General features: G+C 56.6%; 93 protein-coding genes, 2 tRNA genes and 1 other RNA gene (2 of these 96 running past the window's edge). 36 read left to right on the top strand and 60 right to left on the bottom strand.

Annotated features, from left to right (window positions below):
- From JMF94_RS11075 to JMF94_RS11065, 3 genes are all read right to left on the bottom strand, one after another.
- Window positions 1–237 carry the 5' end (the start) of a methyl-accepting chemotaxis protein gene (locus tag JMF94_RS11075; protein ID WP_240825146.1) on the bottom strand. 1,503 nt of this gene lie to the left of the window's left edge, so 237 of the gene's 1,740 nt are visible here — the first part of the coding sequence; it begins with the start codon at window positions 235–237; its stop codon lies beyond the left edge, outside the window.
- 1,035 nt (window positions 238–1,272) lie between these two features.
- Window positions 1,273–2,310 carry an EF-hand domain-containing protein gene (locus tag JMF94_RS11070; RefSeq protein ID WP_240825145.1) on the bottom strand — a complete coding sequence of 346 codons (1,038 nt, stop codon included), beginning with the start codon at window positions 2,308–2,310 and terminating at the stop codon, window positions 1,273–1,275.
- Between the two features lie 270 nt (window positions 2,311–2,580).
- Window positions 2,581–3,909, bottom strand: a complete 1,329-nt coding sequence (locus tag JMF94_RS11065; RefSeq protein ID WP_240825144.1) for a histidine-type phosphatase — start codon at window positions 3,907–3,909, stop codon at window positions 2,581–2,583.
- Window positions 3,910–4,274: 365 nt separating this feature from the next.
- Between JMF94_RS11065 and JMF94_RS11060 the strand changes: the two genes are divergently transcribed.
- The 8 genes from JMF94_RS11060 (at window position 4,275) to JMF94_RS11025 (ending at window position 11,755) form a co-directional block, all read left to right on the top strand.
- Window positions 4,275–4,823 (top strand): N-acetyltransferase, encoded by a 549-nt coding sequence (locus JMF94_RS11060; RefSeq protein ID WP_240825143.1) that lies wholly within the window; start codon window positions 4,275–4,277, stop codon window positions 4,821–4,823.
- A gap of 60 nt (window positions 4,824–4,883) precedes the next feature.
- Entirely contained in the window at window positions 4,884–5,906 is a 1,023-nt protein-coding gene (gene argF, locus JMF94_RS11055) for an ornithine carbamoyltransferase (protein ID WP_240825142.1), read from the top strand.
- Between the two features lie 508 nt (window positions 5,907–6,414).
- Window positions 6,415–8,370, top strand: coding sequence for an NADH-quinone oxidoreductase subunit L (locus tag JMF94_RS11050; RefSeq protein WP_240825141.1), 1,956 nt, complete (start codon window positions 6,415–6,417; stop codon window positions 8,368–8,370).
- Window positions 8,370–9,221, top strand: a complete 852-nt coding sequence (locus tag JMF94_RS11045; protein ID WP_192112842.1) for an NADH-quinone oxidoreductase subunit H — start codon at window positions 8,370–8,372, stop codon at window positions 9,219–9,221. The genes JMF94_RS11050 and JMF94_RS11045 overlap by 1 nt, the downstream gene beginning before the upstream one ends.
- A 12-nt stretch (window positions 9,222–9,233) precedes the next feature.
- A complete protein-coding gene (locus JMF94_RS11040) occupies window positions 9,234–9,794 on the top strand; it encodes an NADH-quinone oxidoreductase subunit B family protein (RefSeq protein WP_022658252.1) in 561 nt (186 codons plus the stop codon).
- Window positions 9,795–9,812: 18 nt separating this feature from the next.
- Window positions 9,813–10,289, top strand: coding sequence for an NADH-quinone oxidoreductase subunit C (locus JMF94_RS11035; RefSeq protein ID WP_022658253.1), 477 nt, complete (start codon window positions 9,813–9,815; stop codon window positions 10,287–10,289).
- Window positions 10,286–11,368, top strand: coding sequence for a nickel-dependent hydrogenase large subunit (locus JMF94_RS11030; RefSeq protein ID WP_215647835.1), 1,083 nt, complete (start codon window positions 10,286–10,288; stop codon window positions 11,366–11,368). The genes JMF94_RS11035 and JMF94_RS11030 overlap by 4 nt, the downstream gene beginning before the upstream one ends.
- A gap of 3 nt (window positions 11,369–11,371) precedes the next feature.
- Window positions 11,372–11,755, top strand: coding sequence for a 4Fe-4S binding protein (locus JMF94_RS11025; RefSeq protein WP_240825140.1), 384 nt, complete (start codon window positions 11,372–11,374; stop codon window positions 11,753–11,755).
- Between the two features lie 139 nt (window positions 11,756–11,894).
- Here the strand turns inward: JMF94_RS11025 and JMF94_RS11020 are convergent, their stop codons facing one another.
- The 8 genes from JMF94_RS11020 to JMF94_RS10985 form a co-directional block, all read right to left on the bottom strand.
- Window positions 11,895–12,401, bottom strand: coding sequence for a Fur family transcriptional regulator (locus JMF94_RS11020; RefSeq protein WP_240825139.1), 507 nt, complete (start codon window positions 12,399–12,401; stop codon window positions 11,895–11,897).
- On the bottom strand, window positions 12,379–13,017 hold the full coding sequence (locus JMF94_RS11015; RefSeq protein ID WP_240825138.1) for a DUF3299 domain-containing protein: 639 nt from the start codon (window positions 13,015–13,017) through the stop codon (window positions 12,379–12,381). The genes JMF94_RS11020 and JMF94_RS11015 overlap by 23 nt, the downstream gene beginning before the upstream one ends.
- Before the next feature lie 14 nt (window positions 13,018–13,031).
- The gene (locus JMF94_RS11010) at window positions 13,032–14,303 is read right to left on the bottom strand and encodes an FtsX-like permease family protein (RefSeq protein WP_240825137.1); all 1,272 of its coding nucleotides are present in this window, start codon (window positions 14,301–14,303) and stop codon (window positions 13,032–13,034) included.
- On the bottom strand, window positions 14,300–15,088 hold the full coding sequence (locus tag JMF94_RS11005) for an ABC transporter ATP-binding protein (protein WP_240825136.1): 789 nt from the start codon (window positions 15,086–15,088) through the stop codon (window positions 14,300–14,302). Before JMF94_RS11005 ends, JMF94_RS11010 begins: the two co-directional genes overlap by 4 nt.
- A 5-nt stretch (window positions 15,089–15,093) precedes the next feature.
- Window positions 15,094–15,723, bottom strand: coding sequence for a DUF2796 domain-containing protein (locus tag JMF94_RS11000; RefSeq protein ID WP_240825135.1), 630 nt, complete (start codon window positions 15,721–15,723; stop codon window positions 15,094–15,096).
- Between the two features lie 156 nt (window positions 15,724–15,879).
- Window positions 15,880–17,139 carry an MFS transporter gene (locus tag JMF94_RS10995; protein WP_240825134.1) on the bottom strand — a complete coding sequence of 420 codons (1,260 nt, stop codon included), beginning with the start codon at window positions 17,137–17,139 and terminating at the stop codon, window positions 15,880–15,882.
- Window positions 17,140–17,216: 77 nt separating this feature from the next.
- On the bottom strand, window positions 17,217–19,781 hold the full coding sequence (locus JMF94_RS10990; RefSeq protein ID WP_240825133.1) for a PEP/pyruvate-binding domain-containing protein: 2,565 nt from the start codon (window positions 19,779–19,781) through the stop codon (window positions 17,217–17,219).
- Between the two features lie 78 nt (window positions 19,782–19,859).
- Complete coding sequence (locus JMF94_RS10985; protein ID WP_240825131.1) at window positions 19,860–22,571, bottom strand: sigma 54-interacting transcriptional regulator; 2,712 nt, start codon at window positions 22,569–22,571, stop codon at window positions 19,860–19,862.
- Between the two features lie 252 nt (window positions 22,572–22,823).
- Between JMF94_RS10985 and JMF94_RS10980 the strand changes: the two genes are divergently transcribed.
- The 10 genes from JMF94_RS10980 (at window position 22,824) to JMF94_RS10935 (ending at window position 31,784) form a co-directional block, all read left to right on the top strand.
- The gene (locus tag JMF94_RS10980) at window positions 22,824–23,129 is read left to right on the top strand and encodes a DVU0150 family protein (RefSeq protein WP_192112853.1); all 306 of its coding nucleotides are present in this window, start codon (window positions 22,824–22,826) and stop codon (window positions 23,127–23,129) included.
- Between the two features lie 17 nt (window positions 23,130–23,146).
- Entirely contained in the window at window positions 23,147–24,211 is a 1,065-nt protein-coding gene (locus JMF94_RS10975; RefSeq protein ID WP_240825130.1) for a sulfite exporter TauE/SafE family protein, read from the top strand.
- Window positions 24,212–24,224: 13 nt separating this feature from the next.
- Window positions 24,225–24,821 carry a DUF4881 domain-containing protein gene (locus tag JMF94_RS10970; RefSeq protein ID WP_240825129.1) on the top strand — a complete coding sequence of 199 codons (597 nt, stop codon included), beginning with the start codon at window positions 24,225–24,227 and terminating at the stop codon, window positions 24,819–24,821.
- Between the two features lie 93 nt (window positions 24,822–24,914).
- A complete protein-coding gene (locus JMF94_RS10965) occupies window positions 24,915–25,226 on the top strand; it encodes a hypothetical protein (protein ID WP_192112856.1) in 312 nt (103 codons plus the stop codon).
- A gap of 60 nt (window positions 25,227–25,286) precedes the next feature.
- A complete protein-coding gene (locus JMF94_RS10960) occupies window positions 25,287–26,192 on the top strand; it encodes a hypothetical protein (RefSeq protein ID WP_240825128.1) in 906 nt (301 codons plus the stop codon).
- Between the two features lie 169 nt (window positions 26,193–26,361).
- Window positions 26,362–26,874 (top strand): YchJ family protein, encoded by a 513-nt coding sequence (locus tag JMF94_RS10955; RefSeq protein WP_240825127.1) that lies wholly within the window; start codon window positions 26,362–26,364, stop codon window positions 26,872–26,874.
- Window positions 26,874–27,260 (top strand): hypothetical protein, encoded by a 387-nt coding sequence (locus tag JMF94_RS10950; RefSeq protein WP_240825126.1) that lies wholly within the window; start codon window positions 26,874–26,876, stop codon window positions 27,258–27,260. The genes JMF94_RS10955 and JMF94_RS10950 overlap by 1 nt, the downstream gene beginning before the upstream one ends.
- Before the next feature lie 41 nt (window positions 27,261–27,301).
- Window positions 27,302–28,642 carry a glucose-6-phosphate isomerase gene (locus JMF94_RS10945; RefSeq protein ID WP_240825125.1) on the top strand — a complete coding sequence of 447 codons (1,341 nt, stop codon included), beginning with the start codon at window positions 27,302–27,304 and terminating at the stop codon, window positions 28,640–28,642.
- 263 nt (window positions 28,643–28,905) lie between these two features.
- Window positions 28,906–30,396, top strand: coding sequence for an ATP-binding protein (locus tag JMF94_RS10940; protein WP_240825124.1), 1,491 nt, complete (start codon window positions 28,906–28,908; stop codon window positions 30,394–30,396).
- Between the two features lie 8 nt (window positions 30,397–30,404).
- Window positions 30,405–31,784, top strand: coding sequence for a sigma-54 dependent transcriptional regulator (locus JMF94_RS10935; RefSeq protein ID WP_192112861.1), 1,380 nt, complete (start codon window positions 30,405–30,407; stop codon window positions 31,782–31,784).
- Between the two features lie 580 nt (window positions 31,785–32,364).
- Here JMF94_RS10935 and JMF94_RS10930 read toward each other — a convergent pair.
- Complete coding sequence (locus tag JMF94_RS10930; protein WP_346770019.1) at window positions 32,365–33,612, bottom strand: malic enzyme-like NAD(P)-binding protein; 1,248 nt, start codon at window positions 33,610–33,612, stop codon at window positions 32,365–32,367.
- 336 nt (window positions 33,613–33,948) lie between these two features.
- Here JMF94_RS10930 and JMF94_RS10925 point away from each other — a divergent pair, with 336 nt between their 5' ends.
- Window positions 33,949–34,737, top strand: coding sequence for an FCD domain-containing protein (locus JMF94_RS10925; RefSeq protein WP_240825122.1), 789 nt, complete (start codon window positions 33,949–33,951; stop codon window positions 34,735–34,737).
- Window positions 34,738–34,882: 145 nt separating this feature from the next.
- Here JMF94_RS10925 and ffs read toward each other — a convergent pair.
- From ffs to tolQ, 9 genes are all read right to left on the bottom strand, one after another.
- Window positions 34,883–34,968: signal recognition particle sRNA small type (gene ffs / locus JMF94_RS10920), an RNA gene on the bottom strand.
- Between the two features lie 32 nt (window positions 34,969–35,000).
- Window positions 35,001–35,834 (bottom strand): amidohydrolase family protein, encoded by an 834-nt coding sequence (locus tag JMF94_RS10915; protein ID WP_240825121.1) that lies wholly within the window; start codon window positions 35,832–35,834, stop codon window positions 35,001–35,003.
- 9 nt (window positions 35,835–35,843) lie between these two features.
- Window positions 35,844–36,812: a D-2-hydroxyacid dehydrogenase gene (locus JMF94_RS10910; protein WP_240825119.1), complete on the bottom strand. Its 969-nt coding sequence runs from the start codon at window positions 36,810–36,812 to the stop codon at window positions 35,844–35,846.
- A 347-nt stretch (window positions 36,813–37,159) separates the two neighbouring features.
- Entirely contained in the window at window positions 37,160–37,627 is a 468-nt protein-coding gene (pal, locus tag JMF94_RS10905; protein ID WP_192112865.1) for a peptidoglycan-associated lipoprotein Pal, read from the bottom strand.
- A 231-nt stretch (window positions 37,628–37,858) separates the two neighbouring features.
- The gene (locus tag JMF94_RS10900) at window positions 37,859–39,172 is read right to left on the bottom strand and encodes a translocation protein TolB (RefSeq protein WP_240825117.1); all 1,314 of its coding nucleotides are present in this window, start codon (window positions 39,170–39,172) and stop codon (window positions 37,859–37,861) included.
- 32 nt (window positions 39,173–39,204) lie between these two features.
- A complete protein-coding gene (locus JMF94_RS10895) occupies window positions 39,205–40,425 on the bottom strand; it encodes a TonB family protein (protein WP_240825116.1) in 1,221 nt (406 codons plus the stop codon).
- 49 nt (window positions 40,426–40,474) lie between these two features.
- Window positions 40,475–41,446, bottom strand: coding sequence for a cell envelope integrity protein TolA (tolA, locus tag JMF94_RS10890; protein ID WP_240825115.1), 972 nt, complete (start codon window positions 41,444–41,446; stop codon window positions 40,475–40,477).
- A gap of 9 nt (window positions 41,447–41,455) precedes the next feature.
- Entirely contained in the window at window positions 41,456–41,908 is a 453-nt protein-coding gene (locus tag JMF94_RS10885; RefSeq protein WP_022658281.1) for an ExbD/TolR family protein, read from the bottom strand.
- A gap of 1 nt (window position 41,909) precedes the next feature.
- Window positions 41,910–42,605 (bottom strand): protein TolQ, encoded by a 696-nt coding sequence (tolQ, locus tag JMF94_RS10880; RefSeq protein WP_192112869.1) that lies wholly within the window; start codon window positions 42,603–42,605, stop codon window positions 41,910–41,912.
- A 553-nt stretch (window positions 42,606–43,158) separates the two neighbouring features.
- Here tolQ and JMF94_RS10875 point away from each other — a divergent pair.
- Window positions 43,159–44,592 (top strand): TolC family protein, encoded by a 1,434-nt coding sequence (locus JMF94_RS10875; RefSeq protein WP_240825114.1) that lies wholly within the window; start codon window positions 43,159–43,161, stop codon window positions 44,590–44,592.
- A 43-nt stretch (window positions 44,593–44,635) separates the two neighbouring features.
- Window positions 44,636–46,294, top strand: coding sequence for a ribonuclease J (locus tag JMF94_RS10870; protein ID WP_240825113.1), 1,659 nt, complete (start codon window positions 44,636–44,638; stop codon window positions 46,292–46,294).
- Window positions 46,295–46,606: 312 nt separating this feature from the next.
- Here JMF94_RS10870 and JMF94_RS10865 read toward each other — a convergent pair whose 3' ends face one another.
- From JMF94_RS10865 to JMF94_RS10840, 6 genes are all read right to left on the bottom strand, one after another.
- Window positions 46,607–47,311 (bottom strand): ABC transporter ATP-binding protein, encoded by a 705-nt coding sequence (locus JMF94_RS10865; RefSeq protein WP_022658285.1) that lies wholly within the window; start codon window positions 47,309–47,311, stop codon window positions 46,607–46,609.
- A complete protein-coding gene (locus JMF94_RS10860) occupies window positions 47,304–48,089 on the bottom strand; it encodes an ABC transporter ATP-binding protein (protein WP_276612908.1) in 786 nt (261 codons plus the stop codon). The genes JMF94_RS10865 and JMF94_RS10860 overlap by 8 nt, the downstream gene beginning before the upstream one ends.
- A complete protein-coding gene (locus JMF94_RS10855; RefSeq protein ID WP_240825112.1) occupies window positions 48,089–49,309 on the bottom strand; it encodes a branched-chain amino acid ABC transporter permease in 1,221 nt (406 codons plus the stop codon). Before JMF94_RS10855 ends, JMF94_RS10860 begins: the two co-directional genes overlap by 1 nt.
- A 2-nt stretch (window positions 49,310–49,311) precedes the next feature.
- The gene (locus JMF94_RS10850; protein ID WP_240825111.1) at window positions 49,312–50,220 is read right to left on the bottom strand and encodes a branched-chain amino acid ABC transporter permease LivH; all 909 of its coding nucleotides are present in this window, start codon (window positions 50,218–50,220) and stop codon (window positions 49,312–49,314) included.
- Between the two features lie 120 nt (window positions 50,221–50,340).
- Window positions 50,341–51,471 carry a branched-chain amino acid ABC transporter substrate-binding protein gene (locus JMF94_RS10845; protein ID WP_240825109.1) on the bottom strand — a complete coding sequence of 377 codons (1,131 nt, stop codon included), beginning with the start codon at window positions 51,469–51,471 and terminating at the stop codon, window positions 50,341–50,343.
- A gap of 180 nt (window positions 51,472–51,651) precedes the next feature.
- Window positions 51,652–53,073, bottom strand: a complete 1,422-nt coding sequence (locus JMF94_RS10840) for a PLP-dependent aminotransferase family protein (protein ID WP_240825107.1) — start codon at window positions 53,071–53,073, stop codon at window positions 51,652–51,654.
- A 156-nt stretch (window positions 53,074–53,229) separates the two neighbouring features.
- Between JMF94_RS10840 and JMF94_RS10835 the strand changes: the two genes are divergently transcribed.
- Complete coding sequence (locus JMF94_RS10835; RefSeq protein ID WP_240825106.1) at window positions 53,230–54,249, top strand: DMT family transporter; 1,020 nt, start codon at window positions 53,230–53,232, stop codon at window positions 54,247–54,249.
- 295 nt (window positions 54,250–54,544) lie between these two features.
- Here the strand turns inward: JMF94_RS10835 and JMF94_RS10830 are convergent, their stop codons facing one another.
- From JMF94_RS10830 to JMF94_RS10820, 3 genes are all read right to left on the bottom strand, one after another.
- Window positions 54,545–56,140: a (Fe-S)-binding protein gene (locus JMF94_RS10830; RefSeq protein WP_240825105.1), complete on the bottom strand. Its 1,596-nt coding sequence runs from the start codon at window positions 56,138–56,140 to the stop codon at window positions 54,545–54,547.
- Between the two features lie 11 nt (window positions 56,141–56,151).
- Entirely contained in the window at window positions 56,152–57,090 is a 939-nt protein-coding gene (locus JMF94_RS10825) for a respiratory nitrate reductase subunit gamma (RefSeq protein ID WP_240825104.1), read from the bottom strand.
- Between the two features lie 495 nt (window positions 57,091–57,585).
- On the bottom strand, window positions 57,586–58,002 hold the full coding sequence (locus JMF94_RS10820) for an Rrf2 family transcriptional regulator (RefSeq protein ID WP_240825103.1): 417 nt from the start codon (window positions 58,000–58,002) through the stop codon (window positions 57,586–57,588).
- Between the two features lie 333 nt (window positions 58,003–58,335).
- On the opposite strand from JMF94_RS10820, the gene JMF94_RS10815 reads away from it, so the two are divergent.
- Window positions 58,336–58,884, top strand: a complete 549-nt coding sequence (locus JMF94_RS10815) for an Rrf2 family transcriptional regulator (protein ID WP_022658296.1) — start codon at window positions 58,336–58,338, stop codon at window positions 58,882–58,884.
- The gene (locus tag JMF94_RS10810) at window positions 58,808–59,161 is read left to right on the top strand and encodes a response regulator (RefSeq protein WP_240825102.1); all 354 of its coding nucleotides are present in this window, start codon (window positions 58,808–58,810) and stop codon (window positions 59,159–59,161) included. The genes JMF94_RS10815 and JMF94_RS10810 overlap by 77 nt, the downstream gene beginning before the upstream one ends.
- A gap of 186 nt (window positions 59,162–59,347) precedes the next feature.
- Here JMF94_RS10810 and hmcF read toward each other — a convergent pair whose 3' ends face one another.
- The 10 genes from hmcF to JMF94_RS10760 all read right to left on the bottom strand — a co-directional run bounded on the left by hmcF (window position 59,348) and on the right by JMF94_RS10760 (window position 77,115).
- A complete protein-coding gene (hmcF, locus tag JMF94_RS10805; RefSeq protein ID WP_240825101.1) occupies window positions 59,348–60,733 on the bottom strand; it encodes a sulfate respiration complex iron-sulfur protein HmcF in 1,386 nt (461 codons plus the stop codon).
- 42 nt (window positions 60,734–60,775) lie between these two features.
- Window positions 60,776–61,456 (bottom strand): sulfate respiration complex protein HmcE, encoded by a 681-nt coding sequence (hmcE, locus tag JMF94_RS10800; protein WP_192112878.1) that lies wholly within the window; start codon window positions 61,454–61,456, stop codon window positions 60,776–60,778.
- A gap of 47 nt (window positions 61,457–61,503) precedes the next feature.
- Entirely contained in the window at window positions 61,504–61,911 is a 408-nt protein-coding gene (locus JMF94_RS10795) for a cytochrome c family protein (protein WP_240825100.1), read from the bottom strand.
- Window positions 61,912–62,028: 117 nt separating this feature from the next.
- Window positions 62,029–62,313, bottom strand: a complete 285-nt coding sequence (locus JMF94_RS10790; RefSeq protein WP_022658301.1) for a hypothetical protein — start codon at window positions 62,311–62,313, stop codon at window positions 62,029–62,031.
- 839 nt (window positions 62,314–63,152) lie between these two features.
- Window positions 63,153–67,322: a DNA-directed RNA polymerase subunit beta' gene (rpoC, locus tag JMF94_RS10785; protein ID WP_240825099.1), complete on the bottom strand. Its 4,170-nt coding sequence runs from the start codon at window positions 67,320–67,322 to the stop codon at window positions 63,153–63,155.
- 118 nt (window positions 67,323–67,440) lie between these two features.
- On the bottom strand, window positions 67,441–71,577 hold the full coding sequence (rpoB, locus tag JMF94_RS10780; RefSeq protein ID WP_240825098.1) for a DNA-directed RNA polymerase subunit beta: 4,137 nt from the start codon (window positions 71,575–71,577) through the stop codon (window positions 67,441–67,443).
- A gap of 481 nt (window positions 71,578–72,058) precedes the next feature.
- Window positions 72,059–73,399: a hypothetical protein gene (locus tag JMF94_RS10775; protein WP_240825096.1), complete on the bottom strand. Its 1,341-nt coding sequence runs from the start codon at window positions 73,397–73,399 to the stop codon at window positions 72,059–72,061.
- Between the two features lie 112 nt (window positions 73,400–73,511).
- A complete protein-coding gene (locus JMF94_RS10770; RefSeq protein WP_240825093.1) occupies window positions 73,512–75,755 on the bottom strand; it encodes a SpoIIE family protein phosphatase in 2,244 nt (747 codons plus the stop codon).
- 77 nt (window positions 75,756–75,832) lie between these two features.
- A complete protein-coding gene (locus JMF94_RS10765) occupies window positions 75,833–76,129 on the bottom strand; it encodes an STAS domain-containing protein (RefSeq protein ID WP_240825091.1) in 297 nt (98 codons plus the stop codon).
- A gap of 170 nt (window positions 76,130–76,299) precedes the next feature.
- Complete coding sequence (locus JMF94_RS10760) at window positions 76,300–77,115, bottom strand: MerR family transcriptional regulator (protein WP_240825090.1); 816 nt, start codon at window positions 77,113–77,115, stop codon at window positions 76,300–76,302.
- 123 nt (window positions 77,116–77,238) lie between these two features.
- Here JMF94_RS10760 and JMF94_RS10755 point away from each other — a divergent pair, with 123 nt between their 5' ends.
- From JMF94_RS10755 to JMF94_RS10745, 3 genes are read left to right on the top strand one after another with little or no spacing between them, the layout of a single operon-like run.
- A complete protein-coding gene (locus tag JMF94_RS10755) occupies window positions 77,239–78,465 on the top strand; it encodes an efflux RND transporter periplasmic adaptor subunit (RefSeq protein WP_240825089.1) in 1,227 nt (408 codons plus the stop codon).
- A 3-nt stretch (window positions 78,466–78,468) separates the two neighbouring features.
- Window positions 78,469–81,609: an efflux RND transporter permease subunit gene (locus JMF94_RS10750; RefSeq protein ID WP_240825088.1), complete on the top strand. Its 3,141-nt coding sequence runs from the start codon at window positions 78,469–78,471 to the stop codon at window positions 81,607–81,609.
- Window positions 81,610–81,655: 46 nt separating this feature from the next.
- On the top strand, window positions 81,656–82,192 hold the full coding sequence (locus JMF94_RS10745) for a GNAT family protein (protein ID WP_240825087.1): 537 nt from the start codon (window positions 81,656–81,658) through the stop codon (window positions 82,190–82,192).
- A 47-nt stretch (window positions 82,193–82,239) separates the two neighbouring features.
- Here the strand turns inward: JMF94_RS10745 and dpaL are convergent, their stop codons facing one another.
- From dpaL to JMF94_RS10730, 3 genes are all read right to left on the bottom strand, one after another.
- A complete protein-coding gene (gene dpaL, locus JMF94_RS10740) occupies window positions 82,240–83,457 on the bottom strand; it encodes a diaminopropionate ammonia-lyase (protein WP_240825086.1) in 1,218 nt (405 codons plus the stop codon).
- A 270-nt stretch (window positions 83,458–83,727) separates the two neighbouring features.
- Window positions 83,728–83,804, bottom strand: a tRNA-Glu gene (locus JMF94_RS10735).
- Window positions 83,805–83,814: 10 nt separating this feature from the next.
- Window positions 83,815–83,889 (bottom strand) — tRNA-Gln (locus JMF94_RS10730).
- 434 nt (window positions 83,890–84,323) lie between these two features.
- Here JMF94_RS10730 and JMF94_RS10725 point away from each other — a divergent pair.
- From JMF94_RS10725 to JMF94_RS10710, 4 genes are all read left to right on the top strand, one after another.
- Window positions 84,324–85,763: a putative sulfate exporter family transporter gene (locus tag JMF94_RS10725; protein WP_240825085.1), complete on the top strand. Its 1,440-nt coding sequence runs from the start codon at window positions 84,324–84,326 to the stop codon at window positions 85,761–85,763.
- A gap of 20 nt (window positions 85,764–85,783) precedes the next feature.
- Complete coding sequence (locus tag JMF94_RS10720) at window positions 85,784–85,948, top strand: bacteriocin-type signal sequence (protein WP_240825084.1); 165 nt, start codon at window positions 85,784–85,786, stop codon at window positions 85,946–85,948.
- A gap of 265 nt (window positions 85,949–86,213) precedes the next feature.
- Window positions 86,214–86,444 carry a hypothetical protein gene (locus JMF94_RS10715; protein ID WP_240825083.1) on the top strand — a complete coding sequence of 77 codons (231 nt, stop codon included), beginning with the start codon at window positions 86,214–86,216 and terminating at the stop codon, window positions 86,442–86,444.
- Window positions 86,444–86,878, top strand: a complete 435-nt coding sequence (locus tag JMF94_RS10710) for a DUF523 domain-containing protein (protein ID WP_240825082.1) — start codon at window positions 86,444–86,446, stop codon at window positions 86,876–86,878. Before JMF94_RS10715 ends, JMF94_RS10710 begins: the two co-directional genes overlap by 1 nt.
- A 233-nt stretch (window positions 86,879–87,111) precedes the next feature.
- On the opposite strand, the gene JMF94_RS10705 is transcribed toward JMF94_RS10710, so the two are convergent.
- The 3 genes from JMF94_RS10705 to JMF94_RS10695 form a co-directional block, all read right to left on the bottom strand.
- Complete coding sequence (locus tag JMF94_RS10705; protein WP_240825081.1) at window positions 87,112–87,579, bottom strand: HyaD/HybD family hydrogenase maturation endopeptidase; 468 nt, start codon at window positions 87,577–87,579, stop codon at window positions 87,112–87,114.
- A gap of 254 nt (window positions 87,580–87,833) precedes the next feature.
- The gene (locus JMF94_RS10700) at window positions 87,834–89,513 is read right to left on the bottom strand and encodes a nickel-dependent hydrogenase large subunit (protein WP_240825080.1); all 1,680 of its coding nucleotides are present in this window, start codon (window positions 89,511–89,513) and stop codon (window positions 87,834–87,836) included.
- Between the two features lie 8 nt (window positions 89,514–89,521).
- On the bottom strand, window positions 89,522–90,469 hold the full coding sequence (locus JMF94_RS10695) for a hydrogenase small subunit (RefSeq protein ID WP_192112984.1): 948 nt from the start codon (window positions 90,467–90,469) through the stop codon (window positions 89,522–89,524).
- Window positions 90,470–90,907: 438 nt separating this feature from the next.
- Between JMF94_RS10695 and JMF94_RS10690 the strand changes: the two genes are divergently transcribed.
- Window positions 90,908–92,170 carry an O-acetylhomoserine aminocarboxypropyltransferase/cysteine synthase family protein gene (locus tag JMF94_RS10690; protein ID WP_240825079.1) on the top strand — a complete coding sequence of 421 codons (1,263 nt, stop codon included), beginning with the start codon at window positions 90,908–90,910 and terminating at the stop codon, window positions 92,168–92,170.
- Between the two features lie 339 nt (window positions 92,171–92,509).
- Here the strand turns inward: JMF94_RS10690 and JMF94_RS10685 are convergent, their stop codons facing one another.
- The 3 genes from JMF94_RS10685 to greA form a co-directional block, all read right to left on the bottom strand.
- Window positions 92,510–93,502, bottom strand: a complete 993-nt coding sequence (locus JMF94_RS10685; protein ID WP_240825078.1) for a D-alanyl-D-alanine carboxypeptidase family protein — start codon at window positions 93,500–93,502, stop codon at window positions 92,510–92,512.
- The gene (locus tag JMF94_RS10680; RefSeq protein ID WP_240825077.1) at window positions 93,495–94,547 is read right to left on the bottom strand and encodes an AI-2E family transporter; all 1,053 of its coding nucleotides are present in this window, start codon (window positions 94,545–94,547) and stop codon (window positions 93,495–93,497) included. Before JMF94_RS10680 ends, JMF94_RS10685 begins: the two co-directional genes overlap by 8 nt.
- A 425-nt stretch (window positions 94,548–94,972) precedes the next feature.
- The gene (gene greA, locus JMF94_RS10675; protein ID WP_022660011.1) at window positions 94,973–95,461 is read right to left on the bottom strand and encodes a transcription elongation factor GreA; all 489 of its coding nucleotides are present in this window, start codon (window positions 95,459–95,461) and stop codon (window positions 94,973–94,975) included.
- 381 nt (window positions 95,462–95,842) lie between these two features.
- On the opposite strand from greA, the gene JMF94_RS10670 reads away from it, so the two are divergent.
- Window positions 95,843–97,405 (top strand): lysylphosphatidylglycerol synthetase family protein, encoded by a 1,563-nt coding sequence (locus tag JMF94_RS10670; RefSeq protein WP_240825076.1) that lies wholly within the window; start codon window positions 95,843–95,845, stop codon window positions 97,403–97,405.
- A 702-nt stretch (window positions 97,406–98,107) separates the two neighbouring features.
- Here JMF94_RS10670 and JMF94_RS10665 read toward each other — a convergent pair.
- From JMF94_RS10665 to pyrR, 11 genes are all read right to left on the bottom strand, one after another.
- The gene (locus tag JMF94_RS10665) at window positions 98,108–98,773 is read right to left on the bottom strand and encodes a DUF1641 domain-containing protein (protein ID WP_240825075.1); all 666 of its coding nucleotides are present in this window, start codon (window positions 98,771–98,773) and stop codon (window positions 98,108–98,110) included.
- 14 nt (window positions 98,774–98,787) lie between these two features.
- On the bottom strand, window positions 98,788–100,029 hold the full coding sequence (locus JMF94_RS10660) for an FAD/NAD(P)-binding oxidoreductase (RefSeq protein ID WP_240825074.1): 1,242 nt from the start codon (window positions 100,027–100,029) through the stop codon (window positions 98,788–98,790).
- A 93-nt stretch (window positions 100,030–100,122) separates the two neighbouring features.
- Window positions 100,123–103,191, bottom strand: coding sequence for an efflux RND transporter permease subunit (locus tag JMF94_RS10655; RefSeq protein WP_240825073.1), 3,069 nt, complete (start codon window positions 103,189–103,191; stop codon window positions 100,123–100,125).
- Window positions 103,178–104,329: an efflux RND transporter periplasmic adaptor subunit gene (locus tag JMF94_RS10650; RefSeq protein ID WP_240825072.1), complete on the bottom strand. Its 1,152-nt coding sequence runs from the start codon at window positions 104,327–104,329 to the stop codon at window positions 103,178–103,180. The genes JMF94_RS10655 and JMF94_RS10650 overlap by 14 nt, the downstream gene beginning before the upstream one ends.
- Window positions 104,330–104,464: 135 nt before the next feature.
- On the bottom strand, window positions 104,465–105,154 hold the full coding sequence (locus tag JMF94_RS10645; protein WP_240825071.1) for a TetR/AcrR family transcriptional regulator: 690 nt from the start codon (window positions 105,152–105,154) through the stop codon (window positions 104,465–104,467).
- Window positions 105,155–105,181: 27 nt separating this feature from the next.
- Window positions 105,182–106,525 carry a 4Fe-4S binding protein gene (locus JMF94_RS10640; RefSeq protein WP_240825070.1) on the bottom strand — a complete coding sequence of 448 codons (1,344 nt, stop codon included), beginning with the start codon at window positions 106,523–106,525 and terminating at the stop codon, window positions 105,182–105,184.
- 941 nt (window positions 106,526–107,466) lie between these two features.
- The gene (locus JMF94_RS10635) at window positions 107,467–108,375 is read right to left on the bottom strand and encodes an NAD(P)H-hydrate dehydratase (RefSeq protein ID WP_240825069.1); all 909 of its coding nucleotides are present in this window, start codon (window positions 108,373–108,375) and stop codon (window positions 107,467–107,469) included.
- Window positions 108,363–108,899, bottom strand: coding sequence for a DUF3343 domain-containing protein (locus JMF94_RS10630; protein WP_240825202.1), 537 nt, complete (start codon window positions 108,897–108,899; stop codon window positions 108,363–108,365). The genes JMF94_RS10635 and JMF94_RS10630 overlap by 13 nt, the downstream gene beginning before the upstream one ends.
- Before the next feature lie 242 nt (window positions 108,900–109,141).
- Window positions 109,142–109,360: a sulfurtransferase TusA family protein gene (locus JMF94_RS10625; protein WP_240825068.1), complete on the bottom strand. Its 219-nt coding sequence runs from the start codon at window positions 109,358–109,360 to the stop codon at window positions 109,142–109,144.
- A complete protein-coding gene (gene yedE / locus JMF94_RS10620; RefSeq protein WP_215647806.1) occupies window positions 109,360–110,454 on the bottom strand; it encodes a YedE family putative selenium transporter in 1,095 nt (364 codons plus the stop codon). Before yedE ends, JMF94_RS10625 begins: the two co-directional genes overlap by 1 nt.
- Window positions 110,455–110,817: 363 nt before the next feature.
- The gene (gene pyrR, locus JMF94_RS10615; protein WP_240825067.1) at window positions 110,818–111,354 is read right to left on the bottom strand and encodes a bifunctional pyr operon transcriptional regulator/uracil phosphoribosyltransferase PyrR; all 537 of its coding nucleotides are present in this window, start codon (window positions 111,352–111,354) and stop codon (window positions 110,818–110,820) included.
- A 125-nt stretch (window positions 111,355–111,479) separates the two neighbouring features.
- Here pyrR and JMF94_RS10610 point away from each other — a divergent pair, with 125 nt between their 5' ends.
- The 3 genes from JMF94_RS10610 to mfd all read left to right on the top strand — a co-directional run.
- Window positions 111,480–111,806 carry an IscA/HesB family protein gene (locus tag JMF94_RS10610; protein WP_215647805.1) on the top strand — a complete coding sequence of 109 codons (327 nt, stop codon included), beginning with the start codon at window positions 111,480–111,482 and terminating at the stop codon, window positions 111,804–111,806.
- Between the two features lie 104 nt (window positions 111,807–111,910).
- On the top strand, window positions 111,911–112,228 hold the full coding sequence (locus JMF94_RS10605) for an IscA/HesB family protein (RefSeq protein WP_215647804.1): 318 nt from the start codon (window positions 111,911–111,913) through the stop codon (window positions 112,226–112,228).
- A 113-nt stretch (window positions 112,229–112,341) separates the two neighbouring features.
- Window positions 112,342–115,343: the 5' portion of a transcription-repair coupling factor gene (mfd, locus tag JMF94_RS10600; protein ID WP_240825066.1), read on the top strand. The gene runs 442 nt beyond the window's last position; the window shows 3,002 of its 3,444 coding nt (coding positions 1–3,002); the start codon lies at window positions 112,342–112,344; its stop codon lies beyond the right edge, outside the window.

The raw sequence follows: 115,343 nt of genomic DNA, 5'->3' as shown, positions 1-115,343 counted from the left end.
GATCGCAGAAGCCTTTTGCGCGTCATTTTCAATGAGGTAACGGAATTCCATTATTCTGTATTCTGCAGTGTCAGTATTGATTTCGCCAGCAAGCTCCGACACTGGCACATTGCGATGCGCCAATACAGAGGTGATGTTGTTGAGTTCCGACATTTGCCAAAGCATATATCCGGCTAATAAAGCCATCAAAACACCCAGCATCCCCATCCCGCAAGAAATTTTTGTTACAAGCTTCATTGCATTCTACTCGGCGCTAAAGTTTAAATACACACGATGGAGATCAAAAAGCGTCACGCCAACTTCGATATAGCCTATCGGCTACATCTCTGCTCGCATTATGCCCCCTTGTGATTTTTTTCAATACTTCTTAAAAAATAAAAAATAAAAATATCAGCAAGATATCTTGATACTAAAAAGTACCGCATTGGCAAATTCCAATTTGACAACTACAACCCTGTAAAATCGATTACCAATTTTAACAGCAACAGACACAACAAACACACGGATAAAAATAAATTTATCTGTTGCTATTCCAGATTAATATACCATCATATAATATATACTATTATAACATTGCGATAGCAAAGAACACGTTTATACCGCAGGCTTACATCTTGTTTAAAAATTTCCCCAAGCGTTGAGTATGCACTCAATTTTCTATTTTAATTACACACTAGTAATTAGCGTACTATTGATTGCCAGTGTACGCATTATCCATGTCGGCTAACGACAACACCACAAAGGATATTTCGCGCCCACGGCCATGATATTGCATGTGAAGGGCACAAAAAATATCCCCCGGCATATGGTCTGCACCTCAAGTAGACAGTTAATAATATCTCCGTGGCGAAGATTAAGCGGCCATTTTTCCCGGTATTCTATCGGGGAAAGCTGGTCGAGCTTTTGGGGGAGTCGTTCTGTGTTGTAAAAACGTATGTATTCTTCAATCAGAGTGCTGGTTTCCTCTTCGCTCTGAACCGTTTTTCCAAGAAAAAACTTCAGCCTTCAAATTGGAGAAGAATAGTGCAACACATGCATTATCCAAAGAGTTGGCTTTACGTGAACGTATTCCTTAGGCCATAAAAAAGCCCATCATGTTTTCAAAGTTTAAGCATGGTGGGGCTTTTTTACTTCGTCTACCTGATGGGGGGCATGTTACTATGCAAGGGGCTACATGGCATAAGCCCGGCTGTTTTGCGCAGCCGGGCTTATGGTTGTGGGCATAATGTGTGAGCGTCTTCTGCGTGGAGGAGGCTTTGTTCCTGGTGGGGATCAGGCCACTGCTTCCACACTCTGGGCAGCGGCGGTGGTTTGGCTCACGCTCTGGTAGGCGCTGTTGGCAATGGCTGACAGAAAACTGCGGGCCATGGCGGTTCGGCTTGTGCTGGTCTGGTCTGTTCCCATCGCTGCGCGTTGTTTTTCAAGTGCGGTTGCAAGCTCGTCAGCGGAAACGGAGCCATCCTGATTCGCGTCCATGGAGTCGAATACAGACTGGCTGAGGCCTGTTTCGTCAACGCTCAGGCCATCGCTGCTGTCGCTGTCCAGGCTCGAAAAAAGCTTGGAAGCCACGTGGGATGATCCTGTCTGACCAGACGAAGCAGACTGCCCCTGCGAGGGAGGCGGCGGGGGCATCTGGCCGTTCATGATGGAAGACAGCAGGGTTTTTGCGTCCATTTCGCCTGAGGAATTCTGTTCGCTGGACTGGTTTTGCGGATTCTGGGAGCCGTTGTTCATGGCTTCGCGCTGTTTTTTCAGCGCTGCCGCCAGTTCATCGGAAGAGACGGAGCCGTCCTGATCGGTGTCCATGGCGTCAAACACGGACTGGCTGAGGCCCGTTTCCTCGGCGCTCAGGCCGCCGCTGCTGTCACTGTCCAGCGAAGAAAAGAGTTTGGACGCAAGGTCGTCACCCTTGCCGCCGCGCCCTGCGCCCTGCATGCCGCCGGGAACCTGCCCGCTCATAATGGCGGAAAGCAGATCCTTGGCAGTGGGCTGAGTCGACGCCGCTGTCTGTGCTGCCTGGCTCTGCCCCATCTGCATGTTGGTGAACATGGCGTTGCGCTGGGTTTCAATGGCTTTTTGCAGTTCTGTCTGCGAAACGGCCCCATCGCCATCGGTATCAAGTTTGTTGTAGAGTTCGCTGCTTAGCCCGGTTTCATCAAGGCTTAACGCTCCGTTCCCGTCAGAATCCAGATCCCCGAAAAGCTTGCTTGCCAGATTGTCCTGCGATTGCGCCTCGCTGGAGCCTTTCATCTGCGCAAGCATCTTCTCCCAATAGGAGGAAGAGGATGATGATAACGCACTGACGCTCATACTGTCTCCCAGTCCTTGCGGACATTGTCGGCAACACCTGCAATCCACTGCGGGCGAAGCCGAATACTGTAAGCGCACCTCCCTGTGTCGCGTATCAGCCGGGGAATTTTTTTCCCAATCTGATTATGCAAAAGACATTCCGTTTTGCGTGGGGGAAATTTTTGCCGCCAGCCTTTTTTTGTCGCGCCAGAAGCCACTATGCGGTGCTGTAAAATGAAAAACCGCCGCATCACATGATGCGGCGGTGTGGAGTGCAGGGGGCCTATGGGGTCAGCGGTTTTTTACTGGTGGAGAAGCCTCAGCGGAAGTGGCTGTGGCAGGGCGGCTGTCCACATCGCTGTCCACCCGCAGGCGTAGCGGGGGAACCTCTTGTGGAACCAGGGATGCATTGCGCAGTGCTTTGTTGACCCTTTTGGAAAAACTTTCAAGGCTGAAGCGGGCCTCTCCCACAACAGGCGGCGCTGTTACCAGAGCCGCAGTTGCCTTGTGGGTTCTGGCCGGATCGGTAAACTGGGGGATGGCCAGGCCGCTCACAGGCTGCGGCGGATCAACAAAGGGTTCATGCAGGGCTTCCAGCGACTGGGCAAAAAAGCGCACGCGCACTTCTTTTTTACCGCCCATATCCCACAGCTCAAGCATAAGAGCTGATCCTGGCGGGGTGGCGTCATCGGGGTAGCCGGGCAACTGCCAGTGCACGCCCAGCAATTCGCCCACATTGGCAAGGTTGGTGTCGTGCCCCACAAAAACAACCAGGGAAGCCGCGTTGCAGCGTTGATCCCTATGAGTGCCGTCAAGGGCTGCGGCCATTTCTGAAAGCAGCGATGCCCCCTTGAAAAGAGCCACAACCGGAGAACGGTTCACTGTGTTGAACACGCTGGTGTGTACGGGCAGCACCTCACGCAGAACGTGCGCGTCCACCTGGCCCCATCCGGCAGAAATTTCAGGCCACTGCGCATATTCCAGCAAAAAAATTTCCGCCATGCTTGATGCTGTTGCCAGTGCGCCGGAAAGTCCTGCGCCCTTGCCGTCAGCATCAACGCTCACAGAATTTGGCAGGTCTGCGAGCCCGCAGGTGGGCGGCAGATTGTAGCGCGAGCACAATGTGGGGGCCACCGGGGCGCTCAGGTGCTGGATGTGGGTCAAGGCCCCTGCATTGTCCTCATGCAGTCGATCAAGATCGCCTCCGGCCGTGGTCATGATGCTGGCGGCTACCGAGGCTGGGTCAAAACGCTGAAAACCCGCCTGCACGGGATGAAAAAGCGGATCGGGCGTCTGGCTTGAAACGGCATAGGTCTGCCCGCCAGCGGGGCAGAGGCCATCAAGCAGGGCTTTGGCTGTTGCTCTTGTGCGCTGGTCCACGTCGGCGCGCACAAAGACCTTGCCGGGCGGTGGGCAGGCGCTGTCGGGCAGCAGGCCAAGATTCAGCATTTGCCCGCGCATGTCTTCCCACATGGCGGTTACCAGCCGCGCACCGCGCGGCGTGAGGAACCCCCTCGGCACAGGCCACTGGGGCCAGTTACGGGTGCTCCACTGCGAAAGCGTATCGGGAGCCTGCGTAGGCGAGCGCACCCCGTGGCGGGAAAGCGCTACAACTTTCATAAGGCGGGGTTGTTCGTCCCCCTGCTGCGCCGCAATGCCAGGTAGGGGCAAATGGCAGAGCAGTGCGCAGGCAAGGCAGACAGTGATTAAGCGTGGTGCAGTGCGCATGCGTTCTCCTTGATGGGGGGTACCATAGCCATAAAGGCCTGCGCGGGCAACGCCGATTTGCACGCGTGAGGGCTGCGGGCCTTGCGCCAGTGCAAATTTTGCCCGCCTCTCGGGCCGTAATTGCTTGCACAGTGCGGGGCTTGTTATTATGCTTATTCTTTGCGGCAGAGTTTGGCTCTGGCTGCTTTGCGCGTAACCTTTTGGGGCTTCTTTCCCTTTACAGGGGGCGGAGCGTAATCCAGATATCGAGGCGTATGATGCCCATTGCCGTTCCACGCGTTGGCGTAGAAGACAAACCCCTTGTTCAGGATATCCGCGTAGAAGATCTTTCAGCGCTGGTCATCCGTTCGGCCACGGTACGCGACGTGCACGGCATGTCTGCGCTTATCAACCACTATGCGTCCTCCAACGTCATGCTGGCGCGCGGGCCGCAGTATCTCTACCAGCATATTCAGGACTATATGGTTGCCACGGCTCCCTCGGCTGAGGACGGGCATGAGGTTGTGGTGGCCTGCGGCGCTGTGCATGTGCTGTGGGAAGACCTGGCGGAAATTCGGTCGGTGGCGGTTCACCCACTGTGTCAGGCGCAGGGCTTTGGCAAAAGGCTTGTGGCCGCACTGGTTGGTCGATGTCGTGATCTCGGCTTGCCGAGGGTTTTTGCCTTTACTCTGGCTGCGCCGTTTTTTTCCAAGTGCGGCTTCAGCGAGTTTAAACGCGATGATATGCCCGCCATTGTGTGGGTTGAATGCAGTAAATGCCCCAAGTTTTACTGCTGTGACGAAATTGGAATGATACTCGAATTATAGTTTTCAACCTGTGATATATTCGCAGGGATTCACACTGTCTGCAAAGGGTGGGAATGCGTCATGAGCAATAGGCTGTATCACCGGGATTTTCTGAAAGAAATAGACTTCACGCCGGAAGACCTCACATATCTGCTGGATCTGGCGGCCCAGCTCAAGCAGGCCAAAAAGGTTCGGCGCGAGCCAAAGTTTCTGCAAGACCGAAATATTGTCATCCTTTTTGAAAAGGATTCCACGCGTACTCGCTGTTCTTTTGAAGTTGCAGCATATGATCAGGGCGCGCGCGTGACCTATCTTGGCCCCTCCGGCTCGCAGATGGGCAAAAAGGAATCCATGGCCGATACCGCCCGCGTGCTTTCCCGTTTTTATGATGGTATTGAGTATCGCGGTTATGAGCAGGCGAGGGTAGAGGCGCTGGCAGAACACGCAGGTGTGCCGGTGTGGAACGGTCTCACCAACGAATGGCACCCCACGCAGTTTCTGGCCGACATGCTGACCATGCGCGAGTGCTGCGAAAAACCTTTGAATCAACAAACACTGGCATATCTTGGGGATGCACGTTATAATATGGGCAATTCCCTGATGGTTGGTTCGGCCCTGCTTGGGCTGGATTTCCGTTCTGTTGCTCCCAAAGCTTTGTGGACGTCGGACGAAGTTTTTGAAATGGCCGTTCACATAGCCAAGAGCACTGGCGCGCACATTACGCGCACGGAAAGCGTGGCCGAAGGCGTTAAAGACTGCGATTTCCTCTCCACTGATGTCTGGGTGTCCATGGGCGAGCCTGATTCCGTATGGAAAGAGCGCATTGATCTGTTGACGCCGTATCGCGTGGACGCGGCAGCAATGGAACTGACGGGCAATCCCCAATGCAAGTTTTTGCATTGTTTGCCGAGCTTCCATAATCGTGATACCGCAGTTGGCGAAGACATTTATCAGCGCTTTGGCATTGAATGCATGGAAGTGAGCGATGAAGTCTTTGAATCGCCCCGCAACATGGCTTTTGAAGAGGCGGAAAACCGCCTGCACACCATCAAGGCCGTCATGGTCGCCACCATGGCTGAAGGCCCGCTGGTGTTCAACCCCTGATCCCATATCTCCTCCGGCACTGCCCGGGGGAGAGTGCAGTTGTTTGAGTCAGCCCTTACGGCTGGCGGCAAGCGCCCTTGCAGCACAAGGCCATGTTTTTCGCATGGCTGCGCCGCAGGGGCGCTTGTGTTTTTTTTCTGGGGGGCGGGGCACGGCCTGTGCAACCTCTGTTGTTTCCGGCAGTTGTTCTGAAAAGCAATCTGGGGAGGTTTTGTCTGCGTTTTCTAGAAATCACCCGTGTGCGCGGAAGGACACGCCCGTTTGGCTCTTTGGCAATTGGGCCAGAAATCAGAATGTTAAAAAAAACGAGTAATCTACTATGAATTGTTCTTTGAACAATCAATGTAGGCAAATTAATCAAATATGTTGACGCAAAAATGTACATAGATTAACTCTAGTAAAAATGGTGTGATGAAAGAATGTAAGGAGGGAGTCTGTTTTTTTATGTTGTGAGGAAGTTATCAAGAGTGAAGTTTTTCACAACTCGCAATGTAGTGGGGCAAAGAAGATGAGTACACTTGTTTTTTGTTGTGTAGCACTGCCGTTTATTATGGCGCTTGTGCTGTATTTCACGCAAAGCAGCAGCGCTCGCAAGTTGATAGTGCCTGCAGCGGTCACAGTCATGGCGGTGGCAGCCGTGATCCTGGGAGCCAACGGCGCTTTTCGGCTTGAGATAGACACCATATTGGGTCTGTCTGCCGACTCTGTGTTCAGCGTGCTGGACTTGCTGTTGCTGGTTTACATTCTTGGCATAGGTTGGAAGCTGGGCAGCCGCTTGATTATGGGCATGACCCTGCTGCAACTGATTGGTCTGTTATACCTTAAATTCGTTCTTCCCGGGCATGAAGTGCCCATCACTGCCTTTGTGGCAGACGGCCTGTCGCTTATCATGGTGATCATCATCAGCGTGGTTGGCGGGCTTATTACCATTTACGGCATGGGCTACATGGATCTGCACGAAGAGCATCTCCATCTGCGTGTTTCGCGCCAGCCCAGATTTTTTGCCATTATTTTCTGCTTCCTCGGCGCCATGAACGGCCTGGTGCTCTGCAACAACCTTTCATGGATGTTCCTGTTCTGGGAAATCACAACGCTGTGTTCCTTCATGCTCATAGGGCATGACCAGACCGACGAGGCCAAGGCAAATGCCCAACGGGCATTGTGGATGAACGTTCTGGGCGGGCTGGCCTTTGTTTCGGCCATGCTGTTTATTCAGAAAAGCCTTGGAACGCTTTCGACCGAGCTCGTGCTGCAAAAGATGACCTCAATGGACGTAAAGAACACGGCCATTCTTTTGCCCTTTGCTTTCTTCTGTCTGGCGGCCTTTACAAAGTCGGCGCAGGTTCCTTTCGAGAGTTGGCTGTGCGGCGCAATGGTTGCGCCAACGCCAGTTTCGGCCCTGCTGCACTCGGCTACCATGGTCAAGGCGGGCACCTACCTGCTGTTGCGCATGGCTCCGGCCTTTGCGGGAACCACCATGTCCACCATCGTGGCCCTGTTTGGCGCATTTACCTTTGTGGCCACATGTATCCTTGCGGTCAGCCAAAGTAATGCAAAAAAGGTTCTGGCGTATTCCACAATCGCCAACCTTGGGCTTATCATCGCCTGTGTGGGCATCAATACCGCTGCATCCATGATGGCGGCAACGACCATCATCATTTACCACTCCGTATCCAAGGGCCTGTTGTTCATGTGCGTCGGCGCCATTGAACAGCGCATCGGTTCGCGCGATATCGAAGACATGCGCGGCCTCTACGGCATAATGCCCCGGACGGCCATTATCACCGTGATCGGCATCTTCACCATGATGTTGCCGCCCTTTGGCATGCTCATCGGCAAGTGGATGGCTATAGAAGCCATTGCCCGCGCCACGCAGGCAATGACGCCCATCGTTTTCTTTGTGGCGCTTGGCTCGGCCTTTACCGTGCTCTTCTGGGCGCGCTGGGCAGGTGTGCTGGTGTCGTCTTCCAAGATGCACGAGCACGCTGCTCACGGTAATCCCAAGCCCTCGGTCATGTTTGCGCTGCGTTCGCTGTGCGGGCTTGCCGTGGTGTTTTCATTCATTTCGCCCCTGGTGCTGAAGACCTTTGTGGAGCCTTCGGTTTCGGGCGTCTACGCGCGCTTCAACCTGCAGATTGAAGGTTTTATCCCCGGCGCAACCCTGACCAGCGCTGAAGGATATGTGTGGATTTACCTGTTGTTCATTCTGCTTGGTCTAGGGGTGTGGTTCGCATGGCGGGAAGCCCGCAGAACACCAGAGTCTGCCCATGCGCAGCCCTATTTTTCGGGCCTGGCGGCAGAAAAGGACGGCGTGGTCGGCTTCAAGGGCCCCATGAATGTCTTTGAACCCGTGCGCGTGGCCAACTTCTATCTTTGCCAGTATTTCGGCGAGAGCAAGATCACGCGGGCCATCGACATGATTTCCATCGCATTCCTGGTCGTTCTGGTAGGAGGTCTGCTGTAATGCTCACCATCTTCAGCGCTATCGGCGGGTTGATCCTGTCGCCCCTGGTGGGCGGCCTGCTTACCGGTCTGGATCGCCGGATCACGGCACGCCTTCAGTCGCGCCTTGGCCCTCCACTGCTCCAGCCATTTTACGACATCTTGAAACTGCTGGGCAAACAGCCCCAGGTTACCAATGCCTGGCTGGTGTTCAGCGCGTATATCACGCTGATTTCATCGGCGCTTGCCCTGCTGATTTTCTTCATGGGCGGGGATTTGCTGCTGCTGTTCTTCGTGCTCACAGTGGGCGCGGTGTTTCAGGTGGTTGGCGCGGTATGCGTGCCTTCACCTTACAGTAACGTGGGCGCGCAGCGCGAGCTGTTGCTCATGCTGGCCTATGAGCCTATTCTGATTCTGGTGTTCGTTGGCTTTGCCATGTGCACAGGTTCGTTCTCCATTGCCGCAGTATTCCAGCTCGAGCAGCCGCTGCTGCTCAAGATGCCTCTGCTGTTTCTGGCGCTGGGTTACGCCCTGACAATCAAACTGCGCAAGTCGCCCTTTGATATCGCGGCCTGCCATCACGGCCATCAGGAACTGGTGCGAGGCGTGCAGACCGAGTATTCCGGCCCGTACCTTGCGCTGATTGAAATTGCCCACTGGTTTGACCTTGTGCTTATTCTTGGGCTGTGCGCCATGTTCTGGCACACCAGCTTTGTGGGAATGGCCGTTCTTGTGGGCGCGTCGCTGTTCACGGAAATTCTTATCGACAACATCACCGCCCGTCTGACGTGGCAGTGGATGGTGCAGAAGAAGTCTCTGCTGCTCGGCATGGGCCTGGCCCTGGTTAATCTTTTATGGCTGTACGTGGCGTAAGGAGGCCGGAATATGGGTTTCGTCGACAATATGATCAAGCGGAGCCGCCTGAAGTCTCCGTGGATAGTTCATTTTGACTGCGGTTCCTGCAACGGCTGCGACATCGAGGTGCTGGCCTGTCTGACGCCCATGTATGACGTAGAACGTTTCGGGGTGGTCAACGCGGGCAACCCAAAGCATGCCGACGTGCTGCTGGTTACAGGCACGGTCAACCACCGCAACCAGCATGTGCTCAAGCAGATATACGAACAGATGCCTTCGCCCAAGGCCGTGGTTTCCATCGGAGCCTGCAACCTTTCCGGGGGCGTGTTCAAGGATACCTATAATGTGCTGAACGGAGCGTACAACATCATTCCTGTTGATGTGTTCGTGCCCGGCTGCCCGCCCAAACCCGAGGCCATCATTGACGGCGTGGTGCAGGCCCTTGGCGTGCTCAAGGCCAAGATGGGCCTTGGCCCAGAGCCTGTGCCCACCTTTATGCCGGGCGATGAGGACGGCACTCCCGACATGACGCCGCAGGCGGAGTCCGCGCCGGAAGAAGCCCCCGACAAGCCACAGCAAAACGCGGGTTAACCCGGAAAGGATAGAGCCATGTTTTTTGAAGCCAAGGAAGTGACGCCGCAAACGCTGCTTTCAGAAGTGCAGCAGCTTGCCAACGCCAAATACCGTTTTGTGACCATGTCGCAGACCGTCATGGACGAAAACACGCTGCGGCTTTTCTATCACTTTGACGTAAACCTCACCATGTCCGACCTGCGCCACAACGCCGAACTGTGCGTGTGGGAACCCACGGACGCCAAGGGCATGGTGCATCTGCGCATGGATGTGAACAAGAACGACGCCATCCCCAGCATCACGCCCGTATATTTCTGCGCCGTGCTCGTCGAGAACGAAACGCAGGATCAGTTCGGGGTGCATTTTGCTGATCTGCCTCTGGATTACCAGGGGGCCATGTATCTGGAGGGCGAAGTCACCCACGCGCCGTACTTTACCATGACCACGGTCCGGCGGCCCGCCGCCAAGGCCGAGGCCGCCAAGGATGACACGGCCAAAGGAGAGAAGGCATGAGCAACCGCACAACCGTGATTCCTTTCGGGCCGCAGCATCCCGTACTGCCCGAACCGCTGCACATCAAGTTTGTGGTGGAAGATGAAACCGTGGTCGGGGCCGTGCCCCAGCTTGGTTTTGTGCATCGCGGGCTTGAAAGCCTCGTGCGGCTCAAGGACTACAATCAGATGGTCTTTGTGGTCGAGCGCATCTGCGGCATCTGCTCGTGCATCCATGCCAACTGTTACTGCAACGCCATTGAAGACATGATGGGCATTACAGCGCCGCCGCGTGCGCAGTTTTTGCGGGTTATCTGGTCAGAACTGCACCGGATACACTCCCACATGCTGTGGCTCGGTCTGTTTGCCGACTCGTTTGGCTTTGAAAGCGTGTTCCAGCAGTTCTGGCGCATCCGCGAGCATGTCATGGACATCTGCGAAGCCACGGCGGGCAACCGCGTTATCCTTTCGGTCAACGTGGTTGGCGGTGTGCGCCGCGACCTCAGCCCCGATCAGATCCGCTGGATGCATGGCCGTCTGGATGAGCTGGAAAAGGGTATGCGCGAGCTTACCCGCACCATGCTTGACGACTACACCGTGCAGGAACGCACGCGCGGCATCGGCTACCTGAGCAAGGACGATGCCCGCCTGCTTGGCGCTGCCGGCCCCACCCTGCGCGGCAGCGGCTGGGAAATCGATGAGCGCATGCACGGCTACGCCGCTTACAAGGATCTCAACTTCATTCCCGTGGTTGAGAATGACGGCGACTGCTACGCCCGCTCCAAGGTACGCTTCTATGAAGTGCTGCACTCCATAGAGCTTATCCGCGAAGCCTTGAACCGCCTGCCCGAAAGCGAGCTGACCGTAAAAGTCACCGGCAACCCCGAGGGTGAATCGGTCTTTCGTGTGGAGCAGCCCCGTGGCGAGCTGTTCTATTACATACGGGCCAACGGCACCAAGAATCTGGAGCGTATGCGCGTGCGTACGCCCACCTTTGCCAACGTGCCGCCCCTGCTGCACATGCTGCCGGGCTGCAAACTGCCCGACGTGCCGGTTATCGTGCTGAGTATCGACCCGTGCATCTCCTGCACAGAGAGGTAGCCCATGTATATGCTCCCAAACGTGCTGCGCAATCTTTCGGGCAAGCCAGCCACGCGGCTGTATCCTCTGGAAGAGCGCGAACCCTTCCCCGCCTATCGTGGCGTGATCACCAACGAGGTTGAAAAGTGCATATTCTGTAATTCCTGCGCGAGAGTATGCCCAACCGATGCCATTACCGTGGATGCAAAAGCCGGAAAGTGGAATTATGATCCCTTCCTGTGCGTGTATTGCTCCGCGTGTGTGGAAAAGTGCCCCACAAAATGCCTGCATCAGGAACCAGTGCACCGCAAACCTTCCATCAGCAAGTTTGTCGTGCACCGCACCGGAACCCCGCGCGTCAAAAAAGCCAAGGCCGAGGCCAAGGGTGGGGAAGACACGGAAAAATAAATAAAAGCGAAGGGCCTGCAAAGGCCCTTCGCTTTATGACTCACTGGTTTCTTGTTTCCGCTCTTGTTGATTTTACCAGCACTCTCACCCCGTCTATTTGCCGGGCGGGGGCGTGTGCGGGGTGGTGCACTCCACCCCGTTACGCGCCAGCATGCGCGTCCATTTCTGCGCACTGGGGGCAGACGCCTGTCAGTTCCACGGTGTCGCCCCGAAGCTGAAAGCCCTGCTGCTGCATGGTGGAAAAGATGGTCTGATACAGCGCGGGATTGTTCACCTCGCGGCTCTTGCGGCAACCGGGGCATACCAGCATGAACACGGGCGCATGAGGCTCCTGGCAGGCTTGCGCGCAGGCCACAAAGGCATTGAGTGAGCCAACCTTGTGCACAAGGCCCTGACTGAGCAGAAATTCAAGCGTTCTGTAGACGCTTGCAGGCGTGAGGGCCTTGGAGGATTTGCCGCGCAGGGCATCAAGAATGTCATAGGCCTTGACGGGTTCCTTGGCCTGTTGCAGATAGGCAAGCACCATGCGCCGCAGGGGCGTGAGCCGCAGGTTGGACGCCGCGCAGGGGTTGTTTGTGGGGCACGATGGCGTGTCCTTCTGACAACAGGCGGGTTCAGCCTGATCAGTTGTTTTCGTCTTCCACATAGGGTTCCACCGCCTCAGCCTTGATGCGGTATCCCGCATCGCCGATGTCGCTTTCTGTTTTTTCGATTTCAAGCTTTCCATAAACCCACACGGTGTCCATCATCTGTATGCCGCGTGGTTTGTCCAGTGTGACGTAGATGATCTGGTTGGCCGGGGGCGGCGGCACGTGAATGCACGCGCCGAAATAGGGAACAAGCAAAAATTCTGCCAGTTCATCGCCGCCCAGAAAATCAAGAGGAGCCACAAATCCGGCTATGCGTACCAGCTTGCCGCCCAAGGCCTTGTTGGCGGGCGCGTTGCTCCACATGGCCTGAAATTCTTTCAGGGCCTTGTCCGCTCTGGGGTCGTCATCGCTGAACTTGTCAAAATTGAATTTGTCGAAAACTTTTGCGGGATTCCATGATGGCGGAATCAGCTTGTCCCAGGTGATTTCGGAGTATTTTCCGCTCTTTTTCGCGGCAGCGGCGGTGTCCGCATCTTCGCGTGAGGGCTGCCAGTGTTCGATTTTTTGCCGCTCGTAATCGTCAGTCAGGGCAAGGGCGGTTGCGCTGTGCCAGCCGCACAGCAAGGCTGCCAGCATACAGAGGATGCGCCCTGTGGACGAGGCTGTTTTCATGGCAGGTTCCTTTATTATGCAGAGGCGTTGAGGCCGTCAGCCAGACTCATGCGGTAGGCGCGCCATGCCGGGATAAGCCCGGCAAAGAAACCAGCAGCCACAATCCCACCGAGCAAACGCCATTCGGCGGTTGTGGGCTGCGTGAGCGTGAGATTCAGTCCATAACCCGAAGCCAGCACCGGGCCAAACACTGCAAGCAGGGCGGCCAGAGCGGCAGCACCCGCCAAGGCGCCCGTGAGGACCAGCAGCGTGCCTTCAAAAGCCAGCAGGGCCACAATATCCAGAGGGCTGGCCCCTGCCGCGCGCAGCACAGCCAGCTCGCGCCGCCGTTCACCCAGCCCTGCCAGAATGGCGGCCACGAGGCCAGCGAGGCCAGCCACCGTTACCAGCCAGGAAAGGACGCGCAAGGCATTTTCGCCAGAGCGCAGCAGGCTCCACAACTGATCCAGCGCCACCCCGGGCATAACGGCCATGAGGGCCTCCTGCTGGTCGGCGTTGATTTCCCTTTGCGCAGCAAAAACGCGGGCGCGGTTTTTCAGGCCAACCAGCACCGCTGTAATGCTCTTGGGCGTGAGGCTGAACTTGCTTACCTGATCTGGGCGTACATGAAAACCCGGCGTAGGCGCGCCGCCCTGCCAGTCGATATGGATGGCCTCCATGGCGGCAAGGCTGATGTACAAAGCCCTGTCCACAGGGGTACCTGTGGGCGCAAGAATGCCGCACACAGTAAAGGGCTTGTCCGTATGCTGGGCAAGGTGGGCGCTGCCCGAGCCGTGGCTGAGCACCAGCCTGTCGCCAAGCTTGTAGTGTTCTTTGCTGGCAACGTCTGCCCCCAGCACAACATCAAAGATGCCGTCAAAGGGTGCGCCCTGGGCAAATTGCAGATGCATGCGCCTGCTATATTGGTACTGGGTAAAAAAATCGTCCGTAGTGCCCACTACGGCAAATCCCTTGTGCGAATCGCCGAGCGAAAGGGGAATCGTCCAGGCCACGTCCTTGCGCTGGGCAACGCGCTGGGCGCTGTCCCACCCCATATTGTTGGTGGCTTTGCCCATGTGAAACACGGCATAGAGCAGCAGTTGCAACTCGCTGCCGCGTGCTCCCACCACCATATCCGTGCCGGAAACTGCCTGAATAAAATTATCGCGCACCTGAGTACGCACTCGCTCCATACCGAGCAGCAAGGTGGTGGAAAGCGCTATGGAAAACACCACAAGGCTCAGGGTTCCCCGGCGGTACCAGGCGCTCGACCAGGCAAGCCCCAACAAAAAACGCCAGCGGCTCATGCGGTTTCTCCCTGTGGAATTATCCCTTTGTCTGCCCTGCTGGCATCGGCCCGGTTAATCTCAGCCAGCCTGACACGACGTTCAAAAAATTCTGCCAGAGACAGGTCATGGCTGACAAACAGCAGGCTTGACCCGGCTTCGGCGCTTTCGCGTAGCAGCAGGCGCAGAAAATCTGCCCGCCGTTCCGCATCCAGCGCAGAGGTGGGTTCGTCAGCCATGACCAGCGGGGGCGAGCCTACAAGGGCGCGGGCAGCGGCAACCCGCTGCTGTTGCCCCACAGAAAGACGGGTTACGCTTTTGCGCCACAGTTCCTGCCCAAGGCCAAGGCGTTCAAGCAGGCGTTGCGCGGATTGCTCCGGGCTTCCATCCTTTTCCGTCGCACGTGCGGCGCGTATGGGCGAAAAGCGGCAGGGCAGCAGCACATTATCCAGCATGGAGAGATGCGGAACAAGATTAAACTGCTGAAATATCAGGCCGATGGTGCCGCCGCGAAAGGAATCTCTGGCGAATCTTGGCAAGGTGTCCACACGAATTCCGTTGACGCATACACTGCCGGAAGCTGGTTGCAGTATTCCCGAAATAAGGCTGAGCAGGGTGCTTTTGCCCCCGCCGCTGGGGCCGGAAAGAAAGACCGTCTCCCCTTTGCCCACGCGGAACAGGGGGATACGCAGGGTTTCTTCCTTTTGGCCGGGCCAGCAAAAGGTGCAGTTTTCAAGCAGAACTGCCTGCTCGCCCGCATTCATGCTGCAAGGCGCTTGCGGCGCTGTTGGCGTAACGGAATTCATGGGATTTACCACTTGAGGGTGTGGGCTTGTTCGTTCAGCTCGGCGGCGTGCTGCCCAGTGGGGCTGACTATCTGAACGCGCAGTTCATGCAGGGCTGGCCATGCGGAAAAAAGACGCACGTCCACGCCGTGCAGGACCTCGGGGTGCACGCATTCAAAGGTGAAAGACGCGTCCAGATCTGCATGAGCGCTGTGTTCATCGTGCCCGGTATCTTCGTCATGGTCTGCATGCGGCTTGGGTTCAACAGCAGGTGCGGTAGACGCGTTCTGCTGTGATGTTTGCGTTTTTTCCGGCTGCGCGGTGGTATTTGCTCCCAGCAGGGCCTCGGGCAGGGCTTCGGATTCCAGTTTTACCTTCTTGATGCGGCACTGGGCAGCGGCGGGAAAAACAAAAATATTTTCCGCCTTATGCAGGGTTGCCGCCATATTCTGTACTGCCTGACGCTGGGCTGCATCGCGTGGAGCGTGTTCAAAGGGCAGGGCGTTTGCAAGGGGACTTTCGAGGCTGATTTCTACAATATTGCCTTCCACAGCCACGTCCAGGCGGGCCGCGCCGTGTTCGTGCGGGCCATGCGCAAGCGCGGGGGCGGATGTGAGCAAGACCGAGCAGGCCGCCAATAAAATTAGTTTTTTCATCATTTCTCCCATGTTTCTGGATCAGGATGCCAGCGTTTTTTGAGTCAGAAACTGAAATGATATATTATTGCATTTTTGTCAAAGGCAACACTTTCTCTCGCCATCGCAGGGCTGCTGTTGACCGGATTCTTGCCATGCGTTTGCAGAGTCTGGAGCCTAAGCTATGTGGCGGCCCTGCCGTTGCCAATGGGCAACGCGCAGCTTGTCAGCCACCATGGAAAGGCCGCACAGGCCGATGGAAACTGCCGTGGCCACAAAAACACCCCGGTAACCGAAGCCCTCGTACATAACCAATCCTCCGATTATAGGGGCAAAAATACCACTGGAATCGAAGGTTGCCATCATTACATTGGAGTTGATGGAGCGTGTAGTGGGTGTGGAGCGGTCATAGACCATGGCCGCCAGCAGGGGATAGAGCAGCCCCAGGCCCAACCCGTACAGGAAGGTGAGGGGAATGAAAGCCCACAGCGGCCCCCAGGCCAGCCCCAGCATGCAGCAGACCAACAGAACGCTGCACAAAATGGTAATTCTGTGGCGCGGCAGCGTATCAAGCCTGTTGCTGCCCACCAGACGCACAAGAATGATAGTGAGCGTATAGGTGCTGAAAAACCACGCCGGGTGCGCGCCGGTGATGGAGCACAAACCCTTCATGAAAAAGATGGCCAGCACTGTCATGATGCTGAATGTCATGCAGGCCATATACACAAAAAACAGGCCGGAATGACTCACCGCATGCCATAATTCCCGACCAGACATACCGCCTTCTGCCTCCTGGGCCATTTCTGGCTTGCGCAGGCGTGGCGCCAGCGGCACCAGCATAAGCAGGGAGGGAATGCCCAGCAGAGCCGTGAAGGCAAAGAGGTGAGGTTCGCCCCCGAGCAGGGCAAGTATCTGTTCCCCTACTGCCGGAATGATGGAATAGGGCAGCAGCAGGGTGAGCGAAAAGATGGCAAAACCGCGCGCGCTTTGGCCCTTGGGTATGCAACTCACCAGCACGGACACCGTGCAGCAGGAGAAAAAAGCAAGGGCAATGCCCTGTACCACCCGCAACAGCAGAATCAGCTCAATAATATGGGAGCCGCCCACATAAGGGTAGGCCAGCATGACGCCGCTTGAAATGATGATGGCGGTGGCCATGGGCAGGAGTTTGCCACGGCGCAACAGAACCACGCTTGCCACCTGCCTGAAAATCAGAACCATGACAAACATGGAAGAGAGCAGCACTCCCCGCCAGTTGGGGCTGACAGAAAGGCCTTCGAGCCATTGCTCAAAGCAGTAAAAAACGGCCACAAAGCTGTTGCAGCACATGGTCATGCAGAACAGCAGAACAAAATCACGGCTTAATAACGTCTGCGGCGGATCAGGGAAGGCAGTGCCTTCCGGGGTTTGCGCAGACGATGCGGCTAGGGGCGGCATGGGGCCTCAATCGTGTTGTGCCGCGTTGGCTCAGGCCGCCGTGCGGGGCCGGGCCCACCCCCGCAAAGGGTGTGCGGCTAATGATATTCGCCATTCAGGAACTTGGTGGCGTAGGATTGCACTGCTGCATCGTCCACCATGAGCATGTCCATCTGACGGGTCATTATCAGGAGTCGTCCCAGTTGATCCAGACGCGCGCACAGCTCATGCCTGGGGTATTTCTGGTAACGTGCCCGCAGTCTATCACCCGTTATCTCGACGGTAAAGCCCAGCTCTTTGAGGATCAGGCCTATGCACTGCACGCGTCTTTCGCGCTGAGCATTGGCAGCGGCACCCCCGGCAAATTCAAAACGGATGTAGTTCTTGCTCAGGGTTTCGCCGCACCAGCAGTCAAGAATGGCGTAGTGATAGCCCACGCGGGACGAAAAATTGAGATAGCGGTCAGAAACTATGGCATAGCTGCGCTGGCCAAAGCGTGAACAGCCCTCCTCATTGCAGCCAATGGCGGTCTGCCCCATGACTGAAAGAAAACCGCGCATATTTACAGGCCGTGGGCCACGAGCCTGCACCGCCGGATTGAGCATGCCGTCAAGCACGCACTTGAAAGGCACGCTCAGCACATCATTGGGTGTTACCTGGCGAGACTCAGGATTGCGCAGCCCGCCGCCCAGATCAATCACGTGCAGATCAAGCGGCACCGTGCAGACAAGCTTGCTGGCAACGCCCGCGCAGTGATCCGTAACCCTATCGGATATCTGGAACATCTGGGAATAGCTCAATTCGTGCACATAGCGCATGATGTCGTGCAGCGATGTGCAATGACGGGGCGTGAAGGTATCCGCGCGCGGATCCACCAGATGCAGTGGCAGAATATAGGGAGAGATGCGCCGCAATAGCACCAGGGCCGGGCTGCTGGGTCTGGTCTGGGGTTTCACCAGCCGCAGGGTCAGCAGTTCCTGCACTTCTCCGTCAAAAATTCTGCCGGTGAGCGCATCAACAGTGATGACCTGCTCTTCGGCCAGGATGCTGTTGGCGCCCGGAAGGTTCATGATGGTAGGCACGCCAAATTCCCGGCAAATGGAAGCCATGTGACCGGTAAGACTGCCTGTTTCGGCAATAATGGCAGAGGCGCGGCGCATGGCCGCCATGGCGTTGGGCGAGGAGTGGGCAAGCAGCATGACCGCCCCTTCGGGGAAGTGTGTCATGTCTTCCCCTTCGCCCACATGGACAACAGGGCCGCAACCAACGCCCCGCGCGGCAATATCGCCGCCTGAAAGCAGGGGGCGCAGGTGCCGCAGGGCCGGGGCAGAATGTTCCTCGGAGGCGCTGTCCAACCCCATGGGGCGGGTTTGCAGCAAAATAATCTGGTCGTCTTCGTCCACGGCCCATTCCATATCCTGCGGATACTGGTAGTGCCTCTCCAGTTCCATGACCATTTCTGCCAGTTTGCGCACCTGATCATCGCTGAGGCAGGGAACATCGCGCAGGGGATCGGGCACGGATTCGAGCGAGCTTTCCACAAGGCCGGTCTTGGTGCGCACAAGGCGCAGCCGCACTGTTTTGTGGGCAATGGTGGCCATGGTGATCTTTTTTGTGGCGCGGGAAACAAGCCACTGGTCGGGGGTTCCCGATCCGTCCACGACCATTTCGCCCAGACCCCACAGGCCGTTGATGACAGTGGCGTTGGAGCGCAGGTCTACCGGATGGCGCGAAAAAGCCACGCCAGCGGCCTTGGCCCGCACCATTTCAACACAGCACAGCCCCATGCCCGTGGCGTCCAGATCGTAACCGTGCTCGGCGCGATAGGTCAGGGCGCGGGGCGAAAACAGGCTGGCAACCACCTTTTTGAAGGCGGACAAAAGATCCTGGCGGGTAACGCCAAGGATACTGCGGTACTGACCGGCGAAGGATTGCACGCCGTCCTCGGCAATGGCGCTTGAGCGCAGGGCCACAACCACATCTGCGTTTTTGCCGAAAGCCGCGTCCCATTCTGCAAAAAGAGCCTGCTCAACTTCTGTAGGGATGGGGGCCTCCTGCACAAGCCGCTCAATGCTCTGGGAAATTTCTGCAATCCGCGCGGGTTTTTCCGGGTCAATGGATTTCAGCAGCCGGAAGAGGTTTTTGAACAGGCCCGGCGTGCGCAGCAAAAAATAGCTGCAAGCCCGGATAGTGATGGAAAATCCGCGTGGCACTGGCATATCAAGCATGTTGCGCAGTTCGCCAAGGTTGGCGTTTTTGCCGCCGACACTGTAAGCCATGCTGGCGTCAACCTCTGAGAGGGGCAGGGTAAACTGCGGCACGTCGCCGCGCGTGTGCTGATCCAGCTCGTGTTCAATGCGTGCGGCAATGGAATGTACGGCGCTGCCCAGGGAGATGTCGCACTGGCCCGACATTTCGCTCAGGGTCGAGGCCATGCGCTCGCAGTGGAATATGGCCCGGCGGGCCTGCTTGCGCACTTCGCTGGTTTCCATGTGCTTGTCGCCGCGCAGGGTGGCGTCCAGCCCCGCCATCACCCCGGCCAGATCAGCATTGGCCTGGAGCAGCTCCTTGAATGAGGCATAGCGTTTGTTGAAGGCGTCCATGGCCGCCTCGCGGCCAACACGGGGGGCAATGCCAAACAGTTTTTTCAGCAGAGAGGCCATAAGGATATCCTTGATCGCAGATTTTCGTCATGCCCTGAAACTGACGATGCTGAATGCCTGATGCGTAAATGTCGCTTGTTAGCGTCCCTGCCCGATCACAATATACCTTTGCGCAGGGCCGCGTCCGTCCTTGCGCACAAGGCCCAGCTGCACAAGCAGTTGCAGGTCGTACTGGGCCGTGCGCATGGAAATATTTTTTCCGGCAAGGGCCTGATATTCCTGCCTGCTGATGCTGCCCGAGGCCGCGATGGTCGGCCAGACCTCCATGACGCGCCGGTTGAGCTTGTCTGCAGCGTCCTTGCCGCGCAGCAGGGTATCCAGTTGCGCAGAGGCCTCGTTTTGCGGCTGAGGGGCAAGGTCGCCCACTGCGGCCTGCACGGGAATATCTGCGGCCGCAGGGCTAACCAGCCAGCCGGGCAAACCTTCTGCCGATGCAGGATCTTCGGCAGGGGGTGTTGCGCAGAATCCCTGCTCGCAAGGATCCTCCTGCGGCTTGCGCGATTCCTGCGCCGGAGCTGTCGTAGTATCGCTCTGGCCTGCCGGAATGGCGTCGTTTTGCGGTTGGGTAGTCGCGCCAAGCTGAATATCTTCTGCAAGTAAAATGCCACCTTCGCAGAATGTCAGGGCCCGGGTGAGGGTGTTTTTCAATTCGCGCACATTGCCGGGCCAGTCGTAGTCCATCAGTTTGGCCATTGCTCCTTTGCTGACCTGCGGCATGGCAGCGGTCATGCCCGTCAGCGCGCCAGCGGGCTGCGCCCCGCCTTCTGCCTTCAGCCTGGCCTTGGCCTTGAGAGCTTCCGAGAGAAAATAGACCGCCAGCGAGGGAATGTCCGTCTTGCGCTCCCGCAGCGGCGGCGTGTTGATGGTGATGACGGCCAGCCGGTAGTACAAATCTTCGCGGAAAGAACCCTTCTGCGAATCATCTAAAAGGGAAGCATTGGTCGCGGCAATGATGCGCGTGTCAAAAGGCACGTCTTCATCGCTGCCAAGCGGCCGGATTCGCCTGGTGGAGAGCGCCCGCAGCAGGGCCTGCTGCACCTTTGGGGCCGCATTGCCCACTTCGTCCAGCATGAGGGTACCGCCCTGCGCCGTCAGAAAAGCCCCCTTGCGCGGCGCGCGTGCCTCGGTGAATGCGCCTTTCACATGCCCGAAAAGGGTATCCATGAGCAGATTTTCGTCCAGCGCGCCGCAATTGATGGTAATGAACGGCCCTGCGGCCCGAGCACTGAGCCTGTGGATGGCCTCGGAAACCAGCTCCTTGCCTGTGCCGGTTTCGCCCACAACCAGCACATCGGCCATCACCTGCGAAGCCTTGCGAACATTGTCGCACAGGGCAAGCATGGCTGGCGATGTGCCAATAAGGCTGTTGACTGGCAGGTCTTCGGGATGCGGCAGATCTTCCACTGGCTCGCGCTGCTGCTGGGCATCATCCTCAGCGGCGCGCAGGCGGCGCGCCTCGGCGGCAAAGCGCAAGCGCTCAAGCAGGGTGTTGATGCCGGCCTTCAGTTGTTCCAGTTCTCGCGGCAGTTGGGGCATATCTATATTCTTGTCGGTCCCTTCGGCGTTGCAGCGTTCAAGCTCCGCTGTTACGGCGTTGAGCGATCTGCCCGTCTGCCGCGCCAGCCACCAAAGGCTCAGACCCAAAAGCAGCATACCGCCAACAAAGGCCCCAACATAGATGCCCATGAGCTGTACGCCCGTGCGTGTGGTGGTAAAGCTGGTGTCCAGTACCGCCAAACCGCCCAATATTATTGTTTCCTGCGAAGCAGGGCTGAAGGTTACAGGGACATAACTGACCCTCTCCACCCTCATCTGGCTGCTGCTCCACAGAGAGCTGTTTTCAGAAAGGGGAAGCTGGCCTGACTTGCCCTCCTGCACATCGGATACCATGCTCCAATAATTGATGTGCTCGGGGCCAGGCCGGAATGCGGTGTTAAATCCAGGCCTGCCAAAATCACCAAGAAAGCCTGCGCGTACTGCATCTGTGCCCAGGCTGCGCTGAGCCAGACCAGCATCCGGAGCTTCGGACTGAAAGAGCATCCAGCCATCGCGGTCAAAAAAAAGTGTACGCACGCGCCCCTCATCGCCTGATGCGGCAATGGGGGCATTGGGGCCGGAGTAAGTGGACAGGATATCCCGCAGCTCCCTCAGATCCAGAGAAAGCATCAGGTAGCCGGCAAACGTGCCTTCCGCATCATGAACCGGAGTGGAAAAGCGCAGCACATACAAGGTGATATTCTGGTTGCTGCCCTTAACCGGCACCATGGAGTAGGTCACTTCAACGGGCTGGGCAACGCTGACGTGCCCGGCACGGTGTTCCGAGGCAATGGAGTGGAAGGGACCGGTGGGGCTGGCAAGTGCCTGCCGCATGGGAACATTGATGATATCCCCGCCCGTGTTGACAAGCAGATAGCGGTTGTCTGGTGCCAGACCCTCAAAAGCCAGTTCCCTGTATCGCAAGCCACCGGCCTTGGCGCGGAATTTGAGCCGGTTGGCCATGTCTTTTTGATCCATGGAACCAGCGGCGAGAATAAGAAGCTGATTGCGCGTTTCGTCCAGCGCCTGCTCCAGCGCAAGGCTCATTGCCTGTGATTGAAGCTGTGCATTGCGCGCAATTGCGCGATCAAGAATGGCCTCGATGCTGCTGCCCGTGGCAGTAAAAATAATCAGCAGCACGAGCGCCAGCAGGGGCAAACCCAGCATCAGCATACGGCTTGCAAGGCTGCGATTCATAAAGAATGCCGTGAACTCCAGTGAGCTGCCCTGGGGAAGTGTTCTGTGTAAGCGCATGGTGCTCCCCTATTTTGTGCAAAAAAGCGCAATCTTGGAGCTGAGTATAAAAAACATTCCCCCTCGTGACAAGATTTTTCGCGCAAAAATAGAAAAAAAGGCGCAATTTCAGGCAATAATTATGCAATGGCACAGCCTTTGCTAATACTTTCACATTCGAGGCAACGAGGCGGTGCCTGCCCCCGACGGGAGTCATCGCAACATGGGTAAGTGGTTGAAGTGGAGATGTCACATTTTGATGTGGAGGAAGTTATGAAAAGGATGCAGAGGCTCTGGACATGGCTTACAGGTTGCGCGCTGCTGGTTGCGGCATTGCCCGGCGCGGCCCTGGCTGCTGGCGGCGGCAAGGTTGCCAACGTTGTGGTGGTCGCCGATACGCGCAAGCTTGACGGCATACTGTACTGGTGGGCTGAAATGTACAATGAAAGCCACTTCTTTTTTGCCATTCTGACTATGGCCATTATCCCGGTTACAGGTTGCATACTGGGTTGGCTGGCGGATGTCGTCATGACGCACATCGGCATTGACCTCAAGCACCGCGAATTGTCCGAAAAGTAGTCGGAAGGAGGCAAGTTATGGAATGGTTGTATATTTTGATGCCCATTTCCGGCGTGTTCATTTTCTGGCCGGGCCTTGTCATTCTTGGTTTGGGCGTTGGCATTATCGGCGGCTTTTTCGGCATGGGCGGCGCCTGGATGGTTACCCCAGGTCTGAACATTCTTGGTTTCCCCATGGCCTTCGCCATTGGTACCGACGTGGCGCAGATGGCGGGTAAATCGCTTATCTCCACCATGCGGCACGGCAAGTTCGGCAACGTTGACTACGGCTTGGGCCTGACCATGCTGTTTGGTACCATCGTGGGCGTGGAAGTTGGCGCGCAGATGGTCATGTGGCTGGAACGCCTTGGTTCCGTCGACAAGGTTGTGCGCTGGTTGTACGTTGTCCTGCTTGTGCTGCTGGCATGGCTTGTATTTCACGATATCGCCGCTCGCCGCAGAAAGGAACGCGAAGCCAAGGCCCAGAACAAGGAACTTGATCACGCGGCAACTGGCGTTGACTGGGCCTCCCGCCTGCACGCCATCAAGATTCCGCCTGTGTTCCACTTCAAGCAGGCCAACATCACCTGCTCCGCATGGCTGCCCATCTTCGTCAGCTTCTTCACCGGCTGGCTGGCTGGTATCCTCGGCATCGGCGGCGGTCTTATCCGCATGCCCGCCCTGGTGTATCTTGTCGGCTGCCCCACCCATCTGGCGGTGGGTACGGACCTCTTTGAAGTCGCCATCTCCGGTCTCTACGGCACGGCTTCGTACGCATACAAGGGCCGCGTGGAACTGCTTGCCGCTCTCATCATGCTGTGCGGCGCGGCCATCGGCGCGCAGATCGGCGTTGTCGCCACCAAGTATGTAAAGGGTTACGGCATCCGCTTCGTGTTCGGCCTGGCCGTTATCGGCTGCCTCATCTCGGTTGTGTGCAAGCTGGTTGAAGCTGAATTCCCGGCATGGGGCTGGCTGCTTGGCCCGGCTGCTACGATCGACGTGCTCGGCTTCGTGTCGGCTATCTCCCTTTACATAACCGTCAAGATGGTACAGGGCGCCAAGGCGGAAATTGCCGCCAAGAAGAACCAGCCCGCGGCCAACTAGAAGGAGACCCGCCATGAAGATTCGTAACCTGATGCTTATGCTGGCGATGGCCTTCTCTGTTGCACTGCTCACCGGCTGCAACTTCGACGGAGGCGTGGAACAGGGACGCTGCGTGGCCTTTGATGCCACAGCCAAAACCCTCACCATTGTGGTGGACGTGACGCACGATCAGTTTAACCCGCACTACAGCGGCGGCACGCATACCTTCAAGCTGCCTGTGGAATCCAAAGACATGGGCCCGACCCCCAGCGTGGGTGGCCGCCTGATGATCGATCTGGTCAAGAACACCGTGCTTATCTATGACCAGAAGACCAACAGCGTGCGCGAACTGGCCGTGCAGTTCACCGATGTGGAAAAGAACGTCGGCTCCGACCATCCCAAGGTCAAGGGCAAGACCTTCCCCATTATCGACAAGGATCAGCAGACCGTCACCGTGTACTCTGGACGCCAGAAGTCTTTGATCACCTTCAAGATTCCTGCTGAAGCCCAGGATTACCCGGCCTATGTATGGACCGCTGGCGACGAAATGCGCATTGCCTACCGCAACGCCGACAAGGCCCAGTCCATGCGCATCATGAACGTGTCCAAGACCAACATCTTCAAGAAGTAAACCCCCAGGGTGCCTACCCCCACCCTGCGCGCCGGAGCGGTTCGCCCCGCTCCGGCGCACCTCGGGTGGACAAACACACTCAGGAGAGCATCAATGAACAGTTACCGTCAGACCCTCTATTCCAGCATAATCCGGGTTGCGGCCAACGCAGTCATGGTTGGCGCGATCTTTGTGGGCATGTATCAGTCGGCCCACAGTTCTGGGGCCTCGGAACTGGTGTTCTGCGCATGGTTTTTTGGCATCACGGTGCCTACGTGGGCAGGGGCCTTCTGGCTTACCAAAAAGGTGCGCCAGGTATATCCCGCCGAGTTTCAGAGCCTTGTGGAACTGCCGCGCCTCGGACAGCGGCTCGTAAGCTGGCACGTGGCCGAAACGTCCATGTGCCCCGTCATTGATCGCCGATAAACGGGAGCAGCAGCAATGTCGTGTGTCATGACCATACCACAGGCGGGCAGGAAGGAACCTATGGGGGAATTCATCAAAAGCCAGGGTTGGCAGAACTGCCTCCAGACCCGTGCCCGGCAGCGTTATTGGGGCGCTCTGTGCGCCCTGTTGCTGGGTTTTGCCCTGCTGGGGATACTTGACGGCCTGCAAGGCCTTGCAAGGTCTGGCGCGGATGTGATCGAATTGCTGCCCGGCGGCAGCGTGTCCATATCCGGGCCGCTGACCATCAAAAATCCCGTCAACAGCGACCTCAAGGCGCAATTTACCCCGGAAAATCCGGCCCTTTTTTATGATCTGGAAGGATTCTTTGCGGGATACTGGTTTGGCAACGGCATGTGGCGAGGCAGTGTGCGCGCCGATGCCGTGGCGGAACCCGGCAGTTACGGCCTGAAGGTTTCCTTCAGGGGGGCGGCTGCCAGCACCACGCAGCACTATACTGTTGTCGTGCATGCCGATGAAACCGCCATGCGGGCTGCGTCCACCTCGTATTTGCGCCGCATTACCGGCTATAACCCCTTTGTGCTGGCTGCGGGATGCTGCGGTCTGGCCCTGCTGGGCGGGGTTGTGGTGTTCAGGCTTGGCAGCAAGTACATACGCCAGCTGACAACCCTTGGCTGCGGAGAAATCGTGCGCGTGGAACAGAATGCTGACACTGCCGCGCAATCGCAATCCGACCACATCTGGTGCCTGCTGTACGGTCTGCGCGCGCCCGCAAAGGGAACGCCCTGCGCCGTTTATGATGCGCAAGGCATGCCCCTTGGCACCGCTCGCGCCCAAGAAGCAAAGAACGGTACGCTTGAACTGAATTTTGACTCAATCACAAGCCCGGCAACAGAAGCCGGTGCGAGCAATACCGCCGTTCGTCCTGGCTGTCTTGTCCAATTGCGGCCCCCAAGGCCGCTCTCTCCTCCGGTCACAGACAGATAAGGTCGTTCGGTCTCCTGCGGCATGCACTTGGCGCGTCACCTGTGCATGCCGCTTTTTTTTTGCCCGCCGCATTCATCCCGCCTTGCCGCTCTTGCCGCCTGCTTTGCCATAAGCTATGCTTATTGTGTTGCATATGCCCCCTGAGGGCTTAAACCAAGGCGGAATTTTCATGTCTCAACTTTGCCCCTGCGGCAGCGGCCAGTCTCTGGACCAATGCTGCGGCCCCCATATTGAAGGCGCGTCCTGGCCCCAGAACGCAGAAAGCCTCATGCGTTCGCGGTATTCGGCCTATGTGCTTGGCCGTCATCAGTGGCTTGTGGAAACCACGCATCCCGACTACCGGGAAAATGTGGACGCCGACAAACTGGCCGAGCAGACCAAGGATATCACCTGGCTGCGTCTTGATATTGCCGCGACAGAAAACGATGTTCCCGCCGGAGAACACGGCGAGCTTTTTGATGTTGTTGAATTTTATGCCTATTATGAACTGGAGGGCATCCCCCGCCAGTTGGGCGAGCGCAGCTTTTTTCAGCGCAAGGACGACAAGATTTATTATGTGGACGGCGTGGCCCTGCGGCCTGACGCTTACCGCAGGCAGGAACCCAAGGTGGGTCGTAATGATCCCTGCCCCTGCGGCAGCGGCAAAAAATACAAGAAATGCTGCGGGGCTTCCAAATCCTGATGACCACGGATGCCGAACGCGCAAAAAATTCCGGCAGGGGCAAGAATGGTTCTCTGACAGCCATCCGGCAGTTTTGTCTGGAGTGTCAGGGCGCGTCTGCCAAGGCGGTTCGCGCCTGCGCGGATGAAGAGTGCCCCCTTTGGGCCTGGCGGCTTGCCACGCTGGCGGGCGAGGAATGCCCCGCCCCGGCGGAACAAGCCGCGCGACAGGCCTTGCGGGCCATTCGCAGGCAGTGCATGGGCTGTGCTGGCGACAGGGTGGAGGTGCGCGCCTGTGCGGCTCGCGATGCCTGTGCCCTGTGGCATTGCCGGTTTGGCGTGCGTCCGCAGACATACAAGGCCGTGCGGCGGCGTTTTTTTGCTCCCAAACCCTTGCGACTTTTGTAATGCGCCACCAAGAACGCGGCGCAACACCACAGGAGGTATCCATGCCTCATTTGCTCGAATGGTCGAGAGCATATGCTCATCGCCTTGACGCTGGTTCTGCTGCGGCCCTGAAGGCGCGCGCGCCGGAAGTGGCCCAGAGGCTTCAGCGCGAGCTGGCATCCGGCGAGCTGCCCTTTATTTCCATGCCCTTCCGCGCCAAGCTGGAAGTGGAAATGGCCCCGCTGATTCCCCGCATCAAGGCCTACAAGCATATGCTGGTGCTGGGCATCGGCGGCTCTGCCCTTGGGGCGCGGGCCATGCAGCAGGCCTTTGCGCCGGGGCAGGACGGCCCCGGGCATCGCGGCCCGTGGCTCTGGATTGCGGACAATGTCTGCGCGGAGCGCTTTGAAGCCCTGCTCGGCAAGCTCAATCCCACGGAAACCGTGGTGGTGTGCATCAGTAAATCTGGCGGCACCATTGAGACTATCTCGCAGTATTTTCTTGTGCGCGATTGGCTTAAGGCCAGCGTGGGCGAGGGCTGGCAGGATCAGATGATCGTTGTCACCGACGAACGCAAGGGCTACCTGCGCGAAGAAGCAAACCGCTATGGGCTGACCGCCCTTGAAGTGCCGGATTATCTTGGCGGGCGCTATTCGGCCCTCTCTGCGGTGGGGCTTTTGCCTGCGGCCTTTTTGGGCATAGACTGGCAGGCCCTGCTGGACGGCGCAGCCGATGTTGCACGCCCCCTGCTGCAAAATCCGGAGCACGTGGCCGAGCATCCTTCGTTCGCCTTGGCCTGCTGGGCCAAGGCTCTGGAAGACAAGGGCTACAGCCAACTGATATTTTTCAGCTATATTCCGCAGTGGGCCGCCTACGGCGACTGGTTTGCCCAGCTTTGGGCCGAAAGCCTGGGCAAGGACGGGCAGGGCAGCCAGCCTGTGCCAGCGACCGGTGTGACGGATCAGCATTCCATCAACCAGATGTTTTTGAGCGGCCCGCGTAACAAGGGCTGCATTTTCCTGACCAGCTGCGACCAGGCACAGGGGCCCAATTTCGGCATGGATGTACCGGATCAGTGGGCCTGGCTGCGCGCCAAACCCTTTGGCAGCCTGCTTGAAGCCGAGGCCCTGGGAACCCGTATGGCCCTGTGCCAGAGCGGCGTACCCCTGCTGCATGTGGAAATGCACAACAAAGGCCCCCGCGCCGCTGGTTCGCTCATGCTGCTGCTTGAGGCGGCCACCCTGTTTACGGGCTGGCTCATGGGCATCAATCCGCTGGATCAACCCGCAGTGGAGCTGGGCAAATGCCTTGCCAACGCGCGGCTTGGGGCTGGCGGCTATGCGCAGGAAGAAGCAGATCTGGCGGAATACCTTGCCGTACCCAGAATGGAACAGAAGTTTTAAGCAAGTGAAGGACGCGGGACCGTTGCCAAGGGCAAAAAAACGGTATCCCGCGCTGGTTGCAACCCTTTGCCTGTGTGCCGAAATGTGCTTCAGGAATGGCGGTGGCCGTCAGGCGGCGGCTTTCGGATATGCCTGGGGTTTTTATAACCTGTCGCGTAGCGGCGGCTTTGCGGCGGGGCGTAGCGGTCGTTTTCCCTGCGCCCCGGCGGCGGTGGCAGAAGTGCCGCGCCGCCCGGAGCCGCCGCGCGCGCAAAGGCATTGTCATGTTCAGAAAAAAGCAGCGTAACGAAGCCTGCATCCGCCAGTGCGAGGATGCCTGCGCCCAGACCGTTGACGCGGATAGCGCGTTGCCAAGTTACGCCCGCACATTATCCTGGCTCTCGCTTGTGGTCATTTTGCTGACCAGCCTGGGGCTTTCTTTCTTCATTTCCAACTCTGCGCGCGAGACCCTGCTCACACGGCAGGAGAACTTTGCTCAGCAGCTTGTGGAAAATCTCAACAGCCAGATATTCCGCCGGTTCGCCTTGCCCACCTTGCTGGGCTACGGGCGTATCGCGCTGCGCCAGCCCGAACAGTATGACAGGCTGGATCAGGTGGTGAAGTCCGTCATTCACGGTTTGCCGGTCGAGCGGCTGCGTATTTATGATTTTTCGCGTCTGGTGGCATATTCCACCAAGAAGGAAGATCTGGGCCGCGCCGGGTTATCCCCGCCATATCTGGACGACATCCTGGGAGGTGGAGCGCCGAGGTCGGAAATCATCTCGACCATGCCGGGCTGGCAGGCTCCTTTCCGTGTGCCGTTGCAGGAAGGCTCGTTTGTGCTGCGCATTCTTTATCCCCTGCGCGGCGAACCCCTGCACCCAGGGGAGGAAGCGCCCATCATGGGCGCGCTGGAGCTCACGCAGGATATTACGGGCGACTATGAGCAGGTGCTGACGTTTCAGGGCATCATTGTTGTCATGTGTCTGCTTTCGTCTGTTATCATGTTTGGCCTGCTGCTCATGCTGATCCATCGGTCGGAGCGGGTGCTGGCGGCGCGCATGTATAAGAACCGGGTTCTTGAAAACCAGTTGCACAGCAATGAACGGCTGGTGAGCATGGGCAGGGTGGTGGCCAGCATCGCGCACGAAATCCGCAATCCGCTGGGTATCATCCGTTCAAGCGCCGAGCTGCTGCAACGCCGTACCGACAAGGCCGACGCCAGCACACGCCGTATTCTTGGGGCCATTTATGACGAGGCTGTTCGCCTTTCGCAGACAGTCAACGACTTTCTGGACTACGCCCGTCCCCGCCAGCCCAAGCAGGACGTTGTGGACGTGAATGTGGTGCTGGATCAGGTTCTGGCCTTTCTTGAAGGCGAGATGGGGCGCTTTGGCGTGGCGCTTGAGAGGCAGTGCGAGAGTGGGCTTTTTACACCCGGCGACAAGGATTTGCTGTACCGGGCTTTTTACAATATCCTTGTGAACGGCCAGCAGGCGATGGATGGGCCGGGCGTTGTGCGCATAAATGGGCGCATTGACGACAACGGCCACGTTTGCATTGAATTTCTTGATTCTGGCCCCGGTTTTGACCCCGCTACGCTACCTAACCTGCTGGATCCCTTTTTTACTACCAAGGATGGCGGCACAGGGCTTGGTTTGCCCATTGTGCAGTCGATCATCTCAAGCCACGGCGGTGTCATCAAGCTTGAAAACGGCCCCGAGGGCGGGGCGCTGGTGAGGGTTCTGCTGCCCAGAGCCCAAACTGGCGCATAGGATACATAATGAGTGAAAAAGCGCATCTTCTGATCATTGACGATGAAAAAAACTATCTGCTGGTTTTGCAAACCCTGCTTGAAGACGAGGGCTATGCAGTCACGGCCATCAGCGACCCTGAAACCGCATTGGCATTTCTGGACGAAAGCGAAGTGGACGTTATTGTGACCGACATGAAAATGCCCAAGGTCACAGGGCGCGAAGTGCTCGAGCGGGTTAAAAAGAACTGGCCGTACATTCCGGTGCTTATCATGACGGCCTTCGGCTCCATTGAAAGTGCCGTCGAGGTCATGCGCTACGGCGCATTTGACTACATCACCAAACCTTTTTCCAATGACGAACTGCTGCTTTCCATCCACAATGCCGTGGAGCTTTCGCGGGCGCACCGTCAGTACCGGTTGTTGCAGGAAGTCATGGAAGACCGCTACGGCGTCCACAAGATTGTGGGCCGCAGCAGGGCCATACGGGACGTTTTGCTCATGGTTGAGCGTGCTGCGCCCAGCCGCTCCACGGTGCTCATTACTGGTGAATCCGGTACGGGCAAGGAGCTGGTTGCCCGGGCCATCCACTATACCAGCCCCCGTAAGGACAAGCCCTTTGTGTCGGTGAACTGCATGGCTCTGAACCCCGGCGTGCTTGAGAGCGAGCTTTTCGGGCACGAAAAGGGGTCGTTCACGGGTGCTGTCGCCATGCGGCGCGGGCGCTTTGAGCAGGCAGACAGCGGCACCCTGTTTCTGGATGAAATTGCGGAGCTCACGCCTGACCTTCAGGTCAAGCTGCTTCGCGTCTTGCAGGAACGGCGTTTTGAACGCGTGGGCGGTGGCGAGGAAATTGAGGTGGATATTCGCGTGGTGGCGGCCACCAACAAGGATCTTGCCGCGCTGGTGGAGAAGGGGGCATTCCGCGATGACCTCTACTACCGCCTTAACGTTGTGCAGGTTCCCCTGCCGCCCCTGCGCGAGCGCAGGGAAGACATCCCCCTGCTTGTGGCGCACTTTGTAGAAAAGGTCTGCACAGACAATTCCATGCCGCCCAAGACCTTCAGCACGGAGGCGTTGAACTACCTCACGGGGTACGAGTGGCCGGGCAACATTCGCCAGCTTGAAAACGTGGTGGAAAGCTGCCTTGTGCTGGTGCCGGGCAATGTCATTGACGTGGACAATCTGCCCGCCGAGATCCGCGATGAAGAATCGCAGTTCAAAAGCGCGGTGGATCTGCTGCCTGTACAGCTTGATCTGGCTGATACGCTTGAAAAGATTGAAGCCGCGCTTATCCGCCGTGCCCTGGTGAGGGCGGAGCTTGTGCAGGTCAAGGCAGCAGAATATCTTGGAATTTCAAAAAGCCTGCTGCAATACAAGCTCAAAAAATATGGCATCACTGGTCATTAATTAGTTTTTGGGGCAGGGCAGGAGGCGAGCGTTTTTGTCTGCTTTGCTTTGGGAATTACAGCCAAAACACAGTTTTCGCAGACATGCTGTCTGTGTTTCAGCCCCTCCATCAATAGGAAAAACAGGGCGTCCTGGCTTCGGCTGAGGGCGCCTTTTTTATTTTTTTCATGCCTTGCTGAGTAGAAAAACTATTTAAATACCGCGATGGTATGTTGGGAAGAAAGGGGCGAAGATGCCAGACCTGTTGCAAATTTGCGTCAGAGGTCTTTACAGAAACGATAAATTTTTATAGGTTGAGCAACCAGTCAGTGATCTGGCGAATTATGAAATACATAGGGCCGCAGCAGGTAATTGCCCACAGGCATATTGCGTGGTATCACTTCTTAAAATGCTGTATTATCGACAGAACGAGTGATCAAACAGGGAGTTGTTTTTCCTGAATGTTTTTTCTGTCGAGGTTTAAACATGGCTCGTGCCGGATTTGCACTGCGCAGGATATTGGCCCGGAAGACAGGCAAAAAAAGGGCCGCGCTGCATGCGCGACCCCTTGAATGGTGATACCAGCCAGCGATCAGAAGTTTTACCCCCGGCGCTTGGCGAGACGCTTTCTGAGGTTTTCCGCCACATCGTCAGGATTCATGTGGACGCGGGCAATGCCGCTTTCCATGGCGGCCTTGGCTGTGGCAGCCGCCACCAGTGGAGCCACGTCCGGGTTCAGGGTCGAAGGAATGATCATGCTGGGGCTGAGCTCTTCAGGTTTGACGAGTTCGGCAAGGGCCGTGGCGGCAGCGATCTTCATGGCATCGTTGATGTCGGTGGCGCGTACGTCAATGGCGCCCCTGAAGATGCCGGGGAAGGCCAGCACGTTGTTGATCTGGTTGGGGCAGTCGGAGCGGCCCGTTGCCACCACTTTTGCGCCGCCATCAAAGGCGCGCTGCAGGGGCCAGATTTCGGGGATGGGATTTGCCTGGGCAAAAACAATGGGATCCTTGGCCATGCTGCGGATCATGTCTTCATTCAGGGAGTTGGGCGCGGAAACGCCAATAAAGACATCGGCGCCCTTGATGGCCTCGGCCAGACCGCCCTTGATCTTGTTGGGATTGGTGTGCTTGGCGATTTCATCCTTGTAGGGATTCATGCCTTCGGGGCGGCCCTGCCAGATAGCGCCTTTGGAATCGCACATGATGACGTTTTTGAGGCCCACGGCCATGAGCAGCTTGATGATGGCAATACCCGCAGCGCCAGCGCCGCTGGTGACAACGGTCACTTCATCAAGTTTTTTGCCAACAATTTTCAGAGCATTGATAAGACCGGCCAGGGTAACAACGGCGGTGCCGTGCTGGTCGTCATGGAAAATGGGGCCTTTGAAGATGCCGTTCTTTTTCAGGGTGTCTTCAATGACAAAGCATTCAGGGGCCTTGATGTCTTCAAGGTTCACGCCGCCAAAGGTCGGGGCCATGAGTTCAACCAGCTCCACGATCTTGCCGGTGTCCTTGGTGTCCACGCAGATGGGGAAGGCATCCACATCGCCAAAGGTTTTGAACAGCAGGGATTTGCCTTCCATAACGGGCATGGCAGCGGCAGCGCCGATGCTCCCAAGGCCAAGCACGGCAGTGCCGTTGGAAACGACGCAGACAAAGTTGGAGTGGTTTGTATAAACATCAAGCATTGCGGGATCTTTATGAATTTCCATGCAAGGCTCGGCAACGCCGGGCGAGTAGGCTAGGGTGAGGTCGTCGTTATCGCGCACAGGGGCTTTGACCCGAACCTCAATTTTCCCCTGATATTCCTTGTGCATGGCCAGGGCTTCTTCCCGCAGGTTCTTGATACGTGACATCACTTGCTCCTTCATCTGTTTGTCTGCCGTGACAGTGTAAAAAATGCGCCTGTGGGCGCTGGGCAGCCTCAGTTGAACATGCTCTCAAAAAAGTTTTTGGGCCAGCAACAATGTGGCATTGCGGGCAATAGCCGGAAGTAACCGGTCAGCCGCAGCATTTTGTGTCGGCCTTCTTGTATAAGTATACAGAAATTCATGGGGTAAGGAAATATCTTATGAAAATTTTGTAAAGGTTTATGGGATTACTGCTTTTTTGACTCATACAAATTCTTGTTTTTTCAAAAAGATGCGGCGTACCGCAGACCTCAAGGAGAAACGAATTTCGCCATGAATACCGAAAATTCGAAAAATATGGATGCCGATGCACAGGCCGGAAGAAAGCGCAGCATTCAGCGGCCCAGAGTGCACACTGAAGTGCTGAGTTGCCTGCTGGATGACATTCAGAGCGGCGTTTATCAGGTAGGGCAAAAGCTGCCCTCCGAGCGCGAGTTGATGGACGAGTTCGGCGTGGGCCGGCCTGCTGTGCGCGAAGCTCTTTCCGGTCTGGCGCGCATGGGCCTTATTGAGGTCTCGCCCGGCATGCGCGCCCGCGTGTGCCGCCTGACGCTCAAGCCCCTGCTGCGCGAGATGAGGGCTACACTCGAGATTTACTCCAGCTCGCCTGACGGCTGGCGTCAACTGCACGATCTGCGGCTCTTTTTTGAAACCGCCGTGGTGCGGCGCATGGCCCTTGAAATAACTGATGAGCAACTGACCCGCCTTGACGAGCAGCTGCAAAATCAGCGCAGATTGCTGGACGCATCGGAAATACGCGCTTTTGCCGAAGCGGATATTGATTTCCATCGCTATCTTGTGGAATGCATGGGCAACAACTTTCTCGGGCTTTTGGCCGAAGGCTTTGCCGGTTGGCTGATCACGCCTCTGTACGCCTCTTTGCAGGTGCGCAAGCAGAGCGAGCGTTCATACCGCGCCCACGTTGGCGTGTACGAAGCGCTCAAAAAGCGTGACCCAGACTTGGCGGAAAAGGCCATGCGCGCTCACCTGGACGAAATGCGCGGTATTTATCAGGTGGATGTGATGGTTGATGAGGACGAGCCGTCTAAGGACCAGAATTAGCAAGGCATCTGCCCGCATAACTGCAGCAGAACCGAAATTGCCGCTGTGCCCTCTGGGGGCGGCGGCAATTCCTTTTTGCAGGGTCTGTGATTGTCGCGATTTTTCAAGGACGCAAAAAACCGCAACGGGGTACCATTGCGGTTTTTTGTGGGCCGGACACCCGGCAACGTCTGTTGCCGCTGCTTCCTTTCGGACCTGACGGGGTTGGCAGTGCTGCCGCCGTCCGGCTTGGCAAGACACTTACCCGCAAAGAGGGTCGGCTGTCAATGGCTGAGCTGGCTTTTCGCCTGCGGGGCACTGTCGCACAGCAAGGACGTGGCGTTGCTCATGATGGTTTCCATCTCCGCATCCTTGAGGCTGGCAAGGCGTTGCAGGCGTTGTCGTTCTTCCACAGGGTCGTACAGCGGCCAATCTGTGCCAAAGAGAATACGTTCTCGCGGAAAAGCCCCAAGAAGTTTTTTGGCAAGCAGCGGGGTGGCAAAGGGCGTTGTACTTGAGGTGTCAAACCAAAGGTTTTCAAACCTGTTGCCAGCAAGAGCATCAAGCGCATGCGCCCACATGCGGTAGCCGCCAAAATGGGCCGCAATCACCCTCATGCGGGGGAACTGACGCAGAATAGCCGCCAGTTTGTAAGGGCAGGAGGGGTTTTGGGCTGGCGTTGTTCTGTCGCCTATGTGGATTTCAAATACAAAGTCTTTTTGCGCTGCTTCAAAAATGGGCAGAAGGCGAGGGTCGTCCAGCCAGAAGCTCTGAAAATCAGGGTGCAGCTTGATGCCACGGATGCCCGCGCCCTTGATGCGATTAAGCTCCGCCTCCCAGTTTTCATAGCCCGGGTGCACCGTACCAAAGGCGATGACCCTGTCCGCATGCTCCTTTTGCAAGGTGATGGCGTAGTTGTTTGCCGGAATAACCTGGGCCGGTGCTGTGGCTGCGCACAAAACCACGCACTTTTCCATCTCGGCCTTACGTTCGCGCTCCAGCAGGTGGGCGATGGTGCCATCGCCCGCGCAGTTGACGCTATAAAATTCATTCAGGTGATCCACTGCCTTGTGCGCTATCTTGGGATGAAAGGCATGGGTGTGTATATCGATGTACATGATTGGCGCTTATTTTACCCCATTCACCACATTGACGGGAGTTCCTGCCTGCCAGCGCCGGATGTTCTCCGCCATGAGGTCAATGATGTTTTGCCGCGCACGTGTGGTAGCCCAAGCAATGTGCGGCGTAATCAGCGTGTTGGGCGCTGAAAACAGGGGATTGTCGTCCTGCGGAGGCTCCTGTGCAAGCACGTCAGTTCCAAGACCTCGCAGATGCCCGGATTTCAGGGCTTCAGCAGCGGCGGCTTCATCCACCAGCGGCCCACGCGAGGTATTCAGCAGAATAGCCCCTTTGCGCATGGACGAAAGTGTTTTGGCATTGATGATGTTGCGTGTTTCCTTGGTCAGCGGGCAGTGCAGCGAAACCACGTCCGATGCGCAAAGCAGATGCTCAAGCGTGGCAAAGGCAAAGGGGCCGTAGGACGGCGGATCCTTGGGGGTGCGGCAGTAGGCGAGTACGCTCATGCCAAAGGCGTGGGCCAGTTCACCCATACGGCGGCCTATGGAGCCAAAACCAATGAGGCCCATGGTCAGGCCTTCCAGGCACAGAGGCGGGATCTTCCAGTAGCACCAGCTTTTGGATTTGAGCCAGTCGCCGTTTTTGACGCTTTCGGAATGCAGGCTCGTGTGGCGGCACAGTTCAAGCAAGAGCGCCATTGCATGCTGGGCCACATCGCTCACGCCGTAAGCAACAACGTTGCATACAGGAACATTGCGTGCGGCCAGCGCATCAACATCTACAATATTATAGCCGGTGGCAAGAACGCCAACCATGCGGACATTGCTGTCCAGTTGCGCAAGATTTGCGCCAGTCAACGGGGTTTTGTTGACAAGCACCACGTCTGCCCCCTGGGTGCGCTCTGCAACCGCTTCGGTGGGAGTGGTTTCATAAATGGACACATCGCCAAGGGATGTGATCGGGCCCCAATCCACATCACCGGGATTGAGCACCGCACCGTCAAGAATGGCAATTTTCATGCAGGTAACCTCTGTTGTCTGCACTGTATCCTGTGATGCCGCTGCCCGCAAGTTCCTGGCGCAAAGTCATATATCTGTAACAGTTGGGTATTTTTTTGCTCTGCTGACAGGACGTTGCGGCGGTAAATAGCACTGGGCGCGCACGATGGGGCGGCAATGCTTGCACGCAATGTTCCTACGCAGTGTGGAACAAAGGGGGCGAAGACAGCGCAGGCCGTACAACGCCAGATGCTGATGCAGATATGTGTGCAAAGGTTGTGCTGGGTAAAGCCCTTTGCAGGCCGTACGCAGGGCAAAAAAAAGAGCCGCCCCAAAGGGCGGCTCTTTCAGTACTAATCTTAAAAAGACTAGTGGGCGATCACGCGGAAGTCGTCGCGGCGGTTCTTGGACCACGAAGCTTCGTTGTTACCCTGCACGGCGGGGTTTTCCTTGCCGTAGCTGATCATTTCCAGCTGGCTGGGATTCACGCCAAGCGTAACCAGGTATTCGTAGGAAGCGCGGGCGCGGCGTTCGCCGAGGGCGAGGTTGTATTCCTGGGTGCCGCGTTCGTCGCAGTTGCCTTCGATGCGCACGCGGATAGAGGAGTACTTCTTCAGCAGATCGGCCTTGGTCTTCAGCATTTCTTTGTATTCGGGCTTGATGTCGAATTTGTCGAAAGCGAAGTAGACGCGGGCGTCAGTGATCTGCTGGATGGCCGCACGCATTTCGGGGGTCAGGCCATCGTCATAGCCGGGTTCGCTGGTGGTTTTCTTTGCGCAACCGAAGCCGGCGGCAAGGGCCATAACCAGAGCGAGAATAAGAGCATAGCGTTTCATTGTGTGTCCTCCTGAACAGCTCATTCTCCAAAAAAATTGATACCTTTCCTTTCTGCACACGCGAGGCCGTTTCGTCCTCGCATAACAGATGGTATCTGGCCCGCAATTTTTGTCAAGGCGTGGAAGGGGGTTTCGACGCACTTTCGTAAAATATTTTTTACCCATTTCGTCCCCTGAGGGCCGGAAAATCGAGTAAAAATGCGGGTAAGAGGCCTATCTGTTAATTTTTAGCTATTTTTGCTGACCGGGCATGCCCCAGCGCGGGAAGTAGACGGAACCACCACCGGTGGGTACCTGCTTCGCATCGCCGCCATGGCGGGTGGTCAGGTAGATGCCGTGACCGCTGCGCGTGGACGAGAACGCAATAAAGTAACTGTCGGCGCAGAAAGCGGGCTGTTCATCGCTGCCGGGGCCGAAAGTAACCTGACGTTCCATGCCGGTAAGCATATCTTGCACAAAAATACGGTGACCATAATCGGTCATGCGGCTGTACACCACCAGGGTTCCGTCAGGCGACAGATTGGCCTCGGTGTTGTACGTGCCGTTTTTGCTCACGCGCGTGACCGATCCGCTGCTCAGATCCTTGAGGAAAATCTGCGGGCCGCCAAGGCGTGAAGAGGTAAATGCCATCTTGGTGCCCGTGCTGTCAAATGTGGGCGAAACGTTGATGGAGTCGTTTTGCTCAAGCACGCGTTCTTTCTGGAAAACGTGGTTCAGCTGGAAGATAACAGGGTACTTGCCGTTGGAAAGCGCCACGGCCACCTTGTTGTCAGGCATAAAGGCAGGGCCGATAACCACGTTGCCGGGAAAGCGGATACGCTGCACTTTGCCGCTGGAGCGATCCCAAACGCCGAGGGCATGGGATTTTTCGTCAATGTGGGTAAAGACCACAAAGCGACCATCAGGCGACCATGCGGGCGACATGGACTCGCCGGGCATGTTGGTGATCTGCCGCAGGTCGCGCCCGGTGGGCTTGACCAGCCATACGTTGGCGCTCATCTTGCCCGTCTTTTTTACAAAGGCAAGCGTGGAGCGGAAGAAGGCGCCATTGCCCGTAAGGGCTTCAAGCAGGTCGGCGCAGAAGCGGTCGGCCACTTCGGGCAGGTCTTTGGAAGTAACCTTGGGGTACTCCTTGCCGAAAAGTCGCCCGCCAGTGTTGGTTTCAAATGCGCGGATCTGCACGGGGCGGGTGCCGCTGTCGCCCTCGGGCCAGTAAGTCGTTACCACAATGTCCGACCCGGCAAGCTGGAAGCGCTTGAAATCGAGGGACGGCGGCTCATACCCGGGCAGAACAACGCCGCCAAGCACTGCTCTGGGATCGGTAAGACGCATAAAGGGCAAAAAGCTCAGGTTTTCCTGCACGATTTTTTGCAGGTCTGTGCCCATGCTGTTCGCTTCAGCAGAGGGGCCCTTGATGGGGGCCGCCAGGGCAAGGTTAACAATGTTTTGCCCCGGACCGTAAATGTCCACGCGCATGGCGGCCTGCGCCCCGCTTCCGAGAGCCAGCCAGAACCCCAGGGTCAGGAGAAGAAGCTGTTTTTTCATGGCGTCAGTATTCCTTGTTCAAGCAGCACGCCTCAGCGGCGCACCAGTGTAAGGGTGATGTCCAGCGTTCCCCCAAGTTCGGCGGGCGGAGGGGGCAAGCTGCCTGCTCGGCGTATGCCTCGCTGCACATATTTGTCAAGAAGCTTGTCGCCCGTGGGCGATATTACCTTGAAATCTGTGATTTCTCCTTGGGGGGAAATCGTAAGCCTCAGGCGTGTCTGATATTCGCCCGGCTCTGTTTCGGCAGGGATCAGGATAGCGTCGCGAACCTGCCGGGTAGCGTCACGCCGATATTTTACACGATCAACGCCGGATGCGCCAGATGCCGTTGTGCCAGCTGCCGTTGCCCCTGGCGCAGGGGTCCCCGGCGCGGCCACCGTGGCCCGGTCAGAGGGCGTGGGGGCTGCATCGGTTTTTGCCGGGGGCTGTTCTTTTGCCTGAGTCTGAGCCGACGCTGCCGCTGATGCGGCTTCCATGTCCGGATCGCCATAGGTGGGCAGATTGTCCACCTGCCGGGCTGGCTTTTCTTTTGCCGCAGGGGCGGCCTGTTCTCCTGCGGTGGGGCTGCTCCTGCCGATAAGCTGCGTGGCTGGTGCGTTGTCAGCCTGAGCCGTGGCCGGAGCCTTTGCGCCCTTTTTCTTGCTTTCAGCATTTGCCTTGGGGGCCGATGCAGGGGCCACCGGCGCGGCCCTTACTTCCGGCGCGTCCTTGCCGTTGGCCCTGGCAATGGCTTCGGCTCTTTCTCGGGCGCGGTCTTCAGCAGCTTCGGCTCTTGTGTCGCCAAGCGCGGCTTCGGCCTTGTTTCTGGCCTTGACCTCGGCCCGCAGCGCTTCTTCCGAACTGAGGGTTTCCGCCTTGGGCTTGCCCTTGGGGGTGCCGTTCCAGAATGTCAGATGAACGTCCATGGGCGCGCCGTAAGGCGGTGTTCCAAAAGAACCAACCTGCCGCACCGCACCGCATACAGAACTGTCAAAAGCCTCCAGACCCGAGGATTTGACCGGTTTGCAGTCTTCAACCTGCCCACGCCCGTTAACCGTGACCTTGAGGCGCACCCTGAAATCGCTTTTAAGCGCCGGGGGCGGGGCCCATATCTCAATAATTTTGTCCAGCATGTTTCCGGCATAGGTGCTTTGATCCGCACTGGCGGCAGAAGCGGCAAAAGCCCCGATCGCCGTGACGTAAAAGAACGTCACGGCGATGAGGCTTGAGCATATGCAAAGACTGCTGAGGTTCGTGCGCGGTTGGGAAGGCATATATCCTCCTGAATGCGCGCGTTACCAATTGCGCGTTTAGGTGGCCGCCTTAGCGGCCCATGAGTTCGTCAAGCGTAAACACCAGATCAAGGTCACCGTAGTCCGCTGAAGGCGGAGGCGGGAACTGGCCGCTATTGGCAGTGCGCACAATGGCGCTCGCTGCGGATGCGTCAAACTGCGCGTTGCCCGAACTGTGTGTTACTACGGGATTCTGCAACAGCTTTCCCTGGGCGTCTACCTTGACGTTGATGATGCAGCGCAGGTTCAGGCGGCTGGCCGAGGTAAAGCCCCAGTTGGGCCGTACTGCCAGCATGACCTGTCCCATGTACACATCGCCAAGGCCGCCGCCGCCAGGGCCGGCGCCTTCGCCGCCACCGCCGCCCCTGTTGCCGCCTGCGCGGCGCTGGGCCTGGGCAAGAGCCTGCTCCACGGCATTGCCTCTGTCGCCGGAATCAGCCCGCGAGCTGGCTTTGCGCGCCTGTTGCAAGGCTGCTGCCACAGGGTCAACGTTGGACTTGGCGTCCTTGGATTCCTTGGCGTCCTTCTTGGCGTCCGCTTTGGGAGGCTCCGGCTTCTTCTGATCCTTGGGAGCTTCCTTCTGCGGTTCTTCCTTGGGCTTGGGCTTGTCTTCTTTTTTCTGCGCGATGGGTTTAGCTTCTTCCTTGGGTTCCGGCTTGGGCTGCGGTTTCGGCTCGGGCTTGGGCTCGGGCTTTTTTACAGCCGCTGCATCCTGCTTGGGCTGCGGCGGAACAGGTTTGGGCTCTTTGACTTCAACGCGCTCGGGCGCTGCCACTTCTGCCTTGGGAGCGGGCGGCGTAGGCGCAAGGGGGCCATCGCCGGGCTGCCCCATATGCCCGAGAATGGGCGAGGGGGTGCGGTTGCCGCCTGTGGCGCCCTCAACCAGACTGATCATGACTGGAGGCGTGTCCAGCTTGATGGGCGGGCTGCTGGGCCAGAACCATATCAGCAAAAATATGGCTGCGTGCAGGCAGAATGAAAGAACGTATGAGGCCAGGCGCATAGAGCAATCCTATTTTCGGGCGCGTGCGGGCTTGCCGCCCTTGGGCGAGGCATCATCGGGCTGTTCGGCGATCACGCCGAGCTTTTCGATGCCTACGGCCTTGATGTGACCCATGACTTCCACAACGGTGCCGTAAGGCACTGCCTTGTCGGCCTGCAGAAAGAGCGTCTTGTTCTTTTCCTTGACCAGACGCTGCAAGTACCCCTCAAGGTCTTCCATGGTGTCCACGGGGTACTCGTCAAGGTACATCTTGCCGTCATTGCGCACGGTCAACACCATGTGGTCGGCCTCGGTAGAAAGCACTTCCACCTGCTTGGTCTGCGGCAGATCCACGTCCAGCCCCTGACTCATCATGGGGGTAGCCACCATGAAGATGATCAGCAGCACCAACATGACGTCCACAAAGGGCGTGACGTTGATGTCCGAAACAAACTTGTTGCCGCCGCCAACACTAGCGCCCATGCTACATCTCCGTTGCACCCGTGCGCTGCACGGGGCGGTGGGCGTTGATTTCGCGCTGGACGCGGTTGAGGAACACGCCGGCAAAGTTCACCAGCAGCGTATCAACCTGCGAAAGCTTGCCCATGAAGATATTGAAGCCGATGGTGGCCGGAACAGCCACAGCCAGGCCGATGGCCGTGGCAACCAGAGCTTCCGAAATACCGGGGGCAACGGTGGCCAGGGAGGCCGACTTGAGCATGCCGATGGAGTGGAAGGAGCTCATGATGCCCCAGACCGTGCCAAACAGGCCGATAAAGGGGGCCGTGTTGGCGCAGGTGGCCAGAATAGACAGCGAGCTTTGCAGCCGGGCCAGTTCCGTGCCCACACCCTGACGCAGTGCGCGGCGAACGTTGTCGACCACTACTTCACTGCTGTTGCCAAGTTCTTTGGAACGGTTGAATTCAAGAACGCCCTGGTGGGCGATGTAGTACAGCGGGGAAGTTGGGTCGGAACCCAAGGACTGCACGGCTTCGCGCAGATTGGCCGCCTTCTCGAACCTTTCCGTGCCGCTGAGAGCCTTTTTGTTAGCTGCGCTCAAGCCGATGAATTTCTGGATCATCAGCCCCCAGCTCCCAATGGACATCATGACCAGAAACGCCAGCACCGCCTTGGCCACCAGGCTTGCCTGGGCGATCATCGAAAAAAAACTGAATTCCATGAGGTTCTCCATATCTGCGCAACAACTGTGGTCTGTTTCAGTGCGCCGCAAAAAATGCCAGCACGGCAGACGCAAAGATGCGCCAACCGTCACGGCGGAGCTGCGGAATCCCGCAAGGACTCTGCTGCGCAGCATGCTACGACTGAGGTAAACTTTCAAGAAATTTTTTAGAATCCCCTTGCGGCTCCTTAGGGCCAGGGAATTTTAGGTGTCACTGCAATCTTGTTTGGCGGGGTTTGAAACAGATGCGGCAATCTTATCTAAAATTCAATTTTATACGCACGTCTGTTTGTTGTTGAAATTGACCTCATTTGATGTATACTAAGGCGCGATAGTTACGCCTTATGGTTCTTTATTCTGTAAACAGTACATGTAAAAATAGTTATTATTCTGCAGGTGCTGAATAAAAATATCTTTGAAATAATGCCTGTTTTGTCGTTTTGCGTAAAATTATCTTTTTCCATGAAGTGTTGCCAATGCCGTCTTCTGCGGTGTATGTAATCCGGGTCGAAGTAATTTTTAAAGGTAACGGAACCATTCCGTCTGTAAATATATGAAACGCATTCCTGAACTGGGCCTCGTGTTTCTTGTTGTTGGTGCGCTTGCTGGGCCTGTGTGCAGCAACGCCGCGTTTGCCGATTCTTCTGTTGCAGCGCGCCCCTCGGGCAGCGCCGCCGTGCCCGTTTTTAGCGGAAGAACCTTGCCTTCGGGCAAGGACAATGCTTTGCCTTCCGGGGCAGTTTCCATGCCCGATGCTGTGGATCGCGCTTTGCGGCATAATCCGAGCCTTGGTTCGCAAGAGGCGCAGGGGCAGTCTTCTGAAGAGGCGCGCAAATCTGCGCGCGGGGCTTTTGGGCCCAAGCTTGGCACAACGTATTCCGCCTCCAAGCAGGAAAGAAAAACATCGCCCGCCTTGCCCAGCAGTAGCAGACCAGCGGAAAAAGGCACCTACACTTGGGCCGTTGAAATTTCTCAGCCCGTGTTTCAAGGGTTTCAGCTCCTGGCCAACTATCAGAAAGCGGCCCTTCAGGCTGACAGCGATAAAGCCTCTGTGCGTAATGCCGAACTGTCCATGACAGAAAACGTTCAGACCCAGTTTCTGAATTATCTGCGGTACGAAGAAAGTGTGCGCAGCCAGCGCGATGCTCTGGCCCGGTTGCAGGATCAGTTGCGCATCACCACTGCCTTTTTTGGTGTGGGGCTTCGCCCCCGGCTGGATGTGCTCCAGGCAGAGGTGGACGTGCGTCAGGCCGAGAATACCTTGATTCAGGTCGAAAACAGCCGCGACACGAGCCTTGCCAAGCTGAATACTCTGCTGGGGCTGCCCGCCACGGCCAAGATCAAGTTTACCGGCACGCTTGCCCATGTGCCCTTTACCCGTTCACTGGAGCAGTGCCTTGAAGCGGCCTACCGCCAGCGGCCCGATCTCTACATGGCGGCGCGTTCGGTAGAAATCGCGGGCAAATCGCAGCAGGCCGTGCAGAGCGCCTATTATCCGCAGGTGGAAGCCTATTACAATGTTTCGCAGAGCGGTAATTCGCTTGATCTGCAGGAAAAGGGCGACCGGGGTTCACGCAGCTCCGTCTGGGAAGTGGGCGCCCGTGCCACCTGGGACGTTTTTCAGTGGGGAACCACGTATTATGCCGACAAAGAGGCAGGCTGGCTGGTCACAAAGATGCGCTATGCCGAAGAAGACCTGAAACTCAGCGTTGGCTACGACATCAAGTCGAAACTGCTTGCCGTGCAGGAAGCCGCAAAACGGATAACCGTGGCGGAAAAGGGCGTGGAGCAGTCTACTGAGGCATACAATGTGGCATTGGCTCGTTATCAGGAGCAGGTGGGCACCAACTTTGACGTGCTGGACGCTTCGTCCAAGCTCACCACCGCTCAGGCGACGTTAACAGGAGCAAAAGCCGATTATCTGACCGCTCTGGCGCAATTATATGTGGCCATGGGCGAATTTCACCCTGATCTTATGCGGCGTTGAGCGACGGCACGACCCCAGCCGCGCCGCCCAAAAGCGATTACGAATGAATGAACCTTATTTGAACATTACCCCCCTCGGGGGGCTGGGAGAGATCGGCCTCAACTGCCAGCTGTGGGAAACCTCCGGCGGTGTGGTGATGGTTGATTGCGGCCTCATGTTTCCTGACGACGCCCACCTTGGCGTGGACGTTGTCATTCCGCACTTTGGCGCGGTCAGCGGCATCAAGGACAAGCTGCTCGGCATTGTGCTGACGCACGGGCATGAGGATCACATTGGTGCGCTGCCCTGGATTGTGCCTGAAATCAAGGGAACCCGCATCTATGGCTCACGCTTTACCCTGGCGCTTGTGGAACACAAGCTCAGGGAACGGGAAATTCTGGATTGGGTGGAGCTGTGCCCCGTTGATATCAATACCGTGCTGCCCCTGGGCGACCTGACCTTTCATTTCTTCCCCGTCTGTCACTCCATTCCCGAAGGCTTTGGCTTGGGCGTAGAAACGCCTGTGGGCCGTGTGGTGCACAGCGGCGATTTCAAGATTGACCCGCATCCCCTGGACACCACAGGCACTGACCTGAATCTTTTCCGCAACTTTGCCGGGCCGGAAGGCGCGCGGCTGCTGCTTTCGGATTCCACCAACATCGTGCGCGAGGGGCGTTCCCTCACGGAGCGCGAGGTCAAGGACTCGCTGGACAAAATATTTGCCAAGGCCGAAGGGCGCATCGTCATCACGCTGTTTTCCAGCCATATTCAGCGTATTCAGGAAGTTTTTGACCTTGCGCGCGAGCATGGGCGCACGGTGGTCATCAGCGGCAAGTCGCTGGCGAACAATATTGAAATGGCCCGGGATCTTGGCATTGCCAAGCTGCCGCCTTCGTTTTTCAACGCGCACAACGGCGTACCCGACCTGCCGGATGACCAGATTGTGCTGGTGGTGACAGGCGCGCAGGGCGAACCGCTCTCCGCCCTGTCGCGCATGGTGCTTGGCGGCCACAGACAGCTGGAGATCCGCAAGGGCGACACCGTGGTCATGAGTTCGCGCATGATCCCCGGCAATGCCAAGGCTATCTCCCGGTTGATCAACGAAATGTACCGTATCGGCGCGGAAGTGCTGTACGAAAGCGTGCACGCCATCCATGCATCGGGCCACGGCCAGCGCGAAGAACTGCGCGACATGCTTGAAGCCGTGCGGCCCACGCTGTTTGTACCTGTGCACGGTGAGTACCAGCATTTGGTCAAGCATGGCCGTCTTGCTGTTGAATGCGGCGTGGAGCAGGACAATGTCATCTTGCTGGAAGATGGCCTGCCCCTTACCCTGCTCAAAGATTCCTTCCGTCTGGAACAGCGCGTTCCTGTCGAGTGTACGCTCGTGGACGGCAAGGGCGTGGGCGATGTGGGCTATGCCGTGCTTAAGGAGCGCCGCATTCTGGGTGATGAGGGCATGGTCATTGTGGTGCTGGTGGTTGATTCAGAAACCGGCAGCATACTGCACGGTCCGGAAATGATCTCTAAAGGCTTTGTGTTCGAGCAGCACTACAGTCATTTGCTGGAAGACGCCAAGTGCCTGGTGCTGGACGAAATTGAAGCGGTCCGCCCCGGTCAGCTTGGACGCTTGCAGGAAGGCATTCGTTCTTCGCTGCGGCGCTTCTTCCGCCGTGTGCTGGAGCGTGACCCCGTGGTCGTGCCCATCATCAGCGAAGTCTAGGGCAAAACTACAGATAACTTTCAGATTATTGCGGGGTTGAGGGATAATCCTCCCCCGTGAATAGCTTCGATACTGCTCCAAAGCCGTTTCCGACTGCCAGTCGGCAACGGCTTTGCTTTTGAGGAAAAGGTAGACTGTAGGCTGTGGTGGGGCAGGACGCGTGTTCGGTACTGCGTCACGAGGATGCGCAAGGAGCATGCACGTTACAGTTTGACATTGCACATAAAAAGCGGCGCGTTTGTCAGGCAAACGCGCCGCTTTACTATCTGTCGCGGCAAGGGCACAGGTTTGTACCGCTATGGGGATTGCGGTCTACATGCCCAGATAGGCAGTGCGCACTTCTTCGCTGGTGAGCAGGTTGGCGGCTGTGTCGTGCATGACTATGCGGCCATTTTCCATAACATATCCGTGGTTGGCGATGCGCAGGGCCTGGTTGGCGTTCTGCTCCACCAGAAAGACAGTGGTGCCGTTGGAATTGACCTTCTGGATGATGGAAAAGATCTGCTGGATGATGATGGGGGCGAGGCCCAGAGAAGGCTCGTCCAGCAACAGCAGCTTGGGGCGGCCCATGAGGGCGCGGCTGATGGCAAGCATCTGCTGTTCACCGCCGGAAAGCGTCCCGCCCGCCTGCTTGCGGCGCTCGGACAAAATGGGAAAAAGGCTGAACACGTAGTCCAGATCGTCCTTTACGCCTGCCGGATCACGCCGCAAAAATGCGCCGAGGTCGAGATTTTCGCTGACGCTCAGATCAGGGAAAATCAGGCGGCCTTCCGGTACCTGGGAAATACCCAAGGTCACAATTTCGTGCGGGGGCAACTGATGAATGGGCTTGCCGTACCAGAGTATCTCGCCTTTTCTGGGGCGGTTGATGCCGCAGATGGTCATGAGCGTGGTGGACTTGCCCGCGCCGTTGGCCCCGATCAGGGTGACAATTTCGCCTTCTTCAATATTCAGCGAAATATCGCGCAGGGCCTGAATGTTGCCGTAATAGGTGTCTACGTTACGCAGCTCAAGCATCGCTTTCTCCCAGATAGGCCTTGATGACGCGGGGGTTGGTGCGGATTTCAGCGGGGGTGCCTGTGGCGATGCAGGAGCCGTATTCCATGACGTAGATGCGGTCGGAAAGCGACATGACCATGCCCATATCGTGCTCGATAAGCAGGATGGAGATCTGCTGGTTGTCGCGTATGGAGCAGACCAGCTCCTTGAGTTCGTTGGTTTCCTGGGGGTTCATGCCCGCTGCGGGTTCGTCCAGCAGCAGCATGCGCGGCTCGGTCGCCATGGCGCGGGCGATTTCAAGCCGCCTCTGCGCGCCGTAGGGCAGGTTGTTAGCCGTTTCGTTCCAGAACTCCTGAAGTTTCACCAGTTCCAGAAGTTCATAGCTGCGGTCAATGCAGTCCTGCTCTTCACGGCGGGTGCGGCCATCGCGCACGATCGCGCCAAAAATGCCCGCCTTGGTGCGGCAGTGGCGACCGATCATCACGTTTTCAAGCACGGTCATTTCGCTGAAAAGGCGAATGTTCTGGAACGTGCGGGCCATGCCCATGGCCGTGATGAGGTGGGGTTTTTTGCCGTTAAGCAGTTGCTTGTCGCCCGAGGCGTCGTGCAGAAACATCTGCCCCTCTGTGGGGGTGTAGATGCCGGTCACGCAGTTGAAAAACGTGGTCTTGCCCGCGCCATTGGGGCCGATAAGGGCAACAATCTCGCCGCTGTTCACGGTGAGCGAAAGCTCGTTAAGCGCGCGGAGTCCGCCAAAATCCTGAGAAAGATCCTTTACTTCCAGCACCGGTTTCATCAGCGGCCTCCTTCAGCACCGTGCAGGTTGCTGATGCGGTAGCGGCGTCGTTCGCCGCTGATGAGGCCCTGTGGCCGGAAGAGCATCATAATCACCATGATCGCTCCGAAAAGCAGCATGCGGTAGTCAGAGAAAGCCCGCAGATATTCCGGGGCAAGAATGAGAATCAGCGCTGCAATGACCACGCCCGCAATGGAACCCATACCGCCCAGCACCACCATGGAAAGAATCATGGCTGATTCCATGAAGGTGAAGCTGGAGGGATTGATATAGGTGGTCTTGGCGGCAAAGATTACCCCGGCAAAGCCAGCCCAGCAGGAGCCGAGCGCAAAGGCCGAAAGCTTCACCCGCGTGATGTCCACGCCCATGGCCTCGCAGGCTATTTCGTCTTCCCGCAGGGCTTGCAGGGCCAGCCCCACGCGCGAATTCTTGAGCCGGGTGATAACCACAATGGTAACCACCACTGCGGCCAGCACCAGATAGTAGATGTAGGTGGTGGACTGGGTGATGTCCATGTTCATGCCAAAAAAGGCAGGGCGGGGAATATCGCTGACGCCGCGCGGGCCGCCGGTGACGGTGTTCCAGTTTTGCAGCGTGAGGCGCACGATTTCGCCAAAACCCAGGGTCACGATGGCGAGGTAGTCGCCACGCAGCCGCAGCACGGGAAAGCCCAGACCCAGGCCGAAAAGGACTGTAAGGAAACCGCCGATGGGCAGGCAGGTCCAGAAACCCAGGCCGAAGTACTGGTGCAGCAGGCCGTACGTGTACGCGCCAATGGCGTAAAAAGCCACGTAGCCAAGCACAAGCTGGCCCGCCAGCCCCACGACGATGTTCAGGCCCAGCGCGAGCATGACATACAGCAGAGCGGAGATCATGATGTTGGTCTGATAGAAGGAACTGACCAGAGGCATGCCGATGAGCACAACGGCCAGCGCGGCAAGCCCGCCAAGGCGGAGGCCAGCGCGATTTCTGAATGCTTCGATGATTTCTGCCAGGTTGAGGCATTTGGGCAGGGTGATGATCTTCATGCCCGATGCCTTGCGGCTGAAGCACCAGTCCCAGATAAGGGCAAGTACAAATATGCCTGCGCCCAGAGCGAAGATACGGTCAAAACGCCAAACAACGGTTTTTGCCGCCACGTTCAGCTTGATGCCCAGCACCGGCAGGGTGAGGAGCATGAACCACAGGGCGGCGATGGCGGCTTTAAGTATGCGCTGCATGGCTACACCTTCTGCACTGTGGCTTTGCCCAAGATACCGTCGGGCCTGAAAATGAGAATAAGGATAAGAATGCCGAAGGCCAGCATGTCTTCGTAGTTGCCGGAAAAATAGCCCGTGGTGAAGCTTTCGGCCAGGCCAAGCACAAGCCCGCCCACCATTGCGCCGGGGATGGAGCCGATGCCGCCGAGCACTGCGGCGGTAAAGGCCTTAAGCCCAGCCAGAAAACCGATGCCAAAGTTGACCTGCCCCATGTGCGAGGCAATAAGCACGCCGCCAAGGGCCGCCAGGGCGGAACCGATGATGAACGTGAGGGAGATGATGCGGTCGGCATTGATGCCAAGCAATAGGGCCATCTTGCGGTTTTGGGCCGTGGCGCGCATGGCTTTTCCCATGCGGGTGTAGCGGATAAAGAGAGAGAGAGAAACCATGGCAAAGGTGCTGACCATCAGAATGAGAAAGTCGCTGGCACCCATGACGTAGTCGATGTGCTCAAGAAAATTCATTTCTGGCAGCAGGTTCGGGAAGGGCACAAAGTCGGACGTCTGCGCAAGCAGCACATAGTTTTGCAAAAAGATGGACATACCGATGGCAGAAATAAGCGGCGACAGACGCGGCGCGCCACGCAGGGGCTTGTAGGCGACCTTTTCCAGCGTATAGCCGTAGGCGGAACACCAGACTATGGCCGCAAGAGCCGCCACAATAAGAATGCCGCCAGCAGGGAAGCCGTAGACGCCAAGCGCGCCAGCTATAAGCAGGGCCGTGAATGAGCCCAGCATATACACTTCGCCATGGGCAAAATTGATGAGCCCGATAATGCCGTAAACCAGCGTGTAGCCGAGGGCGATCAGCGCATAAATGCTGCCTCGGGTCAAACCGCCGAAAAAGAGCTCTATAAAAAATTGAATGTCCATGCAAACTCGCGCGCGGTACGGGGGGTGTCCCTGTTCGTTCCGCCTGTCCCGTTAATGCCGTCAGCTTCCGGCGATGCGTGAAAAGCCGGGGCGCGGCCATGGCCGCGCCCCGGTAGACGTTTAGTCCAGGGTAATGCTGTGATTAAGCTCTACGAACTTGCCATCTTTGATCTGGTAGATGGAAAGGCCCATACCGGCGGCATCGCCGGTCTTGCTGAAGGTCAGCTTGCCCAGCGGGGTTTCCACGGGGTTGGTGTGCAGGGCTTCCACAACCTTGGCGGCGTCGGTGGAGCCAGCCTTGGCAATGGCGTTCACCAGAGCCTGGGTAGCGGCGTAGCCGTTGTAGTAGAAGGAACCGGGATCGCTGCCGAACATCTTCACATGGCCTTCGTGGGCATGCTTGTAGGCGGGCAGGTTACTGGTGTCCTTGGGATAGGAGGCGTACACGCCTTCGGCGTCCTTGCCAGCCATCTTGATGAAGGCATCGTCCTTGAGGCCGTCGGGGCCGATCATGGCGGTGGTCACGCGGTCGCGGCGCATCTGCTGCAACAGCTTGGAAGCGGTGGGCTGGTAGCCGCCGAACACGAGGATGTCGGGCTGGGCGCGGCGCAGTTTGCGCACAACAGCGGAGAAGTCCACAGCGTCAGGCGTAACGGCTTCGTACAGAACGGTTTCCACGCCAGCCTTTTCAAGGGTTTCGCGGTTGTTGTCCACAAAGCCCTTGCCGTAGTCGCCATTGTCATGCAGGTAGGCGACCTTCTTGGCCTTGAGGCCGTTCAGGATAAAGTCGCTGGTCAACTTGGCCTGGGCCTTGTCGTTGGCGATGGTGCGGAAGAAATAGGGGTTGGTGCCGCTTTCGGTAAGGCTGGGGGTCGTGGCAGAAGGCGACATGGAGACGATCTTGGCTTCGGTGTACAAAGGCAGGGTCGCCTTGGTAGCGCCGGAGCAGATGTGGCCCATGACCACGTTCACCTTTTCGGAAATAAGCTTGGTGGCCGCGTTGGTGGCCAGTTCGGGCTTGCACTGGTCATCCTGGGCGACCAGTTCAAGCTGACGGCCAAGCACGCCGCCGTTGGCGTTCACTTCGGCAATCACAACCTTGGCGGCGTTCAGGCTGGGAACACCGTAGGAGGCCAGATCGCCGGAGTGCGCGCCGGCAACGCCGATTTTAATGGGATCCGCAGCCATTGCGGGCGCGGCAATTGCCACGCAGAATGCCATTGCAGCAAGCCAAGTCATACCTTTTTTCATCTCCGCCCTCCGCGAGAAAAGATGTGCGCACAAATGATGCGCCGCTTGTGGATGAAGGCTTTTCTATTGCCTCATTGCGGGCATCCTGTCAATGCGCGCACGGCGCGGCGATTGAAAGGCCGCAGGGCGGCAAGCCGCCGAATGCCTTGCAAAAAAAGATATTCCATTAAAACTCTCTGCTCACTGCGCAATGGCCCCTCGCAGGGCATGCACCCCGCGCTCCATGGACTGCTCCGAAAGGTGCGCATAACCCAGTATCAGTTCGTGCGCGTGCGCGCCGTTGCGGCACAGAGAATGGTGTTCCACCGGTACGGCCCGAACGCCCTGCGCGCGCATGGCCGCGAGTACTCCGTCTGAAAAGCGGATACCGGGAAATCCCGCCACCAGATGCAGCCCGGCAGCCTGCCCGCTGACTGTGAAGTTGTCGCCAAAGTACCGCCGCAGGCATTCCAGCAGGAAGAGCCTTTTGCGTTTATACAGCTTGCACATTTTCCAGATATGCCGCTCAAGCCCGCCGCTTGAGATAAAGGCGGCCAGCGTGCGTTGTGACAGCGCGTCGGTGTGCACATCCGTGTACTGCTTTTCTTCGGCCCATGGGCGCACCATATCCGGGGGTATCACGGCAAAGCCCAGCCTCAGGGCTGGAGCCAGAATCTTGCTGAATGAACCAATATATATGCCCCTGTCGGGCGCAAGCTCGCGCAGGGCGCTGACGGGCGTTCCCTCAAAACGGAATTCGCCATCATAGTCGTCCTCCACCACCATGCAGTCGCGCTGTCGGGCAAAATCCACCAATCCCTGACGCCGCTGCGCTGAGAGGATGCCCCCGGTCGGATACTGGTGCGAAGGGGTTACATAGACAAAGGCGCATCGGCGGGCGGTTTGCTCAGAGATGTTTTGCAGGAGGCTGATGTCCATCCCCTGCGCGTCTGCGGCAATGCCTTCAATAGCGTACCCGGTGCGCGCTATCACTTCCACCAGCCCCCGATGCACTGGGTCTTCCACAATTGCCAGAGCATCCGGGCGGTTGAGCAGGCGCGCCACAAGCCTTAGCCCCTGGGTTGCGCCTGTGGTAATCATAATCTGCTCCGGTGCAGCGCGCAGGCCCCGCATGCGCAGCAGCCATCCGGCAATGGCCTCCTGCAATTCAGCAACGCCTGGCGGTCTGCAATAGCGCAGAGCCGAGGCTGGCAACGTATCACACACCTGCCGATAGAGTCTGCCCCATTCCGCCGTTGGAAAATGCTCCAGAGCCGGAATGCCGGACTGAAAGTTCACAAGCCCTGGCGGGTCGGCGCGGGCATTATCGAGCGCATGATTATCTGCCGTTGTTTTTTGTCCGTACACTTGCGGCTGGGGCCGTATGCCCTGCGCCACGTGCGTTCCGGAGCCGCGCCGCGATTCAAGATAGCCTTCGGCAAGCAACTGATCATAGGCTTCAATGACTGTGCTGCGGGCCACATGCAGATCTTTGCCCAGTTGCCGGGTGGAAGGCAGGCGGTCGCCCGAGGCCAGATGTCCGCGCAAAATCAGCTCCCTGATCTGTGAGCCGATCTGGCGGTTCAATGAAAGCGGGCTATCCGCATCAAGGCTGATCCACATGGCGCACCTATAATTGGTATGGTAAAAAATATCAAAAAGTGGCGCTTATAAAAACCACTTTAACTACGCTAGCCTCTCAAACGTCAGATGGCAATACGTGCCGGAAGACGCTCAACATGCCGATGCATTGTGCGGGCATTACAAGGAGAGAAAGTAATGAGCGTGTGTGAAAACAGTGCGCAAGGTACTGCGGCTGCGAGATCTGCTGGGGAAGTGGAACAATCAGCGCAATTGGGGCAAGCGCGCCCCTGGGGAGCATGGATCAGCCTGACCCTTGCCATGAGCATCGCTGGCAGTGCGGTGGTGGCGGGAAAACTGCTGGTGGGCAGCCTGCCTGTGTTTCTTGCTGCGGGCCTTGGCCTTGGGGTCGGGCTGCTGGTGATGCTGCCGCAGTTGTGGCTGCGGCGTGAAAAAGGGGCGCTTGACGGGCGCACCCATGCGACATTGGCCCTCCAGGCATTGTGCGGCATTGCACTGTACCGCATCTGCACCTTTGAAGGGCTTCGCTTCACCAGCGCTGCTTCTGCGGGTTTGATGAGCAGCGCCGCGCCAGCGGTTATCGGTTTGCTGGCTTGGGGCATGCTCCGGGAGAGGCCGCCGCTGCGGCGCATTGCGGGCATTGCTTGCGTGAGTCTGGGCCTGCTCGCCATTAATCTTACGCCCTTTCTAGCAGCGCAGGGTGCCGTGGGTGTGGAAACCACGCCAGCAAGCGGAGGCGAGGCCTGGCGCTCATTGCTGGGCAACGGCCTTGTGCTGGCGGCTGTATTGTGCGAGGCGGCATTTTCCGTACTCAGCAAGGCGCGCTGCTGCCCCATGTCACCCTTGCGGCGTACGACAATCTTATCATTCTACGCCTTCATCATGCTGCTGCCCATGGCTTTGTTTGAGGCTCGAGACTTTGACTTCACCTTCTTGTCTGCCGCAGCAATCTGGGGGCTTGCCTATTATGGCGCAGCGGTTTCCTATCTGTCGTATGTGCTGTGGTTTCGTGGGATTGCTCAGGTGCAGGCCAGTGCAGCCGCTGCCTTTACGGGTTTGGTGCCTCTGAGCGGCGTGGCGCTTTCGTGGTTGGTGCTTGGTGAGCAGATTTTGTGGACACATATTGCAGGTCTGGCCTGCGTGACGGTGGGCATATGGCTTTCGTGCGCAGCAACCAATGCGCCGGATGGCAAGTAGGGCGCGGGCAAGCCGCAGCCTGTTCCTGATTTCTGATCGCATTGCCGATGGCTACGCTCATAAATAGAAAAGGGGGCTTGCGCCCCCTTTATCATTCAGATGACAAACCCCGTTGCACGGGTTTTGCGCTGCCAGCGGCGGCAGACCGCCGGGCAGAAAACACAGAAATCAGTCGCTCGTCGGCGCGGACAAGCCGCAGCCTGCTCCTGATTTCTGATCGCATCGCCGATGGCAACGCACATAAATAGAAAAGGGGGCTTGCGCCCCCTTTTCTATTTATCCCACGGCTGGGAAACTATTCTTCTTCGCCTTCAAACTTGATGAACCCGGGGTTCACGTTGACCATGGCGTTGACGATGAGTTCCACCAGGCCGCCGTAAGCGAAGTTGTTCTTGGTGTACAGATCGTTGTGTTCCAGCATTTCGCGGATCTGGCCCTTGCAGTTGGAGCAGGGAGCGCAGATGTACTTGCGGGTTTCCGGTCCAAGGCAATCCTTGAAAGCTTCGGCGATCTGCCACATCTTTTTGCGGCCAGAGATGTTGCCGCGCCATTGCTCGATGTTGTTGCGGGTCATGATGGCAAAGCCGGAGCCGCCGCCGCAGCAGTAGTTGTCCACACCGTGGCAGGGCATTTCGCGGAACATGGGCGCAATCTTGCGCACGATTTCGCGCTGGGGTTCAACAATGCCCATGAGACGCACGATGTTGCAGGGGTCGTGCAGGGTCACAGGGAAGTTGTTGCGCGAAGGATCAAGCTTCAGGCGGCCCGACATGACGATGTCGTGCAGGGTCACGTAGCAGCTTTCGCGCGGCACCTGATATTCGAAGGGGATAACGCGGTCGGCGATAACGGTCAGGGCCTTGTGGGCGTGGCCGCATTCACCGATGACGATCTTTTTCACGCCAAGTTCCTTGGCGGCCATCATGTGCTGGAGGGCAATACGGGCGGTCTGGGCGTCGTCGTAGAACACGCCGTAGTTGACGCCGTCGTACGCCAGGGCCTTGCTCGAGAGCGTCCAGGAAAGACCGGCTTCCTGGAAGATCAGCGAGAAGGCGGCGATGTTTTCAGGCCAGGCCATCACTTCGCCAGCGTTGTGCAGCAGCATGATGTCTGCACCCTGCACGTCGAAGGGAGTGTGGATGCCCACGCCGGTGATTTCGGTGTAGTCCTCGTCGATGAACTCCACGTTTTCTTTCACCACTTCAGGCGTCATGCCGGTGGAAGACCCGCACTTCATCTGGTTCATGGTGCCTTTTTCGTGCAGTTCGCGGGCGTAGATGCCCATCTCCTGGCTGAAAAGCTTGCGGATTTCGCGGGCCAGCAGGCCGTTGTCCACACCGATGGGGCAGGTCTGCGCGCAGCGACGGCAAAGGTTGCAGCGGTAGGCCAGTTCGCCCAGGCGGGCCACGGTCTTCCAGTTCAGGCCCATGTCGCCGTAGCGCCATTTGGCAAAGGGTTCTTTCTTCACATACTGCTTGTAGATGCGGCGGAAGATTTCAGACCGGAAGTTGGGCCGGTACATCTCGTTCTTGCCCGACATTTCGTACAGATGGCAGGCGTCAGAACAGGAGTTGCACTGGGCGCAGTAGTCCATGCTGGTTTCGAGCATGGGCAGGAAGGTCCAGTTGTTTTCCTTGCTGAACAGCTTGCGCATGCCGTTGAGGAACTTGTTGACCAGTTCCTCTTCTTCTTCCTTGTTCTTGGGCACAGGAATATTCAGCACGCACACATCGTCAAGGATGCAGGCGGTGTTCTGCTTCTGCTCTTCGGTGAAGGGCTTCCAGGGCATGGTGTGCACGTCCAGGGGAAGCTCAGGAATATCCTTGAGGTCAATGCTGACCATCTGCCCTTCGGCAGTGGAAACATCTTTCAATTGCAGATTATCTTTCATGATGGAACTCCCTAGTCTTCCTTCTTGGGGGCTGCGGGATTGGTGGTGGCCACGTCAACCCAGGTCTTGGGTTGGCCATCGCCATTGATATGATCGGCAGACCACGTGACGTTGAACTTCAGGGCGTCCATGATCTTTTGCTGGTTCTTGGGGCTGTAGTTGGTGGGTTCGTCACCCCAGCGGATGTCGTGGTAGGTGAAGTACTTCATGAAGACGTGGCCCATGTGGGTCATGGGGATCCAGATCAGCAGGAAGAAGCCCACCAGCAGGTGCAGGCTGAAGAGCACGTTGGTCTGCGGGGCAAAGTGGAACGTGATCAGGTTGTACATGAAGGTGCGGGCCAGCTCGAAGTAGGAAGGAGCGGAAGCCCAGGCAGCCAGGCCCAGCACGCCGAAGAGCACGAAGACGAGCAGGTTGAAGTAATGCTCGGGGGTGCTGTAGCGGCGCAGGCCTTCATCGGCACGACGGCGCAAAACAAGGCTGACGCCGCCCACAATGATGCACAGCGTGCCAGCAAGAGCACAGGCGCTGATAACATTGCCGACAAAGATCATCAGACCGCCCTGGGGGTTGAGGCCCAGAATCTGCGCGATGGCGGCAAACAGCACCACGATGGTGCCGCCCATGAGCATGTACATGCCCACATGGAAGGGGTAGGTGCGCACCCAGAGCTTGAGGTTGTGTTCAAAAGTGGCATGCAAGAAAAGCACTTCGGTCAGCAGCGCCTTGACGTCGCCCATGTGAGCGATGTGACGAGGCTTGGTCCACCAGTCCTTTTCTTCCATAAAGCTGCCGCCGTACACCGTCTTGGAGCCTTCGTGAGGCACGGGGTACAGTTCCCAGCGTACGTGCAGGGGGCTGGCTGCAAGATACGATTTGATCTTGAGGTAGGCCATGCAGAAAAAGCCGGCTACCGCCAGATAGCCAAGAATGTAAAAAAGTGTGGTCATGCGTTTACTCCCGTGGGGTCAAGATGCCGCTAGATCGTGGGTTAGTTGCGGCCGGCACAGCCGACACGCTTTCAAGCCCGGCATGCGTCTGCCTGCCTGCAACCTCTCCTTTTAGTGGGCCGACGCCTGAGTCAAATCTGACCGTTGTAATCAGGAATTGATCACAATAGTCGACATAGTCAAGGTGTACGGTGACCCCCCTGATACTCAAAATTACAAAAAATGCAAAGATGTCAGATGGAAACAATACAGTAAACTTAATCAGGATTAACCTAATTTTATTTAACTAAATCAAGTAGATTACACCTATAAAATTTTTTTTTCAAGCAAACTAAAAATTTTTTTAACAAGCTTGGGATGAAAAATTATATACTTTTTTGGTATGATAAAATTTATCAGTAATATTGAGATAATAAAAAAGGTCGGCGTAGGCCGACCTTTGTGTGTCAAGTGGTATGCTTGTATAAACGGATTCTGCGATTGAAATCGTGCTTCCTACAGGAGAATGTGCGGGTCATGCATGAGATCGCGCAGGGTAATTGACTCAAAAACGCCATCAAGCGTCGCCTGCAGGTTCTCCCAGGCTTTTCGGACTTCACATTCATCAAAGCGCGCGCACTCGCCGGGCTTTTCCATGCAGTTTGTCAGTTCAATGCCGCCTTCCATCAATTTGACAATGCACCCAAATGTGAGTTCTTCGGGCTTGCGCAAAAGCACATGACCGCCCTTGGCCCCACGGATGCTGCCCGTTATGCCAGCCAGACGCAGCTGGCGCAAAATCTGTTCGCTGAATTGCGAGCTTATGCCAGTTTGTGCAGCCAACTGGCTTGAAGAGACCGGTTTCTCAAGACCGTTTTTTGCCAGAAAAAGCAGGATCCTGGCGGCATACCGGGTTTTTGCAGAAAGCTTCATTGCGGGTCCCTCTTGTGTGCAGATTGAATAATTTCCATCTGCCATGACTGGCGGCGTCTCTGCGCCGATGCTGCGGCTAGCTATGACTAATGACGCACAAATCTAACACATTATATTTGCTATGGGCAGTATTTTTTTTTCTTCGTCAAAAGGTTGCGAAACTATTCACATCATTGAAAGCATGACGAAATTTTGCCAATGGCGTTCATTTTGGCAGGCAGGTACCCGCTTGACGCCATAATTATGGTGCGCTAAAAAGTTGAGTAGAACAGTCTAAATTAGACGGATACGGTTTAGAGATAGTTATTGTCTCCTGCAAAATAAGGAATGACTATGCGTATTTCGACAATGGCCTGCCATGCCTTGCACTTGTTATTGTGCCTTTCTGAACAAGATGACGAAATCCCTGCCTCTGCGTCCGAACTTTCGGTCTGCACCGGCATATCTGAAAAGTTTGTTCAAAAAATCATGCGGCTGCTTCAGTCAGAGGGCATTGTCAAAAGCGTTCGTGGCATTGCCGGAGGGCACATGCTGGCGCGCACTCCTGACGAGATAACGCTGGCCGACATAATTATTGCAGTTGAAGGCGGCATTTCCCTGCCTGGTGTCAGCAATGTTGCCCCCAGGGGCAAAACTGCGCTGGACGCTTGGGATATGGTCGCCCGTTCCATGAACAGTTCGCTCGAAGCTGTGACTCTCAGTTCCGTTCGACAGAGTAGTGCTTCAGCGCCCCGGCAAGCCACCCGCCGCAGGGTGGCGCAACCCTCTTCTCCGCTTCTGCCGGAGACCGACTTCGGAGGCACCAATGCAAAAGCATATTCTCTTGGTAGACAGCGATGCCGAAAGCCAAAGCAGACTGTCTCAAACCCTTCAGCAGTGTGATTACCGGGTAAGCACCGCCAGCACCTGTGCTGAAAGCCTGGCCAAGATTGCCAGCGACAGGCCCGACTGTGTTGTTTTTGATGTGGAGCTGGAGGGAACGTCCGGCACCATCATGTACAGTCGTTTGCGCCGCAATGCGAGCACCAGGTCGCTTCCGGCGGTGGTGTGCACATCTGTTGGGCCCCGGCCTGTGAGCTTTGGAACGGGGATTCCCGTTCTTTCAAAAAACTGTTCGAGCGAAGCGCTGCTTGCTACCGTCAGCGCCGCAATGGCATAGCTATCGTATTTGATACTCGCCTGACGGTCGGGCTGGGATAGTACCCGACCGTCAGGGCTGTGGTTCGCTCCGTTATCCGCGCCAGGCAAAAGGACAAATGCTGGCGCGGCAGACGGCGAGTTTTTTCAGGTTCTTTTGGGGAACCCTTGTTTTGTTGGGCCGTCTGCCGCACAGACGGCCCATTTTTTATACTTCGTTGTGGTTGATGTGATCCGGAATAATCATCATATCAACCAGCAGCGGCTTGAGGAACGACCACTTGATGTTGTGTTCCTCGTAGACTTCCATCATATCTCGGATGGCGTCCCAGCAGTTGTGGCAGGGGCTTATGACCAGTTCCGCGCCGGTTGCCTTGATCTGGTCCAGCTTGTTTTTCAGGCCCACGTTGCGTTCTTTGCGGTACAGGCCGATGCCGTTAAGGCCGCCGCCGCCACCGCAGCAGAAGTTGTGGTCGCCCTTGGGGTCCATTTCGCGGAAGTCTTCCGCAATGTAGCTCATGATATCGCGCGTGGCCTTGCCAAGCCCGTGGCTGCGCACATAGTTGCACGAATCCTGAAGAGTGCAGGGCATCTTGAGCTTTTTGGCAGGATCAATCTTGATCTTGCCTGTACGCAGCATCTCCGCGATCCATTCCACATAGTGCATGAAGCGCACCGGCGGATCACCGCTTTCGCGTCCGGCCCAGTAGGGGCCTTCAACAACTGTTGCACGGTGGGCGTGGCCGCATTCCGTACCCACAACAACCTTGGGCTTGATGCGCTCAATGGCGGCGTAGATGCGTTTGACGTTCTGCGCGCAGCCTTCCCAGTCGCCCGCAAACATGGTGAGAGAGGTGTTTTCCCAGCCTTCGCGCGGCACAGTCCAGTTGGTGTCCGTCACATGAAAGAGAATGGCGGCCTGAGCGATGTCTTCAGGATAGTGCTTCACTTCGCGGGCGTTAAGAATGTACATGACGTCCGCGTTTTCTTTTTCAACAGGAATTTCCAGGTCGGGCCATTCATCCTGTTGCTCTTCGACCATCCATTCGCAGGTTTCAACCCAGTCTTCTTCGGTCACGTCCATCTGCGCCCCGTAAACGCGGTGCATGCCGGAGCCGATTTTCATTTCCCACGGGATAAAGCCGTGCTTGAAGAGAATGCCGCGCAGATAGCTGAACATAACGCCCGTATCAATGCCGTGAGGGCAATAAACGGCGCAACGGTTGCAGCAGGTGCACTTGCCCCAGGCAGCGTCCATACATTTGATCATGAACTCGGCGTCAACCTTGCCTTTACGGCGCAGCAGCTCACCCAGCGTTGCCTGAATCTTGTACGAAGGAATCTGCGTGGGGTCGTTGTTGTTGGTGCGGTAGAAAAAACAGCTGTCCGCGCACATGGCGCAGTGCGCACAGACGCTGAGCCATGTGCGGGTGCGCGATTTGCAGGTTTGCTCCAGGTCGCGGGCCAGGGCTTCCTGGTCGACCTTCATTTCCTTCATCTGGGCATAGTATTGCGCCCCGCCCTTGTCCTTCAGCAGATCAAGGATGCCTTCCTTGGTGGTGACGGGGGTTGGGGTGCACAGCAATTCGGACATGGTTCGCTCCTTTCTGGCGAAAAGATAATTCGTTTGCCCCGATTACCAGGGGAAAGCGCCGCCGCGCGTTGCGCCGCCTCTTTTGATGGCAAAGTCCATGCCGATCTGCGCACGAGACATAAAGAAGAGGACAATGTGCGAAAGCTTGGTGAAGGGGGCCAGCAGAAGAAACAGTTCGCCGCTGAGCACATGGGCTATCATCCACGTCTGGTAGGCGCCGCCGTCAAGGCGCGCCATAAGACCCGTGGCAAAGGGCAGAAAGGTCAAAAGCAGAATAAGCCAATCCTGGCCGCTGTTGAGCTGCCTGAGCGCCGGTGAGGAAAGACGCCGCAAGGCAAGCAGAACAATGCCGGAAAGAGCCATGATGGCAAGCACATCGGCAACGCCGCCTGGAAGCGACGGCAGGCTTATCCCCACATAGGTTTCAAGCAGAACCGTGTGCCCAAGAAGAAACAGCGGTATAAGCACAGCGCCGAAATGCAAAAGAAAGAAAAGGATGGTTGCAACCGGTTGGGCGCGCCAGCCGCTGGTTCCGCCAGGGATAAGCCATTTGAAAATGGAAGCAAGCGCACCGGGGATGGAGCGCTCGGTATGATAGCTGTAGGCCACGCGTTCAAGGCGTGCATCCAGGCCGCGCACGTATAAAACCGCGCGTACAAGCAGGCCGACGACAAATACGGCAATTGAAATAATGAAAAGTGGTCCGGTAATGAAATCCAGCATCTGATCTGCCTCCTAACGTATTCTTCGGTGTACCATGAGCCTACTGGCTATTTCTTCTTGCCGGCAAACTCAGATGCGGTGCGTTCGCTGTGGCAGACTCGGCAGTCCACAAGACGCGGGCCCTTGCCAGCTTTGACGTGGCAATCGGTACAGGCTGTGTGCATGTAAGCAACCTGCTTTTTCGCCGGAACCGATGTTACGTCCTTGAGGGTTTCAGACATGCCTGCATCTGTCATGTTGTGGCAGGATGAACAGTCGCCGTTTCTGGCCTCCACTGCGTCCACATGCTTGTCATGGGGAAAAAAGACCTTGGGCATCTCTGGCTTGCTCACGGCGGGCGTGGTAACGGGCACAAGCTCGTTGCCAAACGCCGCGCCGGGCAATGCCGCCAGGCCGCAGATCAATAATAACAGGCAGGGGAGAGTGGTTCTGAATCTGATAAGTTTTTCCCGCATGATGGATCCTTGCTTCCTGACAAAATCCAGATGGTGTTTTCCCGGCCTGAATTGTGCCGGGCACAATTGGGGAAATCCCGCGCACATGCGTCGGGATTTCCCGTTGTCGACATTCGCCTAGTCCTGGGGCTGGCTAAGGGCCTCGGCCGCGCTGCGCATGAAGACGGCGCACTTGTAGGGTTCGCCCTTCATGCAGCGCATGGCAAAAGCCGCCGCCATGTACATGAAGAGGCGCGATTCGTAGTCAAGCCTGGTGGTGTGCAGCCAGTGATCGTGAGGGTTTCCCCCTTCGGCCAGCTTGCGCGCACGTGCCATGTCTTCGGCATACGCATCGCCTGTGAGCTTGGTGAACAGTTCGCAAATTTCATCGGCCAGATAATCGCGTTCTGACAAAGCTGACATAACAACCCCCTGCGTCTTCCGCAGTCGCGCCCCAGTTTATATGAGGCGGTTAAAAAGAGCAATTAATTAATAAAAAACTTGATGTAATTAATCCGTACAAAACTATTCTCATATTAAACATACTGTGTCAACGAGGTATGGATTTTTTTATGCAAAAAAATGCAAGTTAAGCTCAACTATTGAAAGGATTAACAATCTATCTTAAATGAGAAAAATTGCACAATCGGCATAAAAGTTAATGTATTGATATTGTAATAAACAATGCAATTGCATAGTAAAACAATACAATTAATGTTTTAAAAAATATTTTTAGGAAAAGGTGCATATGATTTACATATAAACGTAGCTAAAAGATTGCTTATTGTTTCTATAAGTAATGGTGTTTGTGTGTACAATCTCTAAATATCCGCAACACAAATGACCGGTTAGCCTCTTGATAACCTGCACAACGCACAACGGTAGGCGCTTGCGCTGTATAAAGGGGTGCGGCGTACTTACGGGGTTTAAATATGGATTGTGGTTCCTGTGAAGCTGACTGGACTCTTCCAGGGGCAGTATAGGGCGTGAGAAGGCCTTGGTTGATGCGGCTGGCATCTTCGGCGGGAGAAGACATGTGTGGTGGGATTTTGGGAATAGTGAAGTTTAGTGCGGGAAAGGGGGTATCCGTGTGTGAAACTGGCCCGTAGATGAAGCAGGCCGGAAACAGGCGTGGACAGTCCAGTGCGTAGACATTGATGTCCCGCTAGCCCTCACGCGCGCCAACGCAAAGCCCCCTTCGGAAGCGATCTTCCAAAGGGGGCTGTCAGTCTCCGGGCCATGGCCCGGTTTATTCTGTCTGTCTAGTTGTTCAGGTCAACCAGCACAGGATTTTCTTCAAGGTCTTCAAGGAACTTGTCGGGACGTTCCTTCTGGTCGGGAACCACGATATCGCCGTTGACGTATTCGCGGTAGCCGGTACCGGCAGGAATGAGGCGACCCACAATGACGTTTTCCTTGAGGCCGCGCAGGTAGTCCATCTTGCCCTTGAGCGACGCCTCGGTGAGCACCTTGGTGGTTTCCTGGAAGGAGGCCGCCGAGATGAACGAGGAGGTAGTCAACGAAGCCTGGGTGATACCCAGCACCAGCGGTTCCGCTGTAGCTGGCACGCGGCCTTCGGCAATGACCTTCTGGTTTTCGGCCTTGAACTCGGCCTTGTCCACCTGCTCGCCCACAAGGAAGCTGGTGCCGCCGCAATCGAGAACCGTAACCTTTTTGAGCATCTGACGCACAATAACTTCGATGTGCTTGTCGTCGATACCCACGCCCTGGAAGCGGTACACTTCCTGGATTTCGTCCACAAGGTAGCGGGCAAGGTATTTTTCGCCACGGGTGCGCAGGATATCGTGCAGTTCGGGGTAGCCTTCGGTCAGCGGATCGCCCGCTTCCACAAAGTCGCCGTCAGCAGCGGTAATGTGCTTGCCCTTTGGCACCAGGTATTCCTTGGCTTCGCCGATTTCGGGCGTGACCACCAGCTTGCGCTTGCCCTTGGATTCGCCAGCGTAGGTGACAGTGCCCGCGATTTCGGAAACCACGGCCATGTCCTTGGGCTTGCGAACTTCAAAGAGCTCGGCAACGCGCGGAAGACCACCCACGATATCCTTGGTCTTGGATGTTTCGCGGGGCTTACGGGCGATGATGTCGCCGGCCTGGATGTCTGCGCCGTCCTTGATCATGATGATGGAGCCGACGGGCAGGGTGTAGACTGCCGCCGTGCCGCCGTGGCTGCGTTTTTTGACGCTGCCGTGTTCATCGCAGATGGAGATGGACGGGCGGAAGTTGGTGGTGCGGTATTCCATAATGGTCAGGGATGCCTGACGGGTGATATCGTCCACCTTTTCCTGTACGGTCTTGCCATCGATGATGTCCGTAAAACGGATAACGCCTTCTTCTTCGCAGACAAAGGGTTCGTTGAACGGATCCCATTCGGCCAGCACAACGCCCTTGGTCACTTCCTGCCCGTCATGGACAAGCAGGCGTGCGCCGTTGGGCAGAATGTATTTTTCGCGTTCGCGGCCCTGAGCGTCCACAATGGTGAGCTGGCCGCTCTTGCCGAGGACCAGTTCCACGCCGTCGCGGTTGGTGACGGCGCGTACGCGGTTCAGGATAACGCGACCCGCGTTCTGGGCTTCAAACTTGTTCTTTTCAATGGTGCTCGAAGCCGTACCACCAATGTGGAAGGTACGCATGGTAAGCTGCGTACCGGGTTCACCAATGGACTGGGCCGCGATGATACCCACGGTTTCGCCCGTGTTGACCAGGTGCCCGCGAGCAAGGTCGCGCCCGTAGCAGAGGGCGCAGATGCCGCGTTCGGCCTGGCAGGTAAGGGGCGAGCGCACGGTGATGGAGGAAATGCCCTTGTCGCTGATAAGCTGGGCTTCCTTTTCCTCGATAAGCGTGTTTTCGGGCATGAGCACGGTGTTCGGATCGTCGGGATCAAACACGGGGTAGAGCAGCACACGGCCAATGACGCGCTCGGCCAGCGGGGTTTTGATGTCGCCGCCGTCCTTGAGGTGGGTCAGTTCGATGCCGTCCACAGTGCCGCAGTCGTGTTCGCAGACAATAACGTCCTGCACAACGTCAACCAGACGGCGGGTAAGGTAACCGGAGTTGGCCGTCTTGAGGGCGGTATCGGCAAGACCCTTACGAGCACCGTGGGTGGAGGTGAAGTACTGCAACACCGACAGACCTTCGCGGAACGAAGATGTGATAGGCGTTTCAATGATTTCACCTGAAGGCTTGGCCATAAGACCGCGCATGCCGGCGAGCTGACGCATCTGATCCTGGTTACCACGAGCGCCCGAATTGGACATCATGAAGATCGGGTTGAAGCTCTGGTTCTTTTCCTGCTTGCCGGTCTTGGGGTCGGTAAGGATGTCGTAGGAGATATCCTTGATCATCTCTGCCGAAACGTCCTGTGTGGCCTTGGTCCACACGTCAACCACCTTGTTGTACTTTTCAGTACGGGTGATGATACCGTCGCGGTACTGATGTTCAATGTCGTCCACTTCCGCCTGCGAGGCAGCCAGAATGTGCTTCTTGCTTTCAGGAATGGTGAGGTCTTTCACGCCGATGGTTACGCCCGCCCTTGTGGCGAATTCGTAACCCATGTCCTTGAGGCGGTCGCACAGAATGACCGTGGCCTTGATGCCGCAGTGGCGGTAGGCCGCGCCCACGAGACGCGCAATGTTCTTCTTGGTGAGCACACAGTTGACGTTTTCGAAGCCCAGCTTTTCGGGCAGGATGTCGCTCACGAGCACACGGCCGGGGGTCGTGTCGTACACGTGCCCATCGGGCATGCGCACCTTGACGCGGGCATGCAGTGAGACCTGTCCGGCGTCATAGGCGGCTTCCACTTCCCAGGGGGCGCAGAAGCTCATGCCTTCGCCCTGCTCAAAGCTGCGCTCGGCGGTCATGTAGTACAGACCAAGCACGATATCCTGAGAAGGAACGATGACAGGGCCGCCGTTGGCGGGCGAAAGAATGTTGTTGGTGCTCATCATGAGCACGCGGCATTCGATCTGCGCTTCCACCGAAAGGGGAATGTGCACGGCCATCTGGTCACCGTCAAAGTCGGCGTTGTAGGCCGAGCAGACGAGCGGATGCAGACGGATGGCCTTGCCTTCAACCAGCAGGGGTTCAAAGGCCTGGATGCCCAGACGGTGCAGGGTAGGGGCGCGGTTGAGCAGAATGGGGTATTCGCGCACCACTTCCGAAAGGATATCCCACACTACCAGCTCTTCGCGCTCCACCATCTTTTTGGCGCTCTTGATTGTGGAGGCGTGGCCTCTTTTTTCAAGCTCGGCATAGATGAAGGGCTTGAACAGCTCAAGCGCCATCTTTTTGGGCAAACCGCACTGGTGCAGCTTGAGGTAAGGGCCAACGGTAATGACCGAACGGCCGGAGTAGTCAACGCGCTTGCCGAGCAGGTTCTGACGGAACCGGCCCTGCTTGCCCTTGATCATGTCGGAAAGCGACTTGAGCGGGCGACCGTTGGTGCCCGCAATGGCGCGACCACGACGACCGTTGTCGAAGAGCGCGTCCACAGCTTCCTGAAGCATGCGCTTTTCGTTGCGGATGATGATTTCGGGCGCGCCCAGTTCCATCAGCCGTTTCAGACGGTTGTTGCGGTTGATCACACGACGGTAAAGGTCGTTGAGGTCAGAGGTGGCAAAGCGGCCACCGTCCAGCGGCACCAGAGGACGCAGTTCCGGCGGGATGACAGGAATGACTTCCATGATCATCCATTCGGGCTTGTTGTCCGACTCAAGGAAGGCTTCAACAATCTTGAGGCGCTTGGTGATCTTTTTCTTCTTGGTCTGGCTCTTGGTGGATTCGCCTTCTTCGCGCAGTTCTGCGCGCAGCTTTTCCAGCTCCAGCTCTTCCAGCAGGCTGCGCACGGCTTCCGCGCCCATGCCCACGGTCAGAACTTCGTCCGTGCCGTAGTGGTCAAGAATCTGGAGGTACTGGTCTTCAGAGATGACCTGACGCTTCTGCAGATTGGTCTGACCGGGATCAAGAACAATGTAGGAGTCGAAGTACAGTACCTTTTCCAGATCAGCCATGGTCATGTCGAGCAGGGTGCCGATCTTGGAAGGCAGGGTCTTCAAAAACCAGATATGGGCAACGGGCGCGGCCAGCTCAATGTGGCCCATGCGCTCGCGGCGTACCTTGGAGGCAATAACTTCAACGCCGCACTTTTCGCAGACGATGCCGCGGTGCTTCATGCGTTTGTATTTGCCGCAGTTGCATTCATAGTCCTTCACAGGGCCGAAGATCTTGGCGCAGAACAGGCCGTCGCGCTCCGGCTTGAAGGTACGATAATTGATGGTTTCCGGCTTTTTCACTTCGCCATATGACCATTCACGAATGGCCTCGGGCGATGCGATGGAAATCTGGATGGCTTTCAGGTTGCGGATGTTCGTCACGTTGGTCGACGCGCCGCGTGCGGTGAAAAGATCGTCCAGGCTCATAGTATACCTTGCTTTGTAAAAAGCTCGTTGAAATCGTTAGCCATGCTGTCGTTGGCCGTGAGAGGCATAACCGCTCACGGCCAACGCAACGCGTTTCCGGGGCCGCAGAAAGGGGCTGTTACGCCTCTTCCTCGCGTTCTTTCATATAGCCCACGCGTTTGGGCTTTTTCTTGCCTTCTTCCTGATGCAGGGTCACGTTGAGGCCAAGGCTCATGAGTTCCTTCACCAACACGTTGAAGGATTCGGGCAGACCGGCTTCAAGGAAATTGTCTCCCTTGACGATCTTCTCGTACATCTTCACGCGCCCGGTCACGTCGTCCGACTTGACCGTGAGGAATTCCTGCAGCAGATAGGCCGCTCCGTAAGCTTCCAGAGCCCACACTTCCATTTCACCAAGACGCTGTCCACCGAACTGGGCTTTACCGCCGAGGGGCTGCTGCGTCACCAGCGAGTAGGGGCCAGTGGAACGGGCATGGATTTTTTCGTCAACCAGGTGGTGCAGTTTGAGCATGTACATGACGCCCGTGGTCACGCGGTTCTTGAAGGGAACACCCGTGCGGCCATCGTACAGGGTGGTTTTGCCGTCGTTGGCAAGACCAGCCTTGTCCATCCAGCCCCAGATTTCTTCTTCGGTGGCACCGTCGAACACCGGGGTCTTGGTAACAATACCGTTGCGCAGCTTGAGGGCGGAGGCCTTGAATTCCTCATCGCTCATGCTGTCCACCAAGGCGCTGATTTCAGGCGAATTGTAAACGCCCTTCAGTTCTTCGCGCACAACCTGCATGGCCGCGCCGGAGTCAACCAGTTCGGCCAGCTGCCGACCCAGTTCCTTGGCGCCCCACCCAAGGTGGGTTTCCATGATCTGCCCGATGTTCATACGTGAAGGCACGCCCAGGGGGTTCAACACGATGTCCACGGGGCGACCGTCGGCAAAGAAGGGCATGTCTTCTTCCGGCAGAATGCAGGAAACAACACCCTTGTTACCGTGGCGGCCAGCCATTTTATCGCCCACAGAGAGCTTACGCTTGATGGCGATGTGCACCTTGACCATCTTGATGACGCCGGGGGGCAGATCGTCGCCTTCCGTAACCTTTTCGCGCTTGGAGTCGTAAATGGCCTTCAGGTATTCAACCTGCTGGTCGTAAGACTTGAGCACGTCGGCCACGGAGTCGTTGACTTCCTTGCTCTTGAACAGGCCCGCGAGTTTCTTCACGGGGATCTGCTCAAGCACATCTTCGGTCAGGGCTGCGCCCACTTCGGCCAGCACTTCGCCCTTCTTTTTGCCCGGCACTGCGGCGGCGATCTGTTTGCCCAGCACATGCGGGGCAATCTGAACGCGGGTACGGTCGGACAACGCGCGAAGGTGATCAGATTCCTTCTGGTCCAGCACGGACGTGTCGTGGCTTTCAATAGCCAGCGTGCGGTCGTCCTTCTCGCCGGAGCGGCGGTTGAAGACCTTCACGTCAATGATGGTGCCTTCCACTCCCGGGGGAACCTTGAGGGAGGTGTTTTTCACATCCCTGGCCTTCTCGCCGAAGATGGCGCGAAGCAGCTTTTCTTCAGGTGTAAGCTGGGTTTCGCCCTTGGGCGTGATCTTGCCCACAAGGATATCGTCGGGCTTGACCGCTGCGCCGATGCGGATGATGCCGCTTTCGTCCAGATTGCGCAGCATTTCTTCGCTGACGTTGGGAATATCGCGGGTGATTTCCTCCGGTCCAAGCTTGGTGTCGCGGGCCACTACCTCGAATTCTTCAATATGAATGGAGGTAAAGGTATCCTCGCGAACGGTGCGCTCGGAAATGAGGATGGAGTCTTCGTAGTTGTAACCGCACCAAGGCATGAAGGCGACCACCAGGTTTTTGCCGAGGGCCAGTTCGCCTTCGTCAATACCGGGGCCGTCAGCCAGAATCTGGCCCTTTTTCACGGGCATGCCGGGGTAGCAGGTGGGCTTTTGTCCAAAGCAGGAGTTCTGGTTGGACTTGTGGAACTTCAGCAGGTCATAGGCGCGCACGCCGCCCTGCTTGGGGAACACGTCGCCTTCGTAGGAAACGATGAGGCGGTCGGCGTCCACATATTCCACCTTGCCCGGAGCGGGAGCCACGATGCACGCGCCGGAGTCGCGGGCCACGTCCACTTCCATGCCGGTGCCCACCAGGGGCTTTTCGGCGCGCAGAAGCGGCACGGCCTGACGCTGCATGTTTGAACCCATGAGCGCGCGGTTGGCGTCGTCGTGTTCCAGGAAGGGAATGAGCGCGGCAGAGATGGAGACCATCTGGCTGGGCGAAATGTCCATCAGGGTCACTTCTTCACGCGGGTTCATTTCCACTTCGCCCTTGACGCGCACGGTAACGTATTCGTCAAGCAGGTTGCCGTCGGCATCGGTGCGGGCGTTGGCCTGAGCCACAACCTGACCACCTTCGCGGGATGCATCAAGGTGCACCACGTCATTGGTAACGCGGGCATCGCGCACAACACGGTAAGGCGTTTCGATAAAGCCGTAGTCGTTTACCTTGGCAAAGGTGGTCAACGAAACGATCAGGCCGATGTTCGGGCCTTCAGGCGTTTCAATGGGGCAGATGCGGCCATAGTGCGAGGTGTGCACGTCGCGCACTTCAAAGCCCGCGCGTTCACGGGTAAGACCGCCGGGGCCCAGAGCCGAAAGGCGGCGCTTGTGCGTCACTTCGGAGAGCGAGTTGGTCTGATCCATGAACTGCGAAAGCTGCGAGGTGCCGAAGAATTCTTTCAGCACAGCCGCCACAGGCTTGGGATTGATAAGGTCGTGGGGCATGAGCGTGGAAATTTCCTGAAGGCTCATGCGCTCCTTGATGGCGCGTTCCATACGCACAAGGCCGATGCGGTACTGGTTTTCCACCAGTTCGCCCACCAGACGCACACGGCGGTTGCCAAGGTGGTCGATATCATCGGCGGGGCCGTGGCTGTCCTTCAACTGCACCAGCACCTTGATGGCGGTGAGGATGTCGTGGTCGGTCAGCGTGCGCAGGTCGTCAGCCTCATCCAGGCTCAGACGCTGGTTGAGTTTGTAGCGGCCCACGGGCGACAGGTCATAGTAGTCGCCGTTGCGGAACAGGTTGTCAAAAAAGCTGGCCGCAATTTCCGGGGTAGGCGGAGAAGACGGACGCAGACGACGGTAGATTTCTTCCTGCGCTTTCTGCTGGTCGGGGATGCGATCCTGAACCAGGGTGTCGCGGATGGACGAAGACGTATCCGTACCCTTGGTGTGCAGAACGGCAATGCGCGTGATGCCCGCTTCGCGGAAGCGGTCAAGCAGGCCTGCGGTGATTTCGTCCGCAGCTTCTGCCAGCACTTCGCCGGTCTTGGGGTCGGCCACGTCCAAAGCCAGGAACATGGCGTCCAGCGTGTCGGGGCGAACTTCAATAGCTTCAATGCCCGCTTCGCAGATCAGGCGCCAGCTGCGCTTGGTGATGGGCTTGCCAGCCTTGACAATGACATTGCCCTGCGCGTCGATGATGTCGGCGTAGGCGTTGTCCTTGCGGTACAGATCCTTGCGCACTTCCCAGAACAGGCTGCTGGCCGACTCAATGCGGTAGTGCTCCTGCGAGTAGAAGTATTCAAGAATCTGCTCCTTGCTCATGCCCATGGCCTTGAACAGGATGGTGGCAGGCATCTTGCGGCGGCGGTCGATGCGGACGTACAGAATATCCTTGTGGTCGAAGTCAAAGTCGAGCCACGAGCCGCGCATGGGGATGATGCGGCAGGAATAGAGCACCTTGCGGCTGGTGTGAGTCTTGCCGCCGTCGTGCTCAAAGATGATGCCCGGCGAGCGCTGCAACTGGTTAACGATGACGCGCTCGGTGCCGTTGATGATAAACGTGCCCTTTTCCGTCATCAGGGGCAGGGTGCCAAAATAGATATCCTGCTCTTTGATGTCGCGGATGGTGCGGTTGCCCGAAGCTTCATCGGTGTCATAGACAACCAGGCGCACCTTGATGCGCATGGGTGCCTCGTAGGTCAGCCCCTTGGAAATGCACTCGGCCTGGTCGTACTTGGGTTCGCCGATTTCATAGCTGACGAACTCAAGACTGGCGGTCTTATTGAAATCCTCAATGGGGAAGACGGTGTGGAACACACCTTCCAGCCCTTCCTCTGGGCTGCGGTCGGCATCTGAAACGCCTTCCTGAAGGAATTTCTGGTAAGAATCTATCTGCAGATTCAGCAGATGTGGGATAGGGAGGGAAACCTTGATCTTGCCGAACTGTTTGGTGAGCTGGCCCATGGGTACCTCAAGATAGGTAGCGGTTGCGCCCCGGCTGCGCGAGACAAATCAGCATGCCTAAGCCGGCGGGCAAAAAACTTGCTGTCACTGCACCCTGAAAGCGTAATCTGGTGGGAAGGCTAAAAAGAACCTACTGCGGGCAAGGCGTAAAAAACCCATCCCTGTCTGGGTAAACAGGGCTGGGGTCAGGGCATTACCTTTAATATATATGCTTGGTCAGTAAGTTATTGAAAAACAGAAAGGAGCCTCCCGCACCAATCGTTGAAAGAGGATGCATACTAGGAATCCGAGTCCTTGGCAAGCAAAAAAAGCGGGAGAGAAAAATAAAAAAGCCTCTGTTCACTAATTTACCTCAGTGGGAACTTCATGACAAGACAAAAAAATTGCCGGGTGGAGCGGCTATTCTCGTTTGAGCACACAAACCACACTGGCAGGTGCACAAAAAAACGTTTTTTCCTGCCTCCTCAGAATTTGCCGCCGCTTAGCCTATTTCAAACAGGGCCTGCCCATCTTCGGCTCTCCGGCTCCAGGCCGTGATATGCCCATCGTTGGAAACCTTGATGCCAATACCGTGCTCTGCCAGGGTCATGGCTGCCGCCTTGCGCCCGCCGCTGCTGCTGCCGCCGGGAATTTTAAGGATAGCCCCCACCGCAAAAACGCTGCCATCGTCAAAGATCAGGGTTGCGCCATCAATGGAAAGAAGCTCGGCCCGCAGCTTGCGCGGGATTTGCGCAAAATTCAGGCTTGGCAGGGCCGAGCGCAGCAGCGCGGCTTTGCTGCTGGCCTCGCGCGCCAGCATGTCGCCTTGGCTGACTATTTCGTCCAGGTAGCCGTGCAGCCTGTCTTGCGAAATACGAACCAGTTCATCCTGGGAAATGTTCTGTCCAATGCGCTGGTTACGGCGCTCGTTTATCATCCACGGGGTAACGGCGTTTGTGCGGAAAAAGCCGATACACGCGCCTTTGCGCCGGAATGAAACATCGAGCAGGCTCAGGTACAGCGCCTCAATGGTGCCCCTGCTGCCGCCCTGCCCCTGATAGCCAAGCTCGGCAAGGTAGGCCTGATGCGAAAAATGCAGCCACTTGCCGCGCCTTTTGGCAAAAAATAGCTGCCTGTTTTTGAAGATGAGGATGTCGCCGTTTCTGCTGAGGCAAAAGGCGCACCTGTTTTGTGATGTCCAATAGGCCACGGGCAAAAAGGCCAGAGGCGCGTAAACGTGGGCCGCCTCGGCCTCTGCTGGCAATGCCGCCTCGCAGTAGGCGGTTATGCCGCCCTCTGCATTGCACACAAGCAGGGTGTCGCAGCCGGAGGTGAGCACCTTGGCGTAGTCCTCCTTGCTGGCATCAAAAAAATTTACGCTGCCGGGGCGGAGGTCGTCTTCGTCAATGCCCACGCAGAAGGATATCTTGTCGCCTTCATACGTTTCGCTCGACCAGAACGACAGCAGATTCAGCATGCGCAGCACCGTTGTGTGGCGCTCTGGCGAGAGTATTTTGGCAATGCCGATGATCTGCGCCTGCCGTATGCACACGGCGGCGTAATCATCAATGTGGGGCGTGGTGAAGATTTTTTCCCATTCATCAAGGATGTTGCGGGCAATGGCCTGCTCCGTTTCCGTAAACGGAATGGCGCGGAAGAGGTACACTTCATCCTCCGGCTGACCGGTAAGGGCGACCCGCAGCATAAAGCGCCTGCCGTTCATTTCGGCGAGGTCTTCAAAATTTTCCCTGGTGTAGTCATCGTCCAGAATTTCGGTGGCTGGGCCGAAGAGGGGGGCAAGGTATTCTGCCACGGTCTCGATGATGGCTTTTTTTGCTTCCATGATGCTACTCCCTATGGGCATTGGCAGAATCGGCAACCACGCGGTGAAGATGCCGCCCTGATGCAGGAGGCTGGCGCGAGCTGAATCAGACGGGCCGCGCCCGGCCCCGCGCTCAGGCGTCTTCCTGCTTCCAGAGGGTTAAAATGTTCTTGCCGTCCGCAGTGCGGGCATATTCCATCCTGCTCATGATCTTGCGCATCATGGCGATGCCCAGCCCGCCCTCGCGACGCTGCTCGGCGGGCAGGCTTGTATCCGGGTCCGGCTGGTGCAGGGGGTTGAATGGGCGGCCTGTATCCTGAAACTGCATCACGGCCTGAAACGGCCCGGAACGCATCCGACAGCGCACCAGCACTGTTCCCTGATCCGGGGCGTAGGCATAGTGGGCGATGTTTGCAAAGACTTCTTCCGCAGTAACCAGCAGCATGGGCAGTGTGGCGGCGGGGCACTGGGCGACCTTGAGTTTTTCTTCCAGAAAGGCCAGCAGTGTTTCCAGATGAGCGTCATCCGCCGTTATGAGCAGTTCATCCCAGGCCAGACCAGTAAATTCCAGCGCCAGGATGGTAATATCGTCCGCCTGTTCCACGCCTGCTGCAAAGTCGTCCACCCGGCGCAGCAGGGCCTGCACGGTCTGCTCCGCATCCATATCTTCGGTACCCAGCACTGCGTTTTCTATGCCGCTGAGGCCAAGGCGTTCGCCCCGGCTGTTTTCCGCCTCGCTGACGCCGTCAGTATAGAGCAACATACGGTCGCCCGGGGCAATCTGAAAGGTCTGCTCCCTGTAGCGGGAATTGGGCATGGCCCCAAGCGGCAGGCCGTGGCCTGCTTCAAGCCATGCGTAGCGGCCTTCGGCGCGTCTGAATATCAGCGGATGCTCATGCCCGGCGTTGGCGCAGATCAGCCGCCCGGTTGTAAGGTCAAGCACCGCCAGAAAGGCCGTAAGAAAGATATCCTGATCGTTCTGCGCGGTGATGCGTTTGTTGGCCTGCGTGAATATCTCTGCCGGGGAAAGGCCCGATTCCGCAAGGCTCTTGATGAGGGTCTTGGCCGTCATCATAAACAGGGCCGCGCCGATGCCCTTGTCCGCCACATCGGCCACCACAATCACAAGCTGGTTTTTATCCCGCAGATAGAAGTCGTAAAAGTCGCCGCCCACCACCTTGGCGGCGCGCATGACTGCAAAAATATCAAAGTCTTCCCGCTCTGGATAGGCGGGGAAAACGCTTGGCAGCGAGGAGCACTGGATGGCGCGGGCAAATTCCAGCTCCGCGTCTATGCGGCCCGCTGCGGCGCTGATGGCCGCCTTGAGGCTCTGCACGGTTTTGTTGATGCCGTCAGAGAGCAGCCCGAACTCCGGCGTGGTGCGTTCGTTGAGCACCACATCCAGATTGCCGGAGGTGATTTTTTGCAGGTCTTCGTTGACGCGGTACACATCGTTGATGACCAGCCGTTTGACCAGATGCGACACCATCCAGAAAATCACGGCAAACAGCACCACATTGCAGGCCGCGATGTACAGGAGCATGCTGTCGCGCGAGAAAAACACCTCGCTGCGCGGCAGCAGGGCAAAGAGGGTGTAGCCCTCCACCTCGATATTCTGGCAGATGTACTGCTTGCCGAGAATGGAAACCAGCCCCTTGCCGTCTGTCTGTATGAGGCCGAGGGCATCCACATTCGCCCCAAGGGGAACAGCGGTCTCGTTGCCCGTGCTGATGACGGCCCCGTAGATGGAGATGACCATGAACCCGTTGGAGCCAATATGGTATCGCGGGGCGATCTGATCCACCGCAGCGGAACGCAAGGCGGCTGTCAGACGCTTGGGCGAGTAGCCGATCTGCACAATGCCCGTGCAGTCGCGGCGGGCCACACCGGCATACTGAAAGGGCACGCGGTCTGCGCCGCGCTCTTCAATATCCTGCACAAGGGCAAAATCCAGATCGCGCAGGGCTGGTAAAAATGCCGCAGACTGCGGCGAGGACGCCATATCATAGCCCACAAAGGGGCCCGTGGAGGCGATGATCACGCCCCGGTCGTCCGCAACGTTCAGCTCTTCCACGTCCAGTAGTTTGCGTAAAAAATGTAATATTGTTGGGATTGTAAGGATGTTTGGGTTTTGCGTGATTATGGCCGCAAAGGCCCGTGCCTTGGTCAGCGCGCCAGCATCCGAAATTTCGCGGATGTAGGCGGCATTGGTAATGACCATGCGCAGATATTTTTCCCCATCGCCCAGATTAGTGGAAAGCATGTGGCGGGCGTTTTCTTCGGCCTGCCGGGTCTGCAACAGATAGGATGCGGCAAGCGTGAGGCAAAAGGCGGGGAAAATGCAGATAAAAAGCCATTTGTGAAATAACTTGTGCATGGCGGCCCGCCTTTGCGGGCTTGCCCGCTCAGCATGAGGAAAACCCGAACCGGCGGCGCGGGCTTGCGGGTGTGCGGCTATTCTATGGTAAACAGATCCACAAAACCTGTGATGCTGAACACTTCCCTCACGGTTTCATTGGCGTGGATGATGCGCATGCCCTTACGCTGAACCATGCGCTTGTGCAGGCGCAGCAAAATGCGCAGGCCTGCGCTTGAAATATAGTCTACCTCGCTGAAATTGAGCACAAGCTCATCCGCAGCGCCGCAGTCTTCTTGCAAATCCCTGTCCAGCGCCGGAGCCGTCACTGTGTCGATCTTGCCCGCTATGCTGACATGCAAAACGCCGTCAGCCATTTTTTTGCAAACCTGCATGTGGGCCTCGTAGTTATTTAGGTGGAGCAAAAGTATAGCTCTTGCATATCTCTACGATTACAGCGCCCCGCCCGCAAGAGGAAAATACGTACCGGCGACTGGGGCGAGGGCACGCGGCCCTTGCTGGCTGCCCCTGATTACGGGGACCCGTAAATTGAGGCAGTATGCCACTATTCCACACGGATGGCGTATTTCACCGCGTAGCAGTCCCCGCCCTCCTGCATGACGTAACTCATCATGTCGCACACATAGACATCGCTTTTCATGGTCAGGCCAGCGGCGTTGACCTTTTTCAGCATATCGGCAAGGGCCAGCCTGTGCGAGGCGTCCGTGCCATTGTGGGCCAGAATGGCGTATTTTCCCTCTGGTTTGATATGGAGGAGGGAGGGCGGCGTGGAGCGCCGCACCCTGGTGAAGTAATACCGCTCAACATAGCTGCCCTGCCGTATGTCATCCAGGCAAAAGACAACGCCAAAGGGATAGCGCGGTTTTTCTTCCTGCTGCTCATATCCCCGATTATATTCCACAAAGCGCTGCACAAGTTCCCATTGCGACTCTGATGGGCTTGCGCCTGTGGGCGTCATTTCCAGCCGTTCTGCCTTTTGGTGCCGCACGGTCATGGTGTCGTATTCAAAATCCAGGGCTTCGCGCAGGCAGGCGGTCATGTCCTTGAGCATCAACCTGCGCTGGGCCAACTGGCGCAGTTCCTTTTCTGTGTTGCGCTGTTTTTCCTGCAAGAATGACAGGAAGTCCTCGCCGTTCATGTTGTGCAGGTGCGCCTTGATTTCCTTCAGCGAACTGCCGACCTCCTTGAGCATGGAGAGCAGGTCAAATTCAAAATACTGCTCAATCCCGTATCGGCGGTACCTGTTTTCTGAAACGTGCTTGGGTTTCAGCAACCCCTCTTTTTCGTAGAACAGCAGGGTGCCTTTTTGCGTGCCGCACAGGCTGGCAAATTCGCCTGAGGTGAGCAGATTCTTTTTCATTTCATTTTTCCCTTGACTCTAAAGTAACTGTATAGTTTACGCTGGCAAATTACAGGCAAAAGGGCAAGCCCGAGGTTGTTTGCCCATACAAGAGCAGAGGTGTTTGTAATGCGCTGGTTTAGTATGAAAAAATTTCGACTGTGGCTGCTCGTGCCCTTGGGGCTGACGGTGCTCGCCCTTGGATGCACCAAGGAGGAGGTGTCTGGCCCAGCCCATGCCGAGGTGCAATACCTTGTGCTGGGTGAAGAAAAGCTGACCCTGGGCAGTACGCTGCCGGGGAGAGTGTCCGCGCTGGTGACGGCGGAGGTTCGGCCTCAGGTTGACGGCATTATCATTGAGCGCCTGTTTGAAGAGGGTGCCGATATAAAAAAAGGGCAGGTCTTGTACCGCATAGACCCGGCCATCTATCAGGCGGCCCACGCCACAGCCAGAGCATCGCTTGCTGAGGCAAAGGCCGCTGTTACCGCCATTGCCCTGCTGGAAAAACGCCAGCGGACGCTGATCAAGCAATACGCCGTCAGCCAGCAGGAGCTGGACAATTCCATCTCGCAGCACGGTCAGGCCCGCGCCCGCGTTGCCAGGGCGGAGGCTGAGCTTGAAACAGCGGCCATCAACCTCGCCTATACGGAAATAAAAGCCCCGGTGTCAGGCCGCATTGGGGCCTCTGCCGTTACGGTCGGCGCTCTGGTTACTGCCAACCAGTCGTCCCCTCTGGCCGTCATTCAGCAGATTGACCAAGTCTATATTGATATGACGCAATCCAGCGCGGAGGCTATCCGCCTGCGCCGCGCCCTTGCGCAGGGCCGCATATCCGCCAACGGCGATACAGCAAAAATCCGCCTGACGCTTGAAGACGGCTCGCCCTATACGCCAGTGGTCACAGCAGCGCATGCTGGCGAATCGGCCTGGATACAGGGCGACCTGCTGTTTTCTGAAATATCTGTGGCGCAGAGCACGGGGAGCATAAGGCTGAGGGCTGTGGTCGATAATCCTGACGGGCTGCTGCTGCCGGGCATGTACGTTAAGGCCGCTATTGAAGAAGGCTCGGTGGACAAGGCCGTGCTGATCCCGCAGGGGGCCGCCTTTGTGAACAACACTGGCGGGCACTCTGTTTACGTCTTGCAGAAAGAGGGCGCGGAAGACGGGATTTTTCGTCTGACGCGGCGCGATGTGAGCATTGACCGCGCATACGGCAACCGCTGGATTGTGGGCGCGGGCCTCAGCGCTGGCGACCTGCTGGTGGTTGAGGGCTTCCAGAAAGCGGCCCCCGGCGAGCTTGTTCGGGGCGTACCTGTGCAAGCATCGCAGGCCAAGGGCGCCCATGCGGCGTCTGCCACCGAGGTGCGGTAGGGTATGGCAGCTTTTTTCATCAATCGCCCAATCTTCGCCTGGGTGATTGCCATCATCATTATGCTGGCCGGGCTGCTTGCTCTTGGCAGGCTCCCCATTGCGCATTACCCGGATATCGCCCTGCCGCAGATATCCATCTCGGCCCAGTACACAGGAGCGACCGCGTCCATTGTTGACCGCAGCGTCACGCAGATAATTGAGCAGCAGATAAAAGGCCTGGACAACCTGCTGCACATGAAATCAACCAGCAGTTCCTCCGGCGATACGGAAATTATCCTCACCTTTGCAGCGGGCACGGATGCCGATACGGCGCAGGTGCAGGTGCAGAACAAGGTGCAGCAGGCTCTTTCCCTGTTGCCAGATACCGTGCAGCGGCAGGGCGTTCAGACGTCCAAAGCCGTGGACAATTCGTTCATGACAGTGGCTTTTTACGATGCCAGCGACACCATGCGCCCCAACGACATAAGCGACTATGTGGCAAGCTCGCTGGTTGACCCCTTGAGCCGCGTTCAGGGCGTTGGCGCAATCACCCTGTATGGTTTTCAAAATGCCATGCGTATTTGGTGCGATCCGGACAAAATGCGCCAGTACAAGCTGAATCCGCAGGACGTTGTTGCTGCCGTGCGCGCCCAGAACGCCCAGGTTGCTGGCGGTCAGGTGGGGGCTGCGCCAGCCATGCCGGGGCAGGAGATCAATATTGCCATCAACGCCTCATCCAGCCTGGAAACAGCGGAACAGTTTGAACAGATTCAACTGCGGGTGGAAGAAAACGGCTCCGCAGTACTGCTCAAGGAGGTTGCCCGCATCGAACTGAATGAAGAAAGTTCCATGGGCACCACATTTTTCAACGGGCATGCTGGTACGGGGCTGGCTTTCAAGCTTTCATCGGGGGCCAACGTTCTGCAAACTACCAGGGGCATCAAGGCCGAATTGCAGTCGCTCGCCAGCTTTTTCCCGCCGGGGCTCAAGTATGCCTATGCTGATGACCGCGCGCCTATTGTGGAAAAATCCATACGCTCGGTTGTGCGTACCCTGTTTGAGGCCATCGCGCTTGTGGTGGCGGTGATGTTTGTGTTCATGCAGAGCTATCGCGCCACGCTTATTCCGGCCATTGCCGTACCTGTGGTGCTGCTCGGAGTGTTCGCGGTATTTGCGGCAACGGGTTTTTCCATCAACACGCTGACTATGTTCGGCATGGTGCTGGCTATCGGCCTTTTGGTGGATGACGCCATTGTTGTGGTGGAAAATGTGGAACGCCTCATGCGCAATGAGGGGCTTGCCCCAAAAGAGGCCGCGCTCAAATCCATGCGGCAGATAACCGGGGCGCTTGTGGGCGTTGCCGTGGTCATATCCGCCGTCTTTGTTCCCATGGCCTTTATGCCCGGTTCCACCGGGGCAATCTTCCGGCAGTTTTCCGTGACCATTGTTGCGTCAATGGTACTTTCCGTGGTGGTCGCCATTGTACTCACGCCTGCCCTGTGCGCCACCATGCTGCGCGCGCATGTGAGTGGAACGGGGGAGGGCTTCTTTGGGCGCTTCAACCGATGGTTTGCGGCCTTTACGGAACGCTACAGCCTTGGCGTGAGCGGCATGGTGCGGCGGCCCTTGCGGTGGGGCGTAGTGTTTGCGGCATTGGCGGCAGGGTGTCTGGCCTTGTTTCTGCTTTTGCCTTCGGCATTTTTGCCGGATGAAGATCAGGGAATACTGTATGTTGACGTGCAGTTGCCGCCGGGCGCGTCACTGGAGCGCACGGAAAAGATTGTCAAAGAGGTCGATGCCTACTTTCGCAACGACGAAAAGGATTCCATAGAAAGCGTCATGAGCGTTATCGGCTGGGGATTCAGCGGTACCGGCCAGAACTCGGCCATGGTGCTTCCCCTGCTCAAGGACTGGAGCAAACGCGGCCCGGGGCAGAGCGCCTCTGACGTGATGGAGCGCTCCACGGAACGGTTTTCATCCATAGCCGGGGCGGAAATAGTTGTGATGTCGCCCCCGGCGGTCATGGAGCTTGGCACTTCCTCCGGCTTTGAGCTGGAACTGATGGATCGCGGCGGCAAAGGGCACGCGGCCTTGCTCACGGCCAAGGATGCCCTGCTGGAAAGTGCGGCAAAATCCGCTGCTGTTACCAGCGTAAGGTATAGCGGCATGGCCGATACCGAGCAGTATGATCTGGTCATCGACAACAGCAAGGCTGGCGCTTACGGCCTGACCAGAGCTGAAATAAACAGCGCCATCAGCGCCTACTGGGCGGGCGAATATATCAACGATTTTTCGGATAAGGGCAGAACAAAAAAGGTTTACTTTCAGGCGGAGCCTTCGGTTCGCTCCGGAATAGGCGATTTCAGCCGTTTTTATCTGCGCAACACCAAGGACGAGATGGTGCCGTTCTCCAGTTTTATCGGCGTAAAGTCTGTTCTGGCTTCCCCAAGCCTGACCCGCTATCAGGGCATACCGTCCGTAAAGATTGAAGGGGCCGCCGCACCGGGGCAAAGCACCGGGCAGGCCATGGCGGCAATGGAAAAAAGCGCGGCAAGTCTGCCCCCCGGCTTTGACTATGCTTGGACGGGGCTTTCCTATCAGCAGCGTGTGTCCGCAAGCCAGGCCCCTTTGCTCTACGCTGTTTCCATTATCGTGGTCTTTCTTTGCCTGGCTGCCCTGTACGAAAGCTGGACTATCCCGCTGGCGGTGCTGCTGGCGGTGCCCACCGGCATTGTGGGCGCCTTGGGCGGCGTGTACCTGCGCGGCATGAATAACGACATCTACCTGCAAATTGCACTGCTGACGATCATTGGCCTGTCGGCCAAGAACTCAATCCTGATCGTGGAATTTGCCAGAGAAATGCACCGGGGCGGCAAGGATCTGGTTGCAGCCACGGTAGAGGCCTCCCGGCTTCGCCTGCGGCCTATCATAATGACTTCGCTATGCTTCATCCTTGGTGTGGTGCCGCTGGCGCTCAGCAGCGGGGCGGGCTCCGGCGCGCAAAACGCCCTTGGTACAGCCGTGCTGACAGGCATGATCACCGCAACAGGCCTGGGCATTTACTACACGCCGCTGTTCTTCATTGTAGTGAACCGTTTTTTCAGCGGAAAGCTGCGGCGGAAAGGACCTTCTGCCGAGCCTGCGGCCCAGCAAGAACAACATTGAGCATGCCATGATCAGAGATGATGATTTTGAAATACAGGAGGTTGCTGTGATAAAATTTGAAACGGAACGTCTTGTCCTGAGACCTTTTGAAGCCAAGGACGCGGCAGGCCTCCTTGAAATGCTTTCGCACCCACGCGTCCACTGTTTTGCGTCTGACCGTCTGGACTCGATGGACGCGGCGGTTGCCGATGTTGCGCGGCGAAGCGCAGACCCCGTGCAACTGGCGGTTTGCCTCAAAGAGCAGGATGAGATGATCGGGCTGATGTTTGCCGCGAATGATGAACCGGATACCTATGGCGTGGGCTGGCATCTGAACGCCAGCCATGAGGGAAAAGGATACGCAAGCGAGGCCGCAAGGGCGTTTCTTGATATTCTTTTTACCCGCAAGGGCGCACGGCGGATATATGCCTATGTGGAAGATGACAACATCCGCTCGCAAAAACTGTGCGAGCGGATGGGCATGCGCAGGGAAGGGCTTTTCAAGGAGTTCATTTCATTTGTCAGCAATGCCGATGGAACGCCCAAATACGAAAACACATGCCTTTATGCGCTGTTGAAAAAGGAATGGGAAAACAACCGCTAATGGGCGCATATGGGCATATGCACAATTCTTGACGGGTGCGGCTGGTGTCAGGCGCACTCCTCATCCGCATACGCGCCCTGCCAGACAATCTTTTTGTAGATGTGCGGCACAGTGTCGCCCTCGGTGCTGATGAGCAGAACCGAGGCATCGGCGTTCAGGCCCAGAGCTGCGCGCTGGTCTGCCGCAGCAGGGCTGCTCATGAGCCAGTGCAGCGCACCCGCGCCAGCTGCGCCAGATTCGCCGGAAACAATGGGCTGATCGCCCCTCACGGGCGCCGCCAACAAACGCATGCCATTGGCTGCCATGTAATCCGGGCAGGACATGAAGGCCGTGCTGTAATCCTTGAGGATGCTCCAGGCCAGACTGCTCGGTTCGCCGCAGGCAAGCCCGGCCATGAGGGTTTGCAGGTCGCCGCCCACGGCATGGGCCTTGCCGTTGCCCGCCAGTGCGGAGCGGTAAAAGCAATCGGCGGCGTGCGGTTCCACCACAATGAACCGTGGGGCCGCCTCGCCAAGGGCCGCCACCAGAAAACCCGCCACAGCAGCGGCAAATGATCCTACGCCCGCCTGAAGAAAACAGTGCGTCGGGCGAATGGCGGCTGCGTCCATCTGCTCCAGAATTTCTGCGGCAAGGGTCAAGTACCCCTGCATGATCCATGCGGGAATCTGTTCGTAGCCCTCCCACGCGGTGTCCTGCACCATTACATAGCCTTTTTCCTGCGCCAGATTCCAGCTCATACGCACGGTGTCGTCATAATTGAGATCCGTGATGTTGCACTGCGCGCCGAGCGCCAGAATGTTGTTCTGGCGGGTTTTGTCCGACCCTTTGGGCATGTAGATGATGCAGGGATAGCCCAGCTCGCGGGCTGTCCATGCCAGCCCCCTGCCGTGGTTGCCGTCCGTTGTGCTGATAAAGGTGATCTGCCCTGCGGCTGCTCTGGCGGCGGGGGCCTCAAGCATGCCCCGCACAAGGCCTTCGGCTGGCAGGCGCATGTGCTCGGCAAGGCAGCGGGCCACTGCGTAGGAGCCGCCGAGCACCTTGAAGGCGTTGAGGCCAAAGCGGTGTGACTCATCCTTTACGCAGACGTTTTTTAGGCCAAGGCTTGCCGCCAGCCCCGGCAGGCTCACCAATGGAGTGGGGTGGTACTGGCTGAAAGAGGCGTGATACGCGCGGACATGCCGGGCCACGGCGGGTGAAAAAGCGGTAACGTCCACGCCCTGAGCGGGCGCGGTGCGAAAGGGATTGAGCAGCAGGGATGCGGGCATGGGCGGTTTCCTTTGGGCTTGCCTTGCGGCGTCAGGGCCGGGCAATGGCAAGTATAGTGGCGGCTTGCCCATCTGGGCAAGGGGGAAACTGCCCCAGAAGGTCTGGCTTACCCTAATAAAATGGGCATACCATGCAGGCCAGCTTGCCCTTTACGCGAGAAGGTGCCGGAGTAAAAGAAAAATGAATGCTGCGGGGGATGCGTCCCGTGGGGCTGTAGAAAGCGCACGAAAAAAGGGTTACATTTTTCAATGTAACCCTTTATTCTCGAGTGGCGTCCCCAAGGGGATTTGAACCCCTGTCGACGGCGTGAAAGGCCGTTGTCCTGGGCCGGCTAGACGATGGGGACGCGGTGTTGTTGGCTGGGCTGCAAGGACTCGAACCTTGATTAACGGAGTCAGAATCCGTCGTCCTGCCAATTGAACGACAGCCCAACGCGAGAAACGTGTATATGTGAAACTGCCGGGTAGTGTCAACAGAAAATTTGAAAAAAATGTTAGAGCCTGCATTTTTACGCTCTGCCGCCCACCTTCAATGATGTTTTGGGGGTAGGCATGTGAATAGAGGGGCGAGGAGGTGGTGCGCTTTTTTAGCTTTACCCGCTGGTGAAACAGCTCTGGTACTTGATGACTGATTGTTAAACTTTGGACTTAAGCTTGACAATATCTTGCATAAAGGTATGTTTTTCCACATGCGCCAATGGTCGGCAGACCGCAAAATTGGTGCTGCAAGTATCGGTTTCCAGCTGTTTCCGCGGCAAGACGCCTCATGAAGACTGCTCTGTTCTTTATGGAACAAGGTGGTCTGTGCGGCGTAGGTGCGGCTGGAGTTTGTTTGTTTAGCTTAACCTGTACGGAGGAGTTTGGGTATGGCATCAACAAAAGCCTATAATGAAGACAAAGTAGCCCTGCTTATCGGCTGCTTCATCTTCTTGCTGGCGCTGGGCAAGTTCGCTGGCCTGGATCTGCTGGGCTGGGGCCTCAAAATGGGCATGTGGGTCAAAAGCCCGCTGGATTGCTGGGCTTCGGCCTCTAAGGGTGCATTGCCTGGCGTGGGGGCTCTGATCGCCAGCTATGTGTTCATTGCCGCCGTCATGTCTGTGGGCATCAAGCTCATGAAAGGCAACATCGGCAAGTTCCTTTACGGTTTTACCTGCATTTTCTTCATTGCCATCGCCTGCTACACTGTTGGCGCCAACGCCTACATTGCAGCCAACCCCACGGAAATCGCCAAGCAGGGCATCACATGGTCGCTTGGTCTGAGCACCGAGGCTGGCCTTATTGTGGCCTTGGTCATGGGCATTCTGCTGGGCAACCTTACGCCTGGTTTTGCTGAATCCCTGCGCGAAGCCTGCCGTCCCGAACTTTTCGTCAAAATCGCCATCGTTATTCTTGGTGCTGAGCTTGGCGTGAAGGCCGCCGACGCCGCTGGCTTTGCCGGTCACGTTATTTTCCGAGGCCTGTGCGCCATTGTTGAAGCTTACTTGCTGTACTGGTCCGTTGTTTACTACGTGGCTCGCAAGTACTTCAAGTTCAATAAGGAATGGGCCGCTCCCCTTGCTTCGGGCATTTCCATCTGCGGCGTCTCTGCGGCCATCGCCACCGGCGGCGCCATCCGCGCCCGGCCTGTGGTGCCGATCATGGTGTCCTCGCTGGTCGTGGTGTTCACCTGCATCGAAATGCTGATCCTGCCCTTTATCGCGCAGCACTTCCTGTACACCGAACCCATGGTGGCCGGTGGCTGGATGGGCCTTGCCGTTAAGTCTGACGGCGGCGCTATCGCCAGCGGCGCCATCACTGAATCCCTGATTCTTTCCAAGATGGCTGGCCTCGGCACCAAGTGGGAGCCAGGCTGGGTCGTGATGGTGACCACCACCGTCAAAATCTTCATCGATATGTTCATCGGCGTATGGGCCCTGGTCCTCGCCTACATCTGGACTGCCAAGTTCGACAAAACCCGTGGCGAACGCACCATGACCTGGAGCGACGTTATGGATCGTTTCCCCCGCTTCGTGCTGGGGTACCTTGGCACCTTCCTGATCCTGCTGTTCTTCTGCCTGTCTTCGCCTGAACTGCACAAGCTCGGCAAGTCCATGGCCGGCGCCCTCAACGGCTTCCGCGTCATGTTCTTCCTGCTGACCTTCTTCAGCATTGGTCTGGTGTCCAACTTCCGCAAGCTGAAGGAAGAAGGCATTGGCCGTCTGGCAGTTGTGTACATCGTGTGCCTGTTCGGCTTCATCATCTGGGTGGGCCTGTTCATTTCTTATGCCTTCTTCCACGGCATGACCCCGCCTGTGATGGCTGGCTAGTCCAATATACGGAGTAAGTTATGGAAACGAAAAGCGAAGTTAAGCTTCACGAAGAAATCGAGAAGATGGAATACGAACCGCTGGATCCCGTTGAACTCAAGCTCGTTCACTGGAGCTGGGGCATCGGCGTGGCTCTGCTGGTTGTGCTCTTTGTCATCAGCAAGTTCGTCATGACCACGCACTAGACGTGCCTGACGCCCATTGATATGAACGCCGGGGAGGGTTTCCTCCCCGGCGCTCTTGTGTGCTGCGGGCAATGACGTTGTTTGGCACCTGTAAGGTCTGCTTGTACTTGATCTGTTGCCGCCATTGAGGTGCGCGGTCAGTATGCGCCTCGGCGCGGTATCCCCGTTGCAGGCCATGAACACCCGTTTGTAACGCGGCCGTTGCCCAAGACGTGATAACCGTTTGTCCGGCATCTGCTGGCGAAACTGTGCGAAGGATAAGGCTATGCCGCATTATCATCTGCGCTTTATGAAAGGCCCCAATTATACGCTGAATCTGGAATTTGAGGCTGTTGTGGAGGCATCTTCCTTTGAGGAAGCCTTGAAGCCCCACACTGACTGGCCCATAACCGAAAGTTATGACCACGCCACGGCCACGGCCTGGAATCCCGGCACCTGCATGTATTATCAGGAAATGTGGGAAGCGGCCCTGCTGCCCGAAGGTGAAAGCAAGTAATGACTCCGCGCTACATAGTCAGCGCCTGTCTGGCTGGCGAGCGCTGCCGCTATGACGGCGGCGACAATACCTGTGAGCTCGTGGTGCGGCTGGTGGAAGAAGGCAGGGCAGTGTCTGTCTGCCCGGAGGTTCTGGGCGGGCTTGAAACGCCGCGCAGCCCCTGCGAACGGCTGGGCAACCGCGTTGTGAACCGTGACGGGCAAGACGTGACGGATGCTTTTGAGCGTGGCGCAGCCCTTGCTGTGGACCTTGCCCGCAAGAATGCCTGCACCGCCGCAATTATAAAGAGCCGCTCTCCGTCCTGCGGATTTGACCGCATTTATGATGGCAGCTTCAGCCACACGTTTTGTGCGGGGGATGGCGTGTGGGCAGAGATGCTGCGCGCCGAGGGCTTTGCCCTGTTCAGCGAACTCTCGCTCCCAGACGAGTCCTGATGAATCCTGACGGACAGCAATCAAAAGCTGCTTGTGCGACAAAGCCGGGCGCGAGTCGGAAATTTCCGAAAACGCGCCCGGCTTGTTTTATTTATGTGACACAAAGCGCTGTTTTGCAGCCTGCTGTGATGCAGACAATCAGAGCGTCAAGCTCTCGCGGACGCGATACGTTCTCGCGCCTGCGTGGCGGCTCAGCCTCAAATACGCGCAGAACGCCTTTGTAGCGATTTTTTTCAGGCGACAGGCTGTGCGGTGGCGATGCCGCGCTCTGCAAGGGCAGCAACAACCTTGGTGCAAAATTCCGGCAGCAGTTTTTCGGCTTCCGGGGTCAGCCCCACCTGCATTGTGTGGTAGTCAAAAGGCTGCAGGCCAAAAACAACGGCCTGCACATCATGCCCGGCCATGCTGCACGTGATCAGCGTATCCAGAAGATCTGTCTGGTGCATGGAATCGCGGAAGCTCAGGCTTTTGCGCAGGTCTTCGCCTTCCAGCATATAGATGGTGCCGGGTTTTTCCGGCCCAAGCACCACGTCAAGAACCACCAGCGTATCGCAATCCATCAGCGTGGACATAAGCAAAAGGCCTTGTGTGCCGCCGTCTTCAAGGCGAACATTTTCCGGCCATGTGTATTTGGCCTGCAAATATTCCACGGCGCGTACGCCGAAGCCTTCGTCTGTCAGCAATATGTTGCCGACGCCCATAATCATTATTCTTTTTTGTTCCACGTTGGCGCTCTCATGTGGGGGTTGCTGCCAGTTTGCGCAAGGCATCCCAGGTGGATGCAATGCCGCATATCTGTTCAATATGCCAAAATATTCTTCTCTGGTCTACGCTGTTCACGCAACTGTATTGCAGGCTGCTCGAAGATTGTGCTGCTGCGCTCTGCCTCATAATAAAAAAGGGCGGGGAAGCCCCGCCCTTTTCAATGCCAATTTACTGCGTGTTCAGCGCGCTGCTACAGCACCTTGAACTTGTGCACTTCGTTGGTTTCTCCATCGATAACATGCACGGCGCAGGCGATGCAGGGGTCGAAGGAGTGGATGGTGCGCAGGATTTCAACCGGGCGCTTGGGATCGGCCACAGGGGTGCCGACAAGCGCATGCTCGGCAGCACCCATAACGCCCTTGGCGTCCCGGGGTCCGAGGTTCCAGGTGGTGGGCACCACGAGCTGGAAGTTGCCGATCTTGCCTTCTTCAATGCGGATCCAGTGCGAAAGACCGCCACGGGGGGCATCCAGGAAGCCCACGCCCTTGGCATTGGCAGGAACAGCGTAGTCTTCGACGATCTGCTTGTCCTTGGCAATGTTGTTTTCGTACTCGTTGAGCCAGTTTTCGGTCTGCTGGGCGATAACCAGAGTCTGGATACCACGGGCAGCAGTACGGCCCAAGGTGGAGAACAGGGCTTCGGGGCCAACGTTCAGGGCCTTCAGCACGCCGTCAACCGCAGGCTTGATGGTCTTGTGGTTCTGACCGTAGGCCACCAGCACCTGAGCGAGGGGGCCGGTTTCCATGGACTGACCCGCGTAGCGGGGAGCCTTGAGCCAGGAATAACGGTCAGTATCGCCCATCTTGGTGAAGAAGGGTTTGGTTTCGCCTTCGTAGGGGGTGCGGGCCTTGTCGCCTTCGTACCAGCTGTGGCGCACGTGTTCTTCGATCTTGGAAGGATCAAAGGGCTGCACCGAGCCGATCTTGCGGTCATAGATGACGCCGGGCTTGTACCAGCGGCTGTTGAGGTCGCGTTCGCCGCCAGCAGCGGGGAATTCGCCAAACGCCATGAAGTTGTCGGTGCCGCCAATGGCCGCCCAGTCCTTGTACTGACCAGCAACCATGAGCAGGTCGGGAATGTAGACCTGTTCAATGAAGGTGCGGGCCTTCTTGTACAATTCGCGGAATTCCTTGATGCGCTGGGGCGACAAGGCTTCGTAGCAGGTCACGCCGCCAGCCACGGTGAACTGGGTGTGCGGGTTTTTGGCGCCGAACACGGCCATGCCCTTGGCAATTTCCACCTGGGCGCGCAGGGCTTCCAGATAGTGGGCGGTGGCGACCAGGTTGGCTTCCGGCTCCAGGTAGTAGCTCGGGTGGCCGCCCAGGAAGTAGGCGTTGGTGAAGGGGCCAAGCTGGCCGCTTTCGATAAAGGTCTTCAGTTTGGCCTGCACGGCGGCAAAGTCTTCTGCCTTGGCCGGACGCGGCGAAATGGACTGGGCCAGCTTGGCTGCCTTGGCCGGGTCGGCCTGCAGGGCATTGGCCACGTCCACAAAGTCGAGGGCGTGCAGGTGATAGAAGTGCACCACGTGGTCATGCATGAACTGCATGGCCATGACGAGGTTGCGGATATAGGTGGCGTTGGCCGGAATGGGCTTGTTGATAGCGTCTTCAAGCGCGCGGGTGGAAGCAAGGGCGTGCGTGTAGGTGCAGACGCCGCATGTGCGCTGGGTGAAGTGTTGGGCATCACGCGGATCGCGGCCCTTCAGGATGACTTCAAGGCCACGGTAAAGTGTGCCGCAGCTGCGGGCGTCCTTGATTTTGCCGCCTTCAACTTCAACTTCAATACGCAGATGCCCTTCGATGCGGGTCAGCGGGTCCACCACAATGGGCCCGGTGTAGCTGCTCTGGGGCGTTTGTTTGATCTGGCTCATGATTCCCCCTAGTTCTGGTAGAACGGCGACATTTCGTCCCAGAAACCGGGTTCGCTGCAACCAATGCAGGGATGCCCGGCAGCCACCGGCCAGTTGGTCTCATTGAAGAGAACCTTGGGACAGTTGTTGTACGTCTGCGGGCCTTTGCAGCCCACTTCGTAAAGGCACCAGCCCTTGCGCGCTTCTTCCGAATTGAAGGAAGGCGCAAACTCGCCGGCGTCGAAGTGCTTGCGGCGTTCGCAAAGGTCATGCACGCTCTGACCAAAGAACATGAGCGGGCGGCCCAGTTCGTCCAGTTCAATCTTCTGGCCCTGCAAGAAGGCCACAAGTGCGCCGACCATATTGAGGGGGTTGGGGGGGCAGCCGGGAATATTGATGCCCTTGACGCCCAGGCTGGCAAAGCATTCGTTCACGCCCTTGGCGCCGGTGGGGTTCGGCTTGGCAGCCTGAACGCCGCCGTAGCAGGCACAGGTGCCGATGTTGACCACGGCCTTGGCCTTGGGCAGAATTTCTTTGCAGATGTCGTACATGGTATGGCCGCCAATGTAGCCATACTTGTTGTCCATGCCCGTAGGAATGGCGCCTTCGACCATACAGACAAAGCCATTGGGATTTTCCACGGCGGCATGCAGGGCCTGTTCGGCGGCTTCGCCAGCGGCGGCCATGATGGTTTCGTGGTAGTCAAGAGAGATGGTGTCAAGAATGACGGCATCAATAAAGGGTTTGTAAGTGCGCAGCAGCGCTTCGGAACAGCCCGTGCATTCAGCGGCGTGCAAATACACCACTGAAGGACGACGTCCGGTCAGCGCAGCGGCCACCTCGGAGGCGAACGAGGGGCCAAAGCCCATCGTCACCGCCACCGCCGTGCAGAATTTCATGAAGTCACGGCGGCTTATGCCCTGGCGCTCTAAACGCTCTTCTCCGCCTTTTTTGCCCAGACCCACGGCAATACGCATAATAGCCTCCTGGCAAAAGTGAGTGAAAGGCTTTGCTCGGCCCCGCCACAGGGCCCGCTTGCGGCGCAACAAAATTGCGCCAACTCCGCATCAAGACAGCGGCGCTACAACGTACGAAAGGCCGCTCTTTTTGCGGCGCTGTCAGCAAACAAAAATCAGAAACTCGGGCAGTGCGTCACAGAGCGTATTGTCATGGCTATCCCCAGAATGCCTCACGCCACAGGGCGACCACCTGCTTCTTAGAATCTTATACTTCTACATGCAAACGGTCAATAGGAAGGAACTTTTTTTGCTTTCTCTTCATCAGCCGTACAGGAAATTTCTCAGGCAGGCTTGGTGGTTGCCTCGCCCCTTTGCTTGCGCTACGGTGCCTGAATCGCACGGCATTGCAGCCGGGAACATGCGACAAATTCCAACACAAGCACAGCAGAGGACGGCATGAAAACGGAATCTCTTTGTCTGCACGCGGGCTATGAACCGGGCAATGGCGAACCCCGCGTTCTGCCCATAGTGCAGAGCACGACCTTTAAGTACGCCACCACCGCCGAAGTGGCGAAGCTTTTTGATCTTGCCGAAGCGGGCTTTTTTTACTCCCGCCTTGGCAACCCCACGGTTGACGCCGTGGAGCAGAAAATTGCCGCTCTTGAAGGCGGCGTTGGCGCGCTGTGCACCTCGTCCGGTCAGGCGGCAAGCATGCTGTCCCTGCTCAATGTGGCCCAGAGCGGCGACCATGTGGTAAGCGCCGCCAGCATTTACGGCGGCACGTTCAACCTTTTTGCCGTTACCCTCAAAAAGCTGGGCATTGAAGTCACCTTTGTGGATCAAACCGCCTCCGAGGCCGAGCTGGAAGAGGCCTTCCGGCCCAACACGCGCGCCGTGTTCGGCGAAACGCTCTCCAACCCCTCCATGGATGTGCTGGATATTGAGCGCTTTGCCAAGCTGGCCCACAGGCACAGGCTGCCCCTGATCATCGACAATACCTTTGCCACGCCCGTGCTTTGCCGCCCCTTTGAATTCGGGGCCGACATCGTAGTTCATTCCACCACCAAATATATGGACGGCCACGCCCTTCAGGTGGGCGGCGTCATCGTGGACAGCGGCAACTTTGACTGGGCCTCCGGCAAGTTTCCCGAATTTACCGAACCTGATCCTTCCTACCACGGCCTCGTGTATTCCCAGGCCTTTGGCAAGGCCGCTTACATCGTCAAGGCGCGCGTGCAGCTCATGCGCGATATGGGCTGCTGCCAGAGCCCTCAGGGCGCGTTCTACATCAATCAGGGCCTCGAAACCCTGCCCCTGCGCATGGAACGCCACTGCCGCAACGCCGAAGCCGTCGCCGCCTATCTGGAAAAGCATCCCGCCGTGGAATCCGTCAATTATCCGCGCCTGCCCGGCCACCCGCAAAAAGCCCTGGCCGACAAGTACATGCCCAATGGGTGCAGCGGCGTCATCTCCCTATCCCTCAAAGGCGGACGGGAAGCCGGCGCGCGTTTTATCGACAGCCTTAAAATGATATCCCTCCAGGTTCACGTGGCCGACATCCGCACCTGCGTTCTCCATCCCGCCAGCTCCACCCACCGCCAGCTGACCGATGATCAGCTGCGCGAAGCCGGTATTACCCCCGGCATGGTGCGCCTCTCTGTGGGCGTTGAGCATGTGGATGATATTATCGCCGATCTGGAGCAAGCTCTGGGGCGCTAGGGTCTTTTTGACCGCTGACTGCGTCAGGCGGTTTTTCTGCTTGGGTCATGCACGTGTCTATGTGCGCTCCCCGCGCAGAGAATCCGCCTTACGCGCTAAGGTCTTTTTGGCTGCTGACTGCGTCAGGCGGGCTTTCTGTTTGGGGCATGTACGTCTGTGGCCCCTGCGTGGCCGCATTCATGTCTGCATCATTTTATATATCCCTTGTTCGATACTAAGCAGCAATGCGTGGCGCACTGGCGTACCAAAAATAAAAAGGTCGTGGAAATCGGCCAGATATCCGGCCAGTTTCTCACAACCTCTTTACTACAAAACTATCTTGAATCTTTGAGATTTTTTTTAGCGTCTGTAGCCCATGGCGCGCCGGATTTTCTTTGGGTCGCCGCCGCCGTCAAAGCCTGCTTCGATCAGCCGTGTTGCCATGGCATCCCTGGCATTGCGGCTTGTGCCGCCCATAACCACAGCCAGGATGCGGGTATTGCCGCGCTGGGCTGTAACAATAAGATTGTAGCCCGAAGCCACAGTCCAGCCTGTTTTAAGGCCATTGACGCCGCGCACAGAGCCGAGCAGCGCGTTTGTATTGGCCATTTGTCTGTTCCTGTGAGTAAAAACGCGGGTGCTGTGAAATTTTTGCGCGCCGGGGTGGGCGCGAAGGTAGGCGCGGGTCAGGCTGGCAATATCGCGGGGGGTGGAGCGCTGCCCTGCGGCGGGCAGACCTGTGGGATTCTTGAATTCCGTGCGGTTCAAGCCCAGCCCTTTGGCTTTTTGATTCATGGCGCGCACGAACTGTCGCTCGTTGCCAGCCACACGCAGGGCAAGCGCCGTAATGGCGTCATTGCCGGATGCAACGGCAGCGCCGGTGAGCAGTTGCCTGACCGCCACGCGCTCCCCGTTGCGGAGGTGCATGGACGAGCCGCCCACGGTGGACGCGGCAGGCGTGATGCGGATTTTTTCGTCAAGGCTCAACCGGTTGGCGCTGACGGCATCCATGGTCAGGAACATGGACATCACCTTGGTGAGCGATGCAGGCGGGATGGACATGTCTGCGTTTTTTTCAAAAAGCACTTTGCCAGTATCCATGTTGACCAGAATAGCCGCGCGCACGCCTCTGGCTGCACGAGATTCTGTTGCACCTGAAAGCAGCGTGACGCATACGGCGCAAAAAAGGATGCTGAATACCGCCATGCGCCGCAAGCAGCTCAGAGCTGACGGCGCAAACCCCGCACTGCGAGGGGTGGCGTCTTGCGGAAGTTTGCCGGGCTGTGCCCTGCCGGGCTGATCCCCGGGGGCAAGCCTGCCAAAACCGGAATGTATGGTGTCTATCTTATCCATTGTGCCTATAGGTGCGGTTGCCTTCTTCCACTGCCTGAATGGCAAAAGCCAGCAGCACAGGACCCACAATTAGGCCTACCGGCCCAAAGCTCGCCAGACCGCAAAGAATGGCGATGATCAATACAAAGAACGGGGCCTTGATGCCCTGCTGCAAAAAGAGCGGACGCAGAATGTTGTCCACGCCAGCCACCACCACAACGCCCCAAAGGGCCAGGCCCACAGCGGCCATGCTGTTGCCCGTGAACCAGAGCGAAAGGCAAAGCGGCACCCACACTATGGCCGTGCCAATGGCGGGAATGGGAGCCACGAGCGTGGCAAGCAGGCCCCAGAATGCTGGCTGGCGTACCCCTGCAAAAGCAAAGGCAATGCCGCACAAAATGCCCTGCGCCGCAGCCACCAGCACAATGCCCAGCAGAATACCTCGCAATGCCCGGTGGATGGCAGCCGTAAAGCGGCAGAGCATTGCTTGGGGTATGTGGAATATCCTGCCGGAAATTTTTCGGATGTGGCGGGCATAGGTGGTAAAGATCACCGTGAGCGTAAAGAACAAAAAGCTTGTCCACAGCACTGTCATGGTGCCGCCGAGAAAGTCCATGCTTCGGCTCAAAAGCAGGCTCATGGCATCGCCAAAAAACGCATCCAGTTTTTGCAGAAAGTCGCTGACCATCTTTTCTGCGCGCGGATATTCTGCAAGGCTTAGCCGCCATTGCTGAATATTGGCCACCCACTCGGGCGGCAACTGAAAATTGTTGGCTTGCAGCTCGCGCAGGCGCGCAAAACCAGCCGCCGCCTGGGGCGTCACCAGCAGGGCGAGCATGGCAATGGGAATTAGTATGGAAGAGAGGAGAGTGGTTATGTAAGCATAGAGGGGCAGGCTGCTTGAAAGACTAAGCCGGAATTTGCGCCAGCGGGGGCCGCTCCGGGTTTTTTCAAGGCGTTTGCGCCACATCCGGCCCTTCATTTGTAGTGTCCGGTAAAGCGGCAACGAAAGGCATGACAGACAGGCCGCCATGAATATGGTCACCGGATTGTGCCAGAGCAGCATATACAGCGCGAGCGCGGCTAAGAGGTAGAGCAGACGCGGCAGCGTTAGAGTCATGGTAAGCCTTGGGTTATGTGGGCGCGGCTTTTTGACCAGCGCCGGAACGTTGGAACGCGCAAGAGTAGCAAAAGCGGGCGGGGTCTGCCAAGAGGCGCAAAGGTATAAATACGCCCGCGCGGGTCAGGGCTGGCAGCCGTGTGGCATATGCCAGTGCGCCATCACGGCGCAACGGCCCGCCCGGAAAGTTTTTGTCAGGCGCGCCCCGCCGCCCTGCGGTTGTGCAGAGAGGCCGGAGCGCGCCATATAGTCACACTGCGGTATGTTTGCGCGTTGACGCGCTGCGGAAAATACGTCTGGGATAAAACCGTTGCCGCGAAGCCAGAAAGGCGCGGCGTCGGCTGGTGGAGACCAGGGCAGCAGCCTCGGCCCTAGTTCAACACGTTGCTGCCTTTAAAGCTGATGTTGATCACTTCATAGGTAACGCGGCCACGCGGAATATCCACGGTCACTTCATCGCCTACTTCGCGGCCCAGCAGGGCCTGACCCACAGGGGAAAGGAACGAGATGGAACCCTTGGCGGGGTCGGCCTCATCGGGGCCGAGAATGGTGAAGGAGCGTGCTTCGCCGCTGTCCACATCCTCAACCTCAACCGTGGAACCAAAGATGACCTTGTCGCCCTTCAGGGAATCAAGATCAACGACCTGATAGAGCGCCATGCGGGATTCAATGTATTTGATGCGGGCTTCAGCCATGCCCTGACGTTCCCGCGCGGCGTCGTACCCGGCGTTTTCTCGCAGGTCGCCTTCTTCACGGGCTTCTTTGATGGCCTGGATGATGGCGGGCCGTTCGCTCTTCAGGCGGGCCAGTTCGTCTTCCAGCTTTTTGTAGCCTTGCACGGAAATGGGGATGCTTGTCATGGTTGCCATAATCTGACCTCACAAACGAAAAAAAAGCGCCGCTGCCCAGGCAGCGGAGCAAGCAATGGGGGGTATTTTCCGAAAAAAGGCTGCACGGGCCGCAGTGACTGTGCGCTAAACCCGGCTGTGTTAACCGGGTAATTATCCGTAACAGCAAGTTCACCCTACCTACTGGGCGCAAAACGGTCAAGCCCCGAAGCGCGCGGGCTGGGGAAGACATAATGTCATGTAATCGACATGAGGTTCAGGCTTGCGCGGCAGTGAGCCAGCGTATATGTTGGAGTTGCGCCCAACGCGGCATGCGCTTGCGCCAGCACGGCAGAGCTGCGTAAAACGCTTGGTTTGAGCGGCATATAACAACTGTATGAACAACGGCAGACTATGAAAAAATATTTGCGTTATCTTGGGTCGGTGCTTGTCACGGCGGTGTTTTTTCTGGCTGTGTACCTTTTGTACCATAAGCTTAAAAGTTACAGCATAGCCCAGATTCGCGAAAGTATAAGCCAGATATCGCACGGGCGGATTCTCTGCTCGTTGCTGCTGATGGTGGTCAATTACATCATTCTTGTGGGCTACGACTGGCTGGCGCTCAAGGCCATTCACAAAACCCTGCCTTTGCCCCGCGTGGGGCTTGTTTCATTTGTGGGGCAGGCTGTGAGCTACAACTTTGGCGCGCTGCTGGGCGGTACCAGCGTGCGTTACCGTTTTTATTCGGCCTGGGGTTTTTCGCTGGCAGAGATTGTGCGTCTGGTGCTGATGCTGGCGGTTACATTCTGGGTTGGCGCACTGGGGCTGTGCGGGTTGATTTTTATCATAAGCCCGCCTGTCATTCCTGATGATCTGCTGGCAAAAATGCCCATGACAGACGTGCGCATTCTGGGCGTGGTGCTGCTGCTTATTGCCTGCTCCTACCTGATCTTGTGCTGTACCGTGCGCAAGCCCGTACACCTGTTTGGCAAGGAATTTGTCTTTCCGCCGCCACATATCGCCTTTGCTCAGGCCCTTGTGGCCGGGGTGGACATTATCGCCGCAGCGGGCTGCATGTACGTGTTGCTGCCCGGCAACATGGGCATATCGTTTCTTGATTTTCTGCCAAGCTACCTCATGGCCCAGGTGGCTGTGGTGCTTACGCACATCCCCGGCGGGGTTGGCGTTTTTGAGCTTGTCATTCTGCACCTTACCCATACAACACAGGCGCAGGCCGTATTTGCGGCGGTGCTGCTGTTCCGCATCATTTACTTTATCATTCCGTTGCTGGCAGCCGCATTGCTGCTGGCCGTTTACGAGGTGCGCCAACGAAGCGACATGCTGCGCGAAACTGGCCGCTGGCTTTCTGTACTCTCGCACTCCATTTCTGCCTATATGGTTTTTGCAGCGGGCGTGATTCTGCTTGTCTGCGCCATGCTGCCGCCAGGTAAGCACATGCTGCACGCTCTGCGCAGCATGATTCCTTATGAGGCGCTGGCTGTGGGGCATTTTCTTACGGCTATTTCGGGCGCAATGCTGCTCTTTGTTTCATACGGGCTTGAGCGGCGGCAGTCGCGCGGATTCCAGCTGGCGGTGCTGTGTCTGTGTCTGGGAATTGCGGGAGCCTTGCTCAACGGTTTTTCGTGGATCACCGCATCCATGGTCAGTATTGTGCTGCTGACTGTGTGCATGGCCCGGCGGCGTTTTTACCGCTCGTCCTTTTTCTGGGAAGAACCCATCCCCGGTTACTGGCTGTTCGGTGCATTGGGTGTGCTGGCTTTGATGGCGTTCATTGCCTGGGCGCTTTATCATCCCTCCTGGAATAAAGCCGCTGCCTGGGGTTTTGACCGCCCGCATATGGCCGCGCAAACATTGCTTGATTTTCTTGGCATTGCCGTGGGGCTGGCAGCCGGCTGGCTGTGGCGCGTTGCCTTGCGGTTACGCGCCCGGCGGCAAAAGGCCGTGCATCACGGGTAGCGCGCTGAACGCCTATCGTTATTGCAGAGTGTTTTATTAAAGAAGAGGCCTTCCGTGCTTACGGAGGGCCTCTTCTTTGTAAACGGGCTTGCTGGGTCTGCTGATCCGGCGGGTAGGGGGGCTGCACTTGTCTGCACGAGTCTGATTACGCCGGGCATGTCCGCGCTCCGCGCATGGACTTGCTGTAATGTTCCAACAGGCTGTTCACCTGCCCCCTAATCGGTAAAGCTGGAGTTATCAGACAACAGCAAACCGAGAGAGGGAGCGGGTGAACAGCCTGTTAAGCTTTATTTTTGTCAGATATACACGCTGAGGTAAGAGAGAAAAACCGGGGATGAAATAGCCCTAGGCTTGGGTATTTGCCGAAGCAGAGTTTTTCGCATTTTGCAGCAACGTGCTTGTTCACGGTTATCATCGCTGGAGCACAGGGAACCAATTTCTCGCTATCGATTGAAGAATCCAGGGCAAATATGCACCTGGACACCAAAAATCTGGGCAAGATTGATGCCGTTGGACATAGAAAGGCGGGAACGCGGCAGGTTCATCTTCAAAGATGGGAGGGTGAACATTGTGCTGATACTCTACTCATGCTGAGTGTCCATATGAGATCACTATCAGAAATGATGTTTTGAAATTATTTCTGATGGTTTGGTGCAACGCCCAGTCCTCTCTATTTTGTAGCCGCTTCAAGCACTAGGATGGCTAACTGATTTTTGCGTTCGTGGTGAATTTTCCAACTGTTTTTAGCATCTCCGCGATGAGGCCCATGGTCTGCTTGCCTTCAGTACTGCACAGTGCCCCAACCATGCCCAGCAGACCAGTAGGCTTAACTTTCGCCATGTCGATTCCGCTCAGCACGTCAACCAGCGTTACAATCTTGGCCTGCAGGCCAGGATCGGCAAGACGCTGCAGCAGCGTGGTCAAAAAGACAAGGCCTTCGCCCATTTTTGCAATGTCTTCAGGGCTCATGGCGTTCAACAGGTTACCGCCAGCGCCTTTGACCGCAGACATTTTTGCAAACACGCCGTTACGTTCCCACTCTCCCATCATTTCAACGATGTGCGGGAAGGTGGGCCCCATGGCGGGGTGCAGGATATGCCACAGGTCTGTGGCGTTCTCCAGCTGGTCCAGAAGCCAGGTGAGCTTGGGAACAGTCAGCACGCCCTTTCTGCACAGATCCAGTATATCGTCGAGCGTAACCCTGCCATTGAGGGTTTCCATCTCGTCAAGCATAAGGCGGAAAGCGTGGTTGCCGATAGGCGTCAGCTGCTCCAGCAGCATTCGGCTGTTTTCCTTGCTCGCTTGAAGATCGCTGAGCCTATCTTCAATAGCCCCAAGCCGCTCAAGAATTTTATCTTCAGGTATCATATGCTGCCTCCGGCCTACTTGCTTCTCAGCAAAGAGGTGTCTTTGCCTGCAAGATACATATTGGGCTCAAACGGAAGCTCGTGACCCTTGAGCATAAGGTTGTAGTACACCCATTTGAACATGAGCTTGCCCCAGTAGTTGATGTGGCTTTCGCCCAGCAGCTCAAAGGGTCCCACGCCAGGAAGCGGGAACATGCCCGGCAGTGGCTCGATAGCGTAGCTGAAGTCGATCAGCGAGGCCTTTTCAAAACCCGTAACGATGAAGCAGTTGGTGTGGCCGTCAAACTTGTAGTAGTTGTCGGTACCTTCAATGTCGGACAACAGGTTCTGGGCGATAACGTCGGATTCAAAGTGGGCAACAGAACCGGCTTTGGATGCAGGGACATTTGTTGCGTCCCCGATGATGTACATGTTTTCAAATTTATTTGATTTTAGCAGTTCCTTATCTGTGTCAATAAATCCCGTGACATCGGAAATCTCTGAATCAATAAGAAATTGCTGGCCCAACTGGGGAGGAATTGTCACCAAGAGGTCATAGGCGATATCATCACCCGTTACCGAGGTAATTACAGCACGATCCGCGTCAACGCTGTCCACACTCCAGTTTGTGGTAACCTTGATGCCCTTCTGTTCGCAAAGCGTTCCAAGAATGTTGTTGGCCACGGGCTTGGTAAACGCGCCAGTGAGAGGCGTGACAAGCTCGATCTCAACGTTGTCGCGCACGCCCATTTTTTGCAGATACCAGTCGGCCATATACACAAATTCCAAAGGCGCGACCGGGCACTTGATGGGCGTTTCGCAAATGTGCAGTACTAGTCTGCCCTTTTTGAAATGCTTCATCTTGCCATACAGGGCTGCTGCACCGTCATGCGTATAAAAATTGTGAATTTTCCCGCCCCAGTCGTCCAGCAGGCCGGGCACTTCGTCGGGCGCGATGCGTGCGCCAGAGGCAACAACAATCCAATCATAGGTGTGCGTGCTGTTTTTGCACACAACCTTGCGCTGTATAGGATCAACAGCGGTGATCGTATCGAGTACGAAATTGACACCGCGTGTGATGAAATCCTTTTTGGGGCGGACGCAACCCTCGGGGGTATCAACCCCAAACGGAACCAGAAGCCAACCGGGCTGATAGTGATGGACGGGGTCACGATCGATGATCGTGATTTCCCATTCGCGTTCACTCAACAGCTTTCTCATCTTTGTGGCGATCATGGTTCCGCCAGCGCCAGCACCAAGAATAAGCAATTTTTTCATTAAACTGACCTCAAGGCATAAAAGGTGTAGTGAAACAAGGCATGTTGAGTGTCCATATACCTCTGCAAGTTAACGATATTGTCTTGTGCCATGCTACGCGCTGTCGTTTTTTTGTGGCCGCTTAACCCTAAACCATATTGCGTACAGAGCTGGCAAAAAAAGTAGAGTTAAGGCTGTTCCAACACCAACACCGCCGATAAGCACAAAAGCAAGTGCTCCCCAAAAACTGGAAAGTGTAAGTGGAATGAATGCAAGCATTGCGGCTATTGCAGTTAGAACAACCGGTCGAGCGCGTCGTACTGTTGATTCAACAATAGCTTCGTAATCGCTTAATCCATCAGTTAGGTCGTGGTGTATCTGATCGACAAGAATGAGCGTGTTGCGCATGATAATCCCTGCCAAACCGATTAAACCTAAAATGGCGTTGAAGCCGAAAGGCTGGTGAAAAATCAGCAGCGTCGGCACAGCGCCGACCAAGCCAAGAGGAGCTGTGGCAAACACCATAAACATTGTGGAAAATGAGCGAACCTGAAGCATGATAAATGCCAACATGAGCAGCGCCATAAGAGGGAACAGCTTCCCCAACGCAGTATTGGCTTTCGCGCTTTCTTCAACGGAGCCACCAGTTTCAATGCGATACTCGACCGGAAGCGTTGATTTTAGTTCAGTCAGCTCCGGGAGAATCTGCATCGTCACATCAGGAGGTTGCACCCCATCTATCACATCACCCTGAACCGCAATATATAGCTCGCGGTTATAACGCTTCAGCAGGGCATCCTCCATCCTTGATTCAAAGCGGGCAATCTGGGAGAGGGGAATCGAATGTCCATCACTTGTGGTCAATGTAATATTCTTAATATCCTTAAGGCTGTTGCGCTCAATATCTGGTGCGCGAACTACCACATCAACCGAACGTGTGCCCTCCCTCACCTGGGTGGTTGGCACACCATTCAAAATGGCCTGCAATTGTATTCCAATTTGTTGTGGGGTGAGGCCAAGTAGCCGTATCCGCTCCTGATCGAGCACAAAATGCTGGCTAGGTGTACGCATGCCCCAGTCCAAATGAGCGTCAATCACGTTGGGATTTTTAGACATAATCAGCCTAATTTCTTGGGCAATACGCTGAATCTCCGCGACGTCAGGGCCAACCACCCGAAAAAGAACTGGAAACGTTACCGGCGGTCCAAAGGTGAACTGTTTGACGCGCACACGCGCTTCTGGAAATGCTCCAGAAGCAAATAGCTTGCGCAGTTTGGCTTTAAGTGATTCTCGGGCCTTAGGTCCGTCAGTAACAACAACGATCTGGGCGTATGCGGGATTGGGAAGCTCTGAATTCACGGTCAATATGAAGCGTGGAGTGCCGTGCCCAATAAAGCTGGTGACAGATTTTGCCTCCGGCTCAGCCATGATACTTTTTTCAATATTGCGCGTAGTTCGTTCTGTCGTTACGAAAGAGCTGCCGAGTGGAAGATTGATTTCAATCGTGAGTTCTGGTCGATCTGAGTTTGGGAAAAACTGTTTCTCAACAGATCCCATTCCAACTACAGATAAGACAAAAAGGGTGATAGTTATTCCTGCTACAGCCCATTTGTGGTCAATAACTTTCTGTACAACCTGACGAAAGCGTTGATAATTGGACGTTGCGTATATAGTTTTATGCCCACCGACAATGGGTTTAAAGTTTGGTAATAGTTTTACTCCAAGGTAAGGCGTAAAAATAACAGCAACAAACCAGGAAGTAATAAGAGAAAACGCCACAACCCAAAATATGTTTCCTGCATATTCGCCTGCCGTTGATTTAGCGAAGCCTACTGGCAAAAATCCAACTATTGTAACGATTGTTCCAAAGAGCATGGGGCTTGCTGTAGACGTCCAGGCAAAAGTTGCGGCCTGTACTCGATCTAACCCCTCTTCCATTTTGACAACCATCATTTCGATGGCAATGATCGCATCATCGACCAAGAGCCCCAGCGACAAAATAAGTGCGCCCAAAGTTATTCTGTCAAAATCCATTCCAGCAAGCAGCATGATCACAAATACGGCTGCAAGTGTGAGAGGAACAGCTGCCGCCACTACTATTCCAACACGGAATCCCAGCGTGGCAAGGCTTACAACAATAACAACGCCCAGAGCGACTGCGAATTTGATCATGAATTCATTAATAGCCGCAGAAATAACCAACGATTGATCTGAAACTTTTGCCAGTTCAAGACCAACTGGCAAATCTTTTTGTATTGCTGCTTCTTCAGCATTCAGAGACTTGCCCAAGCTTAGTCCATTGAATCCCTTTTTCATCACAAGCGCGAGGATGATTGCAGAGTCACCCTGATGGTGTATTAGTTTTGTCGCAGGATCTTCGTATCCACGTATCACGTCAGCGACATCGCCGATTCTCAACAATTTTTGACCGCTGGACACAGGGATTGCTTTAACTGCGTCAACACCGTTAACGCTGCTGTCAAGGCGCATGTAGACTCTTGGCCCATTTGTTTCTACAAAGCCCGCTGGAGTCATGTCGTTTTGTGTTGCTAGGGCCTGAAACAGGTCACTTGCTTTGACACCAAGAGTAGCCAACCTTTTGTGTGATATCTCGACAAAAATCTTAGCGTCCTGCTCACCCAACAGTGATACTTTTTCTATCCCTTCAACGCGTGAGAGCCTCTGGCGAAGCGCTTCCGCCTCCTGAACAAGCTGCCGATGAGGGAGCCCTCTAGCTGACAATGCATACATGGCAAAATACACATCAGCGTATTCATCATTTACAATCGGGCCAACCACTCCGTGTGGCAAAAAGGCCTTTTCGTCCGATAGTTTCTTTCTGGCCTGGTAAAATTCATCGGGCACGTATTTGGGCGGAGTTGAATCCTTCAGGTAAAGCTTCATTGTCAGCACACCCGGATAGGCAATTGTCTCCGCGCGATCGTAATATTCAAGTTCCTGAAGCCTTTTTTCCAGGCGATCTCCAACTTGATTCTGCATCTCTTTAGCTGTTGCGCCAGGCCATACAGCCGATACTGTTAGTATTTTTACTGTAAAAACAGGATCTTCAGCCCTGCCAAGATGAATAAAAGCCCACCCACCAGCTGCCATTACTGCAATGATCATGAACAGCGTTATCGCGCGTTCACGAACAGCAAGGGCAGAAAGATTAAAGCCTGTCATATTTTTTCTCTGCCGTGTTAGTTTGGGGCTGGACGTGTTCTCCTTCCGAGACAAGGTGCGCACCCAGCGCGAGAATTTGTTCTCCCAGTTCAAGCCCCTTGCTTATCAATGCGGTTTCGCTTCCAAGCTTCACAACTACAACTGGTCGGCGGGATAGCGTTGAGGTTTCGGGACTGATGACCCATACGCTGATGCCTGAACCATCATCAAACAGGGCTCCAATCGGGATTTCACATAACTGGGCACCCCCACTGGATTCATCTCTCTCTAGACGTACCGTTACAGTGGCACCGAGTGGAGCGTCTTTACCTTCTTCTTTGAGTGTATATCGAGCCTGGTAAGTTCTTGTGATAGGGTCGGCCTGCGCCGAGAGTTCACGCAACTCCGCCGGAAAAATTTTACCTTGAGCAGCATAAAGACTGGCAACTGCGCTATGCTGCGATGCTTTTGCATCACCCTCAGGAAAGTTGATGACCGCCTCACGAGCACCATCATGTGCAAGCCGAACAACCACAGCCCCTGTGTTGACCACTTGACCGACATCAGCCACGGTTTCCATTATTATACCGTCCGCATCAGCTCTTAGTAGTGCGTAATCGACCTGGTTTTCCATCTGCTTTGCGTTGGCAATGGCTGCACTAAGCTGGGCCGTTGTTGCATCAGCTAGCGCTCTGGCATGATCATAGTCCTTGGTGGATACGGCCTTCTCGGACAAAAGGTTGCGCATGCGGCGTTCGTCCGCCAGAGCTTGTCTGTTTTGCGCTTTGGCTGCTGTTACAGCTTCTTTGGAAGCAGCCAGACCTAGTGCAATATCTGTCGGATCAAGTCGCATCAACGCCTGACCCCGGATTACATGATCCCCATCCTTGACCAGCTTCTCGGTTATTTTTCCAGCCACGCGGAAACCGAGATTGCTTTCTGTTCGCGCACGAATCACTCCCGTATATTCAGCGGTATTGGTGCTGGCTGTAATGACCGTATATGAACGAACGCGACGGTATGCAGGCGCATCGTCACGTTTGGATTCATTGCTGCCCACAAGCGCGCCACCAATAATCAAAATTATGGCTCCAATAATAATGAGCACATAGTTTTTCTTGAGCAGTTTTTTTGTGCTCATGATGTCAAGTATATTCATCAGTATCCCCTGGTGTGTTGGCTCATGAAGAAATCAGCTCGTTAACTTTTTCGTATCCATGATTAATTTTATCAACATAGACCAGTCTACGTAATAAAGCGACAAAAATAAAAGGAAGAACAAAGCTTCTCTTTTCTAGTTGATCCGCAAGAATGTATTGAAATACAGGCTAATAAAATTATTCAACGGGATAAGAGATTTTTTAATTTTAGCCCAGAGTAGTGCACCTTGGAATGATGCGATTAAATTTTCTGCAAGTATGTTCACATCAATCTCTGCGGGCAGTTCTTTATTTTCTTGGGCTTCATGCAATAGTGCAGACAATTGCTTTTCCCACCCAAGTATGCCTTGTAAAAGCCGCATGCGTACACTTTCATACTGGTCCGACATTTCCTGTCCCAAGTTGCCCAGTAAGCACCCTTTAGCACAGTTATAGCTCTCAAAGAGTGCAATTCTTGCTTCAAAGCTTTTTCTTATGCGCATTAGTGGCGGATACGAGGGGTCTGTAAAAATGGGATGGAAAACAGCAGAGACGTCCTCAAGGTACTTATCGATTATTTTTAGACAGAATTCTTCCTTACTAGAAAAAAAGTTGTAGAAAGACCCTTTGGGAATTTTTGCCTGTTTCAAGATAGCCTCTACGCCAGTAGCGTTAAAGCCATTGCTCAATATCAGCTCAAGCCCGATCTGGATGATTTCTTCTTTACTGTGAATTCGTTTCATAATTCCATATTTAGACCGATTGGTCCATTTGTCAATCATTAATTTTTTAGAGTTTTGAAGCCCCCTCAGCTGAGAGTAACCGATTGTTATGTTTTTCAGCAAGGTGAAGCGCTAAGGGGGCTGACTTGTTTATGCAAAACATTTACCAAATGCCTTAAGCAGATTAATTGGCCCTTTTACGCGAATTCTTCTTAAGATGATCTCTTTAATCATTGAACTATCCTTGTGGAGCACTCGCAACCATGCTTTTGCATCGGCATTAATGCAAATATCCGGAGTACCTGCATGGCCCATCCCGATGGTCAATGTCTTGTTTCTGATAATTATGGTTGCTTCGTGCTCTTCGTTTCCGGTAAATGTAAAATGATAGGCAGCATCAAGCCCTTCAGATTGGTTGCGTTGAAAAGCGAATGACATTGAGGAAAGGAAAGAAGCGATCGTCTGTGGCCGAATGCCGTTACCAACATGCTTTATCTTTTTGTTGGGAAAAGAGTGCAAAACGTGACTTTCCGCATCGGAACCCGGCAGAACATACACTGTTTCTTCTTTCTGCTGGAGTGGTTTGACTACCTCTGCGATGAAGGTTTTCTTATCCTCTATAAACTGAGGAATTACATCGTCACCAGCCGGGCAGACAGCCATGCAATAGACAGATTTGTAGCAGGGGCCGCCAGTCAAACTTTGCCACATGGATACAGTTTCTGCGTCGCTTGTTTTTGAGCGAAAGTCCTTAGCACTTTTACTGGATGCAATATTTTCAACGAAATCGCTAAATCCACCAAGTAATTCCCTATAGGTATGGGTCAGGCAATTTACAGGATTAAAAAAGCCATCAGGACTAATTGCACCTGTGGGGCAGGCGGCAGCGCAGAGCTTACAGTCAAGACACGGATTATAGTCCAGAGGAGCATCGTATTCATCTACCTCAGCATCAATGAGCACCGAATCAAGTAAAACAAAGCTCCCGAATACAGGATGGATTATGTTGCGGTGAAGCCCCATTTTTCCAAGTCCTGCTTCAGCAGCTATGAGTTTGTGCGAGATTACATGCATTCTTCCGCTGTTCCATTTGTCCGCTTCCATTGGAAACCCAACAGCAGGAGTGGCCGCACGAATGCCCTTGCGTTCAAGCATTGCCGCTACTTTTCGAGCCGTATAGTTCAATCGGTCTTCAACTTGATGCAGTTCAAGGCTTGCGATGGACCGTGCTGGACTTCTCAGGTTTTCCCGGTTGATCCGTGCTACAAAGCAGACAAATGACTTTGTCCAAGGGAAAACGGCGAGTACTGCCTGTTTTTCTGCTGCAAGCGCAGAGCGGTCGATTTCTACAATGCCTACATCATCAGCACCGCATTCAATGCATAATTTTTTTAGTTCTTTAGCACTCAACTTTTGTACCGTTGAGGGATCTGAGTTCAATATTTTTCTTTCGTGATATTTTTTTATTGACGGGTGCTCATTTTTATTACTCATCAAATTCTCCAGAAGTTTTTTTGATAGTTTACGCTATTCATAGCAACGGAATCCACCGATTACATGTTGTATAAGCAATATATTTGAAATGCATTTTCTACTATTATATGATAGATATTGCAGTTTTGTGGTGGAGTATAAATCTGAAAAAGTTAATTTTTGCTGTAAATGCATCTGAACTACTATGGCAGATGCATCAAGCTGCTAATTGAGATCGTTGGCGATCATTTGGATTTGATACTTACTGATGAAAACTTAGACCAGTCGTTCCAATATGTCAACAAAGAAAAAAGCATGCATGTCACATAAGAAATACTCAAGATACTAGCTGGATACGCATTTGTTTAACGGCAATCGTATTATCATTAACCCAGTGGGCACATTTGCCTCTTCCCCGAACTATGCCATGGAAAGCCTGTGTCCATGCGCCCAGCCTGGCTGAAGCCGACAATTTCCCGACTGTGTAAATCTTTGATTCCGGCAAGATATACCCAGCCCTGCTGTCAGACTATGTCACTCTCCCTCGCGGGGTGGTGTTCGCCCGGCGTGAAGTCACTGGTTAGAAGCTTGGGAGAGACTGGCAGCGCTTGGTTTGACTCCGTGGGCGGATAACCCGTTGGTTGCACTTACAGGCGAGGTCCAGTTCACGGCGTAGCCGTTTGACCTTTAAGAGGCTGACGGCGCAGCCGCTTGCCACGAGTTCCCGCGCACCCACTCTGCCGTATGAGGCGCGTACTCTCTTGTGGGCAGCCAGAATTTCGACCGTAAGGTGTAATATTCCAATAGGTTGTTCACCCTCTCTCAAGTCGGTAGAGCTGGAGTTTCCAGGCAACAGTCAACCGTGTGATGTCGCGGGTGAACAGCCATAATAATGCCAAGCTGACGGTTCGTAGCCGCGCAGAAAGGGTTCAGAGGATGCTGCATGAACAGCGTGTTGACCTCTACAACTCGACGGATGATGCAGAAAGAGTGGTCGGCCACACTGAGCGCGCACCGCGCATGGCTTCTGGAAGCATTTCAATCAGCTCGCCAATCTGGGTGCCGGGGTTGGGCGCGCAGATTTGCGCCAGCAGGCGCGCCATGCGGGCCGCCGCCGTGCAGGCCTCGTTCATTGCCGCGCCGCCGCACAAAAACGCCGTTGCAAGCCCTGTCACCAGATCGCCCGTGCCGCCAATGCATTCCATGGCCGGAACCGAGGGCGCGTCCACCGTGGCGATTACTCGGCCATCCACAACAATGTAATCTTTTGATCCCTTGATAATCAGATTTTTTGGGCAGTTGCCATGCTCAAGAGCGCGTTGCAAAAGCGGCGGCACGTCATCCTCGCGAGCCAGCAGAAAACCCCGCGTATAAAAGGGGTGGGGGGCTTTTTCATCTGCCAGAAAGGCCAGCTCGCCCAGATCCGGCGTAAAAAGATCATAGGCATCGGCATAACCGCTCATTTTCGCCACATACATAAAGCCCGCATCTGCAACCATTATTGGCGACACGGCAAGAGCCTGAGCGGCCATGAGCACCCGGTTGTGCCAATCCTGATCAGGGAAAAGATAGTGAAAGGTCAGCCCTGCAGGGGCAATGCCTGTCAGATTCTGTTCCAGCCATGCGTAAATGGCGCGGCTGCCCGCGCCGGAACCAGGGTCGCCCGCCAGCAGCAGACGCGGCGGCGCAATGCCCAGTTCCTTGCAGGCAAGAATGGCTGTGGCGGCAAGGGCCGCAGTGCCTCGCTGCACAGGTACGGCCTGGCCATCCGGCAGGTGGAGCAGCCCGCCTGCAACCGTGCTTTCGGCCTCAAGACCAGCAGGGCAGAGGGCAAAATCCGGGTCGGGCAAGGTCCCTGCTATGCACCACATGCGACTTGCCTCCGCAGTTCTTCAAAGGCCTTTTGCAGGCTGTAGCAGCAGAGGGTCTGCCCCAGGGACAGGGGTTCCGGGGCTTCATCAAGGCGCAGGCCGCACAGCCGATGCGCCACCCACGGCACATCAGGGCAGCCGCCGCCTGAAATATTCACAATGCGTCCGTCAGCAGCATCAAGGGTAATTTTCATATTGGCGGCGCGTACCATCAGCCAGCGGTCATCCAGATGTTTTATCTGAAACAGGGACACAGGCTCCAGCAGCACATCGTGGGCGCTGACCACCTGACGGGGCTCAAGACCTTCCCGTTCCAGAACATCCAGAACGCGCGCCTGACTCACCAGTTCAAAAACCACCACCATGTCGCACCCTGTGCGCAGTTCCGGCGGCGGCCCCTTTACTTCCACATCCAACCCGGCCTTGCACAGCAGGCGCTCGGCGCGGATAACCTCGCCAGTGTGGTCAAAAACCAGCAGACCTCGGTCGTTGCAACCGCGTTTGCCGCCGCCGCGAGCATCCATATCCGAATCTTTGCCGCCGGGAGAAAACAGGCCGCGCAGTTTTTGCGCAAAGCCCTGCAGCAGGCTGCTCTGGGAACTGTTCTGCGTCATGATGTCTCCCGAAACGCTGGATCGCCGGATATGTTGCAGCACTCGTGCCGAGAGCTGGAGGATTGCAGCTTTCAGCCATCATTGGCTGATCTGGCGGCAGTTGCGGCGCGGGCGTTTTGCTCACCCGCGCCACCAGTTCGCCAATCCGACTGTTAATCCTTGCGGATGTCTATGCGCGTTATGCCTTCGCCCTCTTCAGTGGTGCTGACGGCAAATCCCCGGTTGCGGGCAGCGCGGCTGACATTTTCAAGGCTGGCGTCGTTATCCACCAATACGCTGAAAGGCCCCTGTTCATCGGCCTTGGCAGCGGTAAGAAACATGAGTACGGGCTGCGGGCAGGAAAGCCCTCGGGTGTCGATGGTGGTAGACATTACGCACCTCTCTTGCAGTTGAAAAATCCGATGCACAGGCAGATGGCAAGGCCGGCAAGGGTGGCCGCCATGCCGTGAGGGCCGACCCCTGCGGGGCTGGAGGCCAAGCCGAAGTTATGGGCAACAGCGGTGCCAACGATCAGGCCAACGGCAAATACAGCGGCGTCGTTGTCGCCCTCGCCAGCCATAAAGAGCTGACGGCCAGGGCAGCCGCCCGCCAGCGCAAAGGCCAGACCGGCAGTAGCCATGCCGAGGAAGTTCCAGAGGTTGTCGGGCTGGGCGATAGGCTGGTTTTCAAAGCCGGGCTTGAACGCGCCGAAATACAGGTTCAGAACAAGGGCCGCGCCCAGCATGGCCAGAAATCCCAGTGCCAGATGCCATTGCTTGAACAGCATCACGTCGCGCAGGGCTCCCATGGTGCAGAAGCGGCTGCGCTGGGCCAGAAAGCCCACTATCAGCCCCACGCCAATGGAGAGTATAAAGGGTGCATGCTGTGCGCCGGGCCCTTTGACGGAATAGAAGAGTACGCCGCTCTGCGGCTGTTCTGCCACCTGCGGATTGAGCAGATACAGGGCCACGAAGGAAAGCATGATGCCGGGCAGCACCAGACCGGAAATTTTGCTCTGGCCCTGACTGCGACCAAGTGAAAAGCCCATGCGGAAAAAAATGGTGCCAATGCCCACGCCGCAGATCAGGCCCGCAAGGCCAAAGAGTGCAAAGGCGTCGCCGCCAGCCAGGCGCAGAATAACGCGCCAGGGGCAACCCAGAAAGACCAGCGCGCCAATACCCGCTATGCCTCCAAGCAAAAAGCGGGTGATGGGGGCCGAGCCGCCGCGCGGCTTGTATTCGCCAAAGGCCAGCGCCGCGCCGAATGCGCCAAGCACCATGCCCATGATTTCGGGCCGCAGGTACTGCACGACGGCAGCGCGGTGAAAGCCCAGAGCGCCAGCGATATCGCGGTTAAAGCAGACCACGCAGATGCCCATGTTGCCGGGATTGCCCATTTGCTGGAGCAATACGGCAAGCACGCCGAACACAAGCCCGGTGGCGATGATACCTGTTGTGGTGGAGAAAAAGTTGAAGCCTGGTTTCATGAAATCCTCCTTTTGGGGCCACAGGCCCGTGGCGAAGCCGATGTATGAAACGGCAGCGCGAACGGAGGATTTGTCGGGTCAGTGGTGCAGGGCAGAGAAGCCATGCGCCAGCCCCAAACCGGACCGCCGTTCGCGTAAGCTCCACAACGTGAAGCTCCTTGCTGTGCGTCAGGTTTTGCGCTTGGGCATGGTTTCCTCTGTTCTGTATTTGCTGCCGCCCGATGGGGGGCGGCACGTCAGCGTGGTGAATGAATTCTGTTCCTGTGCGCGGTTTATGACTCGGCAAAGCCCTGTTGAGGCTCTTTCCGGGCCGGGCAGTTTGTAGGGCCGTGCCTGCCGCTGGGGCAATCTTTCGCGTCTGTTTTACGATGCGGTGGTCAGGTTCACGCTGTCTTCGCCGTCGCGCTCGGCGAGCATGACGTCCACGTGTTCCTGCCTGCTGGTATTGATGACGCGGCCCACATAATCCGCATGGATGGGCAGCTCGCGGTGACCTCGGTCGATAAGGGTCAGCAGTTCCACGCAGCGGGGGCGGCCGTAGTCGAGCAGGGCCTCGAGGGCTGCGCGGATGGTGCGCCCGGTGTAAAGCACATCGTCAATCAGGATGATAACCTTTTCGTCCACGCTTTCGGTAATGCGGGACTGCCCGATGCTGGGCTTGCCCACAAGGCTTGTCCAGTCATCGCGGTACAGATTGATATCCAGGGTTCCGAGGGGGATGACGCGGTCAAGGCGCGTTTGCAGCAGGGCAGCTATGCGCCGGGCCAGGTCTGCGCCGCGCCGTTCGATGCCCACAAGCATCACATCCTGGCATGCCGCGTGGCGTTCAAGTATCTGCGAGGCGAGGCGTTCAAGTACGCGCGCCATTTCGTCTTTTTCCAGTAACCGGGTCGTGGACATGGTTCCTCCAAGGGTGGATATGCCCGTCATTCTAGCTGTTTTCGGCTTTAAAGAAAAGCCCTGCGGTAATTGACAAGCCCCACGCATGACCTTAGTTAGTAAAACACTCGAATCATGGAGGACGTATGATCGAATTGACCGACAGCGCCCGTAAGGAACTGGATTCGTTCTTTACCGGCAAGAAAAAGGATCCCATCCGGGTCTACATGACCGCAGGTTGAGGCGGCCCGCGCCTTGCCCTGGCTCTGGATGAGCCTAACGACCAGGATCAAACCGAGGAACAGGCCGGCTACACCTTCTGCATCAACAGTGCTCTTCTGTCAGAAGTGCAGGGTGTAAAAATTGATTTAACCTACATGGGCTTTGCGGTTGAACCCGTAGTGCCCTTCGCTTCTGAAGGCAACAGCGGTGGTTGCAGCAGCTGCTCAAGCGGCTGCGGCAGCAACGCGTAAGGCGGGGTGGTTTCCCGCTGGCCGGACGAAGCAGGCCAGCCTGTTTTTCGTTACTCTACCATATAATATACATATCGAGCGTATCGAAAAACATCGGAGGAACCATGCTTGAACTGACCGAAAGCGCCCAGAAGGAACTGGCGGCCTTTTTTGAAGGTAAGGAAAAAAGCACCATTCGCGTTTACCTCGCCCCCGGCGGGTGCAGCGGGCCCCATCTGGCCCTTGCCCTGGACGCCGCGACGGATGAAGATATGAGCGAAGATCAGGGCGGATTCACCTTCTGCATCAACAAGGAGCTTCTTGCTCAGGTTGAAGGCGTGAAGATTGATCTTTCCTACGCGGGTTTCACAGTTGAACCCACGGTGCCCCTGCCCCAGACGGGCGGTGGTTGCAGCAGCTGCGGCGGCGGCTGCGGACACTAGAAGCAAATGACTTGCAAACCTGGCGGTGGCCTCCGGCTGCCGCCAGGTTTGACCGTTTATCGTCGGGGCGGCGCAGGCTGCCCCTTGTGCTGTTATATAACCCCCACAGGTTCATGGACACTTTCGGCGCATTGCTCTCAAGCAACGACAGGCAGATATATCTGGAACGCAGCGGCATGGTCACGCGCTGCCGCCTTGCCTGCGAGGCTCTGGACAAAGGGCGCAGCGTGGCTCTTGTGGCCCGCACCCGCGAAGAATTTCACGCGGCCCGCTCCCTTGCGGCCCTGTTTTCTCCCGAAATTTCTCTGGCGGATCCGGCAGTTGTGCGCCCTGCATGGCAGTGGCCCTGTCTGGGGCTGCCAGCCCTGAGCCAGTGGCAGGACAAGCCCTCATGGGCTGCCCGGCTTGCCGCGCTGTATTCCCTCACCCTTGGCAAACCGCGAGTGCTGGTGGTTAGTGTTGAAAGCCTGCTGTTGCGCTACATGCCGGTCAATTTTTTCCACACGCGCACGCTGGAGCTTGGCAAGGGCAGCGATTACGCCCCCGAGCTGCTGCTGGAGCAGGCGGTGGAGTGGGGGTACGAGCGCGTTGCCATGGTCACGCGGCCCGGCGAAATGGCCCGGCGAGGCGACATCCTTGATTTGTACCCCTCTGGCTATGCCCGCCCCGTGCGGCTGGAATTTTTTGGCGACACGCTGGAGGAGATGCGCTTCTTTGACGCGGAGACCCAACGGTCTTTGCAAGGATGCGACGAACTGACCCTGCTGCCTGTCAGCCCGCTGGCCTTTGCTGCGCGCGAGACCGAGGCTGCGCGCAAGCGTTTTGACCGCATGTTTGCCGAAGGCCGCATTGGCGAAAATGACTGCTATTCCTTTAAAAAATCGCTGGATGCTGGCGGAGCGGGCCTGCTGCCCGGCTGCGCCGTAGAAGCTCCCAGCCTGCTCGAAGACTGGCTGCCGCAGGACTGCCTGTGGCTGCTGCCCGGCGAGGCCGACAGCGCCGAGGCCCTGCGGGATGGCCGCCTTGCACTCAAGGAGCGGCTTGAGGCCGAGGACGCGCCCCTGCCTCAACCGGCATCGCTGGCCCTGCGCAAAAGTTCGCAGCCTGCGCCGTGGAACGCCTTTCAGCGCGTGTACGCCGAACCTCTGGTCATGGGTGTGGAAGAGCGCGGTCTGGATTTTGCGGAAAGGACTCTGCATTCCTTCAGCGATCTTTTTCCTCTTTCCGGCGCGCAGGATCGCCCCTGGCAGCATCTTGCCACCGCTCTCAAGGAGTGGCAGGGCGCGCGCAGGCAGGTGGTGCTGAGTTTTTCATCTGGTCGCAGCCGAGCCAAGTTTCTGAAACTGGCAGAACAGGACGGCATTCTTCCTGCCCAGCGCTATGCACCCGACCAGCGTGGTCTTTTTGCTCTTGTTTCGCCCTTCCGCCAGGGCGCGGATCTGGCGTGGGACAACGCCCTGGTTCTGGGCGAGGATATCCTGTACCCCAAGGCGGAAAAAACGCCCCGCGTTTCGTCGCGCGTTTTCAAGGGGCTGGATTCCTTTGACGATCTCAAGGCTGGCGATCTGCTGGTGCACCGCGATTACGGCATTGGTCGTTTTGCCGGGCTGCACCACATGGATGTCAACGCTGTTGCCAACGACTTTTTGCTTATCGAATACTCCGGGCGCGACAAGCTCTACGTGCCTGCCGACCGGATGGGGCTTATCCAGCGGTTCAAGGGTTCGGAAGGCGTGGAACCCGCGCTGGACCGGCTGGGCGGCACCGGCTGGACTTCGGGCAAGGAGAAGGCCCGCAAGGCCATTGAAAAGATCGCCGCCGACCTTGTGGAAATGTATGCCTACCGCAAGGTGACCAAGGGCTTCCGATATGACCCTCCGGGCGAGCTGTACCACGAATTTGAGGCCACGTTCGGCTTTGAAGAAACCCCTGATCAGGCCAAGGCCATTCAGGACGTGCTTGACGACATGGACAAGTCCCAGCCCATGGACAGGCTCGTATGCGGCGACGTGGGCTTCGGTAAAACGGAAGTTGCCCTGCGCGCTGCATTCCGCGCCGCTTCCGAGGGGCGTCAGGTGGTGCTGCTTTGCCCCACCACGGTGCTTGCCGAGCAGCATTACCAGACCTTCCGCGCCCGTCTGGCGGGTTTTCCCGTCAATGTGGGGCTGCTCAGCCGCTTTGTGACGCGCCCAAAGCAAAAGGAAGTGCTCAAGGCTGCGGCCACCGGGCAGGTGGATATTCTCATCGGCACCCACCGCGTACTTTCAAGCGACGTCAAACTTCCCAATCTTGCCCTGCTGATTCTGGATGAAGAACAGCGTTTCGGCGTGCGCCATAAGGAAAAACTCAAGGCCCTTAAAAAGAACGTGGACGTGCTCACCCTGACAGCCACGCCCATTCCGCGCACCTTGCAGCTTTCCATGTCCGGCATACGCGAGCTTTCCATCATTGAAACCGCGCCGCAGGATCGCAAGCCTGTGGCTTCGGCTGTACTGCGGCGGGATGATTCCGTGCTGCGCAAGGTGCTGGAACGCGAGATCGAGCGCGAAGGCCAGGTGTTCTGGGTCTATAACCGTGTGCAGGGCCTGGAGCGGGTGGCCGAGTACGTGCACACCCTTGTGCCCACGGCCCGGGTAGGCATGGCGCACGGGCAGATGTCTGAAACCGAGCTTGAAGACACCATGCACAAGTTCTGGCATGGCGAGCTTGATGTGCTGGTATGCACCTCCATTGTTGAATCCGGGCTGGATTTTCCCCGCGCCAATACGCTGGTAGTGGATCAGGCCCAGATGTTCGGCCTTGGGCAGCTCTATCAGCTGCGGGGCCGGGTGGGCCGCAGCGACAGGCAGGCCTATGCTTTTTTTGTAGTGCCGGATGCGGAGCGCCTCACCTCCATTGCGGAGGAACGCCTGCGCATCATTATGGATATGGATTACCTGGGGGCCGGTTTTCAGGTCGCCATGGAAGACCTGCGCCTGCGCGGCGCGGGCAATATCCTCGGCGAAGTGCAGTCGGGCCACATGTGCCGCGTGGGCCTTGATCTGTACCTCGAAATGCTTGAGGAGGCCGTGGGCCGCCTCAAGGGGACGCCTGAAGCGCAGACCGTGGAGACGGA

Origin of the sequence: Desulfovibrio sp. UIB00, assembly GCF_022508225.1 — a bacterium.
GTDB lineage: Bacteria > Desulfobacterota > Desulfovibrionia > Desulfovibrionales > Desulfovibrionaceae > Desulfovibrio.
This window is presented reverse-complemented; position numbering and strand designations above follow the sequence as displayed.

What these genes read in the sequence shown, in the direction of transcription:
- JMF94_RS11070 (WP_240825145.1), bottom strand. Translation starts at nt 2,310, where the DNA reads ATGAGCGTCAGTGCGTTATCATCATCCTCTTCCTCCTATTGGGAGAAG.
- JMF94_RS11065 (WP_240825144.1), bottom strand. Translation starts at nt 3,909, where the DNA reads ATGAAAGTTGTAGCGCTTTCCCGCCACGGGGTGCGCTCGCCTACGCAG.
- JMF94_RS11060 (WP_240825143.1), top strand. Translation starts at nt 4,275, where the DNA reads ATGCCCATTGCCGTTCCACGCGTTGGCGTAGAAGACAAACCCCTTGTT.
- argF (WP_240825142.1), top strand. Translation starts at nt 4,884, where the DNA reads ATGAGCAATAGGCTGTATCACCGGGATTTTCTGAAAGAAATAGACTTC.
- JMF94_RS11050 (WP_240825141.1), top strand. Translation starts at nt 6,415, where the DNA reads ATGAGTACACTTGTTTTTTGTTGTGTAGCACTGCCGTTTATTATGGCG.
- JMF94_RS11045 (WP_192112842.1), top strand. Translation starts at nt 8,370, where the DNA reads ATGCTCACCATCTTCAGCGCTATCGGCGGGTTGATCCTGTCGCCCCTG.
- JMF94_RS11040 (WP_022658252.1), top strand. Translation starts at nt 9,234, where the DNA reads ATGGGTTTCGTCGACAATATGATCAAGCGGAGCCGCCTGAAGTCTCCG.
- JMF94_RS11035 (WP_022658253.1), top strand. Translation starts at nt 9,813, where the DNA reads ATGTTTTTTGAAGCCAAGGAAGTGACGCCGCAAACGCTGCTTTCAGAA.
- JMF94_RS11030 (WP_215647835.1), top strand. Translation starts at nt 10,286, where the DNA reads ATGAGCAACCGCACAACCGTGATTCCTTTCGGGCCGCAGCATCCCGTA.
- JMF94_RS11025 (WP_240825140.1), top strand. Translation starts at nt 11,372, where the DNA reads ATGTATATGCTCCCAAACGTGCTGCGCAATCTTTCGGGCAAGCCAGCC.
- JMF94_RS11020 (WP_240825139.1), bottom strand. Translation starts at nt 12,401, where the DNA reads ATGTGGAAGACGAAAACAACTGATCAGGCTGAACCCGCCTGTTGTCAG.
- JMF94_RS11015 (WP_240825138.1), bottom strand. Translation starts at nt 13,017, where the DNA reads ATGAAAACAGCCTCGTCCACAGGGCGCATCCTCTGTATGCTGGCAGCC.
- JMF94_RS11010 (WP_240825137.1), bottom strand. Translation starts at nt 14,303, where the DNA reads ATGAGCCGCTGGCGTTTTTTGTTGGGGCTTGCCTGGTCGAGCGCCTGG.
- JMF94_RS11005 (WP_240825136.1), bottom strand. Translation starts at nt 15,088, where the DNA reads ATGAATTCCGTTACGCCAACAGCGCCGCAAGCGCCTTGCAGCATGAAT.
- JMF94_RS11000 (WP_240825135.1), bottom strand. Translation starts at nt 15,723, where the DNA reads ATGAAAAAACTAATTTTATTGGCGGCCTGCTCGGTCTTGCTCACATCC.
- JMF94_RS10995 (WP_240825134.1), bottom strand. Translation starts at nt 17,139, where the DNA reads ATGCCGCCCCTAGCCGCATCGTCTGCGCAAACCCCGGAAGGCACTGCC.
- JMF94_RS10990 (WP_240825133.1), bottom strand. Translation starts at nt 19,781, where the DNA reads ATGGCCTCTCTGCTGAAAAAACTGTTTGGCATTGCCCCCCGTGTTGGC.
- JMF94_RS10985 (WP_240825131.1), bottom strand. Translation starts at nt 22,571, where the DNA reads ATGCGCTTACACAGAACACTTCCCCAGGGCAGCTCACTGGAGTTCACG.
- JMF94_RS10980 (WP_192112853.1), top strand. Translation starts at nt 22,824, where the DNA reads ATGAAAAGGATGCAGAGGCTCTGGACATGGCTTACAGGTTGCGCGCTG.
- JMF94_RS10975 (WP_240825130.1), top strand. Translation starts at nt 23,147, where the DNA reads ATGGAATGGTTGTATATTTTGATGCCCATTTCCGGCGTGTTCATTTTC.
- JMF94_RS10970 (WP_240825129.1), top strand. Translation starts at nt 24,225, where the DNA reads ATGAAGATTCGTAACCTGATGCTTATGCTGGCGATGGCCTTCTCTGTT.
- JMF94_RS10965 (WP_192112856.1), top strand. Translation starts at nt 24,915, where the DNA reads ATGAACAGTTACCGTCAGACCCTCTATTCCAGCATAATCCGGGTTGCG.
- JMF94_RS10960 (WP_240825128.1), top strand. Translation starts at nt 25,287, where the DNA reads ATGGGGGAATTCATCAAAAGCCAGGGTTGGCAGAACTGCCTCCAGACC.
- JMF94_RS10955 (WP_240825127.1), top strand. Translation starts at nt 26,362, where the DNA reads ATGTCTCAACTTTGCCCCTGCGGCAGCGGCCAGTCTCTGGACCAATGC.
- JMF94_RS10950 (WP_240825126.1), top strand. Translation starts at nt 26,874, where the DNA reads ATGACCACGGATGCCGAACGCGCAAAAAATTCCGGCAGGGGCAAGAAT.
- JMF94_RS10945 (WP_240825125.1), top strand. Translation starts at nt 27,302, where the DNA reads ATGCCTCATTTGCTCGAATGGTCGAGAGCATATGCTCATCGCCTTGAC.
- JMF94_RS10940 (WP_240825124.1), top strand. Translation starts at nt 28,906, where the DNA reads ATGTTCAGAAAAAAGCAGCGTAACGAAGCCTGCATCCGCCAGTGCGAG.
- JMF94_RS10935 (WP_192112861.1), top strand. Translation starts at nt 30,405, where the DNA reads ATGAGTGAAAAAGCGCATCTTCTGATCATTGACGATGAAAAAAACTAT.
- JMF94_RS10925 (WP_240825122.1), top strand. Translation starts at nt 33,949, where the DNA reads ATGAATACCGAAAATTCGAAAAATATGGATGCCGATGCACAGGCCGGA.
- JMF94_RS10915 (WP_240825121.1), bottom strand. Translation starts at nt 35,834, where the DNA reads ATGTACATCGATATACACACCCATGCCTTTCATCCCAAGATAGCGCAC.
- JMF94_RS10910 (WP_240825119.1), bottom strand. Translation starts at nt 36,812, where the DNA reads ATGAAAATTGCCATTCTTGACGGTGCGGTGCTCAATCCCGGTGATGTG.
- pal (WP_192112865.1), bottom strand. Translation starts at nt 37,627, where the DNA reads ATGAAACGCTATGCTCTTATTCTCGCTCTGGTTATGGCCCTTGCCGCC.
- JMF94_RS10900 (WP_240825117.1), bottom strand. Translation starts at nt 39,172, where the DNA reads ATGAAAAAACAGCTTCTTCTCCTGACCCTGGGGTTCTGGCTGGCTCTC.
- JMF94_RS10895 (WP_240825116.1), bottom strand. Translation starts at nt 40,425, where the DNA reads ATGCCTTCCCAACCGCGCACGAACCTCAGCAGTCTTTGCATATGCTCA.
- tolA (WP_240825115.1), bottom strand. Translation starts at nt 41,446, where the DNA reads ATGCGCCTGGCCTCATACGTTCTTTCATTCTGCCTGCACGCAGCCATA.
- JMF94_RS10885 (WP_022658281.1), bottom strand. Translation starts at nt 41,908, where the DNA reads ATGGGCGCTAGTGTTGGCGGCGGCAACAAGTTTGTTTCGGACATCAAC.
- tolQ (WP_192112869.1), bottom strand. Translation starts at nt 42,605, where the DNA reads ATGGAATTCAGTTTTTTTTCGATGATCGCCCAGGCAAGCCTGGTGGCC.
- JMF94_RS10875 (WP_240825114.1), top strand. Translation starts at nt 43,159, where the DNA reads ATGAAACGCATTCCTGAACTGGGCCTCGTGTTTCTTGTTGTTGGTGCG.
- JMF94_RS10870 (WP_240825113.1), top strand. Translation starts at nt 44,636, where the DNA reads ATGAATGAACCTTATTTGAACATTACCCCCCTCGGGGGGCTGGGAGAG.
- JMF94_RS10865 (WP_022658285.1), bottom strand. Translation starts at nt 47,311, where the DNA reads ATGCTTGAGCTGCGTAACGTAGACACCTATTACGGCAACATTCAGGCC.
- JMF94_RS10860 (WP_276612908.1), bottom strand. Translation starts at nt 48,089, where the DNA reads ATGAAACCGGTGCTGGAAGTAAAGGATCTTTCTCAGGATTTTGGCGGA.
- JMF94_RS10855 (WP_240825112.1), bottom strand. Translation starts at nt 49,309, where the DNA reads ATGCAGCGCATACTTAAAGCCGCCATCGCCGCCCTGTGGTTCATGCTC.
- JMF94_RS10850 (WP_240825111.1), bottom strand. Translation starts at nt 50,220, where the DNA reads ATGGACATTCAATTTTTTATAGAGCTCTTTTTCGGCGGTTTGACCCGA.
- JMF94_RS10845 (WP_240825109.1), bottom strand. Translation starts at nt 51,471, where the DNA reads ATGAAAAAAGGTATGACTTGGCTTGCTGCAATGGCATTCTGCGTGGCA.
- JMF94_RS10840 (WP_240825107.1), bottom strand. Translation starts at nt 53,073, where the DNA reads ATGTGGATCAGCCTTGATGCGGATAGCCCGCTTTCATTGAACCGCCAG.
- JMF94_RS10835 (WP_240825106.1), top strand. Translation starts at nt 53,230, where the DNA reads ATGAGCGTGTGTGAAAACAGTGCGCAAGGTACTGCGGCTGCGAGATCT.
- JMF94_RS10830 (WP_240825105.1), bottom strand. Translation starts at nt 56,140, where the DNA reads ATGAAAGATAATCTGCAATTGAAAGATGTTTCCACTGCCGAAGGGCAG.
- JMF94_RS10825 (WP_240825104.1), bottom strand. Translation starts at nt 57,090, where the DNA reads ATGACCACACTTTTTTACATTCTTGGCTATCTGGCGGTAGCCGGCTTT.
- JMF94_RS10820 (WP_240825103.1), bottom strand. Translation starts at nt 58,002, where the DNA reads ATGAAGCTTTCTGCAAAAACCCGGTATGCCGCCAGGATCCTGCTTTTT.
- JMF94_RS10815 (WP_022658296.1), top strand. Translation starts at nt 58,336, where the DNA reads ATGCGTATTTCGACAATGGCCTGCCATGCCTTGCACTTGTTATTGTGC.
- JMF94_RS10810 (WP_240825102.1), top strand. Translation starts at nt 58,808, where the DNA reads ATGCAAAAGCATATTCTCTTGGTAGACAGCGATGCCGAAAGCCAAAGC.
- hmcF (WP_240825101.1), bottom strand. Translation starts at nt 60,733, where the DNA reads ATGTCCGAATTGCTGTGCACCCCAACCCCCGTCACCACCAAGGAAGGC.
- hmcE (WP_192112878.1), bottom strand. Translation starts at nt 61,456, where the DNA reads ATGCTGGATTTCATTACCGGACCACTTTTCATTATTTCAATTGCCGTA.
- JMF94_RS10795 (WP_240825100.1), bottom strand. Translation starts at nt 61,911, where the DNA reads ATGCGGGAAAAACTTATCAGATTCAGAACCACTCTCCCCTGCCTGTTA.
- JMF94_RS10790 (WP_022658301.1), bottom strand. Translation starts at nt 62,313, where the DNA reads ATGTCAGCTTTGTCAGAACGCGATTATCTGGCCGATGAAATTTGCGAA.
- rpoC (WP_240825099.1), bottom strand. Translation starts at nt 67,322, where the DNA reads ATGAGCCTGGACGATCTTTTCACCGCACGCGGCGCGTCGACCAACGTG.
- rpoB (WP_240825098.1), bottom strand. Translation starts at nt 71,577, where the DNA reads ATGGGCCAGCTCACCAAACAGTTCGGCAAGATCAAGGTTTCCCTCCCT.
- JMF94_RS10775 (WP_240825096.1), bottom strand. Translation starts at nt 73,399, where the DNA reads ATGGAAGCAAAAAAAGCCATCATCGAGACCGTGGCAGAATACCTTGCC.
- JMF94_RS10770 (WP_240825093.1), bottom strand. Translation starts at nt 75,755, where the DNA reads ATGCACAAGTTATTTCACAAATGGCTTTTTATCTGCATTTTCCCCGCC.
- JMF94_RS10765 (WP_240825091.1), bottom strand. Translation starts at nt 76,129, where the DNA reads ATGCAGGTTTGCAAAAAAATGGCTGACGGCGTTTTGCATGTCAGCATA.
- JMF94_RS10760 (WP_240825090.1), bottom strand. Translation starts at nt 77,115, where the DNA reads ATGAAAAAGAATCTGCTCACCTCAGGCGAATTTGCCAGCCTGTGCGGC.
- JMF94_RS10755 (WP_240825089.1), top strand. Translation starts at nt 77,239, where the DNA reads ATGAAAAAATTTCGACTGTGGCTGCTCGTGCCCTTGGGGCTGACGGTG.
- JMF94_RS10750 (WP_240825088.1), top strand. Translation starts at nt 78,469, where the DNA reads ATGGCAGCTTTTTTCATCAATCGCCCAATCTTCGCCTGGGTGATTGCC.
- dpaL (WP_240825086.1), bottom strand. Translation starts at nt 83,457, where the DNA reads ATGCCCGCATCCCTGCTGCTCAATCCCTTTCGCACCGCGCCCGCTCAG.
- JMF94_RS10725 (WP_240825085.1), top strand. Translation starts at nt 84,324, where the DNA reads ATGGCATCAACAAAAGCCTATAATGAAGACAAAGTAGCCCTGCTTATC.
- JMF94_RS10720 (WP_240825084.1), top strand. Translation starts at nt 85,784, where the DNA reads ATGGAAACGAAAAGCGAAGTTAAGCTTCACGAAGAAATCGAGAAGATG.
- JMF94_RS10715 (WP_240825083.1), top strand. Translation starts at nt 86,214, where the DNA reads ATGCCGCATTATCATCTGCGCTTTATGAAAGGCCCCAATTATACGCTG.
- JMF94_RS10710 (WP_240825082.1), top strand. Translation starts at nt 86,444, where the DNA reads ATGACTCCGCGCTACATAGTCAGCGCCTGTCTGGCTGGCGAGCGCTGC.
- JMF94_RS10705 (WP_240825081.1), bottom strand. Translation starts at nt 87,579, where the DNA reads ATGGGCGTCGGCAACATATTGCTGACAGACGAAGGCTTCGGCGTACGC.
- JMF94_RS10700 (WP_240825080.1), bottom strand. Translation starts at nt 89,513, where the DNA reads ATGAGCCAGATCAAACAAACGCCCCAGAGCAGCTACACCGGGCCCATT.
- JMF94_RS10695 (WP_192112984.1), bottom strand. Translation starts at nt 90,469, where the DNA reads ATGCGTATTGCCGTGGGTCTGGGCAAAAAAGGCGGAGAAGAGCGTTTA.
- JMF94_RS10690 (WP_240825079.1), top strand. Translation starts at nt 90,908, where the DNA reads ATGAAAACGGAATCTCTTTGTCTGCACGCGGGCTATGAACCGGGCAAT.
- JMF94_RS10685 (WP_240825078.1), bottom strand. Translation starts at nt 93,502, where the DNA reads ATGGATAAGATAGACACCATACATTCCGGTTTTGGCAGGCTTGCCCCC.
- JMF94_RS10680 (WP_240825077.1), bottom strand. Translation starts at nt 94,547, where the DNA reads ATGCTGCTCTGGCACAATCCGGTGACCATATTCATGGCGGCCTGTCTG.
- greA (WP_022660011.1), bottom strand. Translation starts at nt 95,461, where the DNA reads ATGACAAGCATCCCCATTTCCGTGCAAGGCTACAAAAAGCTGGAAGAC.
- JMF94_RS10670 (WP_240825076.1), top strand. Translation starts at nt 95,843, where the DNA reads ATGAAAAAATATTTGCGTTATCTTGGGTCGGTGCTTGTCACGGCGGTG.
- JMF94_RS10665 (WP_240825075.1), bottom strand. Translation starts at nt 98,773, where the DNA reads ATGATACCTGAAGATAAAATTCTTGAGCGGCTTGGGGCTATTGAAGAT.
- JMF94_RS10660 (WP_240825074.1), bottom strand. Translation starts at nt 100,029, where the DNA reads ATGAAAAAATTGCTTATTCTTGGTGCTGGCGCTGGCGGAACCATGATC.
- JMF94_RS10655 (WP_240825073.1), bottom strand. Translation starts at nt 103,191, where the DNA reads ATGACAGGCTTTAATCTTTCTGCCCTTGCTGTTCGTGAACGCGCGATA.
- JMF94_RS10650 (WP_240825072.1), bottom strand. Translation starts at nt 104,329, where the DNA reads ATGAATATACTTGACATCATGAGCACAAAAAAACTGCTCAAGAAAAAC.
- JMF94_RS10640 (WP_240825070.1), bottom strand. Translation starts at nt 106,525, where the DNA reads ATGAGTAATAAAAATGAGCACCCGTCAATAAAAAAATATCACGAAAGA.
- JMF94_RS10635 (WP_240825069.1), bottom strand. Translation starts at nt 108,375, where the DNA reads ATGTGGTGCATAGCAGGGACCTTGCCCGACCCGGATTTTGCCCTCTGC.
- JMF94_RS10630 (WP_240825202.1), bottom strand. Translation starts at nt 108,899, where the DNA reads ATGGATGCTCGCGGCGGCGGCAAACGCGGTTGCAACGACCGAGGTCTG.
- JMF94_RS10625 (WP_240825068.1), bottom strand. Translation starts at nt 109,360, where the DNA reads ATGTCTACCACCATCGACACCCGAGGGCTTTCCTGCCCGCAGCCCGTA.
- yedE (WP_215647806.1), bottom strand. Translation starts at nt 110,454, where the DNA reads ATGAAACCAGGCTTCAACTTTTTCTCCACCACAACAGGTATCATCGCC.
- pyrR (WP_240825067.1), bottom strand. Translation starts at nt 111,354, where the DNA reads ATGTCCACGACCCGGTTACTGGAAAAAGACGAAATGGCGCGCGTACTT.
- JMF94_RS10605 (WP_215647804.1), top strand. Translation starts at nt 111,911, where the DNA reads ATGCTTGAACTGACCGAAAGCGCCCAGAAGGAACTGGCGGCCTTTTTT.